Below are 115,343 nucleotides of genomic sequence, written 5' to 3'. Positions count from 1 at the left end.
TACTAAATATAGCTTACCACAATCGAAAAAAGTAACCCTACCGGTTGAACAACAAGTGCAATCGCAAGATATTGAGATATTAGCCACTGGAATTCAAACTTTATTACAAGATAATGGCCGCATAGGACAAGCTGAATTAGGTATTTCAGAATCAGGTGCAATGGATAAAGCAGCTTTGCATAGTGCCAATCGTATACTAGGTAATCCGACGAATGAGGCTGTTTTAGAAATAACTCAAGGTGGTTTTAAAGCTCGTATTAATAGCGCTATGTTAATTGCTGTGACAGGGGCGTCATGTGAGATTAAAGTTACTACAATTAGCGGTGAAAGCTATTTTGCTCATATGTATCAACCGATCCAATTAGAAGAAGGGGATATTGTTCATTTAGGTAACGTACAGTATGGTGTACGTAGTTATGTTGCTGTGCGTGGTGGTTTGCAAATTCAACCAATTTTAGCGAGTTGTTCTTTTGATACATTGGCGCAAGTCGGCCCTAATCCGCTAAAAGTTGGTCAAACATTGGCGATTAAGAATAGTCAGACTTTTAATGCGCTTTCATTAAATGAAACTCCCGTTATCTCTTATCCGTGTAAAGATGATGTTGTCGAATTGGATATAATGTTTGGCCCTCGTACCGATTGGTTTACACAACAAGCTATACAACAATTAACTTCACAATTGTGGCAAGTGACCCCTGCATCAAATCGTATTGGTTTACGTCTTTTGGGGGAAATTCCTTTAGAGCGCGAAAAACAGCAAGAATTACCAAGTGAAGGCACTTGTATGGGGGCAATACAAATTCCTGCTAATGGTCAACCCGTACTATTTTTAAATGATCATCCTCTAACAGGCGGTTATCCGGTTATTGCAGCAGTATGTAATTATCATTTGGATTTGGCTGGTCAAATTCCAGTTAATGCCAAAATAAAATTTAATCCGATTGGAGTTTTTAAAGAATTTGAAGGGAGCCATGTTAATCATGTCTGAAATTAATAAACAAGTTGCACACAAAGTATTGATTGCTAATCGTGGTGAAATTGCCGTTCGGATTATTCGTGCTTGTCGAGATATGAATTTTGCATCGATAGCGATTTATGCCGATGTTGATATGGATGCACTGCATGTGCAAATGGCTGATGAGGCTTATGGATTATCAGGTAATACACCGAGTGATACCTATCTAAATATTGATAAGATTATTGCGATTGCGCAAAAATCTGGAGCCACAATGGTTCATCCCGGTTATGGCTTTTTGTCTGAGCGAGTTGAATTCGCCAAAGCGGTACAAGATGCTGGTTTAATTTGGATTGGTCCTAACCCTGAAACAATAGCTGTTTTGGGCGATAAAGTAAAAGCGCGACAACTTGCTATCGAAGTAGGGGCACCACTAGTTACCGGTACGGATAAACCTGTACAAAATGCCAAAGAAGTTGTTGAATTTGCACATAAACATGGATTACCAATTGCAATTAAAGCAGCATTTGGCGGTGGAGGCCGAGGACTTAAAGTTGCTTGGCAAATGGATGAAGTAGAAGAACTCTATGATTCAGCTGTGCGTGAAGCAACGGTAGCATTTGGACGTGGTGAATGTTTCTTAGAACAATTTTTACATCATCCTCGACATATTGAAGCACAGGTTATCGCTGATACTCATGGTAATGTTGTTGTCGTTGGTACTCGTGATTGTTCTTTACAGCGTCGTAATCAAAAGTTGATAGAAGAATCACCAGCACCTTTTTTAGATGAAAAAATAGAAAAACAAATAGTTAAAGCATCAATCGATATCTGTGCTAAAGCAAATTATATTGGCGTTGGTACCGTTGAATTTTTACTGAGTCAGGATGGTAAACTGTCTTTTTTAGAAGTAAATACTCGATTACAAGTTGAACATCCTGTGACGGAAGAAACAACAGGAATTGACCTCGTGATAGAACAGTTACGAATAGCGCAAGGATTACCCGTTAGTATTAAACAAATGCCTCAACCACAAGGGCATGCTATTGAATTTCGCATAAATGCAGAAGATGCTGCTAATGGTTTTTTACCGGTGGCCGGAACGATAACTCATTTTGATATACCGACAGGCCCAGGTGTTCGCTTAGATAGTGGCGTTCATGCAGGATCAGTAATTCCTGCTACATTTGATTCACTCATGGCTAAACTTATTATTGTTGGTAATAATCGCCAACAGGCTTTGGCAAGAGCTCGTCGTGCATTAGCCGAGTTTACCATTAAGGGAGTTGCTAGTGTGCTACCATTTGATCAAAAAGTGATAGACCATCCTGATTTTTGCCAGCAGTTTAATGTGCATACTCGTTGGATTGAAACGGACTTTAATGCAGAACTTGAACCAGCCAAAAGACAACTTCCGCAGCAAGAAGATATATTGACCCATACCTTTATTGAAATTGATGGTAAACGTTGTAAGCTTGGTTTACCTGCGAAACTATTTTCTGGATTATCTATTAGCCAGACCAATAGCGAAGCCCAATCAGTTGTAACCACTAACACAAATCTTGATTTAATTGTTCCAGCTCCAGTGTCTGGTAATTTGTTTAAATGGTTGGTTGAGGATAATCAAAAGGTTGAACAAGGTGATATGATTGCAATTATCGAGGCAATGAAAATGGAAATTCAAGTAATAGCTCATCGTGAAGGTATTTTGAAACATTCTCATACCGAAGGTACGTATGTTAATGCTGATGATCCTATTGCTGAAATTATTTAGTATTAAAAATAATTTATAAATTAATAATAACAATATGTTTTATTAGATTCTTGCAGTTGGTAAAACATATTGTTTTTTATATTAAGATTATTAGTATTGTCTTTTCGAATCAGTTATATCGGCGATTAATATGTAATTTAAATTTCCTGCTGGTTTTAATATAAATCTCTCTAATCTTATTGTTTGGGATCTTAACTGATAAATTAAACGATATAATATCTAGTATTCATCTCTAATTTGAATTAGTTACCTATTGCTATTCTCGTTTTATCATTCTAAAAAACCCCTTTCCTCAAAATTTTTTATTGAATAATAATAGTTATTGGTGACTCTCTCTAATCCTTATATAGATTCAGGATAATAATTAAACTTAATAATTGAACAAAGTAATATAAAAAATAGTTATCATGATAATTTTTTTATAGTTTTAGTTTTAATTTATGATAAGGTTGCCGTTTTGTATTTTATACATAGGGAAGCACTATGACACATTCAACCAATAAATTGGTTCGTTTTTATTTCAAAGTAGGATTAATACCACAAATTATTTTGGGGTTAATCTTAGGTATTGCATTAGCGGCAATTTCAAAAGATGTCGCATTAGATATGTCCTTTATTGGATCACTTTTTATTAATGCTTTGAAATCAGTAGCCCCAATCTTGGTACTTATTTTAGTTATTGCTTCAATATCTAATCACCAACATGGTAAACGGGCCAATATGGGAGAACTATTGGCTCTTTATTTTGCAGGGATGATGTTAGCGGCTTTATTAGCAACTGTTGCTAGTTTTATCTTTCCTTCTGATATCTCTTTAGGTGATACCGCTAATCAAACTAAATTGACACCGCCTGGTAGCGTTATTGAAGTACTAAAAACTTTATTTAACAAGATGATCGACAATCCAATTAATGCTCTGGTTAACGCTAACTATATCGGTCTTATTATTTGGGGTGTTGGTATTGGGATTGCATTAAGACATTCAAGTGAAACCACGAAAACAATGATGAATGATCTTTCTGTAGCTATTTCATTTATCGTTAGAATTATTATTCGTTTTGCGCCATTAGGTGTATTTGGTTTAGTCGCTTCAACTCTTGCTGAAACAGGCTTTGGTGAATTACTTAAATATGCCCATTTAATTCTTGTATTGGTGTCTAGTATGTTAATTGTAGCATTGATCATTAATCCATTACTGGCGTATATGGTCATGCGTAAGAATCCGTATCCATTAGTATTAACTTCATTAAAAGAGAGTGCTATTCCAGCCTTTTTTACTCGAAGTTCGGCAGCAAATATACCGGTTAATATGGAAATTTGTCGAAAACTAAAAATGGATGAAGATACCTATTCCGTCGCGGTACCGTTAGGGGCAGCCATTAATATGTCAGGTGCAGCTATCACTATTACTATTTTAACCTTAGCAACTGTTAATTCATTACATATAGAAGTTGATGTTCTTTCTGCCGTATTGCTTTGTATTGTAACGAGTGTTTGTGCTTGTGGAGCATCGGGAATTGCTGGTGGTTCATTACTGTTGATTCCTGTTGCTTGTAGTATGTTTGGCATACCTAATGAAATTTCAGCAAAAGTCATTGGTATTGGTATTGCAATTGGCGTAATTCAAGATTCAGTTGAAACAGCACTTAATTCATCAAGTGATGTGGTATTTATTGGTGCTGTTTCAGAGAAAGTACAGCGTAATAAAGCAAAATAGAATCAATTTATCCGTTAGCCAATTTATAATGACTATTAAGCCTGATAGATATCAGGCTTTTTTATGAATTGAAAACAGAATCAGTAGCTCAATGATTGCATTTACTCTGATGAATATTTATCATGATTTACATATTAAATGTATTAAGGAATTATCATGTCATTCAATGCAATTATGTTAGGAAAAGATGAGGTTACTGGATTTTCGAATTCCTTAAAGACTATTACTAAACAGCAGTTATTGCAGCAGCAGGGAGATACTTTAGTCCAAATTCATTATTCAAGCATCAATTATAAAGATGCTTTAGCCTTGACGAATAAAAGTCCTATAGTTCGGCAATGGCCAATGGTACCGGGTATTGATGGTGTGGGTACCGTCATTGAGTGCCATAGTGGCCGTTATCAAGCAGGTGACTTAGTTATTTTAAATGGCTGGGGATGTGGAGAAACTCATTGGGGATGTTTAGCACAATATGCCTATCTAAAATCAGATTGGTTAATCCCTCTACCTAATAACCTTACTACTTATCAGTCAATGGCTATGGGCACAGCCGGTTATACCGCTGCACTTTGTGTAAAACGCATTATTGATTATGGCGTTAAACCAGAAGATGGCAAAGTTTTAGTTACTGGTGCAACAGGTGGTGTTGGTTCTGTGGCCATTGCATTATTGTCTAAATTGGGTTTTAACGTTACAGGATCAACAAGTAAAACTTCTGATAAAGAGTATTTATCAAAACTAGGTGCGGTTGATATTATTGATAGTCAATCATTGAAAAAGCCGAATAAACCGTTACAAAAAGAGTTATGGTCAGCTGTAATAGATGTCGTTGGTTCAAACACATTAGCTAATATTTGTGCTCAAACTCAATATGGTGGCATAGTCGCATGTTGTGGTTTGGCGCAAGGTATGGACTTACCTGCAACCGTGGCACCATTTATTTTACGCGGCGTAACACTATCGGGAGTGGATAGTGTGATGGCAAGTTATGATAAACGGGTTGCAGCTTGGCAATTAATAGCAGAAAACATGGACGAGAAACTGTATACTCACATAGCTAAAATTATTACATTAGATCAATGTTCTGAGATAGCACATAAGATGATCTCTGGTGAAATTAAAGGACGCTTTGTGGTTGATGTGAATTAGTGAACTTTATACTTAAATAAGCAGAATAAATATGCAGCATAGATTAATGCTGCATATTTATTAACTAGTTGGTTGAATTATTGTATAGTTGAATTAAAGAGTTTTCAGTTGTATTTAATGATTTAATTTCTTGGTTAACATCTTTATCATCTAACTTATTTAAAACAAGCTTGATTTGCGTAATCATTTTCGGTAAATAATCAACAAATCCATCATAGTAAATGCGATTTAAGCCTTGTGTTTTTATTACAGAGTCATTACCTTTATATTTTTTTAAATTATCAGAAATATCTACAATTTGTTGAATTTTCAGTTCAATAGCTTGTGTATCTAAATTTTTGAAATTGTTTTTTTCATCAAACGTATTATTAATTAATCCGACAATTTCTTTTGTTATATCCATTATTTCCATACAATCATATTGAAGAGTTAATCCTCTTTTTTTGAAATCCAATTTTTGAATATCATGTATTTCATTGTATAATTTATTATAAATAAGTTTAGCTGAGTTTTGTGTTTGCATAAACTCATTATATGAATTAGCTAGTTGATTAAAAAGTTTCGGTGCTTTTTGGTAATTATCTGATTGATATTCACCATTAAGAGCGTATTTTTGTAGTTCATGCAAAGCTAATGCTAATTTGACATAATTTTCAGCAAATTTTTTACCTTCTATATCTAATTCGAGTAATCGTGGTTCACTTTTTTCTAATTCATCAATTAATAGTTTGTAGTTATGTAGTAATTTTTCAGAAGGTAGAGATAAATTCAAAACAAGAGAAAAATTTTTTAAAGGATCCTTTTTGATTGCTTTCAATGTACAGGCATTATTTTTTTCGCCACAATTTTGAAGAACTTTTTTTGCCTTTTGATCTAAATTAATTAAAGTAGAAGTATTTTTTACGTTTTTATTTAACTTTCGTCCAAAATAACCATAATCATAATTAAATACGGATAGCCAAAGGTTCATTTTCTCGGATTGAGCATATGCTTGACGCGTATTTTCATCCATTGTTTGTTCTATTGATTGAGAAGGTTCTGATTCTGATTCTGAAGTAGGAGTAGGAGCTTGTTCTATCGCTGATATATTGGTAGATTCTACTGGTTGTTGGTCAGCTGGTTGTTGTTTTGTTTTATCATCGCAACTAATTATTAATAAACTAGCTAAAATTAAAGTGAATATTTTTGTTGTCATTTAGTTCTTCCATTTAATATAAATAATAACATCAACTAGTTAAGATTTTTGTATGTAATAGTTTATTAAATAATCGATATTAACTCAATTAGTTATTTTTTAATCAATAAGTAAACCTATTTAGGCTCTTTTGTATCAAATTAAGGTTTATATTAATAACAATATATTTCGAAAAATTTTTTTTCAGTAAAATCAGATTAGATTCAATCTAACTTAACTATTTTGCAGTGATGTTCGCAGTTACCAATCAAAGTTATCAATAATCTGTGATTAATTCGAGGGGGGAATGTGATATGCCATATCAAACAAGAGATGATTTACCTGAATCAGTCCGACATGTTTTACCTACCCATGCTCAAGATATTTTTAAAGAAGCTTTTAATAGTGCCATTAAAGAGTATCAAGATCCGAAAAAACGACGCGATAAAAGTGATGCTGAACAAGTTGCTTTTCGTGTTGCTTGGTCAGCGGTTGAAAAGGTCTATCATAAGGATGAGCATGGCAAATGGGTAGCTAAATAAAACTTAAAACATTATAGATAGCTTGTTTTATTATTTAATAATGCTATAAATAATAAATAATAAATAATAAATAATAAATAATAAATAAGAATAAATGCTAAGCTGACATGGATAGTTGGCTTATTCATATTTAAATTAAGGAGTTATGATGTTCATTTTTTCTCTTTCTTATCTCAAACCTATTAGTCAAGTTGAAAAATATTTACAAGCACATATCGATTATCTAGAGTGTTATTATCAATCTGGGCATTTTATCGCTTCAGGTCGCAAAATTCCTCGCACTGGTGGTGTTATTATTTGTCGTGCTGAGAGTCATGAACAAGCCATGTCTATCATACAACAAGATCCATTTTATATTCACCAAATTGCTCAATATGAATTAATTGAATTTGTTCCTAGCAAATATGCCAAAGGGTTTGATGATTTTATCAAATGATTATCTAAAACATTAACAATGCTGTTAGTGAAATTGATAAACCTATTGTTAATTATCGCAAAGCAGCTAAATTCGTATTAGCTTATTTAATTATTCCTATTCTTAAATCCTCATTTCAACAAAATTAATAAAAAAATTTGAACCTTTTTTATATTTTTTAACCTCTATATAAGTATGGTCATTTTATCAATGAAATTATATTAAACTCATTTAAACTTAATATTTCATTACGATTTTATTAGCTAGAGATTAAAAACTAATGAGTAAAAATAAACAACAACTCATCGAATTAGCTTGTAAGGGCGATAAGCAAGCACTGGAAAATTTGCTAGTCATTTGTCAACCAGATATAAAAAGATTTGCAAGACGAACCTGTTCAAGCTCGGAAGATATTGATGATGCGGTGCAAATTGCACTATGGCAGTTATATCGAAAAATAGGCATGTTGAAAACGGTGGCTACCTTCAGTAGTTGGTTATTTCGAATTGTCGAACGTGAATGTTATCGATTATTCAGAATTAGGAATTCGGAGAATATTGATTCAGGTTTTGATTTCGATAGCCTCAAAACAGCATATACAGATATCGATCTCAAAATTGATTTGATCAATGCAATTCTTGTTTTGCCAATAATCTATCGAGAAGTTCTAATTTTAAGAGATATTAGGGAATATTCATTCCCAGAAGTCGCTGACCAACTAGGTATTAATGTTGAGGCGGTAAAAAGTCGATTGCACCGAGCTAGAATGCTAATAAAAGAAAAAATTAATTCACGAAAACTTTCAAGTTTTTAAATAACATGTAGGAGAACTCTATGTATTGTCGTAACTCAATCATTTTACATTTAATAAGAGGTATAGCTGCAATTTCGTTGATATTTGCTGTATTTTTATTTCAACTTCCGCTTTTGCTTAAATTGTTTTTGGTTGTGGGTGCCATTTTGCTGTTACGAGGTTGTCCTGCCTGTTGGTTGTTAAGTTTAATAAATAAATTACAAACTCAAAAAAGAAAACAATATGAGTGATTATCAATCGAGAGAAGATTTTAAATATTTAGCATGTTTATTGAAATCAGCTCCAAATGAAACACAAGCATTTATTGATTTTGATCAGCAAACGATTAAGCGAAATGATGGAAATATTCCAATAAAAACTCGAGAGTTAATAGCTTTAGCTATCGCACTAACAACGCAATGTGCTTATTGCATTGATGTTCATGTCAAAGGTGCAAAACGAGCAGGAGCTAGTTTAGAAGAGTTGGCTGAATTAATTTCCATTTCCGCATCGGTAAGAGCAGGTGCAACTATGGCGCATGGTTTGTTATCAATGCGATTATTTGAACAAAAAAATGGTTAACTCCTTAGTATTATTGTTTAAATGGCAGCTATTTAGTCAAAAATTAGCTGCCAAATTTTTATTCTCTTAAATTTACAACTCCCTGTTTTCTTCCAGATTCTCTTCGTTATCCAAATTTAAGATAAATTTTCCTTATTCTATTTACAATTTTCCTTATCAATACGGAAAAAGTTGGTTAGTAATTATTTATTTTTCCTCTTATACTAAATTTGAATCATCAATAAACATAGGTAATTGATTATGAATAATAAAGGTTTACCAAAAGATTTTCTATGGGGCGGTGCTGTTGCTGCTCACCAATTGGAAGGTGCTTGGCAAGTTGGCGGCAAAGGTATGAGTGTTGCTGATGTGATGACAGTTGGATCGCCGAAAAGCTATCGCAAAATCACTGAAGGTATTATTCCTGGTGAGTATTATCCTAATCACGAAGCTATCGATTTTTATCATCATTATAAAGATGATATCAAGTTATTTGCTGAAATGGGGTTTAAGTGTTTTCGAACTTCAATTGCTTGGACGCGAATTTTTCCAAAAGGCGATGAACTTGAACCAAATGAAGAAGGTTTAAAGTTTTACGATGATTTGTTCGATGAATGTTTAAAATATAACATTGAACCTGTGGTCACTCTTTCGCATTTCGAATTACCTTATTATTTAGTAACCGAATATGGTGGTTTTCGTAATCGTAAATTAATCGATTTCTTTGTTCGCTTTGCCGAAGTCTGTTTTGATCGTTATAAAAATAAAGTCAAATATTGGATGACCTTTAATGAAATTAATAACCAAGCTAATTTTGACGAAGATTTTGCTCCTTTCACTAATTCTGGTATCTATTATAAAGAAGGTGATAATCGTGAAGAGATCATGTATCAAGCCGCTCATTATGAATTAGTTGCCAGTGCAAAAGCAGTTCAAATTGGTCATGCGATTAACCCTGATTTTCAAATTGGATGCATGATTGCACTAGTGCCAATCTATCCTGAAACTTGCAAACCAAGCGACATCCTAATGGCACAAAAAGTTATGGAACGTAAATACTTCTTTACTGATGTTCATGTGCATGGCAAATACCCAAATTACATTAAAAAATATTGGCAACGTAAAAATATCAAGTTAGATATTACTTCGCAAGATTTAGAAGAGTTAACGAAAGGAACCGTAGACTATATTGGCTTTAGTTATTACATGTCCAATGTTGTTAGGCACAATCAAGGCAATGATCATTATGATTATAATGAAAAAACTGATTTAGTTGGTAATCAATATGTTAAAAAATCAGATTGGGGTTGGCAAATTGATCCAGAAGGCTTACGTTATACCTTAAATTGGCTAACTGACACCTATCAATTACCGCTATTCATTGTGGAAAATGGTTTTGGTGCTTATGACAAAGTTGAGTCTGATGGTAGCGTTCATGATAATTATCGAATTGAATATCTACGTGAACATATAAAACAAATGAAGTTAGCCATTATTGAAGATGGCGTTGACTTGATGGGGTATACACCATGGGGTTGTATTGATCTCGTTTCTGCTGGTACTGGTGAAATGGAAAAACGTTACGGTTTTATCTATGTAGATAAAGATAATAAAGGCAATGGTACCTTAAAACGTAGTCGTAAAGATTCTTTTGCTTGGTATAAAAAAGTCATTGAGTCGAATGGTGAAATTTTATAACAATTTAGATTCATTAGGAGAAATTATGAAAAAAGCGTTAATTATTTGTGCAGCAGGTATGTCATCATCACTAATGGCTAAAAAAGTTACTGAATTTTTTGCTAACCAAAATAAAGCTATTGAACTTGATGCGGTATCGGCAACTGAAGGTAGTAATAAGATTAAAAATAGTGATTTTTCACTGTTCTTAATTAGCCCTCAAACCATGATGATGTTTGATAAATTAAAAGCATTAGGTGATGAAGTAGGAAAACCAGTGGTGAGTATTCCTTTTCAGGCATATATCCCAATACCATCTGGTATTGAACAATTAGCTAAATTAGTTGAGGATAATATTAACTAATATTCAAGAAAATCTTTGTTCTACCGATCTTAATATGATGCGATTTTTTTATGAATGATCGCATCATAAATGGCTTAAGTTTCACATTGCCATTTTAGTAACTTAACCCTTTGGATAAATTTCATTAATAGTTAAGGTGTAGTAGATAATGATAAGACAAAAACAACGAGAACTAATTAGTTTACTTGTTCGTTCTAAAAATGAATATAAAAGTAGTCAAGAACTAGCTACGCAATTATCGTTATCTGATCGTACCGTACGTACCTACCTTAAAGATTTAAAAACTATAGTTGAAAGTAATGGCGGTAATATAATAAGTAAACAAGGTTACGGTTTTCAATTACAAATTGAAGATCGAAATGCATTTAATTTATTTTTAATTGAACACCATTTATTAGATAAAAATGTTGAACAATTTCAATGTCGAGAAGCGAGTGAACGAAAACATTATATTTTGAATTTATTGTTATTAGAGAGTCAAAAAATTGATGTTGAAGCATTATCAGAACAACTATTTATCAGCTCATCTCAATTAAATAAAGATATTACCGAAATTAAATCTCAATTACTTCCTTATGAACTAACGATTAAAAAAAATCATTCACTAGTTTTTGTTGATGGTGAAGAAAAAGCTAAACGTCATTTTATAATGAGCTATTTTTTTCATGAGGATTCAATTAATTTTCTACACCATTTGTCCTATTTTAATCAAGCTTGTGAAACCATTAGTTTTGATTCATTAACTATTATTATTTTAGATGAATGTCGTGAGGCAAATATTAAATTATCAGATGTGATGATACAAAATATTGTCTTGCATTTATCATTAAGTATTAAGCGTTTACAATCGGGACTTTCGATTCAAAATCTTGATTTGCCTGTTTCAACAAATTTATCACTTGAATATAAAGTTGCCGAGCGAATTATCGCTCGCATTGAATCGATTATTGGTTTTCATTTTCCTAAAGAAGAACAGATGTACCTTACTTTACATTTGATGAGTAAATCTAATTTAATTCAAGATGATCTGGATGATGATTTAGGTTCGTCACTAACAAATTTGCTATTAAAGATCCAACAAGAAACAGGCTATCCTTTTTTGCATGATGAACAATTAAAAAATGGATTAATCCAACATTTAAAACCAATGTTAGTACGTTTACAACAGAATATTAAATTAGATAATCCATTAATAGATGAAATTAAACACCAATACTGTGAGGTTTTTGGGTTAGTTAAGCGTTATTTCAATCAATTACCCAATTTACAACAATATGAAGTGAATGATGATGAATGGGGATATTTAGCACTGCACTTTTTAGCATCACTTGAAAAACTAAAAAATGAACAGAAAGCCAAAGTGTTAATTATCTGTGCAACCGGTCTCGGTAGTGCTCAATTACTTAAAAATCGAGTGGAAAATGAATTTGATGAAAGAGTGAAAATTGTGGCAACGCGAGGTTATTATGAAATTGATCCCGAAATGTTAAATGACATCGATTTTATTATTTCTTCGGTCGATTTATCGTCAAAAATATTTAAAGTACCGGTATTTCATGTTTCAGTATTTTTTTGTGAAGAAGACGTTCAAGCGATTCGTCGTTATCTTTCCCATAGACAAAAACCTAATTCATTGCCAAAAAATTCATTTGTGACAACATTTGATGATAAACAGCAAAATCATTCACATTATATTAGCCAAATCTTTGATGATATTGCCGCAGATTATTTTTATTTGTGCTCAAACAAACCATCTAAACAAGCTGTATTGGATCATTTGCTTGATCTCTTATCTATTAATGAGGCAAAAAGCTTTAAACGAGAAATGCAAAAGCAAATGGAAAAACGGATGGTTATTGGTGAGATACTTTTTAGTCCAACCATTGTGGTTCCTCATCCAGCCATTCCAGTAGGTAAAATAGCTAAAATAGCGACTGCCATTATTCCAGAAGGACTTTGTTGGGATGAAAACTACCCAGATGTAAAGTTTGTTTTTATGATTTCACCGTCAATTTATCAAAATTCTCATTTAGCAATGATGACTAAAGCAATTGTCAATTTAATCGATGATTCGGTCATGCAACAAGCCATGTTAAAAATTGCAAATTTTAACCAGTTTAAATCACTTTTTATCCAACTTATTGAAAAAGGAGCGTAAGAATGAATGACCAAATGAGCTCAGAGGATATTCAAATTACCGCATTTAATATTATTTTACATAGTGGTAATGCCAAAACCAAAATTCATGCTGCTTTCAAAGCAATGAGAAACGCAGAATTTGATACAGCAAATCAGCTCTTAGAAGAGGCCAATGAGGAAATATTAGAAGCACATAAATCGCAAACCGATCTTCTACAATCTTATGCTAATGGTTGTAAAATTGAGATGGAAATTATCATGGTGCATGCTCAAGATCATCTAATGACAACAATGACGTTACGCGAAGTTGCCATTGAGATGTGTTATCTCTATCAAAAAAACTATCAGTTATCAAATCAATAAAGAGGTTAGCGATGAATACTCCACTAGAAAGCCAACTTAAAATGCATAAAAAAGTCAGTTTGACTAATCTTTATTTTAATCGCTTTTTAGCGGTTCGTTATGCGACAGCCTTCTTTCTATTTATTAACCTGTATTGGGCTGTCTTTCTGTTGGGTAGCTTATCAATTGCTATAGCACTACCACTGTTGCTTATCGTGATGGCTACATTAACCAGTTTTGAGCAAATTAAGCTTTATCGTAATCATAAAAATCATTTACCTTATGCCAGTTTATTGTATCGAACATTATTAATATCCACCATTGTGTTAATGGTTTTGATTTATACCCCATTGTTTCACTTTTTCTTTCCATTTCTAAAAAATTCATCGGAGGCAGTAAACATTATATTAGGCATTTTGGCTGCAAGTTTAGTTTTTACTATTTTTATACTGATAAAACTAAAAAAAATTGAGCGTAATGAGGATAAACATTTTAAAAGAATCCAAGCTTATCAAGAAATCATCAATTGAATGAGGAAAACAAAATGAATACCGGATTTGTGTTGTTACAAAAGTATCTAATGACTCCGATGGCAAAAATATCGCAGTTTAAGATTGTTCGAGCAGTAATGGCAGCTGGAATGGCGTCAGTACCTTTTTGTATAGTTGGATCGATGTTTTTGGTGTTTAATACTTTGCCGATGACATTTACTGGCTTAGAAACAGTATTTGAAAATACTATTTTCAAAGTAAGTGATCTTTATATGATAGCAAATACAGCAACAATGGGGATAATAGCACTCTATTTTAATATTGTCGTTGGTTATGAATTAACTAAAATTGAAGAAGAAGAAACTGGTTTAAAAGTAAATGCACTTAATGGTGCTATGTTATCGGTATTTGCTTTTGTTATGACTCTACCAGAATTAGTGATGCAAAGTGGTGCAATGGTTTTACTTAATGATCAAAGTGAATTAGTTTTTAATGGGTTACGTTTAAAACCGTTTGTTTATCGCTTAGGTACATCTGGTATCTTTATTGCCATTGTTATGGCGATTATTGCAACACAGTTGTATTTCCTTTGTGTACGTCGTAATTGGGTGGTTAAAATGCCGGAAACCGTTCCATTAGGCGTATCCCGATCATTCACTGCATTAATTCCAACTTTTGTTATTGCATTCACAATTCTTATTCTAAACGGAATTTTGGTGTATTTTGGTACGGATATATTTGATATTATCGGTGTTCCATTTACCTTTGTAACCAATTTAACTAAAAGTTGGCTTGGTATAATGGTGATTCTATTTTTAATCCATGCTCTTTGGGTTGTTGGTATTCACGGTGCTAGTATAATTGGGGCATTTATTACGCCTATAATGTTTAGTAATATGAATGAAAACGTTGGCGGCGCACATATTCCATTTGCTGGTGAGTTCAATAATTCATTGGTAATTTTAGGTGGTTCAGGTTCAACGTTACTTATGACTTTCTTTATTGCTTTTTGTGCTAAATCGAGTCAATTAAAAATTTTGGGGCGAGCTTCAGCTGTCCCGGCAATTTTTAATATCAATGAGCCAATTATTTTCGGTATGCCGATAGTATATAACCCATATCTTGCCTTACCGTTTTTATTAGCACCAATGGCATGTGGTACTTTAGGTTATTTTGCGATTAGTAGTGGGTTTATGAATCCAATTATTGCATTAATACCATGGCCATCACCAATGGGATTAGGGGCGTTTATTGGTACTGGTGGGGACTATCGAGCTATGTTTGTTGCGATACTTTCAGCAATTTTAGCGTTAGTAATTTACCTACCTTTTGTCAAAATGTACGACAACAAGCTTTATAAAGAAGAACAAGCTAAATCAGACAATCAATAGCTTAATTTATTACTTCATAGATTAAAGCATGAAATTAATTCAATTTCGTGCTTTTTGCTTTGTAATATACTCAATTATAATCATCGCTAAACTAATATTAGTTTTTTTCATGGTTAATCTCTGATCGATACAGCCATTTTCTATGCTATATTTAAAATTCCTTTTGATCAAATAATGAATAAAAATCTGAATTTTTTTATCAATATTAGAATAGAAGGGAATAATTATTTTTTTAATAAGGAGATGTGAAATGTACTGTATCAAACACAAGTTAAGAAAGTATTGTTGCATTATCTTTCTTCTATCAATAAGTCAATATGTAGCGGCCATAGAAAATGTAAAACATAAGTTTGAAGCTGGTGCTGTGGCTTCTCCCGATTATTATGGCGCCATCGCCGCAGAAGAAATCTTAAAAAAGGGTGGTAATGCAGTTGATGCCGGTGTCGCTACTGCATTTGCTTTAGCTGTAACCTACCCAGAAGCGGGCAATATCGGTGGTGGCGGATTTATGACCATTTGGATGGAAGGAAAACCTTATTTTATCGATTATCGAGAGACAGCACCTAATCAAGCCTCTAAAGATATGTTTCTTGATAAACAGAAAAATGTAGTAGCTGATTTAAGCTTATATTCGCATAAAGCATCAGGTGTTCCAGGAACTGTAGCAGGAATGTGGGCGGTTCATCAGCGATTTGGCAAACTTAGTTGGCAAGAAGTGATAGCACCAGCTATTCGGTTTGCAAACCAAGGTTTTATGGTTGATAAACAGCTGATTACACGTTATCAGGAAGTACAGGATCTGGCACCGACCAATGGACATTTTAAACAGTACTTTGGTGCTATGCAGGAAGGAAAAATTTTCAAGCAACCTGAATTAGGTGCTGTTTTAACGCGTATCGCAAAGGACGGTGCTGATGAATTTTACCGAGGTAAAACAGCCCAATTAATTGTGCAAGAAATGGCAAAAAATGGTGGTTTAATCACACAAAATGATTTAGCTAACTATCAAGCTAAATGGCGAGATCCGATCCTAGCCAATTGGCATGATATGCAAGTAGTAACGGCACCACCGCCAAGTTCAGGTGGCGTTGGGTTGATTCAATTATTATTAATGAAACAAAAATTAGCTGATGATTTCAAAGATGTTAAAGTAAACTCTGCTCAGTATGTCCACTTATTAGCAGAGATCGAAAAACGTGTTTTTGCTGACCGCGCTGAATACATGGGTGATCCTGATTTTGTTAATGTACCAGTTGCTAAATTAATTGATGATAGTTATTTAGCTAATCGGGCTAAATCTATTAATGCTAATGCCGTTTCAATTACTGAGCAAGTAAAACCTGGTCTAGATAATAATCATGAAAAATTACAAACTACTCATTTTTCAGTTGTAGACAAATGGGGAAATGCTGTTTCTAATACATATACTTTAAATGGTTGGTTTGGATCTGCTGTTGTTGTAGAAGGAACCGGTATTGTTTTAAACAACGAAATGGATGATTTTAGTAGTAAGCCTGGTATTGCCAATCAATTTGGTGTTATAGGTAAAGATGCTAATGCGATAGAGCCAAATAAACGTCCACTATCATCTATGTCACCTAGTATTTTAGTTAAAGATAATGAAGTGGTTATGGTTATTGGTACCCCTGGCGGTTCGAGAATATTCTCTTCTATTTTTCAAGTTGTGACAAATGTTTTTGATAATAACATGACATTAAAATCGGCTATGGATGCGCCACGTTACCACCATCAATTATTACCAAGTAATGTGATTTTTATCGAGCCTTTTCAGACTGAAGTACCAATTGATTTCAAAAATCAACTTGAGAAAATGGGATACCAATTTGAAAAACAAGATTTTAATGGTGATATTCAAGCGATTAGGATTATTAATAATAAACCTCAACCTGTTTCTGATTTACGCGGTAGAGGAACGTCGATTATCGTTAAATAATCGAGTGAATATTACTTAATAACGAAATATAGAATATTCAATTTTGACTCTATTTATCTAATAGATAAATAGTATAAAAAAAACCCGTTTAATTAAACGGGTTTTTTGTCACTGTTATTTGATGATTATTCAGGAATAATATCAACAATAACTTTTGCAAAAGCTTCGCTGTGTACTTGGAATAACACTTCGTGTTCACCAGTAGTACGCAATACACCATTTGGTAAACGAACTTCGCTTTTTGATACTTGAATACCACGAGCTTTAACTGCATCAGCGATATCACGAGTACCAATTGAACCAAATAAACGACCTTCATCACCTGCTTTAGAAGTAATAGTTACTTTACCTAAAGCATTGATTTCAGCAACGCGTTGTTCAGCTGCTTTTAATGTTTCAGCTAATTTTGCTTCTAATTCAGCACGACGAGCTTCGAAGAATTCAATATTCTTTTTAGTTGCTGGTACTGCTTTACCTTGTGGAATCAAAAAGTTACGAGCGTAACCCGCTTTAACATTAACTTGATCACCTAAGCTGCCTAAATTAGCAACTTTATCGAGTAGAATAATTTGCATTATATGTTCCCTCTGTTGCTAATTACTGATGATTGTCAGTATATGGTAATAATGCCAAGTAACGAGCGCGTTTGATAGCGCGAGCTAGTTGACGTTGATATTTTGCGCTAGTACCAGTAATACGGCTTGGTACGATTTTACCACTTTCTGTGATATAGCTTTTTAATAAAGAAACATCTTTATAATCAATTTCTTTAACGCCTTCTGCTGTAAAACGGCAGAATTTGCGACGACGGAAGTAACGTGCCATTTGGCTATTCTCCTAATAGTTTAATTTGGTCAGCATGTAAAACTATTTGACTGGTTTTATCTCGTTTAGTATGTGTACTAATAAAGCCACTTACCAAAACTTTGCTGCCTTTTTTAATACTGTAACTTAACTCTTGTTGTCCACTGACAATAACGGGCATTATGCACCATGCTTGTCTTGAGAGTCCTGCTTCGATTTGTTCAGAAACATGTTCTAAATAAAACTGACAGTGTGATATCCCACTTGGACTCATTTTTTTAATCGGGGTTTTAGTAATCAATCCCGATAAAACTAAACGATTATTCTTCCGAATCATCGTCCATGTTTGCATCGCTAAAATCTTCTTCAGAACTACGACGTTCATCTTTAGCTTTTAGCATTGGTGATGTTTCAGTTACAGAATGTTTGGTACGCATAATTAAACTGCGAATTACTGCATCATTGAAACGGAAGTTATCTTCAAGTTCATTTACTGCTTCTTGAGTAGCTTCAACATTCATTAACACATAATGTGCTTTATGCAATTTTTCGATAGGATATGCTAATTGACGACGACCCCAATCTTCTAAACGATGGATTTTGCCACCATCAGTGGTTAACGTACCAGTATAACGTTCGATCATACCAGGTACTTGTTCACTTTGATCTGGGTGAACCATAAATACAATTTCGTAATGACGCATTATCGCTCCCTACGGATTAATCAGCTTTCTGTCGGGGCAACCGCAACCCATTGAAAGCAAGGAACATGAAAATTAAGCGGTTGAAATCGACGGGGCATTATATATCAAAATAATTACTTTAACAAATGAATAAATAATAAAAATAATCCGTTAATCATAACTAAAAATCGATTATAAATAGAATAAAAAAAACTTTTCGACAAAGTTTTTACTTGAACAAGTGAATTAGGTGTAAAAATGTAACGATATCTATACATCTTTGTTATCAAAATATGTTATTCTTTATAAAATAAAAGTTTAATGTTAATAGCTATTTTTAAAGGAGTGCTTATATGGCTGAAGAAACCATTTTTAGTAAAATAATTCGCCGTGAAATTCCTGCTGATATTGTTTTTCAAGATGATCAGGTCACTGCTTTTCGGGATATTTCTCCTCAAGCCCCTACACATATTTTAATTATTCCCAATAAATTGATTCCAACCGTAAATCATATTGCGGAGTCTGATGAAGCTCTGCTTGGTCATATGATGGTTGTTGCGGCTAAAATTGCCAAGCAAGAAGGTATTGATGAAAGTGGTTATCGTTTAATAATGAATTGTAATAAAGATGCAGGACAAGAAGTTTTTCATATTCACATGCATTTATTAGGTGGTAAAAATTTAGGGCGATTAATAGGTTAGCTTATATGAAACAGTTTAAACGTATCATTGGAATGGGCATGCTTGCTTTTAGTTTAGCTGGATGTCAACTTCTCGGTTATAATCAAAAAACTGAAGTCAATCCGCCAGTAGAAATCCCCGATAACACCGGAGTGGTAGATACTCCTCCACAGATAGTTAAAACAACTGATTGGAATGATATATTATCTCCAGTTGTTAATAAAATATTGCAATCTTCATCAGCAATTGAAGGTAATAAAGTGTTGTTAATTAGTGATATCCAAAATCGTAGTGGTGATTATTTAGCAACAAATCAGATTGATACAACGTTACATAATATACTGAATAAGCAAAGTATTTTCTCTGTGGCTGATAGACAATCGATCAGTCAAGCTAAACAAGCGTTAGGTATTTCTGTTGATGATAAACTTGTTTCTCGCAGTAAAATGATCGGTTTGGCAAAGTCAATAAATGCTGGGTATGTGCTTTTTACCACACTTTATAAATTACCAGCCGAAAATGAAGATGCCAACCTTTCTATGGAATTACTTTCAACCCAAACGGGTGAAATTTTACAACGTGTGACAACAAAGGATATCCAATCCCAAAATTCTGTTAATCATGCTCAAGGAGCTGCTGAATAATGGGGCCTTTATTGATCGATGTGCCGAGTACATCATTATCCAATGATGATATATCGCTTTTAAAAAATCCAATGGTAGCAGGGATTATTTTATTTAGTCGTAATTATCAGTCTCCTGAGCAATTGACTGATTTGATAAAGCAAATTCGTTCAGCAACATCAGAACGTTTATTAATTTCTGTTGATCATGAAGGTGGTCGAGTTCAACGTTTCAAGCAAGGCTTTACTCTAATTCCTCCTGCGCAATCTTTTGCTTTGCTTAATGATTTAGAAAAAGCGAAATCATTAGCATTTGACGCGGGTTGGTTACTAGCGATGGAATTGATTGCCTACGACATTGATCTAAGTTATGCACCTGTACTTGATTTAGGTCATGATTGTTTAGCCATTGGAAGTCGATCATTTCATCATGATAGTTATATTGCTTATCAAATTGCATCGTCAATGATTGATGGTATGCATTCGGCAGGCATGAAAACAACTGGTAAACATTTTCCTGGCCATGGCCATGTTATTGCTGATTCTCATAAAGAAACACCAATCGATTATCGTTCGAAAGAACTCATTGAAAATGATATGCAGATTTTTGCCAAATTAATCGCTGAAAAGAAACTCGATGCAATTATGCCTGCTCATGTTATTTATCCTGAATTTAATGATAAACCAGCTAGCGGGTCAGTGTTTTGGCTAAAAACAGTGTTACGTGAAAAGTTACATTTTGATGGTGTTATATTTTCTGATGATTTATCGATGGAAGGAGCTTCTGTTTTGGGGGATCACGCTGAACGAGCTAAAGCAGCGCTTAATGCTGGTTGTGATTTATTATTGGCTTGTAATAATCGAAATGGCACATTAGCTATTTTAGATACATTAACTCGTTTAAATGAAAAACAGCCATTATTAACCGATAAAGCAAAACTACTATTAACTAATACCAAAGTAAATTATGCCGATTTGATAAAGAGTCATGATTGGCAGAATCGTCATCAAAATTTAATGAAGTTGAATGAAAAGTGGGAGCATTATAATGCAAGCAGCCATCATTAAAATCGACAATAATACACATTTAGTTGCTTATAATGATGCAGCAAAAGCGTTATTTTCTAGTAATTTATTAAGTTTAGATCAGCCATTTGATTATCGAAATGCATTTAGTTTGGATGCAACATTTGATTTATCCGAACATGACGATACGATTATTGTATTAAACTCGCTGTATTTTTTATTGCAGAAAATTAATGAATCATCCCTTATTACCTTTGTTTTGCAACCAGTTGAATATCTAAAAAAACGGTTAGCAAAAATTAATGTTGTTGGACGTCATGCTTTTGATATTTTTGCTGATAAAAGCCAACCGATGCAAAAATTAATTGCTCAAGCTAAAGCCTTTTCAATGCAAAGGGAGCCTCTATTGATTACCGGTGAAACTGGCACAGGTAAAGATTTGTTGGCTAGTGCATGTCATCAATATAGCCCTAGGGGAGATCAAACCTTTTTAGGTCTTAATTGTGCTGCTATGCCTGATGATGTTGTTGAAAGTGAGCTTTATGGCCATGCCGCAGGGGCTTATCCGGGAGCACTTGAAAGTAAAAAAGGTTTTTTTGAACAGGCTAATGGTGGTTCTGTATTACTTGATGGCATCGATGAAATGTCATTCCAAATGCAAACCAAATTATTGCGTTTTATTAACGATGGCTTTTTTAGACGAGTCGGCGATGATAACGAAGTTTATGTAGATGTTAGAATCATCTGTGCCACTAAAGTTGATTTAGCTGAATTGGTGGAACAAGGAAAGTTTAGGAAAGATCTTTATTATCGCTTGAATGTGTTGTCCTTAGATTTACCTTCACTACAAGAACGTCAGGAAGATATTGCACCGCTCACACAAATTTTTATTGATGAATTTGCTAATAAGCAGGGAATTACACCGCCAACAGTTAATCAAGATGTTATTCCTTATTTAGCTCAATACTCATGGCCAGGTAATGTAAGACAGCTTAAAAATGTACTTTATTCAGCATTGGCTCAGTTAACATCTTCACAATTGACGGTAAAAGACATTGTTTTACCAGCAATAACTTCAACTCAGATCTCATTGATTAGGGATATTGACAATAAAACGCTAGATGAAATGACGAAAAACTATGAAAAAGAAGTCCTAAAAAGTCTCTATGTCAAATATCCAAGCTCAAGAAAACTTGCCAAAAGATTAGGGGTATCCCACACCGCAATTGCAAATAAACTTCGGGATTATGGGATAGGTGATAGATTTTTGTTAAAATAAAAAATTTGGGACAAATTTCATTTTTCAATTATTTCTTGTTTATGGTAAAATAATGTTGTGTAATTTATATATATCATATTGTAATAAAATTACTATCTATAAAACATTTTCTTTTATATCTTATCCTTCTGATTTAAATTTTTTTGTGGTGTTTAATTAGTTTGTAATTTAATCTAACTAGGAATAGGTATGACATTACTTTCAGTGGTTTTGCCCATGTATAATTCTGAGAAGTATGCTGATATGTGTATCAGAAACATACTTTCTCAATCATTTAAAGAATTTGAGCTGATAATTATTGATGATGGAAGTTCGGACTCTACTTGTTCAATTTGTGAACAATTTAAAACTGATTTAAGATTAAAATATTTTTATCAACCCAATGGCGGATCTAATAAAGCCAGAAATCTGGGTATTAAAAAAGCATCTGGTAAATTAATTACATTTGTTGATTCTGATGATATTATACCTACTGATTATTTTGAAGTTTTAGTAAGTTTATATAATGACGATATAGACTGTGTATTTTGCGATATTTATTATCAAAAGCATGAAGGTGTAGTTAAAAGTTTCTTTTTTGAAAAAGATCTTGTATCACTAATAAATAGGAAAAAAATAATTTATATGTTAAGTGATGATGCTTTTCCAGCTCCTTATGCTAAATTGTATAATTTAAGTAAAATAAAAAATCTTAGTCATCAATTTCTTGAATATGACAATTATTTTGGATTTGCAGAAGATTTTTATTTTAATTCAATATATTTGATTAATTCTAGAAAAATACTTTATACGAAAAGTACTTATTATATTTATAATAAAATTAACGAAAATTCTCAATGTAACAATCCATCATCAGATATACAACGGCGAAATAATGTAGATAGAGCTATAGTAATTTATTCAATATTACAATATATGTTCCAGAATAAGTTAAATATAAATAACTATAATGCTATATTTTACATGATAAGAAGACATTTGGATTGGGGGGGAGCTGTTACAAAAGAAGCATTATTAAATTTGCTTCAAAGTTCAGACCTACCGAAATCTTACATGAGAAAAATATTTTCTTTTTCATTGGGAATTTGTTTTATTAATTTTTCTAAAAAAATAACAAAGAGTTTAAATTAATTATGATCCCTAAAATAATTCATTATTGTTGGTTTGGTAACAATCCCAAGCCTAAAAAAGTATTAAAAAACATAGAAGATTGGAAAGAAAAACTTCCAGATTATAAGTTTGTAGAATGGAATGATAATCATATTAAATTAATTAATAATCAATATGTTAGTGAGGCATATGAAGCTAGAAAATTTGCATTTGTTTCCGATTTTTTTAGAATTTATGCTTTATTAACAGAAGGTGGCATTTATATAGATACAGATGTAACTATATCTAAATCATTTGATTCTTTCCTTGATTTGGATTTTTTTTCTTGCTATGAAAACTGGAGAGAAATAATACATCCTATTTCGACAGCTACTTTAGGAGCGGTTAAAAATAATCCATTTATTAAAGAAATCCTCGATACTTATGAAAATGACAAATTTATTAAAAATGGAGTGCCAGACCTTACAACAAATGTCGAAAGAATAACAACCCTTCTAAAAAATAAAAATTTGGTATCTGAACCTTACAATAAATTTGATACATTGAAATTATCCTCCAAAGAAATAATTTTCCCATCTCATTTTTTTTGTGAAAATATTGAAGGTTATGATAACTATTGTGTACATGAATTTTATGCTTCTTGGAAAGATGACGTAGAAGATATAGCTATTCAAACAGAAGTCAAAAAAGCATTTAAAGTTAAATTTAAGTTAAATAAGAAAGTTGTATTTGTTAAATTAAAACAAGAAACAATTCCAAATAAAATATTATTTTCGTTTTCATTTAATCAAAAAAAATATGCTTTTATTATTATTTAAATAGGAATATTTAATTGTGAAACCTAAATTAACTATTGTGGTGCCTGTTTATAATACAGAGAAATATTTAAGAAAATGTCTAGATAGTTTAGTTAATCAAACTTTTAAGGATATTGAAATTCTCTGTATAAATGATGGTTCTGGCGATAATTCACATATAATTTTAAATGAATACGCTAAAAAAGACTCTAGAATAAAAATATTCAATAAAGCTAACGGTGGGTTGTCATCAGCAAGAAATGTAGGCATTGAACATGCTAGCGGTTATTATATTACTTTTCTTGACTCAGATGATTATGTTGAAAGTAATGCTTACGAATTGGCTTTATCAAGATTTATTAATGATACAGTTGATCTCGTACATTTTTCAACAAATCTAGTCATGGAAGAAAATGATTGTGAACGTTACAATCATGATTATTTTCAACACAAATTTAGTGGACTAGTTAAATTAACTAGTTATGTTATTAATTTTATGGATGTTTGTGCTTGGAATAAAATCTATAAACTTTCGATTATTAAGGACTATAGTATAAGATTTCCAGAAGGAAAACTTTATGAGGATAATCCTTTTTTCTGGTCATATGCGCTAGTTAGTGATTATGTTTATTTTGTGCCAGAAAGGTTACACAACTATTTAAGTCGAAAAAATTCAATTATGAATTTAACTCTACAAGTTCAGAAAAATAAAGAGAATAAATTATCCCATGAATTAGATAGGTTATTTTGTTTCGAAGAGTTATTAACTTTTATTTTTAAATGGAATTTATTATTTAAGGTAGTTTTAACTTTGGAAAAAAATTTTGAAAAGGTTTTTAGAGATGAGCTTGATCATACATCGAAAAAAAATATAAAAAAAGTATTAGAAAAAGCAACAGATATTGTGAATAAGTTCTCATTAACGACTCTATTTCCTTCAAATCGTTTTTTTCGTGCATTAGAGAAACGAAAATATTATAAAATAGATGAAATCAATTTTATAACTAGAAAACAGAGCCTTTTCGGTTTTTATCGTTCATCAGGACGTATTACTTTCTGTTTATTAGGAATAAAATTCAAAAAAAGAACATTCAAGAGTAAATTTAAAAAACTTGCTGTAGATACGACTAATAAATTTAATTATCTATATGATGAACTAACAAAGTTACAAAAAATTATTGCTTCAAATATTTCAAAACAGAAAAAAGAAAAATTTTCATCAAATAGAAAAAATTTAACTTTATATAATCAAATTAATCTAAATGATTTTAAATATTATTTTGAAAATTTATCTATTATAGCTAATTTGACACCTCATTTAGATGAGTCTAATTCATTGTTTTCTTTTGAACATCAAAATGTTTTTGAAATAATGAAATTAGCAGAGGAAGAACAAAAGCCATTTTATTATATATTTACAGGTTTTATTAGTAATGTAATGCCTCCATATGGAGGTGCAATGCCAAAATTTTGTTCTTGTATTTCGTTTATAATAGATTCACAAGGTTATTTTAATGATGGTAATGTAACTACGGATCTCGAAACTTTATTAAATACAGAGCAAGTAAATAATAAAGAATTATTAAGAACTAAAAATGTTATAAATAAAATTATTAGTAATAAAATATCCAAATATAATAATTATAATAGAGATTATCTCCTTTATAAGGAAAAGGACAAGAAAAATGTACTTGTTGTTCAATCTGATTGGGAAATTTATAAAAAACACTATGACATAAATTATAATTTTGACGATATGTTAAATGAAGCTATTTGTAATAATCCAAATAGCAATATAGTTATTAAATTTTCCCATAATTGTAATGAGAGTCAGCGTAAACGTTATAAAACTATTTTGAGGTCTTTATCTGATAATTTATCAGTTAAATTTGTAGAAGATAACATTAACCCATTTGATTTAATTAATCAAATAGATGAAGTGTATGTACATAATGATCTTATAGGATTTGAAGCATTAATGTGTGGTAAACCTGTTAATGTTTATGGTGTACCTTTTTATGCTGGATGGGGGTTAACATTTGATAAAATTCCTCTCCCTCGCAGAAAAAGGCAATTATCTTTAGAAGAGTTATTTTACATTGCTTATATTAACTATTGTATTTATGTTAATCCTGAAACTAAAATGATCTGTGATATTGAAGAAGCTTTAGAGCATTTACTTAAAATAAAAAATATCTATAAATAGCTTAATAAATTTATTTTTTATATTTATTAATATAGTTTAAATCATTAACTGTTTATTTTTGGTATTTATGTAATTTATATTTCATGAAGTAAAAAATATTTTATATAAAAGATTTTAATATAATTCCTATGAATATTTTACCAATTTTATCAATAATAGTTCCTGTATATAATACAGAAAAATATTTAATAAAATGTTTAGATAGTATAATTAATCAAACTATTAAGAATATTGAAATTATTTGCGTTAATGATGGTTCAACAGATGACTCTCTAAAAATATTAGAAATGTATCAAAAAATTGATAATCGAATCAGAATAATTAGCAAAATAAATGGTGGTTTATCTTCTGCACGAAACATAGGAATTGAACAAGCTACGGGGGAATATATTACTTTTGTTGATTCAGATGATTTTATTGAATTAAATACATATGAGAAAGCGATTAAGCAGTTTAATAAACCTGAAGTCGATCTAGTCTATTTTTCGACTAATCTTATAGTTGAAAGTAATCTTAGTAGAACCCAAGACAAACGCTATTTTGAACATAAATATAAAGGTTTTATTAAATTATCTAATGATGTAATGACCAAGATGGATGTATGTGCATGGAATAAAGTTTATAAACTTTCAATCATCAGGCAATACAACATTCTTTTTCCTGCAGGTCTTTGGTATGAAGATAACCCTTTTTTCTGGTCTTATGGATTGTTATGTGATGAAGTCTGTTTTATCAATGACAAATTTTATAACTATCTTATAAGAGATGGTTCTATTATGAGTTATGAGAAAGGAAATCGGAAAAATGGTATGATTTCTCATGAATTAGATTCCTTATTGTGTTTTGATTATTTACTGCAATTTGTTTTTAGATGGCAGTTAATTGATAAGTTTAAACCAGTTTTAGTTGATTTATTACAGGATAAATTGTTAGAGTCGATGCGCCGTTTACCTAAAAAGGATAGAATATTAGCTTTAAATAAAGCTACTCAGATTGTTAAATTATTTGATTTAACGTCTTATTTTCCTAATAATAAATTCTTATATTCAATAGCTGATAAAAACTATTACAAAATAGGAAAGATAAATCAATTATTTTTGAACAAAAGACAACGCTTGATTGGACTTTGGGATGCTGATAAATTTTATATTTTATGTTTTTTAGGTATTAAAATTAAAATAAAAAAATAAATATACCAGTTAATATATATTAAGATTTTATGATGAATTATTACTTAATCTTAACACAAAATATAATTAAATTAACGAGAAAGTCTTATATAGTGTATAATTATATCTAAGTTACTATTTTAATATTCTATTATGCCTCAAAAATTAAACTCAATTACTTCGTTGAAAAAACTTTGGCCATTTATAAAACCATATAAAAGAGCATTAATTGTTGCTGTGTTTGGGCTGTTATTGAATGCAGCTACTGATGCAACATTAATATCACTTACTAAACCTCTACTTGACCATGGTTTAATGGATAAAAATTATTCCCTTTTGATAATAATTGCAATTGCTATCATTGGATTAATTTTACTTAGAGGATTATCGAATTATATTTCAACATATTGTCTTTCTTGGTTATCAGGAAAAGTTGTAACGAAGTTTAGACAAATGATTTTTAATCATTTGGTGAAAAGTCCTATTAGTTTTCATGATAAGCAATCTATAGGAGATTTGGTTTCAGTTATTACTTTTAATACTCAGATGCTATCCAAGGCCTCATCTGACGCTTTAATCATACTTATTCGCGAAATAACTTATGCTGTGGGCTTATGTCTTGTTATGTTATATGGTAGTTGGAAATTAGCTTCAGTATTGATTATTTTGGTTCCATTAATTATTTTTGCTGCCCAGTTTATTGCCAGAAAATTTAGAGAGACAATAGCATCAATGCAAGCAGGAATGGGACAAATTACTATAGCAAGTGACGAAATGTTAAAAGGGCATAAAGAAGTTTTAATTTTTAATGCAAAGGAATATGAAAAACGTAATTTTGATCGTATAACAGATAATTTTCGGCGAAGTATGTTGAAAATAGAAATAGTTTCTAGATTATCAACTCCTATAATTCAGCTAATTGCAACGGCTGGCTTAGGTTTTATACTTTATTTAGTTGCAAGTCAAAATTTAGATATTACGCCAGGTTCATTTACTGTTGTTTTTTCTGCAATGGTTGCCGTAATGCGTCCATTGCGTGAGTTAACAAGCTTACATGTTGAGCTTCAAAAAGGTACTATTGCTTGTGAATCACTGTTTGCACTTTTAGATTCTCCACTAGAAGATGATAATGGAACTATACTTGCTGATAGAGTAAAAGGAAACATTGAATTTAAGAATGTCACGTATACTTATCCGACAAGAAATGCTCCAGTGCTTAATGATTTTTGTTTAAAAATAGAAGCTGGTCAAATGATAGCTCTTGTTGGACGATCAGGTGCTGGTAAATCAACAATTGCTAGCTTATTACCACGTTTTTATGATGTATCAGAAGGCGAAATTTTATTAGATTCTATAAATATTAAAGAATACACATTGAAATCTTTGCGTAAGCAAATTGGTTACGTGTCGCAAAATGTTCATTTATTTAATGGTTCAATTGCAGAAAATATTGCATATGGTGAACAAGGATACCATAGTGAAGAGGACATTATAAGAGCCGCTAAGCAAGCAAATGCTATTGAATTTATTAATAAGTTGGAACATGGTATCAATACTCAAATAGGTGATAATGGGATTTTATTATCTGGTGGACAAAGACAAAGAATTGCAATAGCGCGTGTTTTATTACGTGATAATCCTATATTAATTTTTGATGAAGCAACTTCTGCATTAGATAACGAATCAGAAAGATTAGTACAAGAGGCAATAGAAATATTACAGAAGGATAGAACTTCTATTATTATTGCTCATCGTTTGTCTACCATTGAAAAAGCGGATCGTATTCTAGTTATTGATGATGGAAAAGTAATCGAAGATGGCGATCATCAGTCATTGATCAATTTAAATGGAATTTATGCACAAATGTATGAAATGCAATTTAATACTCAAAATAAACAAAGTAAATAATGAATAATATGAATCAACAAAATAGCCAATACAATATCAATGATATAGATAAAGATTTTTCTACATGGAAGACTTTTTTAAAGTTGTTTCCATTCATTATGGAAAATAAATTCTTTTTATTTTTATCTGTTATTTTGCTTATAGCAAGTGCATTTGCTGATACTTCATTGATAGCATTATTACGGCCTTTATTGGATCGTGGTTTTTCTATGAATGATCAAGATTTTTTACTAATGGCTCCTTTTTACATTTTTGGATTAGTATTATTGCGTGGAATTGCAAACTATGGTTATTCTGTATTTTTGTCATTAATCTCTGGAAAGATTGTGATGAAAATTCGTCAGAGATTATTTAGTCATTTTGTTGATGCTCCAGTTAGTTATTATGATCAAAATTCAACAGGACGGTTGTTGTCACGTATTACTTATGATACAGACCAAGTCGCAGCATCTTCATCAGATGCTTTAATAACTATAATACGTGAAACAGCATTTATTTGCGGTCTATTTTATACAATGTTTTATAATAGCTGGCAATTATCTCTCTCTTTAATCATTATTACACCTATAGTGATAAGTCTTATTACTTTTATCTCAATTAGATTTAGGAGATTGGCAAAAAATATGCAAAATTCAATGGGCAATGTGACAATGTCTGTTGAGCAAATGTTAAAAGGTCATAGGGAAATTATTATATTCGGAGCACAAGAGGAAGAAAATAGAAACTTTGAAAAGGTAAGTAATAAGTTTCGTCGTGATAACATGCGATTGGTTTCTATTTCAGCATTATCAACACCTATTGTTCAAGTTGTTATTTCCTTTGCTATAGCTTTTGTATTACTTACAGCAAGTAATCCTGATTTAAATATCACTCCAGGCGAGTTTACTGTCGTTTTTTCATCATTAGTTGCATTAATGCAGCCGATTAAAAGCCTAACAAGTGTAAATGCAGGATTCCAAAAGGGGATGGCTGCCTGCCAAACATTGTTTTCTATATTAGAACAACCAGTTGAACAAGATAATGGTAATGTCAATATTGATAAAGTTAAAGGAAATATTATTTTTAAAAATGTTTCATTCAAATATGCAACTAGACAGGATTTAGCGTTAAACAATATTAGTTTTTCTGTGTCTGCCGGTAAAACAGTGGCTTTAGTTGGGAAGTCAGGATCAGGGAAAACTACAATTGCGAATCTATTAACTCGTTTCTATGATATCTCTAATGGAGAAATAACTATTGATGGAATTAATCTGAGTAATTACACATTGTACTGTTTAAGGAATCAAATAGGATTAGTATCACAACATGTGCATTTATTTAATGACACTATCGCAAATAATATAGCATATGGAAAAATTGGTGAGTTTTCTCTGGAGCAAATAGAAGAAGCAGCTAAAAAAGCAAATGCTTATGATTTTATAAAACAATTTGATAAAGGTTTTGATACAATTGTGGGTGAAAATGGCGTTTTATTATCAGGTGGTCAACGCCAACGTATAGCTATTGCAAGAGCTTTATTGAGAGATAACCCTATTCTGATTTTAGATGAAGCCACATCTGCATTAGATACTGAGTCAGAAAAAGCAATACAGAAAGCATTAGATATATTACAAAAGGGAAGAACATCTATTGTTATCGCTCACAGATTATCTACTATTGAAAATGCTGATCAGATATTAGTAATGAATGAAGGAAGTATTATTGAACAAGGTACGCATATCGAGTTATTGAAAAAAGATGGCGCATATACAAAATTATATAAAAGTAATTTTAATGAATAATAATAATTTATTGATTGTGTAATAAATATGCCTAATATATTTTTAAAATTTATTTAAAGATGAATAGGATTTGTAATCTTTTTTGATATTTAAATCAGGATATTTTTTAGTTATAGCACATTTTATCAGCGCTTTTTTGGCTGAAAATGAACAAGGATTCTTTTTTGTAAATTTTAGTATATAAAAAATATTTCTTATAGCATTCGATTTCTTATTATTAATGATACGTATCATTAATTTGAGGAAGCCGAGTTCCTTTATAATATTATCCTTTATTTTTGTTGTAAATATTTTATCTGATCTTAATAGTGATTCTAAATAGGTTATATTCATGGCAAAAATGTAATTGCATTTTGCTTTATCGGATAATGGTAGTTTATTAATTTTTGTTATGCACTGATTTAAAACTTTTATTAAAGTTTTTAAATTTAAATCATCAATACATTGTTCTGATAATGAGGAAGAACGGACTCGATGAAAGTAACAATTTTTATCAATGAAATAATAAGTTAATTTCGCTTTTGAGATAATAGAAAGCGAAATATTGTGGTCTTCGTGATTTTTCTCAATGAACTTTTCTGATAACAATTTTCGGTTGAAAATTAATCGCCATACAACGCCAGAATAATTTCTTTTTTCTAGTAAATAATTTAATAACTCTATTCCTGTAGTGAAACTTTTTGTTTTTATTGGCTCCAAATTAGTTGCACAAGAGATTATTTCTGTCTCTTTAAAAGATGTATAATCAAAATAAAAACAATCTAATTGAGGCATAATACTTAAACTGTCTAAGAATTTTTTGAGTAAGTCGGAATTTATAATATCATCTGAATCGATGAATAAAATGTAATTACCATTGGAATACTCAATACCTTTATTTCTAGCTTGACTAACTCCTTGATTTTGTTGGTTGATTATTTTAATGTTTTTGAATTTAGAATAATATTGTTCAAGTATGTGTAGTGTATTATCTGTTGAACCATCATCAATACATATGATCTCAATTAAATTAGAGTTATATTTTGTTACAGAATCTAGACAATCTATAATGTAGTTTTCAACATTATAACAAGGTATAATTATAGAAAGACAAACTGTGTTATTTATCATAAAATTTTAATTAGATAATTACTTTTTGAGAAATAATTTATATTTTAAATAAATAATATAGTAATAAATAGATTTATAATAGTACTTCTGTTTAAATAAATATTTAGCATAATTTCTTACAGATGAACTATTACCACTTAAAGGCAATTGTTCATCTTTCCAAGGAGATAAAGCTAAATAATACTCAAAAATTTTAGAAAGATAGACTTTAAACCAAGGCTTGTTTTGTGAAATATAGTGTAAAATAACAGTATAAGGTCTGATTTCTTTTTCTTGATGTGCGTCGATTGAAATTTTTATTTTAGTATTAAATTTTATAGGCAATAATAGCGTTTTATTTTCCAATAGAATATTTAAAACATCCTGATCTGCAAATTTATAAATATTGCCATCATTAATTAATGTTAATGCTTTTTCAGAAATCTTTTCTTCACACCATTTCTTGGTGTTTATCAATAAAACTCCAGCATTAAAGTATTTTGTCGAATCAATATTATACATTTTACTAATAGCTTGTTGCATATCTTTAGTATCACTAACAACACCTGCTATATAATCGTCAATATTGAATTCAGCTAATCTAGCTAATGATTTTAAGCAAATTACATCACTATCAAGGTAAATTAATTTGTCAGTCACTGAGACTAGAAGTTTGGGCATAATAAAACGAATACAAGTTGATACAGTTGAAATATGCAAAACCAATGTTTTAGGATTTATTATAAAATGATCATTTAAGTAATATAATGTAATTGACACATTAAAAGAGTTAAATATTTTAAACTTATCAATGTTTATAGGTGAAACATTATCAACAAATAAGTGAAAATGAAGATTGTAATTCGGAGTGTTTTTGATAACTGATGATATTGTTACGCCTGCAGGCATTGCATAATTATTATCAAATCCTAAAGCAATGTGAAGAGTAGGAAGCTGCTGACTATAATTATTACTTATCGGTTCAATCTGATCAATAAAATTATTAACGTTATACATTTAATTAATTCTAATTCTTATTTTTCTAACAAAAGATGTGGCTAATTATATATTCGATTGTTAACAAAATATAGGTAAAAATTTTAATATAAATAAAAATCTGGTAAATTCAAAGTTTTTAATTAATCAAATGAATTTACACATTTAATGTATTTATTTAGAATAGAAAAAAATTTATAAAGTGAAATAATCAATGTTTAATTCAGAACAATATATAAGTAAAATTGAAAGATTTGCACTAACAGATATTGAAGATAATGAGATAGTTCATATTGCACTTGCATTTGATGATAAATATGCAATGCCTGCAGGGGTAACTATAACTTCAGTAATTGAAAATAATGATAGTTTACATTTTTGTTTTCATCTTCTTGTTGATAACGTCTCTATTGCTAATATAGCTAAGCTAAAAGAACTTGTTCAATATAATGTCAGTATAAAAATATACTATTTAAATGCTAATTTTGATATTAATCCTGATACCTTAGTATTAGGTTATTTATCCGCTGTTTCTTGTGTTCGTTTTATTCTACCTGCTTTATTACATTCTCAAGTAAAAAAATTTTTATATCTTGATAGTGATATTCTTTGTTTGAAATCAATTTCAGAATTATATAATACGGATATATCAAATTATGTTGCAGGCGTTATTCCAGATGATAAACCAATGCAAAATGAAATAAAAACTTTATATTCTATTGACGCAGAGAAATATTTTAATTCTGGTGTGTTATTAATTAATACTCAAAAGTGGATGGAAAATGATATAACAAATAAATGTATTAAAAAAGTAAATGATGGGAATATTTATCGTTTTGCTGATCAAGATGTTCTTAATATTTTATTAGAAAACAAAACTATTCTTTTACCTATTAAATATAATACAAAAATTCATATCACCATACCTTGTAGTGAAGAGAAAAAAATTGCGAAATATACCGTTTTGTTACATTATGTGACAGGGTATAAACCATGGTATCAAACGTTTGATTCTCTATTATTTAAGAAATATTATCAATTATCTCCTTGGAAAGATTTAGAACGTCCATTAGCATTAAAAAAATCTTGGTTACGTAATTATGCAAAGTATTGTTTTAAAGAAAAACATTATATGTCGGCTATAAAATTTTATTATTTATATTTACTAAGAAAAGTAAATTAATTACTTTTTGAATAGTTTTAATTTAATATAATGTAAGAAATATTTTGCGCTTTCTTTAAATTTTTTCTGTTTGAAAAAAGAGATAGAATAAATTCGATAATCATTTACTCTCATTTTAGATTTATAACTTTTTAAATTATAGTTAGCCCATGGGGTAAAATGTTTATAAAAACAATAAATATTTTGGGCAAGACCTGTATGTTCTTGATACCATATCTTTCTTGCGCCAGTGAAATGCACAAAACATGGTAATGATTTTTTATTATGGAAAAAAGATTCTTTTTCTTGATCATTCATCCAAGTAAATAAATAATTCCACTTTACATTAATAAAACTAATTTGTTTTTGCAAAACAATGTTTAATGCATCTTGATCTGGGTATATAAGATTATAATTTTGCGGAGATAATAATATTTGGTTAGCTTTATCTTCGGTATCAAATTTTTTCCAATTTTGAGTATTTATATATAAAAAACCAGAGTTAAAATATTTTTCAGATGCTAAACCTAAACGGTTTCTATTTTGCAACATATTATTTACGTCTAAAGAGTCGGCCGTCACAGCGCAAACTACCGAATCAATATCGATATTCAAAATAGAAGATATATCACTAAAGCATAGTATATCTGCATCTAAATAAATAAACTTATCAACATAATCAGGTAATAATCTTGGTACAGATAAGCGAATATACATTGAGCGATTTATATGCTTTATCTTATCATTCTGAATTTCAGAATATTTATCTAACTCATCTGTCGGGATAGAATAAAGATTAATGAAAGGACTAATTTCCTTGAGCTTGTTTTTATCTTCTTCCGAAACATCATATAAAAAAATATGAAAATGAATATTATGATTTTTATTATTAAGTATGATTGAAGTAATAGATACACCAACATGTTCTAAATAATTCGCATCTGTACAATATACAACATTAATAATACTATTATTCATTTCAAATACTCATTGATACGTTGCTTTTAAATATAACATAGCTATTTTGTTATTACAAAATAGCTATGTTATATTCATATTTAATTTTTTCATAAAAATTGATTATGTTACAATAAATAAATTTCTAATTTTGGACATTAAGCCTTGATGTTAGCAGAAAATCTTTTTATTAGTAAGGTCACTACTTTATTTAGTCATACAATTGAATCACAAGAAACAGTTCATATTGCTTTTTGTTTTGATGATAATTATGCAATGCCAGCAGGTATTGCTATGTCATCAGTTATGATTAATAATTCCGATAAAAATTTGGTTTTTCATTTATTTGCCAACAACGTATCTGATGAGAAAATACAAAAATTTCATCAATTAAGTGAAAAAAACACCACAATAATCTGTTACGAAGTTAGCGATGAGTTTTCTATAAATCCAGATACTTTAGTGTTACATGTTTCTGCGTCAACGTGTTTACGTTTTGTCGTACCTCAAATACTAAATAAAATAACATCCAGAGTGTTATATTTAGATTGTGATATTCTTTGTACTAACAATCTGAATCATTTGATCAATACCGACTTATCCGATAAATATGCCGCTGTAGTGCCTGATGTAAAGAAAACTCAAGAAAAACAATGTTCAGCCTGTGATATTCCATATGGCGAATATTTTAATGCGGGTATGATTTATATCAATACTGATATGTGGGTAGATAATAATCTTACCGAAAAAGCTTTTGCAATGATTAATAGTGGTAAAGTTTACAAATTTGCCGATCAGGATGTTCTGAATATATTAATGCAAGGTAAAACTCAGTTTCTACCGAAAATATTTAATCAACTCACATCACTGACTGTTGGTGGAAAAGAAGATAGCGTTTTAAGTGATGATACGGTTATTATTCATTATGTGACAGGTAATAAACCATGGTATCAATTATATTTAACGTCTATTTATCAACGTTATATTGCTACTTCGCCATGGGCTAATCAAAAATTATTATTAGCTAATGAGAATGCGCCATCAACTACAAGGCGTTATGCAAAACTGTTAGCTAGCCAAAAAAAATATTTTTCGGCTTGTAAATATTATTTGCTTTATCTCAAGCATAAAGCGTCTAAAAAACGATAAGGATGAACTTGTGATTCAAGTCGATAAATTCATTAATAAAAGAAATGAGTTTTTGTCATGTGATTTTGATAATAACCAATCTATATTAGATATTTTATTATGTTTTGATGATAATTATGCTTTGCCTGCTGGAGTAAATATTTTTTCTATTGTTGAGAGTAATCCTTTACAGCAGATCCATTTTCATTTATTTACGCACAATCTTTCCGATGAAAATAGACGTAAATTTAGCGGAATTAAATTTGATAACATAGCAATAACTGAATATGTGATTAATGATGAATTTAAAATAGATAAACAAAATACCGAACAATTTCCACTTTCAGCCTGTGTTCGCTTAATAGCGCCAATAATACTAAAAAATACTACTGATAAATTACTCTATGTTGATAGTGATACATTATGTATTAACAGTTTGGCAGATATTGATCACATTGATTTAAAAGAAATTATCGTCGCGGCTATTGCAGATGTTCCATATATGCAACAAACTCAATGTGCTAAATATAACGTGGTTCCGGGCACTTATTTTAACTCTGGGGTTATGTTAATTAACATTTCACTTTGGTGTGAAGAAGAAATTACAGATAAAACATTAAGATTATTAAATAGCGGCGAAAAATATCAATATCCCGATCAAGATGTTTTAAATATTTGTGTTGGTCAAAAAAGGCTAATATTACCAAGAAAATTTAATAATTTATTGGCATTATCAATTAATGGAAATGACGATGCAAATGTTCCTAACGGAACAATATTTATCCATTACATTACTAAAAATAAGCCTTGGCACCAACCGTATCGTTCGAAATTATTTGATTCTTATTTAGAAAAATCACCATGGCGAAATGATAATTTACCATTGTATTGTCCTAAAAAGACTTCTTCAATCCGTGCTTATGCAAAATTAATGTTTAGGCAAAAGAAATATCTAGCAGGAATAAAACATTATATTATTTATTTGAAAACTAAATTTAAAAAATAATATTAGGTTAATAATTTTGTTTCTTTCAAGCTTATTTAGTTAATAGATTAGAAAAATTTCAATCTATTTCTAATTAAGCTTTTTATTTATAGTTAAAGTTCATGTATATATTTTTGCCTTGGTTATTGGTATAGTATACCTCGTTGTCTTGATGGTTAATTATCCAATTTCATGACTATTGTTTCATGTCTATTTTAAGAGGACGTTATATTTTACTAACGTTAATTATTTCTTTAACAAATTTTCTAGAATATATAAATAGGGCTTATCTTTTGATTAGGTGTATTTTAAGTGATTGATGATTTTGCAGAAAATGGTTTACTTGCGACAGCTATTGATGGTTTTGTTGCAAGATCGCCACAAAGACAGATGGCAAATAAAGTCACTAAAGCAATACAAGCGCAACAATCACTGGTAGTTGAAGCGGGAACCGGTACAGGTAAGACCTTTGCTTATTTAGTTCCTGCATTACGAAGTGAAAAGAAAGTCATTATTTCAACTGGCTCAAAAAATTTGCAAGAACAGTTGTATAGTAAAGATTTGCCGATTATCAAAAAAGCTTTGGACTATACCGGTAAAATTTCACTTCTTAAAGGTCGAGCCAACTATCTCTGTTTAGAACGTATGTATCATCAATATGCAGCTGCCGGTGATTTAGATAAGAATTTACGTACAGACCTTGTCCGTATCAAAAATTGGTCAATTAAAACCAAAGACGGTGATATTAGTAAATGTACAACGGTAACCGAAGATAATCCAATTTGGCCAATTTTAACTAGTACTAATGATAATTGTTTAGGAAGTGAATGCGAGCACTATAATGATTGTTATGTGGTTAAAGCTCGTAAGCGAGCGTTAAATGCTGATATTGTTGTGGTCAATCATCATCTGTTTTTAGCGGATGTAGTGGTAAAAGATACAGGGTTTGGTGAATTGATTCCTAAAGCTGATGTGATGATATTCGATGAAGCTCATCAACTTCCAGACTTAGCATGCCATTATTTTGGGGAACAGTTAACCAGCCGACAACTTTTTGATTTAGCCAAAGAGATAAATTTAGCTTATCGAACCGAAGTCAAAGATATGTCTCAGTTACAGCAATGTGCTGATAAACTACAAAAATGTACCCAAGATTTACGATTATTAATAAATCAGCAAAATAATAAAGGCAATCTACGTTATTTATTTAATCAAGCTAAAATTAAACAAGAATTATCTTATTTATTTGATGCTCTTGATTTTTGCAAAGAAGTTCTTTTATTAGCAATAGGGCGCTCTACTACCTTAGATAATTGTTTTGATCGCGTTAACCAGTATCAACTATTGCTAAAGCGTCTAACAGAAACACATGTATCTGGTTTTAGTTATTGGTATGAAAGCTCATATAGTTCTTTTTTATTCGCATTAACACCATTGTCGGTAGCTGAAAAATTTGCAGAGTTATTAATCGAGCGCAAAGGGAGCTGGATCTTTACATCAGCAACCTTATCCGTTGATAATCAATTAGATTATTTCACCAAACGTTTGGGGTTAACCAATTCTGACTCATTGATTTTAGAAAGTCCTTTCGACTATAACAACCAGACAATAATGTGTGTGCCGCGTTATATTCCATCACCAAATGAACAAGGTAATGCTGAAAAACTGGTTGATATTTTATTACCCGTTATTGAAGCTAACAAAGGTCGCTGTTTTTTCCTCTGTACTTCATATGCTATGATGAATGCCTTAGCGACACAATTTCGAGAATTAACCAAACTACCTGTTTTAGTTCAAGGTGATACCAGTAAAGTAAAATTATTGGAACAGTTTATTCATAGTGGTAACGCTCTATTAATTGCAACTAGCAGTTTTTGGGAAGGAATAGATGTTAGAGGTGACATTCTTTCTTGTGTTATTATTGATAAATTACCTTTTACTTCACCTGATGAACCTTTAATTAAAGCTCGAATGGAAGATTGCCAAATGCAAGGTGGTGATGCATTTAATGAGGTCCAATTACCTGAAGCTGTTATTACCTTAAAACAAGGAGTAGGGCGATTAATTCGCCATCACAATGATCGTGGAGCAATTATTATTTGCGATAATCGATTAGTCATGCGACCATATGGCGCAACATTTATTAATAGCTTACCACCTTCGCCAAGAACGCGAGATATAAATAAGGTCATCAATTTTTTATTATCTAACAGTGAATCGATAATCGATAATTTGGAAAACAAATGAGTACTATTTTAGCCATTGATACTTCAACAGAAGCTTGTTCAGTCGCATTATTTTATCAAAATGAAATCACTCATGATTTCATTATTTCAGAGCGAGATCACACCAAGAAAATCTTGCCTATGGTTGATAATATTTTGCATCAAGCTGGGTGTAGTCTTTCACAACTAGATGCAATTGCTTTTGCTCAAGGTCCGGGTAGCTTTACTGGAGTGCGAATAGGGATTGGAGTAGCTCAAGGCTTAGCCCTCGGCATTGATGTACCAATGATAGCTGTATCGACATTGCAAACTTTAGCACAAGGTGCTTATAGAACTAAATGTGCAACTAAAGTTATTCCAGCAATAGATGCTAGAATGGGGGAAGTCTATTTAGGACAATACCATTATCAAGATCAACAATGGCAAACGATCATTCCTGAATGTGTAATTAAACCTGAAGATGTTGTAACTAAAATCCAAAATATTGATAATAATGATTATTCGGCTGGTACAGGTTGGCAAACTTATCCTAATATGTTAGCAATGATTAAACCAAGTGAAGTGTTGTTACCTGAAGCACAAGATTTGGTGGTTATCGCCCAGCAAAAATGGTTAAGAAAGGATGTAGTTAAAGTTGAAGAGGTTGAACCAACTTATTTGCGTAATGAAGTAACATGGCAAAAATTACCAGGTCGATAAGAGCAGATAAGCCATCGAAATGCGTTATCTGCTGTAAAATTAAACCTAATACTTATTCTTGAAATAATCCCAGATTCGCTTTGGCATATGCTTCAAAGTCAGTACAACCACCAATTGGTTTTTCATCAATAAAAATTTGGGGTACGGTTTCAACTGGTTTACCAACACTTTTTGAAAGATCTTCTTTGGTAATACCTTCAGCATTGATATCAACATAACGATATGAAAAGTCATCTCGTTCTTGTGATAGTTTTTCTGCTAACTCTTTAGCTCGTACACAATATGGACATCCTTGACGTCCGAAAATTACAGCATACATAGTTCACCTCTAATAGTTAAATTTAATTGTTGTATTAACTATACTTCAGTTTTAAATAAAAAAAAGTAGTTAAATCTAGTTTATATAATAGATTATACCTATTGATATTAAACTTGCAAAGTTAGCAAGGTATACGTTTTAATCATTTAGATACTTTATCGAATATTTTACCTGTTATTACAAAAAAATGTGAGGAAAGGGGTTTTTTAAGCCTCAAAAATAGTGCTAATTTGATATTACTCGTTATAATTTTAATTTCAACCATTAAATGGATGTCAGTATGCTAAAAAAAATGATATTTATTTTGTCATTAACTTTATCGATAACCTCGTTTGCAGCACAAAAAGAGTGCCCTGTAAAACCAAGTTACGACATTGTAATAAATAAAGACAATATCCATATATATAATAAATCTAATGATTTATCTATTATGAATGATGGTCAGATAATATTGAATAAAAAAATAATATCACCAAATCCATCATTGCGAAAAAAACTTGATCAGTTTCAAAAAGGTTTACGCTCACAATTACCTCAATTAGAGCAGCAATCATTAAGCTTATTGTCTGAAGTAAAAGTTGCTTTTGATCAGGCAATCACCAAAAAGTTGAGTGATGATCGTGAACTGCATAGCGAGTTAAATAAATTATATAAAAGATTAGTGAAACTATTACATGGTTCCCTTATTAGCGAGAATGGCAGCACAAAATTTTATTATCAAAATTTTAATAAATTAAAAAAAGATGGGCACGATATTGGTGAACGTATTTTTTATAATGTTATCGGCGGCAGTATTTTAGAGTTTAATTTATTTAAAAACATCTCCGCTATTAAAGATATTTCGAAAAATGAATGGAAGGCTCAAAAACCAAAACTTAAAGCCTTTGATGCTCATATTTGCTCAGTTATTACGGATGTTGACCAACAATATCAACAGATTTTAACAGAACTTAGTCAATCGGCCGACAAGTGAATAGACAATAATCAAAACTTTTGCGAGAATATCTTATCTACAATCATCAGGTAAAAGAAGTAATCGGCTTATGACTGCAAATATAATTGATGGCAAAGCGTTAGCATTGCAAATACGCAATGAAATTGCTCAAAAAGTAAAAAAACGTACTGAACAAGGTTTATCTGTTCCCGGCTTGGCTGTTATACAAGTTGGTTCGGATCCTGCCTCGAAAATTTATGTTAAAAATAAACAAAAAGCTTGTGATGATGTTGGTTTTGCTTCTTTTGCTTATGATTTTCCATCGTCAACCACTGATGAATTATTAGCATTAATTGATGAATTGAACCAACGATCCGATGTTCATGGTATCTTAGTTCAATTGCCTTTACCGGATAATATTGATAAAACTAAAGTGCTAGAGCGTATCGATCCTCGTAAAGATGTCGATGGTTTTCATCCTTATAATATTGGCCATTTATTACAACGTGATCCAATACTACGACCATGTACACCATATGGTGTTGTTAAGATGTTAGAATCAACCGGTATTAATTTATCGGGTTTAAATGCGACAGTTGTTGGTGCATCGAGTATTGTTGGTCGTCCTATGGCATTAGAATTATTACTTTTAGGATGCACAACCACAATTACCCATAGTCGAACAGTGGATGTAGCAAAGCATGTTGGTAATGCTGATATTGTTGTGGCTGGTGTCGGTATACCTAATTATGTCAAAGGCGAATGGATAAAACCGGGTGCTATTGTGATTGATGTTGGTATTAATCGTTTACCTGATGGGAAATTAGTTGGTGATGTGGAATTTGATGTTGCTAGCCAGCGAGCCGGCTGGATCACTCCAGTACCTGGCGGTGTTGGGCCGATGACGGTAGCAATGTTAATGAGTAATACATTAGAAGCATGTGAAAGATTTAGTGAGTAAGCATATTAAAAAGATATTGCTCACCTTTTTAACAATTTTTACGTAATAAAATGAAATTAAGGAACATTTTATGATTATATTTCATACTTCATTAGGCGATATTAAGATTAATACTTTTGAAGACAAAGCTCCAGAAACGGTAAAAAATTTTGTTGAATATTGCCAAGAAGGTTTTTATAACAACACCATTTTCCATCGTGTCATTAATAATTTTATGATTCAAGGTGGTGGTTTTGAACCAGGTATGAAACAGAAAAAAACTAAAGCTCCAATTAAGAATGAAGCTGATAATGGTTTAAAAAATAATCGTGGTACATTAGCCATGGCTCGTACTAGTGATCCTCATTCTGCTACAGCACAATTTTTTATCAATGTCGTTGATAATGATTATTTAAATTATCGCTCATCGGATATCAATGGCTATGGTTATTGTGTTTTTGCTGAAGTTGTCGATGGTATGGATGTGGTTGATAAGATTAAAGCGGTTAAAACTGGCCGTAGTGGCATGCATTCTGATGTTCCTGTAGAAGATGTCATAATTAAGAGTGTAACGGTTGAATAATCCGGTTCGTTTTTTTATTGCAGATATTCATCTTGCAGACAATCAGCCTGCTGTAGATCATTTTGATATAACAGCAGGTTTTTTGTCTTTTCTTAAGCAATTACCTAATCAATGTGAGCTTTATATACTTGGTGATTTATTCGATTATTGGGTAGGTGATGATGTACAGTCAATATTACATAATCAAATTGCTGATGCTTTAAAAGAACTCACCTTACGCCATATTAAAAAATTCTTTGTACATGGGAACCGTGATTTTTTGATTGGTAAGCATTACGCTAAACGCTGTGATATGAATTTATTAAGCGATATTAATTGTTTAGTTAATCAGAATAAAAATATTGTATTTCTGCATGGTGATTTGCTTTGCATTGATGATCCTCAATATCAAAAATTCCGCAAAATCATGCATAAAAAATGGCTACAAAAATTATTTCTATTACTACCATTAAAGATACGTTTAAAAATTGCCACCAAATTACGCAAAGAGAGCAGCCAGCATAATCAAATCAAATCTGAAATTATTATGGATGTAAATCCAAAAGCTGTCATTGATATGATGATTGCCAATAACGCTAGTATTATGGTCCATGGACATACTCATAAACCTGCTACACATCATCTTTATATTAATGACGAGCCAGCAACTAGAATTGTGTTAGGAGCTTGGCATGATGGCATTTCGTATATAAAACAAGAAAAAAATAGCGCTACTTTAGAACTTTATAACCACTCTTTCAAATAATCACTTTGTAGAATTTGTTCAGTATCACCATAGGTTTGTAATTTCCCTTGCTCTAAAACCGCTACGTGTTGTGCAATGCGTTTAACTTCATTGATATTGTGCGTTACATAAACAATAGGGATATTTAGATCATTTACTAGTTTATCAATATAACTTAATAGCTCTTTTTTACGAGGCATATCTAAAGCTGAGAGTGGTTCATCCATTAGTAATAATTTTGGTTCAGCTAATAGCGCTCGACCAATGGCAACACGTTGTTTCTCACCACCCGATAACATTGCTGGATAACGATTAAGAAGTGAACCAATGTTGAGTACCGAAACTATTTCGTCAAATCTTTCTGTATTCAATGATTTTGCACCATAAGTTAAGTTTTTTAAAACTTTATAATGGGGAAAAAGCAATGCATCTTGAAAAACAGTACCAATTTGTCTTTTTTCTGGGGTTGTAAAAATTCCTTTTTCAGTATCAACCAAAGTAGTTTGATTTAGTTTAATATAACCGATATCTGGTTTAATCAAACCATTAATAAGGTTAATCAGTGTTGATTTCCCTGAACCGGAGACACCTAAAATTGCCGTCACGCCATGACAGTGAATTTCATGTTTAAACTGGAAAGCATACGAGGCGAGTTTTTTGCTCACATTTATATTTAACATGACGAACTATCCTGTTAACTTCTTTTTATGCCAACGATTAAGCATTTCTGATAAAAATAAGGCAATTAATGATAATACTATCGAAACAATGCAAAGCCGTAATGCACCGGACTCGCCATCAGGGATCTGTAATAAGGTATACATAGCCAAAGGAATTGTACGAGTTTCACCTTGAATATTTGAAACGAAGGTAATTGTTGCGCCAAATTCACCTAGACAACGCGCGAAACCAAGTACGGTTCCCATTAAAATGCCCGGAAATGCTAATGGTAAAGTAATGGTCATAAAAACACGAAATGGTTTAGCGCCAAGGGTTCTTGCGACTTTTTCTAATCTTGAATCAATTGATTCAATCGCTAATCGAATCGATCTGACCATAAGAGGGAATGCCACCACAGCAGAGGCTAAGGCAGCACCTTGCCAATTAAAACTGAAACTGAGATGGAAATAGTTATTTAGCCATTCACCAATAATACCATGACGTCCCATCGTCAAAAGTAGTAGATAGCCTAAAACAACAGGCGGTAAAACTAATGGAAGATGAACAATACTATCAAACAATGATTTACCTATGAATTGACATCTTGCTAAAATCCAAGCAGTTAAGATCCCTAATGGTAGGCTAAAGATTATTGCTGCTCCAGCTATTTTTAAGCTTAGCAGCAATGTTTGCCATTCAAATTCAGTTAATATCATCTTTTCAAAATACTATTTAGTTAAAAAACCATATTTTTGGAAAATATTTTGTGCTGTTTGTGAATTTAAATATTGATAAAACTCTTTTGCTTCAGGTTTCAATAATGTTATTGGATATTCAATAGCTTTAAATGTATCGGCAGGAAAATTACCAACGATCTTCACTTTATCACTTACTTTTGCATCAGTGCTATACACAATCCCTAATGTAGCTTCATTGCGTTCAACTAACATTAACGTATCACGAACATTACTTGCTGGAGCCATTTGTGGTAACAATTTATCAAATACGCCTAAATTAGTTAAAGACTCTTTAGCATAAAGTCCCGCAGGGACATGGTCAGGATCACCGATAGCTAATCTTTCGCCTTTGGGTAAAATTGTTTGCCAGTTAGTCTCTGCATTGATATCTACTTTGTCTAATTTAGATTGTTTTGGCGCTATTAAAACTAAGCCGTTTTTTAACAAATTTTGTTTTTCTGTTGTAATTTTATGTTCAATAAGATAATTCATCCATTTTTGATCTGCTGACATAAAAATATCTGCAGGAGCACCTTGTTCAATTTGTTTAGCTAATACTGAAGAAGAAGCAAATGAAAATACGATTTCGGTATCTTTATGCTCTTTTTTATAACTAGTTGCGATATCTTGCATTGTATTAGTCAATGATGCTGCGGCAAATACTGTAATTTTTTGACTGGCTGTTGCTGATAAGCTAACAAGCAAAGTTGTTAATGATAGTAGTAATGCAATGATTCTTTCCATGTTATTTTTTATACTCGTTATATAATATAATACATAACGATACTATCAAACTTTACCTATAATGTACAATTAATCTTTACTCGTTAGCGAAATTTTATTGATCATAAAACGATATGAGGACAATTTTTGGTGAAAAATAAAAAAACGTCTACAATAGAACAACATTATCATGAATAATGGTTCATTTAATCTAATAAGGCACGAAGTAATGTTGTCACCAGAAATTTTATTAACTTTAAATTTAAATCAGCAACTATTTACTGACCCACGGCGAATAGCCTTACTAAAAGCGATAGAGCAAACTGGTTCATTAAGTCAAGCCGCCAAACAAATCGGTATAAGTTATAAAACAGCATGGGATGCGGTTAATGAAATCAATAGTTTGGCGCCAAAACCCTTTTTGATTACTGTTACGGGAGGAAAAAATGGTGGAGGTACCAAGCTTAGTGCTTACGCAGTTAGATTTATACAGCTTTATGATCTATTAACTCAGCTACAGTATAATGCATTTAATATTTTAAATAATGACAATATTCCGTTGGATGATATTTTAAAAATTACTGCTAAATTATCATTGCAAACCAGTGCTCGTAATCAAATTTATGGCAGTGTTATAAGTATTGAAACCAATAATATTGCTGGATTTGTAAAGGTTAAATTAAATGATAATCAAACAGAACTAAAAGCTTATATTACTCAGCAAAGTGTTGAACGCCTAAAAATAGATATTAATAAAACTGTGCTATTACTTATCAAAGCACCTTTGATTGAATTGAATGATTTAAATGAAAATCAATTAACGGTTCAAGTAGAAAAAATAGTCACTGATGGTCCGTTATCTGAAATTTCATTTTCATTACCATCAGGAATGATACTTTACGCAAGCAAATTAACCAGCGAGGTTAATCGTGTAAAGTTAATTGAAGGTCAGCAAACAACCATATCTATCGATCCTCAGCATATTATCATTGCCACATTAGTTTAGTCATTTGAGGTATTTATGTTACAAATTGAAAATACAATATATAAAATTAGTGATTTCCGCGTTTTTACTATCGAATCTTTGATGATTAATGCTGGCGATATTGTTGCTTTTGTCGGCCGAAATGGATCGGGTAAATCAATATTAGCCAAAGCTTTAGCTGGTGATCAAACAATATTATCTGGGAAAGTAATTAATCGTTTTAAATCAATCGCGCACATCTCCTTTGAGCACTTACAAAAAATAATCGATGATGAATGGAAACGAAATAATACTGACATGCTAAGTGATAAAGAAGATGATACTGGATTAACTACGTCTGAGATTATTCAAGAATATAATCAAGATCAAACGCTTTGTGAAAATTTAGCATTACAATTTGGTATAGCACATCTTTTAAATCGTCGTTTTAAATATCTTTCCACTGGAGAAACACGTAAAACCTTAATTTGTCGCACATTAATGAGTAAACCTGAACTATTAATTTTAGATGAGCCATTTGATGGTTTAGATGTTGCTTCTCGAGCTAATTTAGCTGAAATACTTAGCCAACTATCAAAACAAAATATTACTATTGTAATGGTATTAAATCGTTTTAATGAAATTCCGCTATTTGTTAAATATATTGGATTACTGGCTAATTGTCAGCTATTGAAATATGGCACAAAAGACACCATATTAGATGATGTAGCTGTCAAACAACTTGCTAATTTAGAACATTTATCTAATTTTACTTTACCAGATCCAGATGAAATTTCTGTGCCATTACCTAACGATTTAGATCGGATTATTTTAAATAATGGTTTTGTTCAATATGATGGTAAAGCAATTATTAATGGATTAAGTTGGCAAGTTAGAGCTAATGAAAATTGGCAAATTATTGGCCCAAATGGAGCAGGTAAATCCACATTACTCAGTTTAATAACTGGCGATCATCCACAGGGCTATAGTAATGATTTAACACTATTTGGACGTAGGCGAGGCTCAGGTGAAACTATATGGGATATCAAGCGTCATATTGGCTATGTAAGTAGTAGTTTTCATCTTGATTACCGAATTAGTTTAAGTGTAGAAAATGTATTGGCATCGGGTTATTTTGATTCAATTGGCTTATATCAAGCCCCCAGTGATAAACAATTAAAATTAGTTAAACAGTGGTTGCAATTATTGGATTTAACGGAGTTAGCAGAGAAACCATTTCAATCACTTTCATGGGGTTTGCAACGTTTAGTCCTAATTGCTAGGGCTTTAGTTAAACACCCAACGCTACTTATTTTAGATGAACCATTACAGGGACTTGATTATTTGAATCGTGAACTGGTCAAAAGTTGGATTGATAATTTAATTGATAGAGGTAATACACAATTATTGTTTGTTTCCCATCATACAGAAGATGCGCCAAAATGCATCACTCATCGATTAACTTTTGTGCCTAATGAGCCTGTTGGCTATCAATATAAAATAGAAAGTATGAAATAATTTCTTAGGCAAAAACTATTAAACTAAGTTTTAAAAATAGAAACAACCAATAAAAAAAATTTTTAAAACTGTGCGAAATTTAGTCAAAATCCGGAAAAAAGTTTATATTGACTATACTTAGCAAGTTATCCCCTATGCCTGTGGATAAGTCTGTGAGTAGTTTATTGAAAAGTGTGTTAACCTCAATGTTCATCAGGTTTTTATTTGATTTGATTACAACTTAAGCATGATTTTAAATATTTATATATATCAATTGGTTATAATAAATCAAGGGTTGTTTGTTAAGACGTCTTTACATTCTTTTAGCTTAACTGAGCAAAAAATATAACATTTCTAAAGGTCAAGTGTTTTTGGGGATAATTTTTATTAATAGGTAAAATTTTAGGTTGCGAGTAATGAGAAAATTTAAATTATGTTCTGATTTTAAACCTGCTGGTGATCAGCCTGCGGCAATTGATCGGATAAATCAAAATCTTGATGATGGGATTGCACATCAAACATTATTAGGTGTTACAGGCTCAGGTAAAACATTTACTATGGCCAATGTCATTGCCAAGCATAATCGCCCAACTATTATTTTAGCACCTAATAAAACTTTGGCGGCACAGTTATATGGTGAAATGAAAGCATTCTTTCCAGATAATGCAGTGGAATATTTTGTGTCTTACTATGATTATTATCAACCAGAATCATATGTGCCTTCTACAGACACATTTATTGAGAAAGATGCCTCAATTAACGAGCATATTGAGCAAATGCGTTTATCGGCTACTAAATCGTTATTAGAACGCCGTGATGTAGTGATTGTGGCTTCAGTGTCTGCTATATATGGATTAGGTGCGCCTGAAACTTATATGTCCATGATTTTACATTTGGCAAGAGGTACCATCACTGATCAGCGTTCAATCTTAACGCGTTTAGCGGAATTACAATATACCCGTAATGAAATTGGTTTTAGTCGTGGTACGTTTCGGGTACGAGGTGATGTTATTGATATATTTCCTGCTGATTCTGATGAACTAGCTGTACGTGTTGAGCTTTTTGATGATGAAGTTGAACGGATAGTTATGTTTGATCCATTAACTGGTAATGCGATTAATGAGGTACCTCGTATTACAATTTATCCCAAAACGCACTATGTCACCCCAAGAAATATTATGGACAATGCGATTGCTGAAATTAAGCAAGAGCTTCAAGAACGCCAAAAAGTTTTGTTGGATAATAATCGACTTTTAGAAGAACAACGATTAACTCAGCGGACTCTATTTGATATAGAGATGATGACTGAACTTGGTTACTGTTCAGGAATCGAAAATTATTCCCGATATTTAGCTCAACGTAAAGCAGGAGATCCGCCAGCAACATTATTTGATTATTTGCCGGCTGACGGATTATTATTTATTGATGAATCTCATGTGGCAATTCCGCAATTAGGGGCGATGTATAATGGTGATAGATCACGGAAACTTAATTTAGTTGAATACGGTTTTCGTTTACCATCAGCATTAGATAATCGACCACTAAAATTTTCTGAATTTGAAAACATAATGCCACAAACAATTTATGTTTCAGCAACACCAGCTAAATATGAAATTGAAAAATCGGGTGGTGAAATTATCGAGCAGGTTGTTAGACCTACAGGCTTATTAGATCCAATTATTGAGGTTAGGCCGGTAGCTACTCAAGTTGATGATCTATTATCTGAAATTAAAGTGAGAATAAATCAAGATGAGCGAGTATTAGTCACCACTTTGACTAAACGTATGGCTGAAAACTTAACTGATTATTTATCTGAACATAATGTTAATGTTAAATATTTGCATTCGGATATTAATACCGTTGAACGAATGGAAATTATACGCGATCTTCGTCTTGGTAAGGTTGATGTGTTAGTAGGTATCAACTTATTACGTGAAGGATTGGATATTCCCGAAGTATCATTAATTGCAATTTTAGATGCTGACCGAGAAGGCTTTTTGCGTTCAGAAAGTTCATTAATCCAAACGGTTGGTCGTGCAGCTCGAAATGTGAATGGTAAAGCGATTTTATACGCCGATAAAATTACTCCGGCTATGCAGAAAACGATCGACGAAACAGCGCGCCGTCGTAAAAAACAAGAAGATTTTAATGAAGCTCATGGTATTACACCAAAATCAGTACGTAAAGAAATTAAAGATGTTTTAGATGCTGGTTTGAGCACGAAAAAAGCTACGGCTAAAGTACAAGCTTTTGAACCAGGTGGACAGTATAATTATGTTTCGGTCAAAGAAGTTCAAGCAAGAGTTAAAGAGCTTGAAGCTATGATGTATGAAGCCGCCCAAAATCTAGAATTTGAAAAAGCAGGTGTTTTACGTGATGAGATCAAAAAATTACGAGCTGATTTCATCAAAGTATCTTAATAAAAAGTTTTTAAGGAAAATATAATGACAATTACTCGTATAGACCCCGAAGATAGATGGTCGGAAGCGGTGATCCATAATAATGTGATCTATTATACAAGCGTACCAACAGATTTGCGTGATGATGCTTATACGCAAACCCAAAGTGCCTTAGCTGAAATAGATAAAATTTTAGCAAGAGCGAATAGTGATAAAAGTCGCATTTTAGATGCAACCCTTTTTTTGGTAAATAAAAGTGATTTTCCAGCCATGAACAAAGCTTGGGATGAATGGGTAGTGAAAGGGAAAGCTCCAGTTCGTTGTACTGTTCAGGCAGGATTAATGAAAAAAGAGTATTTGATTGAAATTAAAATCGTTGCTGCCGTTAATTCATAAATTTATATGATTATCCGCCATATATTGGCGGATTTAATAACGTTGTATTATGAGATTAACTGTTTTATTTATGCATTAGCTTAAATTGTCCGAATATTGAGTTTAACTTATTGATAAGAAGTCATAGTTCTTGCTATCCCATTTAGCAAATTTTAGTGTATACTTTCGACACTTAATATTTACATCTCCTTATAATCATCTATGCATACTCAACCAAAAATTGCCATTGTAATGGGGTCGAAAAGTGATTGGGCTACTATGCAGCATGCTGCTGATATTTTAGATACTTTAGCCATTACTTATCATGTTGAAATTATTTCTGCCCATCGTACTCCAGATAAATTATTCGAATTTGCTGAAAATGCTAAAACAAAAGGCTTTGATGTTATCATCGCTGGTGCAGGCGGTGCAGCTCATCTACCGGGGATGTTAGCAGCAAAAACCTTAGTTCCTGTTTTAGGCGTGCCGGTTCAAAGTGCAGCATTAAGTGGTGTGGATAGTCTTTATTCAATCGTGCAAATGCCAAAAGGCATTCCTGTTGGAACTTTAGCTATTGGTAAAGCTGGAGCTGCAAATGCAGCCTTATTAGCTGCGCAAATTCTGGCATTACATAACCAAGAAATTTATCAACGTTTATCTAATTGGCGATTGAGTCAAACTGATGAAGTTTTAAATAATCCTGATCCGAGAGTAGCGATATAATATGACAATTCGATCTGTTTGTGTATTAGGAAATGGCCAGTTAGGGCGTATGCTTCGACAGGCAGGTGAACCATTAGGTATTCATGTTTATCCTGTAGGACTAGATGTTGAACCGGCATCAATTCCTTATCAAAATTCTGTTATTACTGCTGAAATTGAACGTTGGCCTGAAACGCAATTTACGCAAATTTTAGCTAGTCATCCTCAGTTTGTTAATCGAGATGTATTTCCTATTATTGCGGACCGTTTAACTCAAAAACAGCTACTTGATGAACTGAAATTACCAACAGCTAAATGGTTTGCTGTTAAAAATCAGTATGATTGGCCGAGTTTTTTTGAAAAATTAGGTGATTTACTAATTGTTAAGCGTCGAACCGGTGGTTATGATGGTCGTGGGCAATGGCGACTTTCAGTAGGTGATGACATCACTGTGCCAAATGACGTTTATGAAAATGCTATTGTTGAACAAGCGATTCCTTTTGAAAAAGAGGTGTCGTTGGTTGGGGCTAGAAATGCCAAAGGGGAAACAGTTTTTTATCCTTTGACTAATAATTTGCATCAAGATGGCATATTAAAAATGAGTGTTGCTATTCCATGTGAAAATGAGACATTACAGACAAGCGCTGAGCAGATGCTAGCAAAGATTATGCATAAACTTAATTATGTTGGTGTTATGGCAATGGAATGTTTTGTCATTGGTGATAGCTTATTAATTAACGAATTGGCCCCAAGGGTACATAATAGTGGCCATTGGACGCAAAACGGTGCTTCTATTAGCCAGTTTGAATTACATTTACGGGCTATCTTAGATTTACCGTTACCTAAACCAGATGTTTTTTGTCCATCAGTGATGGTGAATTTAATTGGTACCGAATTCAACATTAATTGGTTAACCGTAGATTTAGTTCATTTGCATTGGTATGAAAAAGAAGTAAGAGTTGGGCGTAAAGTTGGGCATATCAATTTAAGCCATCAACATCGCCAAAAATTGATTGAAGCCTTAAATCAACTTGATTCTATGTTACCAGCAGAATATGGTTCACCAATCGAGTGGGCAAAACAGAAATTATAGCTGATTGAACCTCAGGTTGCGATATGATCGATTTTAATAAAAAAATTAATTATCAACGATATGCCAGTAAACAACGACAAGCATCTGATGAATATTCTGTCTTGCGTTTTTTTGAAAGTGATCGTGGTCGCATTCTTAATTCAGCAGCGATACGGCGTTTACAGCAGAAAACGCAAGTATTTCCTTTAGAGCGTAATTCTGTTGTGCGAACCCGGCTTACTCATTCAATGGAAGTACAACAAGTTGGTCGTTATATCGTCAAGGAGATTGTCAATCGCCTTAGTCTCTCTGGAAAATTAAAGACGTTTGGCCTAGATAAATCCGTCATGTCTATAGAAAGCTTAGTTGAAATGGCTTGTTTAATGCATGATATTGGTAATCCACCATTCGGCCATTTTGGTGAAGCAGCGATCAATCAGTGGTTTACTACGCGTTTGGGAATTAATAATGATTCAAGCTATCCAATACTTAATATTAATGAGACCGATGCACAATCACTCAAATCATTAAAATTAAAAATTCGCCAAGATCTTGCAAACTTTGAAGGTAATGCTCAAGCAATTCGATTGGTGCATACAATTCTTCGACTTAACTTGACCTATTCACAAATTGCTTCAATTCTAAAATATTCCAAACCTGCTTATTGGTCTAATGATATTCCAGATGAATTCAGTTATTTGATGAAAAAACCTGGATACTATTTGTCTGAAGAATCTTTTGTTAATGAATTATCACAGCAACTGGATATCCAACCATTTCATCGCTATCCACTTACTTATATTATGGAAGCGGCGGATGATATTTCTTATTGTATTGCCGATCTGGAAGATGCAGTAGAAAAGAAAATTTTAACTGTGCAACAGCTTTATCGCTATTTAAAAGATGCATGGGGCCCAGTTAAAAAAGGTGATTTATTTGATGAAGTTGTTAATAAACCTTATGACAATTTGAAAAAAAATGAATTTGAAGCGATAGGCATTGACCAATTCTTTATGTATTTACGGGTAAATACTATTGCTAAATTGGTACCTCATGCGGCAGAACGATTCATTGAAAATATTGAAACAATCTATCATGGTTCATTTAATCACGCTTTACTTGAAGATCATGAAGCTGAGTATAAATTACTGAATATATTCAAAACAGTTGGATTTGAACATATATTTAATCATGAAATGGTTGAAAATATTGAATTACAAGGTTATAGAATAATAACGGGTTTGTTGGATATTTATAGTCCACTGCTAAATATGTCAACAGATGATTTTATTAACTTAGCCAAAACAAGTAATCATAAAAACTATCCTATCGAAACAAGGTTGTATCATAAATTATCGGCAAAACATTGTGTTGCTTATCAACAAGCTATTGCATCATTGGACAAAGGGCATTGTAACTTTAAATGTTGGGAATTTTATTATCGTTGCCGGTTAATTCAAGACTATATTAGTGGTATGACTGATCATTTTGCTTATGACGAATATCGCAAACTAATGGTAACATTCTGATTATTAATATCTATCGGCACCAAAAATAGGCATAAGCACCAAATTGGTGCGATAGAAAGCTTATTTTTATCTTTAAAAACCCCTTTCCTCAAAATTTTTTACTTAACAATAATTACCGACCAATTTTAAAAATAGCAAATATTTCAATGGTTAATCATTCTATACTAATTTTGGCATGCTCCTTGCATTAACTTAAATAACATTAATAGTAATAAGGAGTAATGGATGAAATTTGTCACCGTAGTTATAAAACCTTTCAAATTAGAAGAGGTCAGAGAATCACTATCCAATATTGGAATTACTGGTTTAACCGTAACGGAGGTTAAGGGATTTGGGCGACAAAAAGGTCATGCCGAGCTGTACCGTGGGGCAGAATATAATGTCAACTTTCTACCTAAAGTTAAAATTGAGCTCGCAATTAGTGATGATTTGCTTGATGAGGTAATTAGTACCATTACTAAAGCGGCTTATACTGGAAAAATAGGGGATGGGAAAATTTTTGTTACTCCACTAGAACATGTTGTTCGTATTCGTACCGGTGAAACTGATGAATCAGCACTGTAATTATCAATAAGGATATCATTATGTTGAAAAAATTTATTCTCTGTTGCGGATTTGCTTTAGCAAGTCCAGTGTTTGCCGATGAAGTCGCAATTGCAGATAAGGCTGACAATGGTTTTATGATGATATGTACTGCATTAGTTTTATTTATGTCAGTGCCGGGTATTGCACTTTTTTACGGTGGCTTATTAAGATCTAAAAACGTTTTATCCATGCTGTCACAAGTATTAGTAACATTTTCGTTGATTGCGGTGTTATGGATAGCTTATGGCTACTCTTTAGCCTTTGGTGAAGGTAACTGGTTTTTTGGTAACTTTGACCATTTTTTATTGGTTAATGTTGGTATTACTGATATTTCTGGTTCGATCTATGAAATGATCTGGATTGCATTTCAAGGTTCTTTTGCTTGCATCACTTGCTGTTTAATCTTGGGTGCCTTTGCAGAAAGAATTCGTTTTTCGGCAGTTCTTATCTTTATGGTGTTATGGTTCACTTTCTCATATATTCCGATGGCTCATATGGTCTGGGGTGGTGGAATTCTTGGTGATGAAGGCGCATTAGATTTTGCTGGTGGTACTGTGGTACATATCAATGCAGCTGTTGCTGGTTTACTCGGTGCTTATATGCTTAAAAATCGTATTGGTTACAATCGAGAACCATTAAAACCGTTTAACTTACCTTATGTTTATTTAGGTGCAGCTATCTTATATATCGGTTGGTTTGGTTTCAATGCCGGATCGTCAACACATGCTGATGAAATTGCTGGTTTAGCTTTTATTAATACCGTTGCCGCAACTGCTGCTGCTGTTTTAGCGTGGTCATTCGCCGAATGGATATTACGTGGTAAACCATCATGTTTGGGGGCAGCATCAGGCGTGATTGCTGGATTAGTGGGTATCACTCCAGCAGCAGGATTTGTTGGTGTTGGTGGTGCAATGTTAATTGGTCTTATTTGTGGGGTTGCCGGTGTTTGGGGTGTTTCATCTTTAAAAAGGATTTTAAAAGTTGATGATACCTGTGATGTATTTGGTGTACATGGCGTATGTGGTATTGTTGGTTGTCTACTAACTGGGGTTTTTGCTTCTGAGTCATTAGGTGGAACAGGTTATGCCGATGGTATCACTATGACAAGTCAAGTAGGTATACAATTAATGAGTGTCATCACTTGTGTCATTTGGACGGCAATAATAGCTTATATTGCGTATAAAATTGCTGATCTTAGTGTTGGTTTGCGAGTTTCTGAAGAGCATGAACGTGAAGGACTTGATATTAACAGTCATGGTGAAAGTGCATTTAACAGTTAAGATTATTTAGAAGGTTAAAATAAAAAATCTACAGTATGTCAATACTGTAGATTTTGCCTTATTAATTATTGTTAAGTTTTTTTAGTCATCCCAAAGCATAATAGTATTATCCTCAGTTAAGACTAAAGGTGGAGCGAAAAGGTAATCTTTAAATCTAGTTGGTAGCGATTGAACATTGTTCAAGTTAAATTGTATTTCAGGGTAAAACTTCGCAAATTCCTTTAAACGTTCATTTAGCAATTTCTTTACTCTATTTGATTCTTTGGCAATTAATATCTCGTCTTTTAACATGCCAATTTGCTTTTTATGATGTTCTGATTCAAATATTTCTTGAAAAATAAAAGAAAAACCTGACTTGTTATTATTTTGTTTATCATCATGATATTCCCTATATTCAGAATGGTGAAGTTTCAATTCCTTAATACGTAAACCAATAACTTCATCAATATGATCTGTATAATCATTTAATGTTGGGTCAAGATACGCTAAGGTTTTATGCTCAGGTATAGCATCATTGCTATGCACCAAGGTAAATAATGGTTTTTTATATGTCTTCATTCTGTAACTTCCTTTTAATTCAGGGTAAAAATAGAACAATAAATTTGACAACTAAACAGCGTTAATACTCATTATTGTCAAGGCATATCTGTTTAACTTTATGCTTACACATATAAAACAACTAATACTTTTACTATACTGCTATTTACAACTGACTATTAAAACTAATGATTTAATAAAAAATCATCTTGTTACGATATAAATAAGACTAACATGCTATTTGATAGCTTGTTTTAAACCTACTATTTTGCTGTGCCTCCTGTAATGTTATATAAATATTTATTAATAAAAATCTTTAGTTAATATTTACTATATCTAACGGAGATATAGTAATAATTATATAGCTATACTTGATTGGTTTAAGATAAATTAAATAAATCTTAATATGCTTGTTTATTTAGTTATTAATCTATAATAATAAACTGCATGTCTTAGGATGGTGATTTAGATTTGAGATATATTGATACCTCGAATTCCAATCACTGGTTGATATAAGTCCATTTTAGAAGTATCAAATCTTCTGGAAAATGTTTACTAAAAAAGGATAGACTTTATTAAGTTATCATATCGGACTTAATTTTTATGTTATTACGCTATTAAAAATATCTTTTGAAAAACAACTTATTCTTATTCTTGTCAAAGCAACGCTAATCATTCTTAATTGAGAATATCAATAATAATATTGAGACGATCAATAAACTTTTCAATACCTACAGATAACATTACTTCATTTGTGTCATTTTACTAAATGTACTAAATAACAAAATATATCAACCACGGTAAAGACTTTATTTTATAGATGCTAAAACTTATAAAAAATATAGATTACTTTTCTTTGCTATTTTTGATAACACTATACTTTTTTATGCTAATAGATACTAGTATTTTTTATGTTTTTTGTCCAGTATTTGACAAATGATCTATTATTAACTTTGCATGAGCTAAATTGTTGCAACATTATCTTTACGTAAAACTGATAAAAAACAGTGGCTTTCTGAATGGTAATAGATTAGATTAGTAAGATGATCTTGTATGGTGTTCTTTGGGATCACTGTAAATGAATAGTGAAGATAAAGTGTCAAATAGTAGCCGTTTTATTAACCGTTATCAGTTATCAAAGTTACATACATTTGAGTCTGCTGCTCGCCATTTATCTTTTGCTTCCGCCGCAGAAGAGCTCTGTATTAGTCCAAGTGCTGTAAGTCATCAAATCAACAAACTGGAAGAAGAACTGAATTTTAAATTATTTAACCGATTTCATCGAAGGATAACTTTGACCAATGATGGTAAAAATTTATTTGCAGTGGTTAAGAAGTCATTAAGTATTTTAAATCAAGAAATTGTTGATATTAAAAATAAAGATGTTACCGGTGCTATTACTATCTATTCTTGTCCATCTTTTATTCAAGAATGTTTGATTCCAAAGTTATCGCAATTTACGGAATCTTACCCCTATATCATTTTGAATATGATATCAGGCAATACCCCAATTAATTTTAACCAATATCCAGTTGATTTAGCAATCTATTATGATTCTTTGCATTATGATGAATTAGATTGTGAACATTTAATTAGTGAAACACTTATTCCAGTATGTACCCCTGATTATGCTAAGCAATTTAATCTATATAATAATATCGAAAATTTAAAAAAATGTACTTTATTACATTATAACACAGGCGATATGTTAGATTTTAGTTTTGATGAATGGCAAACATGGGCAAATTACTTTTCGTTATCTTTTGATTTTATTAAGATGCAAAATTTGCTATTCGATCGTTCAGACCATGTTGTTGCTGCAGCAATCAATAATGCTGGTATTGCTATAGGTAGAAAACAGACTCTCAAGAAATATCTAGAATCTGGGAAGCTGATTGCCCCTTTTTTAGATATGGAAGCACCATGTGCACAGCGTTATTATATTTGCCGATCACATGAAAGATATAATCCTAAAATAGATGTTTTTGTGCAATGGCTTAAAAGCCATATACAAGAATAATTATGATTCAGACAATTAAGTGCAGTAATTCTATTACTACACTTAATACATTGTAGGATTATTATTTTTTTAGGTGTTTTAAATTAGGTAAGGCAATGGCCAACAAAATAATGATCACTCCAATCCATTGGTTGAAATATACCGATTCTCTCAAATAGAAATAAGAGCATGTTACTGCAACGGGAAGTTCTGCTGCTGATAGAATAGCACTTAATGAAATGCCAATTTTTGGAATACCTACCGAGAATAAAAAAGGTGGTAAGACAGTTCCTAATAATGCCAGTAAAAAACCTAATTGGTAAATTTTATCATCAATACTGAATTCAAAGAAAAATAGTGGTGGAAAAATAATAAAGGTGACAATACAAGCTCCGGTTATCATGAGTGCACTTTTTTCTAATTTTGGTAATTCGTTACCAATATTGCTACTAGTGGTAATAAAGAGCGAATACATTAATGCTGCTAAAAAACCAAATAAACATCCAGTTAAATTCAACTTAATGGTTTGATTGAATATACCTGCGGCTAAACAACTACCAATGATAATTGTAATGATTGTTACTAACTGAATAGGCGTTGGTTTATTTTTAAAAATAACAAAATCAATAATGACACTTATCCATAAATATTGCATAAGCAAAATAATAGCAATAGATGCAGGAACCAATTGCACGCATTGATAATAACAAATCCCAACTAAGCCTGGAAATATACCAACGGCACACATATGCCATTTTTTAGTTGAGCTTTTTTTGTGTTTATTCGTTACTTTATTTTTATTGGTGGCTTTTACTATAAAATGGATCCCCCATAGTATCAGCATACCAAAGAAACATTGAACTCCAGTCACTTGGCCTAGTGTATAACCTGATTTATAAGCGGTCTTTACAATAGAAGAGAGAACGCCGAAGCTACAAGCGCCTAAAAAAACTAATAAACCACCTAAAAATTTTTCTTTCATAGCTAAATCTCATTACTTTTAAAACTATATGTGTCGTCAATTATTGGCACATAAAAATTATAACCAACAAGAAATATCCTGTGGCTTTATGTCACTATTTTTACGGTATGGGAATACTCAAAAAAACAGAGGATAAATAAGGGATGAGTTATCCCTTATTTATATTGATAAGTTATTACTTCGCAGATTCGGTTTTATGTTGATTATAATTAAAGGTAAAATAAAATACTATACCTAAAACTAATGCGTAAGCAGCAAAACTTAACCATATTGAGTGCCAATCTTTTAATCCATCATGTGTATTGATATCAACCACAATACCACTAATAAATGAACCTATAATCGCACCGATACCATTAACCATGGTCATAAATAATCCTTGGGCACTAGCGCGTATATTAGCATTAACTTCTTTTTCAATAAAGATGGAGCCTGAGATATTAAAGAAGTCAAATGCACAACCATATACAATCATTGATAGCATCAATAATACAAAACCAAATGGTGTTGGATCACCATAGGCAAAGAAGCCAAATCTAAGTGTCCAGGCAATTAAGCTGATCATGATGACTTTCTTTATGCCAAATTTGTTAAGAAAATATGGGATAGTCAAAATAAAAGCAACTTCTGCCATTTGCGAAACAGATAATAATATCGCTGGATGTTGAACAATTATGCTGTCTTGAAATTCGGCAATTTTACCAAAATCTTTTAAAAATGCACCACCAAAGGTATTAGTGATTTGTAATATAGCACCTAATAACATCGAAAACAGAAAAAATATCAACATTACTGGTTTTTTAAATAACACAAATGCATCTAAACCTAAACGTGAAATCCATGATTGTTGTTGGTTTTTGGTGATTTCAATATTGGGTAATGTCGCACTATAGATAACTAAAATAATGGAAGCCGCACAAGCAATATAGAGTTGAGCATTGCTTATATCGAATTTTAGTAAACTGATGGTCCACATTGCGATAATAAAACCTACCGTTCCAAAAACACGGATTTTTGGGAAAACCGTAACAGTGTCTAAATTACTTTTATCTAAACAGTGATAACTTAATGAATTAGATAATGCTATAGTTGGCATAAAAGCCATTGCATTAACCAGCATCACCCAATTCAGTTGATTTGGTGTTGTTACTGAGGCTGCATAAAATAACGCAATAGCACAAATAGTATGACAAAGCATAAATAAGTATTTAGGTGGAATAAATTTATCCGCAATAATACCAATAATAAAAGGCATAATTAATGCAGCAAAGCCTTTAGTACTGTAAACCAAACCAACGTCATAACCAGAAAAATTTAACGTGTTGATCAAATAAATACCAAAGGTCGTTAACCAGCTTCCCCAAATAAAATATTGGAAAAACATCATGACTTGTAATCTATGTTTTATGTTCATTATTTATATCCAAAATAAAGTGAACTGCTAGTATAAAATTATAAAAAATTACTTTTTAGAATTACCTATTAAAAACTAAAAACGAGCAATTGTTTTAGTAATCAATTGTAAGAAAGTTGATTTAACTCGTTCAGCGGTTTCAATAACTTCTTCATGACCTAAAGGTTGATCTAAAATGCCACAAGCCATATTGGTTAAACATGAGATTCCGATGGTTTTAATACCTGAATGATGAGCAATGATTGCTTCTGGCACGGTTGACATACCAACAGCATCAGCACCTAATACTCTGATCATTCTAATTTCTGCTGGAGTTTCATAAGTCGGGCCAGTCCACCATGCATAAACACCTTGTTGTAATGTGATATTAAGTTCTTTAGCTACTTCGCTAACAGTTGTGCGTAATTGTTTATTGTATACTTCGCTTACATCAAGAAAACGTACACCTAATTCAGGATTATTCGGCCCCATTAATGGGTTATTAGCGGTTAAGTTAATGTGATCTGTAATTATCATTAAATCACCCGGTTTAAAGCTGGTATTAACCGCACCACAGGCATTAGTAATGATAAGTTTTTCTACGCCAAGCATTTTCATTACCCGAACAGGGAAGGTAACTTGATCCAATGAAAAACCTTCGTAGTAATGAAAACGCCCTTTCATGGCAACAACGGTTTTATCGCCACAGTTACCAATAACTAATTCATTAGCATGACCGACAGCAGCAGATTTGGCAAAATGAGGGATATTGTCATAAGGAATATGTACTGCATCTTCAAGAGTATCGGCAAAAGGGCCTAAACCAGATCCAAGTATAATTCCAATTGTAGGTTTTTTATCTGTTTGTTGTTGAATATAGTTTACTGCTTGTTGTATATCTGCTGTTTGATGCATGACTTTATCCTTTCAAATTTTAGTATACGCTTAATTGATAACACGATTAAAAATCATTATTTAAGAAACTTTTTTACTAATGATTTAATTTTGAATTCAAAAAAATCATTATGATTATTAATCAGTTATGTGAAATTATTTATAATATCAATAACTGACAATTGATTAAAATTAGAACAATCATTTAAAAAATAATATATAATAAAAACAAAGTTGTTCTTATTTTCGGCGTATATTATGATGATCTTCGATAAATAAAGAAAGATATGAAATAATATATATTGAATTAAATTTATTTTTATATTAAAAATCAATAAATTGAATGGTTAATTATTTTATTGGTTATGTAAAATAATTGTTTAGTCTGAATTTATTATTGATAGCCTATTTCTCAGTGATTCGTTCACTATCGGTATAAATTACTCCTTGGGTGTTTCTAAAAAAACCAACTAAAGTTAAATTACTTTGTTTGGCTAGTTCAATTGCCATTGTCGTTGCTGCTGATACGGCAAATAGAATTTCTACACCACTACGAGCTGTTTTTTGTACCATTTCATAACTAGCTCGGCTTGAAACAAGAATTATTCCTTGTATGTTTTGCTTAGTTTCTTGTTGTATTTTTGCTCGATAACCTAACAATTTATCTAATGCAACATGTCTGCCGATATCTTCAAATCCAGCAATAAAATTACCAGTTAAATCCAACCATACAGCCGCATGCGTACAACCGGTTTGTCCCCCAACAGTTTGAACTTGCGTTAGATAATCAAGGGCATGATGAAAATCAGATAAACGGATTTTATCGTTTGATAATAGAGGCTGAGTAAATTGACAGACTTGCTCTATTTGTTCTGTGCCACAAATACCACAACCAGTACGACCGGCTAAATTGCGACGCTTTTCTTTTAATTGCATAAAACGTCTTGACGATAGTTCAATATGGACTTCAATACCTTGTACTGTTTCAATAATATCAATGCTATAAATTTCACTAACTGATTCTATAATTTTTTCAGTTAATGAAAAACCAATAGCAAAATAATTGAGATCTTTTGGGGTTGCCATCATGACGACATGAGAAATACCATTATAAATTAGTGCCACTGGCTTTTCTGTGGCTACCGTATCATCTTCTGATGGTTGCAATTGACCATGTTTAAATTTATTTACATTAAAGTTTTTAATGCCCACTGTCATGGTTTATCTCGTAATAATTGTATGACTGAATCTAGCTATTATTTTAAATATAATAACTTAGCTTAGTATCAATAAAAAGCCCAATATTTAGATTAGTTGATTTTGTAAGATTCTACCAATGGTTAATCCCATTAGAATTATCATATATTTGTTGTGTTAGAATAAAGCCTATCCAAAATGATTATGCGAGGCAACTTTATGTCATTAAATGAAATTACGCATACGATTATGCAGTTTATTGAAACTCATCAAGTGTGGTCTCTGCCAATTATTTTTTTATTAGCATTTGGTGAATCATTGGCTATCATTTCTTTACTAGTTCCTGCTACAGCAATTTTATTAGGAGCCGGAGCTTTGATTGGAACTGGAGTGATTTCGTTTGTTCCAGTTTTGGTTGCGGCATCGTTAGGAGCTATTATTGGCGATTTAATTTCTTACTGGTTAGGCAAACATTATCATCAACAGGTAATTGCTTCATGGCCATTGAATAAATACCCGAAAATGGTGTTTCGTGCTGAACAGTTTTTTCAGCGTTATGGGACATTTGGGGTGTTTATTGGACGATTTTTTGGTCCTTTGCGAGCAGTAGTTCCTTTGATTGCTGGCACCATGCATATGCCAGCAACAAAATTCAATATTGCCAATGTGGCTTCTGCTCCTATTTGGGCATTTGTCCTATTGGCACCGGGAGCTTTTGGGGTGCCATGGTTAGAAACAATTTTTGGCTAAACTGTGCCAATAGTGTAACTTCGGCGACCACTTTTACGACCAAGCGCTTCTAAGTTCGTTTGCAATGGCGGGAATGGTAAGGTCAAGTTATGACGTCGATAAGCATCTAAAATGAGTTTATGTATGGCACTTCGTAATTTCATTCGATGTCCCATTTCTGCCGCAAATACGCGTAATTCAAACAGTTGGATTCCTTCTTGAATATCAACTAAAAAGACTTGTGGTTCTGGATCGTTAAGTACAAATTCACACTCTTCACAAGCTTGTTGTAAAAGTTTCATAACCAGTTCACTATCTGCATCAATGGTTGCTGGTATGGTTAATACTATACGAGTGATTGAATCGGATAAGGACCAATTGACTAATTGTTCAGTAATAAACGCCTTATTTGGCATGACAATTTCTTTACGATCCCAATCGACTATAGTAATAGCTCGTGTACTAATTTTAGTGATATTACCGGTTAAATCTCGAATCGTAACGGTATCACCAATCCGCACCGGTTTTTCAAACAAAATAATTAAACCGGAAATAAAATTAGCAAAGATCTCTTGTAGACCAAAACCTAAACCAACACCAAGTGCAGCAATTAGCCACTGTATTTTAGCCCAATCTATACCAATGAATGAAAAAGCAATCATACAACCTATCATTAAAATGATGTACTTCGATACCGTTGTAATTGCATATCCAGTACCCGGCGCTAAATCTAAATGTTGTAAAATGCCTAACTCAAGTAATGCAGGTAAATTTTTAACCAATTGAACAGTAATGGTCATGACTAAAATAGCGATACATACCGCACCAAGAGTGATATGTTGTTCAATCTCAGTGCCATTGATAATAGTACTTGTACCCCAAAGCTTTATATTATTCATAAAGGCAAAAGCCGAATGAAGTTCCGACCAAAGTAAGATCATACTGATTAATGCTATAAGCATAATAATTGATCTGACTAATTGTAATGATTGAGCACTAATTGCATCTAAATCAATAATAGGTTCATCGACATTATCATTGATTGAGTTTATATCTTCTTCGATGCCTTTGGCGCGTTGCATACGCTCTAATCGGCGTTGTTTAGTCCGTTCGAATTCAATACGACGTTTTTGTATCCACATCCAACGGCGAATCATAAAATAGATAACTAACAAGCCAAACCAGATTATGACTGAGGCTTCTAATCTGCCTAATAAAACTTCTGCCGTCGATAAATAACCTAAACAAGCAGCAATAATAGCTAGCCATGGTGCACTTAATAGCATAAACCACAAAATATGACTTAATACGTTATCACCCGAACCTTTCTTATCAATATAAAGAGGAACGCCAGCTCGATGAATTGAGTTAGTCATAAACACTAAAGCAAAACAGAGGATAATAAATGCTATACGACCGATAGTTGCAGCAAATTGGCGATTACTAAACTGATCAAAACTCATCACAACGACAACTAATGGAATCACGACCCAAACAGATAGTTGATAGTATTTCATTGCGTGACGAACATTTTGTTTTGCCCAACCAAAGTGAGTAATAAATAATCCATTTGGAGATGCAAAGTGTGCCGTAATGATGAATACCCACAAAATAGGCGCTGCGGCATTGACACCATAACCTAAAGCAACTGCGACAGGGTAATCCCAATTAATTTGTAGCGCATAACCCAATGCTGCCCACAAGATAGGTACAGGTAATGCCATTATCAATGAAAAAATAATGACTTTTAAAGTTAAAGAATAATTATCTTGAGTGACTTTGCCGACTCGAGTAGCTGATTTATTTAAGAATGTGTTGTATTTGCCTCGCATTTTAAAATGCACATATACAAACATTATCGATAATACTAAAAAGAATAGTGGTTTTGGTGCACTAAGCACTTCTAAACAAGCATTGTAGAGTTGTGATAACGTATCGATTGAAACGGTGATATACACCACATCTTTGGCTAAGTCTAAAGGAAAACTAAGTGAAATAGGGTTAACATCAGCAACCCAAAAGAAGTAACGATGAGCAGCATCATTAACTTCATCGATAGCATTGGTTAATTGATTATTGGAAATTTTTAATTTAGTTAATTCAAGAATCGTGGTATCGGTTCCTGAGATTAATGTTTTAAGTAGTTCACTTTGCTCGCGTAACAATCGTCGATATTGACTGGCTGATTTAAGATTATTTAAAGGAATGCTTAATGTCGGATAATTATCTAATCCGTTTAAGGTATTTGAATAATTAAGCTGTTGTACTTTCGCTTCAGCGATTTCTGCATCAAGTGGTTGTGACTTAGGTTTTTCTGGTAATCGCAATAGTTGTTGGCGCAAAGTTTCACCTAGGGCAGTTGAAAAACTTAACCATTCGCCTTGTTCAGCAAGCGTGGCAAGGGTATTTTGAACATGTGAAATTTGGGTATTAATATTATTTTGTTCATTAATGATGCTAGTTAAATGTGATTTTTGGTACTCCATATTCTGACGAAGATCTTCATTTTTTTCATCAAGTTTAGTGATCACTTCTGCAAGTTGATCTTCATTATCAATAACAGGTATTGATTCTTCAGCTACAGCAAAGCATGAAATAGCAAGTAATATCCAACACAAAAAACCACGCATCAACATAGATTAGATCCTTTCTGCTAGTTTTTGACCTACTCGGGTAATATCACCATGTTTTAGATGGCTATCAAATTCAACAGCGTTGGAGGCAAATAAGGTGATAACGGTTGAGCCTAATTTAAAGCATCCCATATCTTGGCCTTTTGCTAATTTAACTTCACCAGCATAAGTCCAACGTTTCATCACTCCATCACGAGGTGGTGTAATTATACCAGCCCAATTTAATTCAATACTACCAACGATAGTCGCGCCTACCATAATTTGAGCCATTGGTCCAAATTCGGTTTCAAATAAACAAATTACTCGTTCATTTCGGGCAAAAATATTTGGAATGGTTTCAGTTGTTGCTTTGTTAACTGAAAACAGAGAGCCTGGTACATAAATCATTTCACGTAATATACCATCACAAGGCATATGAAAACGATGATAGTTTTTAGGTGATAAATAAGTGGTAGCAAAAGAGCCATTTTTAAAAAACTTTATCATATCCGGATGACAAGCAAGTAAAGATTCTAATGAGTAAAAATGGCCTTTAGCTTGTAATAATAAATTATCTTGAATATTACCGAATTGACTAATTACACCATCTGCTGGCATGACAATTGAACTTGCCGCAGGATCAATAGGTCTCGCATCTTCATTGAGTTCACGAGCAAAAAAATCGTTAAATGTTGGATAATCTTTAGCATCAGTTAACTTCGCTTCACTTAGATCAATTTTGTATAGCTTACAAAAACCAATAATCATCCATGTTGTGACTTTTCCTAAACGTTTGTTGGCTAACCAACCAAATATAACTGTTAATAACTGTTTAGGTAAAAGATACTGAATTATTGCTTTTAATTGATTTAACATAAATAGCTCTCAATTTATTTACTAAATGAACCATTATATCAATATTTATTATGAAAGTATAAAAACACCACCTTTGTTCTTATTTTGTGGTACAGATCACAAGCATTTTAAAAATTTTGCCAAACTTATTCAACAATGGCCATCGATTAAAAGTGTAAATCAAAATAGTTCACTAGACTGTCTTCATTAGTAAAAGTGAGGGTAGTTATAATGGCAAATAGATATATTGCTGCAATCGATCTAGGCGCATCAAGTGGCAGAGTCATGTTGTCGAGTTATCGATCTCAAACAGGAAAATTAACGCTAACTGAGATACATCGATTTAGTAATGGATATAAAAGTGATGGTAAAAATTTTTGTTGGGATTTGACGTACTTAGAACAAGAAATCATAACCGGATTAAACAAAATTATCCAACAAGATATCAAACTCGATAGTATCGGTATTGATACATGGGGGGTTGATTATGTGTTGCTTGATAAACAAGGTCAAATTGTCGGCCCTACTTACTCTTATCGAGATCATCGTACTGACAACATTATGTCAAAAGTACAAGATGACATTGGTCTAGAAAATATTTATCAAAAAACGGGAATTCAGTTTTTAACCTTTAACACACTTTATCAACTTAGGGCAATGATGCTTGAATCACCAGAATGGTTATCACGAGTAACTGATTTTGTCATGATTCCTGATTATCTGATTTACCGATTAACCGGTGTATTAAATCGAGAATATACCAATGCAACCACCACACAACTTGTCAATGTGACGACTCAAGATTGGGATAAAGATTTACTTGATTATCTTGGTATACCACGTAAATGGTTTGGTGATATCAGTAAGCCTGGAAATCAAGTTGGATATTGGAAAAGTGCCAAGGGTGATCATATCCCTGTAATTGCAGTCGCAAGTCATGATACTGCTAGTGCGGTTATTGCTGCACCAATCATCAATTTACATAGTGCTTATTTATGTTCGGGTACTTGGTCATTAATGGGATTAGAATCAAAACAACCACTGATAAGCAAACAAGCATTAAAAGCCAATATAACCAATGAAGGTGGTGTAGATGGTAATTATCGAGTATTAAAAAACATCATGGGATTATGGTTATTTCAACGGGTTTGTGCTGAAAATAACGTTAAAGATATTATTGAATTAATCGCATCGGCAAAACAAGAACAACCTTTTACGTTTCTTATAAATCCCAATGATCCACGGTTTTTAAATCCGGACTCCATGACAGAAACCATTAAACAGGTTTGTTTAGAAAACAGTGGTCAAACGCCTAAAAACCTCGCTCAATTAGTCAGATGTATTTTTGACAGCCTAGCTTATTTATATCGAGATGTATTACACGAATTATCGACACTGAGTGGTAATCCCATTAAGACATTACACATTGTCGGTGGAGGTTGTCAAAATGCTTTTTTAAACCAGTTATGTGCTGACTTATGCAATGTTAATGTCACCGCTGGACCTATTGAATCTTCGGCATTAGGAAATGTTGGCTATCAGTTAATTTCATTAGGTGAAATTGCGGATATTGATGCATTAAGACAGTTAATTTCACAGAATTTTGACACCAAATTTTATCAACCAAATTGTATTGAAAATTTTTATATTAATTAAGGAGTATTACATGAGCACAATTGAAAATGCTTATCAGATCGCTAAAGCAAGATTTGCTGAAATTGGGGTAGATACAGATGCTGCATTAGTAGCAATGGCAAAATTACCGATTTCAGTTCATTGCTGGCAAGGAGATGATGTTGGTGGTTTTGAAAAGCAAGAAGGTGAATTAACTGGTGGTATTCAAGCAACTGGTAATTATCCAGGTAAGGCTCGTACAGCTGATGAATTAAGAGCAGATTTAGATAAAGCCTTTAGCCTTATACCAGGCCCTAAACGACTAAATCTACATGCTTCTTATTTAGAATCAGATCAAAAAGTCGATCGTAATGAAGTTAAACCGGAACACTTTGCCAATTGGGTCAAATGGGCTAAAAAACATCAAATTGGTTTAGATTTTAATCCAACTTATTTTTCACATCCTTTAAGTAATGAAGGCACACTAACCCATGTTAATCCAGAAATTCGTCAATTTTGGATAGAACACGGCAAAGCATGTCGTAAAGTATCAGAATATTTTGGTAAAGAATTAGGCACACCTTCTGTTATGAATATCTGGCTACCTGATGGTATGAAAGATATTACTGTCGACAAATTTAGTCCTAGACAACATTTAGTTGAATCATTGGATGAAATTATTCGTGAAAGAATTGACCCAAAATATCATATTGATGCGGTTGAAAGTAAATTGTTTGGTATTGGTCTCGAATCTTATACCGCTGGTTCAAATGAATTTTATTTAGCTTATGCGACATCACGTAAAACTGCATTATGTTTAGACGCTGGGCATTTCCATCCAACGGAAGTGATTTCCGACAAAATTTCTGCCATTATGCCATTTGTTGAACATCTATTACTTCATGTTAGCCGCCCTGTACGTTGGGATAGTGATCACGTGGTACTTTTCGATGATGAAACGCAAAATATTGCAAGTGAAATCATCCGAAACAAACTATTTGACCGTGTGCATATTGGTCTAGATTTCTTTGACGCTTCTATTAACCGTATTGCAGCATGGGTAATTGGTACTCGTAATATGAAAAAATGCTTATTGAAAGCATTATTAGAACCAACAGAAAGATTAAAAAAATATGAACATGATCGTGATTTTACCTCACGACTCGCATTACTAGAAGAACAAAAATCATTACCTTGGCAAGCAGTTTGGGATCAGTACTGTTTATTAAATGAAGTTCCAGTTGGTGGTCAATGGCTAGATGAGGTTCGTCAATATGAAACAACTGTCTTAACTAAACGATCTTAAGGAACATAAAATGCAACAGATTCTTTCTTCTTGGTTTGTAAAAGGAATGATCAAAGCCACTTACGATATGTGGCTTAAAGGTTGGGATGAGCGTAATGGTGGTAATGTCAGTTTAAGATTACTTGAAAGTGATGTCATCTCTTTTCAAAATGATTTTTATGAAAAACCACGTCATGTATCTTTGACGCAAGATGTCACTAAACTTGCTAACCAGTACTTTATTGTCACTGGTTCCGGTAAGTATTTCCGCAATGTCATATTAGATCCTGCTGATACGTTAGCTATTGTTAAAATCGATGAACAGGGCAAAGGTTATTACATTATGTGGGGATTGATAAATGGTGGTTTACCGACTTCTGAGCTAGCTGCTCATCTTCAATCTCATATTGTAAGAATTGAGCAAAGCCAAGGAAAAGATAGAGTCATCATGCACTGTCATGCAACTAATTTAATTGCTTTAACATATGTCCTAGAGCTTGATACTGCGGTAATAACCAGATGGCTGTGGGAAATGAGCACTGAATGTTTAGTTGTATTTCCGGATGGTGTAGGTGTGGTGCCTTGGATGGTTCCGGGTAAAGACGAGATTGGTTATGCCACTGCAAAACAGATGGCAAAACATAGTTTAGTTTTATGGGCTTTTCACGGTGTATTTGGAACAGGTCCAACCTTAGATGAAGCTTTTGGCTTAATTGATACAGCTGAAAAATCGGCAGAAGTTTTAGTCAAAGTGTTATCAATGGGAGGAAAACGTCAAACTATCACCTCGGAAGAGTTCAGATTGTTAGCTGAGCGTTTTGGTGTCACTCCAATGGAAGATGCTATAAACAGTAAAAATTGCTAATAAAAATATAAGGATAAGGATATGGGTAGTTCAATTATTTTAGGCATATTCTGGCACTTTGTTGGTGCTGCTTCTGCTGCTTGTTTTTACGCACCACTTAAAAAAGTAAAAAACTGGTCATGGGAAACCATGTGGTCAATCGCAGGGGTATTTTCTTGGATTATATTACCATGGTCAATAAGTTATTTTTTATTACCAGACTTTTGGGCTTATTATGGTTCGTTTGGTTCAGACATATTAATTCCGGTCTTCTTATTCGGCGCAATGTGGGGAGTCGGTAACATTGGTTATGGCTTAACAATGCGTTATTTAGGTATGTCGATGGGAATAGGTATTGCTATTGGGATAACCTTAATCGTCGGCACTCTCATGACTCCAATATTACAAGGTAAATTTGGTGAATTATTGGCCTCGACAGGCGGTAAAATGACATTATTAGGCGTAGTCGTTGCTGTTATTGGGGTTGCTATAGTAACTTACGCTGGCTTATTGAAAGAAAAAACGTTAGGTGTACAAGTTGAAGATTTTAACTTAAAGAAAGGTCTTCTTCTTGCCATCATGTGTGGTATTTTCTCGGCTGGTATGTCATTTGCTATGAGCGCAGCAGTACCTATGCATGAAAAAGCGGCTGAGCTTGGTGTGGATCATTTATACGTGGCACTTCCAAGTTATGTCATTATCATGGGTGGGGGGGCAATTATTAATCTCGGTTTCTGTATAAGTCGACTCTGCGTTAAAAAAGACTTATCCTTCAAAAAGGATATCTCTGTTGCCAAAGCCTTATTAATTAGCAATATTCTTTTTGCTATCTTAGGTGGTGCAATGTGGTATCTCCAATTCTTCTTCTATGCTTGGGGGCATGCAAATATTCCAACAGAATATGGCTTTATGAGTTGGATGTTACATATGAGTTTCTATGTACTTTGTGGTGGGATTGTTGGTTTAGCACTAAAAGAGTGGTTTGGTACCGGTAAAAAACCAGTACGTATTCTTTGTATTGGTTGTTTAGTAATCATTGTTGCTGCCAATATTGTTGGTTTAGGAATGACTAGTTAATTAAAAGGAAAACATTATGGCTTATAGAATGATTTTAAATGAAACATCTTATTTTGGTGCAGGCTCAATCAGTCAAATCGTAGATGAAGTTAAAAAACGTGGTTTTAAAAAAGCGTTAGTAGTTACGGATAAAGATCTAATCAAATTCAAAGTAGCAACTAAAGTAACACAATTACTAGATAACAATGGTTTTTCTTATCAAGTATTTGATGAAGTTATGCCAAATCCAACCATTAGTATTGTTCAAAAAGGAGTTGAAGTTTTCAAACAATCTGGTGCAGATTATTTGATTGCGATTGGTGGGGGGTCCCCCCCAAGATACCGCAAAAGCTATCGGTATTATCATCAATAATCCAGAATTTGCGGATGTTCGTAGTCTTGAAGGCGTTGCGCCAACTAAAAAACCAGCAGTACCTACGATCGCAATTCCTACGACAGCAGGTACAGCTGCTGAAGTGACCATTAATTACGTAATCACAGATGAAGAAAATAAACGCAAATTTGTCTGTGTTGATCCACACGATATTCCGGCTGTTGCAATTATTGATTCAGATATGATGACAAGTATGCCTGCTAGTTTAAAAGCAGCAACTGGTGTTGATGCCTTAACTCACGCGATTGAAGGTTATATAACTAAAGGGGCGTGGGAATTATCAGACATGTTCCACTTGAAAGCGATTGAAGTTATTTCTCGCTCATTACGTGACTCGGTAAGCGGGATCGCTAAAGGTAGTGAAGACATGGCATTAGGACAATATATTGCTGGAATGGGTTTTTCAAATGTGGGCTTAGGATTAGTTCATGGAATGGCACATCCATTAGGAGCTTTTTATGGTACGCCTCATGGTGTGGCTAATGCCGTCCTTTTACCTCATATAATGGCTTACAATGCTGAATTTACTGGTGAGAAATATCGCGATATCGCCAAAGCAATGGGAGTCGCTTTGACGGAAAACATGACAATCGAACAAGTGAGAAAAGCTGCTGTTAATGCAGTTAAACAACTTAACATTGATGTCGGTATTCCTGCAACATTAAAAGAGATCGGTGTAAAATTAAATGATATTCCTGCGCTAGCCCAAGCTGCTTTTGATGATGTTTGTACCGGAGGTAATCCTCGCGATACTAACGTTAGAGAAATTGAGCAATTATATCATTCTATTTACCAATAAAAATGACACAATGAAAGTGAAATAGGTTAAACATAAAGTTAACCTATTTCAAGTAAAAAGGAATTATTATGATAAGAAAAGCGAGTATTATGCAGGTTCATCCTGATAAACATGCAGAGTATAAGAAGCGGCATGATGAAATATTTCCTGACTTAGTGAAAGAACTTAAATCACATGGAGCTCACAATTACTCAATCTTTTTAGACAGCAAAAGAAATCTACTTTTTGCCTATATCGAAATTGAATCTGAGGAACGTTGGGACGCTGTAGCTAAAACAGCTGCTTGTCAAAAATGGTGGGCATTTATGAAAGATATCATGCCAAGCAATTCTGATAATAGCCCGATTAGTGAATCATTAACTGAAGTTTTTTATTTATTATAAAATATTCCTCTCTTTAATACACATCAAAGAGAGGAAACTAAATATATAATCATTTCTACACACTCAATTATCACTTCTTATCGTTAAATAGGGCTCGATATTCGGAAGGAGTCTGATTGGTCAGCTTTTTAAACACAGATGAAAAATAGTTACTATCATCATAACCACATTCTGCCGCAATCATACTAATCGAATAATCAGTAGTTCTAAGTAAAGACATTGCATCACATAGACGTCTTTTTTGTAAGTAGCCAGTAATAGTCATCCCTGTTTGACTTTTAAATAAGCGACTAAGTGAACGGCTTGCGATATGATTGTCTTTGCAAAAAACATCAATATTAAATGGGGTTGCAATACTGTTATGAAGAGCAGTGAACAATAAATCCAATTGATGAGTAGCAGTAGGTAGAGCTACCGTAGGAACTTGTTTAATCCGGTCTAACAAAATAACCAACTGCAAAAAAAGAGCCTCAGATAAATGAACGGAGGCTAAATTGTTTTTCTTAGACTCAACATCTAACTGTTCAATAAGTGGTGATAAAAGTTTAAGGGATGAAGGTTGAATACGCCAAGACCGTTCATTATGTCTAGCAGTCACTTTAGGTAAATAAGACTCAATAGTGGATGATAAAAATAGTGATTCTCTCAAATATAAAATATTATCCAATCTAAGGTCATTAACAGATTCATAGCCATGCACATCTTTCGGATTAATATATAAAATATCACCACTGGTAATCGGATAAACATATTCATTCCAATGATGTAGCCCATTACCAGAACAGACAATCACAATTTCATTAAAATCGTGGTTATGCAAAGGAAAGGGTTGTTGATGATCACGTCTTTCGACAGTAACAGTATTTATCTCCGAAATAAAATAGTCTTGTTTATATAAACGTAAACATTTTTCCATAGACTGTTCCTGATTGATTAATGATAACGTTTATCTGGATTATTACGTAATGTTTGTGGCGAAAACGTAAATTCTTGTTTAAAACAGGTTGAAAAATAAGCACTATCATTAAAACCACATTCTTGTGCAATAGTTGTGATGGATTTATTGCTGTAAATTAACTGTGTGTAAGCATTAGCCAACCGTAGTTTTATTAGATATTTTTGTGGTGTGATACCAATTTCATTCTTTATATGTCGATGAAAAGAGCGTAATGATAATGAAAATTGCTCAGTTAATTGTGCCCAATTAATTTGCTCCTTAAAATTGATTTGTAACCAACGTAGAAGTTGTTTAACGCGATTATCATAGGAACCAGAACCCTGATTAACATAAAGATTATTATTAAAAATCAAAAGTAATTGTAAAAATAAACTCTCCTGAATAGCATTTGATTGATTTGGCGTTAATTGCTTAATAATCGATTGAATATTTTCATAAGATTTTTTATCAAAAAAGTAATGCGATTGAATTGGATCAGGATTTGGAATTAATTGATTTATTCCATTGATAAAATGAAAATTTTTAGGATCTCTAAACAAAATATTGGTCAAATGCAAATCATGAACGCTCTCGTACAAATGACAGTCGGAAGCCTTAATATAAAACATCATGCCTGGATACAAATCAAAAAGTCGCCCATTCAATATGTGTTTACCGTATCCACTAGTTACAATAACGATCTCATTGAAATTATGGGTATGTTCAGGATAGACGGGTTGAGGTGTTCGAGGCTCAATGGTGATATTTTGATCGCTAGACGAGAAAAAATCTTTATCAAGTAACATTTCAATCATTCTGAACCTCACTTCTTTTTAAAACTTACAACCACATTCTAAAAAGTAAATCGAAATCTCACCTTTAATATTTGGACAGCTAACATAATATTTTGGCTATAAATTATAGCTATGCATGACTTTTTATTAAAAATGTGCGAAGCTTCACATTTTTAAAATTTTTCCGTTTAAAAGTTCATCAGAACGCGATTGAATACCAAGCAGTTGAAGTTTTTTTATAGAATAAAAATTCTAAAATTTTTATTTGTTTCGATAACGTTAGTTATGATATTTATTGTTTGCTATAAATTGATTTATAGTAAAAATAAAAAATATATATGGTGATATTAATTATTTTTCTGACTTGGTGAGGGTGTTTTTTATACAAAATAGCAGAGCATTTTTAATTATCATCAAAAATTTCAGGTATATCTGTTTCTTTCAAAATTCAAAAAAATAATTAACCGTGAACTAAAAAACTACTCCAGTTAGTTTGACTTATTATGGAGGTGCTCATTTTTTTAGTTATAGTTTATAGAGCGATGATAGCAAAGATAATAAAAGAGAAAAATATCACTTGTGCAACACTTAAGGGAAGCCAACAGAAAGAGCGGTTGAATGTTAGCCTATCATAGTTACCTACACAAATTCATTGATGTTGCAATTGAAATTTATCTTAATTATTCATAACGAACAATGGAACATTTTACCACTGGGAGAAAATGCGGCCAAAGTTATAGGATACGCCAAATAGTTAACCATAATGATTCAACCGTTGGTTGGCTATCAGGAATTTTCATTTAGTACATCACTTCACTTCTGAAAAAGTTTACCGATACAGTATTGCTTAATTACAGCCTCAATTAAAGAATTTTATATTCATCTTATTTTAGCTAACACAATACAAAAAATACCAAATTATCAATAATAAATATTGGAATTAAAATCCCTATTGACCATTTCATATAGCCAAAAAAGCTTGGCATATTAATTTTATGTTGTGTGGCAATACTTTTAACCATAAAGTTAGGTGCATTACCAATGTAACTTAATGCGCCCATAAATACAGAACCCATTGAAATTGCCAATAGTGTGTCTGCATAAGTGGTCATTAATGTAGTTGCATTACCCGAAGCTAAATTAAAAAACACCAGATAAGTTGGTGCATTATCTAAAAATCCTGACAATGATCCCGATAACCAAAAATACATACTGTTTATTGGTGTGGCTTGTTCACTGGTGACCAATGATACTACAGAACTCAAAGCACCGTCATTGCCGGCACGCAAAATTGCCAGAACGGGCACTATAGTAATAAAGATACCAATAAACAATTTGGCAACTTCTTTGATTGGATCCCAATTAAATTCATTGCCAGCTCGTACTTGCTTTGGCGTGATCAGTATTGAAAGAATCGTTATAGCAATAAAAAGGCCATCACGAACTAGATTTTCTAATTCAATTTGCGATCCTAATAGCGTGAAGTTTATCGCTGGATGCCAAATGCCAGATAAAAGCACACTAGCAATTATCGCCATTAGCAAGCCGATATTTTTTAGACCGTATAATTTAACTGCTTCTGAACTATGGGAAAGAGTAATATTGCCATATTGCTTACAATAATAATATCTATCGATAACATAATAAATGATGAGTAATAAACCTGATGTCAAAATAACTGGCAATAACATTTGTTTAACAGTCCAGAAAAAATCCACTCCTTTTAAAAAACCAATAAATAATGGTGGATCACCTAACGGCGTCAAACCACCACCAATATTGGCGACTAAAAAGATAAAGAAAATTACTGTGTGGACTGAATGGTGTCGTTGCCGATTAGCTCGCAGTATTGGCCGAATCATTAACATAGCTGCGCCAGTTGTTCCCATAATTGAAGCTAATACCACTCCAATGGCTAATAAAAGAACATTTGATTTTGGCGTGCTTATTTTATCACTTTTGATAAGAATACCACCAGAAACAGTGAACAATGCCAAAAGTAATAATATAAAGGGGATATACTCTTCAATAATGGCATGAGCTGTTAATTGAATTGTGGTAAATAAACCAAAAGAAAATAACGCAGAGCCTAGAAATAGTAACGACCAAACCAGAACAATTTTGCCATAATGATGATGCCACAGCCGTGCTAGAAATAATGGGCATAATGCGATAGAAAGCAAAATTCCAACAAATGGGATAGCCCAAAATAACGATAACTCCTGCCCATTAAACTCGCTTGCATGCAGTTGAAAAGAGATTAGCATTAAACTAATAAATGGTATTATTGATAATTTGGATAGACGTTTCATTGCGTTATTATGTGAATTAAAAGTGGCAGATTATAACAAATCCACAGTTAATTTTCGAATTAGTTACACTTAAATAAATTTTAGTTTAACAGTAATAAAAAATTTGAGGAAAGGGGTTTTTACTATCTAAAAGCTTTGGCTATTTTCGCATATTTGTGTAAAAAGACTATAATAATCGGCAATTTTTTCATATTGGATTATTCATGCAGACAACATCGCCAACAATTAACAAAGATGTTTTACATCATCGTAATAAGCATATTAATGGCTACCCATTTGATTTACTTATTAAAACTTTACCAGCATTATCTAACTTTGTTAAACCTAACCAATATGGTCGGGTAACGATTGATTTTTCTAATCCTGTTGCCGTGAAGATGCTAAATAAAGCACTTTTATTACACTATTATCAACTCTCTTATTGGGATATTCCAGACGATTACCTATGCCCTCCAATTCCAGGGCGAGCAGATTATATCCACTATTTGGCTGATTTATTAGCGCAAGATAATCAGAATAAGATCCCTATGGGTAAGAGAATTAGCATTTTAGATATTGGGGTTGGTGCAAATGCCATTTATCCGATTATTGGCTGTGCTGAGTATGGTTGGTCATTTGTTGGTAGTGATATCAATCCAACATCAATCAAGGTTGCGTCGTTAATAAAAAAATCTAATGAACTATTAAAAAATAGCCTACAATGTCGTTTACAACCCAACAGAGAGGCTATTTTGGCAAATATCATTAAACCGAAAGAATTTTACCTAGCAACTTTATGCAATCCTCCTTTTCATAATTCAAAGCAACAGGCTCAAGCGAGTGCTCATACAAAACTACAAAAATTGGGTAAATTAAGTTCAGAAAAAGATCAAGTTGTGCTTAATTTTGGTGGACAACATGCTGAACTTTGGTGCAAAGGAGGAGAAAGTGCATTTATAACCAAAATAATTGCCGAAAGTGTTAACTATAAAACACAATGCCTATGGTTTACTTCGTTGGTTTCGAAAAAAGAATCACTGACAAACATAAAAAAACAGTTAAAAAAATCATCTGTAACTGAATACAAAATTATCCCTATGGCTCAAGGTCAAAAAATAAGCCGTTTTGTTGCGTGGACGTTTTTTGATCGAGAACAACGACAAAAGCAGATCAAAAAATTTTGAGGAAAGGGGTTTTTATGTAATAGCTTAATAACGATATCGTTAATTAACTATAAATTAACTTACACTTCCATAGTCAAAATTAATAGTATTAGATATTTTTTGAGAATATTAAGTTCTATATGATATTTATCTCACTGAAGGCCGATATAATAATTTTGAGTTTTAGCAGTATTATTCTTATTTAGTGATTCTGGTTTTTGAATTCTGTTTAGATTAACGAAAATTAGTTTAATGATCTGTATTATCTAATCTATTAATCATATTTAATCTTTAACTTTACTTCCTTAATTCTGACAATAAACGATATTAATTATTTTGATTATTTTCTTATTTAAAAAATATCCTAATCTAATCTATTTTTTGTTGTATGATGTTTCTGTTATATCAGCAATATAAGGATCATCACATGCAAGAGAAACCAAGAAAAGCAATTATTAATGCGCTATTAACAGTTATCAAAGTTGAACAGTTATCCCGTAGTTTTTTACGTTTGCATTTTAGCTGTGATAAACCATTGATGGTCAATCCGCGTTGGATTTGTCCTCATTTAAAATTACTCTTTGCAGATCCTTTGACTGGTGAAATTACTTTTCCGCAATTAGATGAAAATAATAAAATCATGGTCAGTGATCGAATTCGCCAGTTAGCACGTAGTTACAGTATTCGTGGTTATGATGAATCCACTAATCAACTAATAATTGATTTTGCTATTCATTCTCAAGGATTAGCGACGGTTTGGGCTCAAAAGGCCAAAATAGGTGATCAAGTTGGTATTGTAGGTACTGCTGGTAAATTAGAATTTGATAATCAATTTTTAGTTTTGATGGGCGATATTTCTGCAGTGCCGAGTATCTGTTATACGCTTGAAAATTTGCCTAGTTCTCAAACAGCATTAGCTTTTATTGAAGTTAATCACAAAACGGATATTGTTGACCTACCAATCAACAAAAATGTAAAAGTTCAATGGTTTGTTAAGGATTTAAATGCTCCTAATCAATTAGTTGACGCGGTGATGAACATCAATTTTAGTGATCAAGATAATATATTGTTTTGGGGGGGAATGGAAAGATCATTGGCACAACAATTACGTCATTCAATCAAAGATAAATATCCCAATTTAGAACCTAATGCTATTCAAATCACCAGTTATTGGCGAGAGGGATTTGCGGAAGGAGAATTTAAACATCGTGATTGATTGTTGGTAGAACGTTGTGAATATTCTCGCGCATTTACATTTAGCAACAATTGCCAATAGCTCGCTAATTGGCAATACTGTTGCTGATTTTGTAAAAGGTGATCCTTATCAGCAATTTCCAACTGAGATAGCTGATGGTATTATGTTGCACCGAAAAATTGATAGCTTTACTGATAGTTTTCCTACTGTTAAACAAGCAAAATTGTTATTTCGAAATAGTCATCAACGTGTTGCTCCAATAACGCTTGATATTGTTTGGGATCATTTTTTATCAAAGTATTGGCGTGATTTTGGTTCAAGTCAAACTTTATCATCATTTAATATTATGACTAAAAGGTATATCCAACCTTATATCACTAATTATCCTACAGATTATCAACATTTTATGAATGCGATGTGGCAAGAATCATGGTTAGAAAATTACGCATCAATAGATTTTATTGCGAAAGTATTAAAAGGTATGGCTCAGCGAAGACCAAAACTTTATTTATTGCAAGAAACCATTATTGATATTAAACAAAACTATAGCGCATTAGAATCACATTTTTTTGATTTATATCCGAAAATATGTTCAGGTATAAAATCGGTATAAGCTTATAAGATAATAGTTATCGAATAATTTAACTACATAAATTCATTCGATAACCATTAAAGAATTGAATAGTTTTATTTAGGTAAACTGATTTTTCTATCTTCAATCATAATCAAGTTACTGCTATCCGGTTTTTGGGCTATTGGTACCAAGTTTTCAAGTGTTGCTTGCGGAGCTTGGCTAATGCTGCCACCTCTTGGCTTAGTACGAATTACCTGACTTTCAGGTAATGTAGTATTGTTAGTTAGATTGGCCCATAACCATTCGATGGCATCTTCACCGTAATAGTCAATAGCTAATAGTGTGTTATCAAATGGTGATTTTCCGTCGAGATAACTAGCATTTTCAACTTCGATATAACGTAGTTGCGATTCTTTTCCTTCTACTCCGCTATTTAAAGCAACATACGGGCGAGATGTATGATTTATTAACTGTTTGACATTATTTTGGCCATGTACAATAAATGTTTTAATTTTATTTAAATTTCCGGTTGCTTGTACTTGTTTTAGTCCATCATTAACTCGTTTCTCGGTTATTTTCTCTCGTAAACAAATAGCCCCTTTAGTACCATAATCTATCTGATTTTTAATTTCAGAGCTTGAGAACCACTCTCTTCTTGGTGAATCGATATCCTTATTTGCGACAAGATCGATTGCGGTAACATCTTTATTGGCCCAAACAGGTAAATGACCATTAGATAGTGACCAGATTTCAGAGAATTTTACTTCTTTTAATGGCATTACTTCACCAAAATTATAAAGAGGATCTTGTTGCGTACTGGCAACAGAATAATCACACATGTTTTCTGTAACATCAAAGCGACCATATGAACTAATATATTGATACGGAAAAGCAATTGATTCTTTATTATAAAAATAGGGTAACTGAATTTCCATCTCTGGACGCCAACCATAACTATATAACTTTTCTAGAGCTTCTTTAGGCGTACCTTTAGTTAATAAGTTAGCCTTTTTTAGTGCATCACAGCGATTTTGCGAATAAAAATATTTTGACGCATAAGGAACATAATTGTCTGCCTTATTAGGCTCAATTGCTGGGATGGCACAAGGAATGTAAAGCGCAGCTGTAGTAGCATAATCAGGGATTGAATTATATTTGAAACTTCTTACACTAGTTCCTTCTTGTATAGTAAGTGAGGCAATCTCTGGATTGGGTTGTATTTGTGGATTAACCGCAACAATACCATTAATGGTTCCGATCTTATCTAATTCACCCGCATTCAAGGCTGCACTAGCACCATCTTCGGCACCATAGATCAATATCAATGTATTATAGCTGGTAAAGTTTCGAGTATTTGTGGCTGAAAATCTATCATTAATTTCATAAAGTGCAAATTCAATTGACTGTAAAACATATTTGCCCCAATTATGTTCAGGGTTCTGTTTTGAGTGTAACTGTTTAACAGCATATCTATTGGGGTAATTTTTTATAAAATTTTCTCTATTTTTGATCTTAGGATTAAATAATAGATTATCTTTTGCAATTTTTCCTTCTATAGTAAAGCCTTGTTGACTACTAATATCATAAATACCATTGCCCAATCCTTTATCATTATAAACTACTGCACAATTGTGTTTTAATCCCCAAAGCCCGCGAATTTGTATATCTTTGGCGTTATATAAACCGTCATAATTGCTAGCTGGAATGGCAACAATACATGGTTTTTTCTTATCAAAATCAACGGGAATTTGTAATAGAACACCGACATTTCCTTCTTTAATTGTCGCTAAAATTTCGGTGCCGGCTATTTTTCCATCGAACAATGGTGACAAGTTTTGCTGTCTAAATCCAAATAATTGACCTTCACCGGTTTTTGTATCAATAAAGCGATTTAATTTAGCTTGACGGAGCTCACGAGTTGTTGGATTATCAGGATCAGCAAATTTGAATTTTTGTATCATTGATGATAAAGGTGTAAAACCAATGCCGGCTGTAACTAAATCGTCGCTATCTCCATCATAGTAGTTTGAACTGTGAATAGTAATCCATTGTGGTTTTGGATTGTAGGGATTATTTTGATCAGTATAGCCAATATTTGGAATTGCAAGTATTGGTAAAAATAGTAATGATGTTAAAGTTTTTATATTTTTGATTATCAAAGTCATTACACTAACTTCCCATTTTTTAATTAACTTAGTTTTCCATATCATGGATGATAATTATATAATTTATCCGTTAGATGGTAAATTTTTGCTACCAAGAGCCCAAAAGGCTGAAATAATTTTTTCAGATAATCGCCTTTTTTGGACGCATATACCCACATCAAATGGTTCCATTAAATTGGTTGACCATTCAGTAATTCGTTCGCGAACTCTTTCTGGACTGTTTTCCATTACCACTTTTGGCAATAATGCTACACCGCATCCTAAAGCAACCATAGATACAATTGCTTCATGTCCTGCAACTGTTGCATAAATTCTAGGACTGGTAATTTTTTGTTGTTTGAACCATAAATCAATTCTTTGTCGGCTGGGGCCATGTTCTGGCAAAATGAAAGGAATATTATGCCAATCTGGCGTTTTTTGATGTAATTTATCACTAAATGAGCTATTAAGTTTAGGAATTAATAAGACCATTTCGATCTCGCCTAATTTTATAAATTCAACACCAGCCGGTAATTGTTTAGGTTTGCCTGCAATAGCGAGATCAGCCTGATTAGATTGAATTTTTTCAACTGCATCAGCAGCATCACCAGTAGATAGCTTAATTTCAACTAGTGGATAATGAATGCGGAAGCGATCTAATATATCAGGTAAATGACTATAGGCCGCCGTTACTGAGCAAAATAGGGTTAATTCGCCAACCAATTGTTGATCTGATTGATCTAACTCTTGCTTTAATTGTTGATGTAGATTTACAACTTGTAGAGCAAAACGTTTTACTTTTTCGCCTTCATGAGTAATTTGAACTTGTCGGTTGTCGCGTACAAATAATTGATGCCCAAATTGTTCCTCAAGGCGTTGGATTTGCCTTGAAAGCGTGGAAGGACTTACATGCATTGCATCAGCGCTCATGCCAAAATGGCATGTCTCACACAAATGTAAAAACAATTTTAGGTCACGAATATTCATATTAATGGTTATTTTCAGATATTTCTAATATTAAACACTATTATCAAATAGTGATTATATCACCATCAGTATTAAATGCCGCTATTATTCACAGATATATAAATAAGGCAAATAGCAAAATAGTCTTCTTCAATGGCAATATAGATGTAGACCTGTTAGAATACGCCATTATTTTTGCTTAGCTAAATTGATTAATTTTATGACAGAACAAGCTTATTTAGACGAAGTTAATGCTCGTCGTACTTTTGCTATTATCTCTCACCCGGATGCGGGTAAAACGACTATCACCGAAAAAGTATTGTTGTTTGGACAAGCGATTCAAACTGCGGGTACAGTTAAGGGGCGTGGTGCTAATGCTCAACACGCTAAATCAGATTGGATGGAAATGGAAAAACAACGTGGTATTTCCATCACCACATCGGTCATGCAATTTCCTTATAATGATTGTTTAGTTAACTTACTTGATACTCCTGGGCATGAGGACTTCTCTGAAGATACTTATCGAACGTTAACTGCTGTTGATAGTTGTTTAATGGTTATTGATGCTGCAAAAGGTGTCGAAGATAGAACACGTAAATTGATGGAAGTAACGCGTTTACGTAATACGCCAATTTTGACTTTTATGAATAAACTTGATCGTGATATACGTGACCCGATGGAGTTACTTGATGAAGTTGAAAATGAACTTAATATCATGTGTGCACCTATTACCTGGCCAATTGGTTGTGGTAAATTATTCAAAGGTGTCTATCATTTAGCGAAAGATGAGACCTATCTTTATCAAACAGGTAAAGGCCATACTATTCAAGAAGTTCGTATTATCAAAGGATTAGATAATCCAGAACTCGATACCACAATTGGCGATGATTTAGCACAGCAACTTCGTGATGAGCTTGAATTAGTACAAGGTGCATCAAATGAGTTTGATCTGGAAGCTTTTCTATCTGGTGATTTAACTCCAGTATTTTTTGGTACTGCATTAGGAAATTTTGGTGTTGATCATATGCTTGATGGGTTGACTGCTTGGGCTCCGACGCCTCAACCTCGCCAGACCGATAAACGAGAGGTTGCAGCTACTGAAGAAAAATTTACTGGTTTTGTATTTAAGATCCAAGCCAATATGGATCCTAAACATCGTGACCGAGTTGCTTTTATGCGTATTGTATCGGGTAAATACGAGAAAGGTATGAAGTTGCGTCATGTTCGTATCGCAAAAGATGTGAATATATCTGATGCATTAACCTTTATGGCTGGTGATCGAGATCATGTTGAACAAGCTTATGCTGGTGATATTATTGGTTTACATAATCATGGCACTATACAGATTGGTGATACTTTCACTCAAGGTGAAGATCTTAAATTTACCGGTATTCCTAACTTTGCCCCTGAGCTATTTCGTCGTATTCGTTTAAAAGATCCTCTTAAACAGAAACAATTATTAAAAGGTTTAGTTCAGCTTTCGGAAGAAGGTGCAGTACAAGTATTCCGTCCAATTGCTAACAATGATTTAATTGTTGGAGCGGTAGGAGTGTTGCAATTTGACGTAGTTGTTGCGCGTTTAAAATCTGAATATAACGTAGAAGCGATTTATGAGCCAGTAAATGTAACAACGGCTCGTTGGGTTGAATGTAGTGATGCTAAGAAACTTGAAGATTTTAAACGAAAATGTGAGCAAAATTTGGCACTAGATGGTGGTGATAATCTATCTTATATTGCGCCGAGTATGGTTAATCTAAATCTGACACAAGAACGTTATCCAGATGTTGAATTTAGAAAAACACGTGAGCATTAATTAGTTACTCGGTAATTAAGATTAACAATGAGAACACTATTAATGATCTGATAATGAGGAAGGGCTATTTTTAGCCCTTTTTTATTTATTAATTTGTTGTATTTTTAATACGATAATGTTAGTTTAACCATATCTTTTAGATAATTGCTATTTTTATGCAAAACGATTATCACTATATTGCTCTCTTCTATTAATAAAGCTGTAATTAATCATACCTTCTATATACCTTTATATTCTTGAATTTTGACTGTAATTTTGAATTCCAAATAATAAATTTTTCTTTTTCATTTATATTTATATTTCGATTATACTGTCTTTTAAATTAGGCGAGAATTCTATGAATAACATGAAAACTAAAACACTATTTATTACTGCATTAACCGTTTTTACATTTAATAGTTCATTTGCTATTGAGAATAAGCATGAACATTCTGTATTATCAAATAAAGTTCACCAAAGCGAACGAGATGATCGTCAATATGAAGTGATTGAACTTAATAATAAAATGCGAGTTTTATTAGTTTCAGATCCGAAAGCAACCAAATCACTCGGATCAATAGCATTGCCTGTTGGTTCACTATATGATCCAGTACTTCAACAAGGATTAGCTCATTACACAGAACATATGGTGCTAATGGGTTCGAAAAAGTATCCTCAACCGTCAAGCTTTACTGAGTTTTTGTCACGACATGCCGGTAACTATAATGCTACTACCAGTGGTAATCGGACTGCATTTTTCTTTGAAGTTGAAAACGGTGTGATTAATACTGCATTAGATTATTTAGCTGATGCGATTGCTGAGCCAATTTTTGATCCTAAATTTGCTGATAAAGAACGTAATGCCGTTAGTTCTGAAATGACGATGTACCGATCGAGTGATGGTTTCCGCATTCAGCAAGTTGATTCTGAAACGATTAATCCTAATCATCCAGCAGCACAATTTTCTGGAGGCAATTTAGAAACATTAAGTGATAAAGATAATAGTAAATTGCAAGATGAATTGGTTAATTTTCATGATAAATATTATTCAGCTAATATTATGGTTGGGGTTATTTATAGTAATCAATCCATTGAAAAATTAGAAACTTTGGCTGAATCTACTTACGGTCAAATTCCTAATAAAAATATTGTTGTTCCACCAATTACTAAACCAGCGATAACTCAGGAGTTTACTGGTAAAGAAATTACCATGATACCAGCTCAACCTAGAAAAATGTTGTCTCTAAAATTTCCAATCGAAAATGACATCGATAAATTTGCAGATAAAACCAATGAATATCTTATCTATTTAATTAGTAATAATAGTAAAAATACCTTAGCTGATCAGTTACAAAAACAAGGCTTGATTGAAGCTATTCAAACAACTTGTGATAGTAAATATTATGGTAATAGTGGGACATTTAATATTAATGTTATTTTAACTGATGAAGGTTTGGCACAAAAAGACAAGGTGATTGCAGCTATATTCAATTATTTACAATTAATTGAAAAACAGGGCGTTTCAGAAGCTTATTACGATGAGATAAAAAAAGTTTTTGCTTTGTCGTTTAAGTATAAAGATGTTAACCGCGATATGTCTTATGTTGAATGGTTATCTGATCAAATGCTGCTTTATCCAGTTAAAAATGTATTAGATGCGGATTATGTTGCTGAACATTTGAATAAAGAAGCTATCATCACTCGAATCAAAAGTTTTACTCCCGATAATGCTAGAGTTTGGTTGATTGCTCCAAATCAAACCACCGATAAAACTGCATATTTTCTTAATGCGCCTTATAAGGTCGATAATATTACAGATGAATTAAAAGCAACGTGGACTAATTTAGCTAAAGATTTTTCGTTTAGTCTGCCTGAATTAAATCCTTATATTCCTGATAATTTTAGTATAATTGCACAAAATGAAGATCAGATTCAACCAGCTACATTTAGTAAACGTGGTAATCATATTCATTTTGTTAGTCGTCATTTTAGTAATGATCCTAAGGCTGTGATTGCTGTTTCTTTACGTAATAATCAGGCTTTTAAAGATGCAAAAACGTCAATTGCTTTTGAGTTACTTGATTACATAGTTAGTCGTGATTTAACTCAATTACAATTTCAAGCTGGTAATGCCGGAATGTCATTATCTACTGGTACTGATAATGGTTTAATGATAACAGCTGCTGGTTTTAATCAACATTTACCAGAAATGGTATTGGCTATTCTTAATAGTTATCGTCAAGTGACTATTGATGAACAAAGTTTAGCATTAGCTAAATCATGGTATCTGCAACGACTTGATGGGGCAGATCATTTCGAAAGTATTCGATTAGCGTCCGAGCCAGTTCTTGCATTATCTAAATTGCCGCACTATTTTGAACGAGACGAAAGACGACAAATTACAAATACTATCACTATTAGTGATGTTGAAGCTTATCGTGATAACTTGATGTCTCAATCGATACCTTACATGATTAGTTTAGGTAATATTTCAAATGAAGATTCTCTGGATCTTTATCATGCAGTGCAAAAGACATTAAAACGCAATGTTGAATTTACGCCTTTGGATGATATAGCAATTAAAACTTCGTTTACAGCGAGAATCACCCAACAAGCGAAAAGTACCGATAGCGCATTGTTAATGACTTATTTCCCAACTAATTATGATCCAACTAAAAGCCAAGTAGTTGGCTATACATTAGCTAATATTATGTCACCATGGTTTTTTGATCAATTACGGAGCAATGAACAATTGGGATATCTTGTAGGTATTTTTCCATTTTTCATCGGTGAATCAGTAGGGCTGGGTTTTGCTGTGCAAACTAATCAGTGGGATCCTGCTTATCTATTACAACGTTATCAAGCCTTTTACCCAGCAATGTTAAATAAATTAGATGCGTTAACTGATGAGGATATTGAAGAGTATAAAAGAAGTATCATTGATGAACAGACAATGCCTCCGCAATCCTTAGATGAAGAGTTTGAACGTTTAATTTCAGATTATCGTTTATCTCGTTTTCAATTCGATTCTCGTGATAAAAAAATAGAACTACTTAAGAAAATCACTAAACAAGATTTAATTGATTTTTATAAAAATACCGTTATTGAACAAAAAGGTTTAGTAATAGCATCACAAGTGATAGGAAAAACGGAAAAAGAAGAAAAGCAACCGGAAGCTATCACTGACTATACTGAATTTAAAAATGCATCATCATTACAAAATGAATTATTAAAATAAAAGACTCAAGCATGTATTTAGTCTGAAATATCATTACATTAAATTGGCATTGTACCTACCATATGGTACACTGCCAAAATCCCAATAGTTTGAGTATATTATGATTACTGGATCGATTGATTATTGTGCTATCGGACAGCGATTGCGGGCTTACCGTATCGCTGCGTCTCTCAGAGCTGAAGATGTTGCAGAAAGTCTTAAAATCTCTAGAGCTGCAGTTTACCGTTTAGAAAAAGGCGAAATTGTCAAAATAGAAACACTTGAACGTTTAGCCTCATTATTAGATACTTCATTTGCTAGTTTGCTTGGCATTGACACTGAATATTATTCCAGTGGTGATGGTTTTTTTGAACGCATGCGTCAATTAGAAGAACAATCTACGCACATTTATTCCCATTTTGATCCTTTTTCTTTTCTATTAACTTCTTCCGATTATCTTGCTCATTTAGGTATGATGTTAAATGAGTCGAGTGAATCCATTGCAGCGCAAAGATATGCAACATCATTATCGATTTTAAATGAGCGTAAGACACAGTTTTATCAATCTGTACCAAAAGTGATTAATCTAATCAGTTTGCGTAATGTTGAGCGATTTTTGCACATCGGTTTGGTTGGCAATTTAACTATTTCTCCAGGCAAGAAATCTGAAAGAATGTTGTTAGCTCGTAAAGAAATTTATCATTTGATCAAATTGATAGAAAATCAAGCTTATGCACCAACAATTGCGATTACGGAACAAGCTATCCCATCCATCGCTTTTCAAATATTTTATCAAAATGAAGATGCGTTAGCATTGGCAATGAGTCCTTTTCGATTAGGTGAACTACCTAATATAACCACAGGGATTGCCTCAATAACATCTTCAGAAGATGCAATTAAACGTTATCGCCACTTATTTGATAAGTTATGGCAAAATAGTGCGAAAGATCATAAAGCAATCGATCTATTAAAAACCACCTTAGAAAATTTTTAAAGAATATTAAAATTACTAAAGAGAGTCATTATGTTATCTTTAACATTACAACCGATAAAAAAATTTAGTGGTACCATTAATTTACCTGGTTCTAAAAGTGTATCAAATCGTGCCCTATTATTATCTGCACTTAGTCAAGGTAAAACAAGATTAACTAATTTACTTGATAGTGATGATGTTCGCTATATGCTTGAGGCTTTAAAAGCGTTGAACATCAAATATCATCTGTCAGATGACCGAACAATTTGTGATATAGAAGGGGTAGGTGGTAAATTACATTCTGCTCACCCATTAGAACTATTTTTAGGAAATGCCGGGACAGCTATGCGTCCTTTAGCTGCAGCACTTTGTTTAGCCGATAATAATATTGTATTAACGGGTGAACCTCGTATGAAAGAGCGTCCAATTGGTCATTTGGTGGATGCATTACGTCAAGGTGGCGCTAAAATTGATTATCTTGAAAATGAAGGTTATCCGCCACTTCATATCCATGGTGGTTTTACTGGAGGTAAGATTGCTGTAAATGGCTCAGTATCAAGTCAATTTTTGACTGCACTATTGATGGCCGCCCCTTTAGCTAGCAATGATACTGAAATTACTATTATTGGCGATCTAGTTTCTAAACCATATATTGATATTACAATAGAAATGATGGCAATGTTTGGTGTATCGGTTATCAATAATCAATATCAGACATTTGTCATTAAAGCTAATCAAACTTATCAATCGCCTGGTAGTTATTTGGTAGAAGGTGATGCCTCTTCAGCATCCTATTTCTTAGCGGCAGCAGCAATTAAAGGTGGCACTGTTCGTGTTACTGGAGTTGGTAAAAAAAGTTTACAAGGAGATACTCAATTTGCCCATGTGCTTGAAAAAATGGGTGCCAAAATAACTTGGGCTGATGATTATATTGAGTGTACTCACGGTGAATTAAATGGTGTCGATATGGATATGAATCATATTCCTGATGCTGCGATGACAATTGCAACCACTGCACTCTTTGCTGATGGAACAACGACAATTCGAAATATTTACAATTGGCGAGTAAAAGAGACCGATCGCTTATCGGCTATGGCCAACGAATTACGTAAAGTTGGTGCTATTGTTGAAGAAGGAGAGGATTATATTACTATAACTCCTCCTGCAAAACTCAATCATGCAGAAATCAAAACTTATAATGACCATCGTATGGCTATGTGCTTCTCATTAGTTGCACTCTCTGATACGCCAGTAACTATTTTAGATCCGAAGTGTACAATGAAAACATTTCCTGATTATTTTGAACAATTTAAACGATTAAGCGAAATATAACATGACAAAAAATATTCCTGTTATTGCTGTTGATGGTCCTAGTGGTGTAGGTAAGGGTACATTATGTCAAGCGTTAGCAAATCACTTCAACTGGCATCTTTTGGATTCAGGTGCTATTTATCGTGTGTTAGCGCTAGCGGCGTTAAAACAAAATATTGCTTTAGATGATATTAATCAGCTAACTAAGCTTGCATTGAATTTACCGTTAACATTTGATAGCAGTCATGGTGATGTCAAAGTATTGTTGGCTGGGGTTGATGTTTCAAAAGAGATTCGTACCGAACAAACTGGTGGAGCAGCTTCAAAAGTAGCTGCAATAAATGAAGTAAGAACAGCCTTATTACAGCGTCAACGTGATTTTCGACAATTGCCTGGATTAATTGCCGATGGTCGTGATATGGGCACAGTCGTGTTCAGCGATGCCCCTGTAAAAATATTTCTTGATGCTAGCGCTCAATCAAGAGCAGAAAGAAGAATGAAACAGTTGCAAGATAAGCAAATTCATGCTAAATTCCCCGAAATTTTGCAGGAGATAACCGCGCGTGATGAGCGAGATCGAAATCGAGCGGTTGCGCCCTTAAAGCCTGCAGTTGATGCATTAATAATTGATACCACATCTCTCTCTATCGAAGATGTTTTTAATCAAGCTATTATGTATATAAAAGAAAAACTTGCGCTATAAGTTTATATTGTATGTAAACTTATTGTGTAAACGAAGCTCCATTATAAGGATGTAAGTGGAGTAACATAAACAACCCCACAAGACAGGATGTAATGTGGACGTTAATATTAATTTAAGTATATAAAATATGACTGAATCTTTTGCTCAACTCTTTGAAGAGTCTTTAAATCAACTAGACACTCGTTCTGGTAATATGATCCGTGGTACTGTCGTTGCAATCGACAAAGATGTTGTTTTAGTTGATGCTGGTTTAAAATCTGAATCAGCAATTCCAGTAGAGCAGTTTAAAAATGCCCAAGGTGAATTAGAAGTTCAAGTTGGCGACGTTGTAGACGTTGTTCTTGATTCTATTGAAGATGGCTTTGGTGAAACAATCTTATCTCGTGAAAAAGCTAAACGTCATGAAGCGTGGCTAACATTAGAAAAAGCAGTTGAAGATGCTGCAACAGTTTTAGGTGTTATCAATGGTAAAGTTAAAGGTGGCTTTACGGTTGATCTTAATGGCGTTCGTGCGTTCCTACCAGGTTCGCTTGTTGATGTTCGTCCATTACGCGATACTTCTCATATTGAAAATAGAGAGATCGAATTAAAAGTTATTAAATTAGATCAAAAACGCAACAACGTAGTTGTTTCACGTCGTGCAGTAATTGAATCTGAAAATAGCGCAGAAAGAGAACAACTTCTTGAAAATCTACAAGAAGGTTCTGAAGTTAAAGGTATTATCAAAAATCTTACTGATTACGGTGCATTCGTTGATCTTGGTGGGGTTGATGGTTTACTACATATCACTGATATGGCTTGGAAACGTGTTAAACACCCAAGTGAAGTGGTTGAAGTTGGTCAAGAATTACTTGTTAAAGTTCTTAAATTCGATAAAGACCGTTCACGTGTTTCTCTTGGCTTAAAACAATTAGGCGAAGATCCTTGGGTTTCAATTGCTAAACGTTACCCAGAAGGCACTAAAGTAACTGGTAAAGTAACTAACTTAACTGATTACGGTTGTTTCGTTGAAATCGAAACAGGTGTTGAAGGTTTAGTACACGTTTCTGAAATGGATTGGACTAACAAAAATATTCATCCATCTAAAGTAGTTAGCTTAGGTGATGAAGTTGAAGTTGTAGTTCTTGAAATTGATGAAGAACGTCGTCGTATTTCTCTTGGTCTTAAACAATGTAAACCAAATCCATGGTTACAATTTGCTGAATCACACAATAAAGGTGATAAAGTTAGCGGTAAGATCAAATCAATCACTGATTTCGGTATCTTCATCGGCTTAGATGGTGGTATTGATGGTCTAGTACATCTTTCTGATATTTCTTGGAATATGCCAGGTGAAGAAGCTGTTAAAGCTTATAAGAAAGGTGACGATATTGAAGCTGTTGTTCTACAAGTTGATGCTGACCGTGAACGTATCTCATTAGGTATCAAACAACTTGAAGACGACCCATTCAGCAGCTTTGCATCTAACTTCAAAAAAGGCGCAATTGTTAAAGGTAAAGTTACTGCAGTTGATGCTAAGGGTGCAACAGTTGAAATCGCTGACGGTATCGAAGGTTACTTAAAAGCACAAGATATTGCTCGTGAACGTATTGAAGATGCAACTACTGCATTAAATGTTGGTGATGAAGTAGAAGCGAAAATCGTAAATATCGATCGTAAAACTCGTGCAATTTCACTATCTGTACGTGCTAAAGATGAAGCTGATGAAAAAGAAGCATTAGCAGCTGTAAATAATACTGCAACTCAAGAAGATGCATCATTTACTAACGCAATGGCTGAAGCATTTAAAGCAGCATCAAAAACTGAGTAAAAAATATTTATTCAAAGAGTAAAGAGGGCTTGCCCTCTTTTTCTTTTGTGGTATAAAATGAATAAAATATATACCACACAAAATAAATTAGGAGTGACCATGAACAGATCCGATTTAGCAGAAAGAATAGTCAACTGGCGGGCACACCTTCCTGTGCAACTTGTTGATGATGCAGTTAGAGACATTATTGAACAAATTGCTTTAGCGATGGAAAGTAATGATCGTGTTGAAATACGCGGTTTTGGTAGTTTTAGTCTTAACTACCGTGCACCACGTAAAGCTAGAAATCCTAGAACAGGAGGAAATGTTGAGGTTAAACACAAATATATCCCTCACTTTAAACCTGGGAAAGAGTTACGTGAACGAGTAAATAATGCAGCTAAAGCATAATTTCAATCCATTTAATAAAAAAGCCTTTGAGTAAAATCAAAGGCTTTTTTATTAATTAATTAGATGAATGATTCTCAATAGAAACAGAAATAGTAATTTTTAAATTGGAATGTAGCTCTAAAATTAAAGGTAAAATAATCCAAAGAAAGTTCTAACATATTAGATTAAATATTTGAACAATATTAATATGTAGAAATTGATGCGGCATTACGGTTCAATAGATTTAATGGCAATTGTATTCACCTTTGGGTGTGTGCCATTAATGTTTTTGCCATCATTGCCTTTAGAAACAAGTTGGCTTGTTTTGGCTGGGGTATTCATTGTTATTATTTTAGTATGGTCAATACGACGCCATTACTATCTTTGTGTGATTGCTGTTTTTATATTAAGTTTTCTCTGGTCTACAGCAAATGCAAAACAATATTTAAGCCTAATTGAACCATATATTGACCAGACATTAGTCGTCACAGCAAAAGTTGAAACTATTAATACTCAAATTTATTCCCCCAAAAAAAACAATCCGTATTATGCAAAATTTTCCATTTTAAAAATTTCAGATCAGATTTTATCATCACCAATACCTATTATTATTTATTGGCAACAATCAGATTTAATTAAAGCTGGTCAAATTTGGCAATTAACAATAAAAACTAAAGTGACGCAAAGTTATTTAAATGAAGGCTCATTTGATAAACAACGTTTTGCCATTGCAAATCATACTTTGTTAAAAGCTAAAGTTATTAAATCAGTTTTGCTCGAAAAAAAGTTTAATATTCGACAAAGTATTGCTGATAAATGTTTAGCTTATATTAATCTGTTTAGTTATCGAGGCATTTTATTAGCATTAGGATTTGGTGACCGTTCACAGATTTCTGATCATAATCGTTTAACTATGATGCAAACCGGTGTAGCTCATTTAATGGCAATTTCAGGAATGCATATTCTGTTAGTATTCTATATTAGTTGTTTTTTGCTAAAAGGATTACTGTTTTTTTTCCCACAACGCTATAGCCATTTATTATTACCCATATTAATTGGTTGGTTAACAACGTTATGTTATACATGGTTAACTGGTTTTAATCCTCCAGCATTACGAGCTATTTTAGCATTATCAATTTGGATATATTTGCGTTATAAAAATAATCACATCAGCGCGTGGCAGAAAATTAACCGTATTATAGCGTTATTATTAATTTTGGATCCGCTAATGATACTATCTGAAAGTTTTTGGATGTCCTGTTATGCTGTGGTTAGCTTGATTTTTTTATTTGAATGGTTGCCATTAGCTAGCACGTTAAAAAATAAAAAACGATGGTATTTTATTAGATTATTACATTTACAATTTGGTTTAACATTATTATTGCTTCCTATCCAATTATTTATTTTTCATGGTATAAGTGTTGTTGCGTTGTTAACTAACTTAATTGCAATTCCTATTGTTTCGTTAATCACCTTTCCCGCGATTTTATTGGCATTATTATTTAGTCTGATGGACTGTTTTTATCTTGCTTTATGGTTATGGTTTGTTGCGCAAACTTCGCTAGAATGGCTTTTTTATTGCTTAGAATATTTAAATATTTTATGGCTAAATATACCAGCGGATTTTTATTTGTTTAGTAGTATTGGATGGTTAAGTATTATCATTATTAGGATAGAATTTTGGCGAAGTTTCAGCTTTTCTATTATTATTGTTATAACAATATTATTTTCGCCAATTTATAAACAACCCGATTATCTATGGCGAATGGATATGTTGGATGTTGGACATGGATTGGCCATTGTGATTCACAATGGTAAATCAGCCATTTTGTATGATACTGGTGCAAAATGGGAAAATAGTTCAGCGGCTGAGCAAGTAATCATCCCTTTTTTACAATGGCATAATCTGAATGTTGAAGGAATTATTATTAGCCATAGCCATAATGATCATATTGGTGGTTTAAGCTATTTACGACAACGTTATCCTGATGCGTGGTTAATGAGTTCATCTTCAAGTTTGAGTAATGATTATAACTGTTTAGCTGATCATAAATTTCATTGGCAACATTTACGCTTTAATGTGTTATGGCCGACCAAATTAGTGAGTGATCCTAATAACGGCGATTCATGTGTAATACAAATTACTGATGGTCAATTTTCAGTGTTGTTGACGGGTGATCTAGAACGTAAACAAGAATATGATTTAGTGGTTAAATATAAACGCAATTTACACTCAACCATTCTACAAACTCCTCATCACGGTAGTACTACTTCATCAAGTTATTCATTCTTAAATTATGTTAATCCTTTTAATTCACTAACTTCAACATCACGTTATAACCCATGGAGATTACCTTCCAATAAGATAACTAATCGTTATAAAGCGCTAAATATTAATTATTATGTTACAGGTAAGGAGGGGCAAATAAGTCTATTTTTTTATACATCATCATGGCAACAAAAAACTATGCGACAAGATATCAATCCAAGATGGTATCATGATTGGTTTGGTAGTTTATCATTTTATGAGTAAAATAGAATTATTGTTAGTATGGTTTATAAATTATGTATTTATCCACTATATAAAAATAAAATTATTGGAATTAGAGAGCATAATAAAGTTATGATTGAGAAACTATGGTATGGTAAAAATAAATCATTTTGGTTGTTGTTGCCATTTTCATTATTGTATGGATGTATTAGCTTTATTCGTCGTCAATTATACAAGTTTGGTATATTCAAAGCATGGCAATCTCCAATTCCCATTATTGTCATTGGTAATTTATCAGCAGGAGGTAATGGTAAAACGCCTCTGGCAATCAGTTTAATTGAAGCCTTAAAGGCTAAAGGCCTGAAAGTTGGATTAGTCTCTCGTGGTTATGGTGGAAAATCCGACCATTATCCATTAATTTTAGATGAACATACTACCACTGCTCAAGCTGGTGACGAACCAATTTTAATTTATCAAAGAACTCAAATACCAATTGCGGTCGCACCTAAGCGAGTCGAGGCAGTTAAAGAATTATTAAAATCATATCAATTGGATGTTGTTTTAACTGATGATGGTTTACAGCATTATGCATTAGCTCGTGATATTGAGATCGTAGTCGTTGATGGTAAACGACTATTCGGAAACGGTTGGTGGATCCCTGCAGGCCCTATGAGAGAGCGAACAAATCGGTTGAAATCAGTAGATTTAATTATGATAAATGGTGACAGCTCGGGCGATATATCAAATCAGTATCCAGATAAAACTTATACTATGCAATTAACCCCTAGTTACGCGGTAAATCTACTAACCAATGAAAAAAGCCAATTATCGGCATTACATCATATTTGTGCCATTGCTGGTATTAGTAATCCAAAGCGATTCTTTGATATGTTAATAAAAATGAATGCAGATTTGTTACATACAGAATCTTTTGCTGATCATCAAAATTTTAGCCTGCCATTGTTAGAGAAAATAGCTGGAAATAATCAAACACTTTTAATGACCGAAAAAGATGCAGTGAAATGTCGACAATTTGCATTACCTAATTGGTGGTATTTACCAATTGATGCTACGATACCCAATCAGGCTATTGAAAAGATTTATTCACTATTTGTAGAAAGAAAATTACAAAGAGAAAAAAAATGAAACAACTGTTATTAAGTGCTATTGCTTGTCCTAAATGTCATGGACAATTAGAATACGATAAGCAACATCAACAATTAGTTTGCCAAAATGATAGGTTAGTTTACTCAATAAAAGAAGGGATACCGGTATTATTAGCAAGCGAAGCAAATTCACTAAATCAATCTAATTGTAATAAAGAATAATTAAAGTTTTGAGGTAATTTTATGAGTTTTACAGTAATTATTCCTGCTAGATATGCTTCAAGCCGTTTACCGGGAAAACCCCTTGCTGATATCCATGGCAAACCGATGATAATTCGAGTAATGGAACAAGCGCAAAAGTCATCGGCTAGTCGAGTTATCATTGCCACTGATAACCAACAAGTTTTTGATGTAGTGCAAAGCTATGGTGGTGAGGTCGTTTTAACGAGTGATAAGCATAACTCAGGAACTGAACGTTTAGCTGAAGTCATTAATACTTTTCAACTGGCTGACGATGAAGTTATTGTAAATGTTCAAGGTGATGAACCATTAATTCCACCGATTATTATTGATCAAGTTGCTGATAATTTAGTGAAATACAAGACAGGAATGGCAACTTTAGCTGTGCCGATTGCTTCCGTTGAAGAAGCATTTAACCCAGGTGCTGTAAAAGTGGTTATGGATAAAGATGGTTATGCACTCTATTTTTCTCGGGCGACTATTCCGTGGGAGCGTGATCGTTTTGCTCAATTGAGTGAACAAAATAAACTTGATTCGATTGGTGACTTTTACCTACGTCACATTGGTATTTATGCATATCGTGCGGGTTTTATTCGTCAATATATTCAATGGGCACCTTCTGCTTTAGAACAGATAGAAATGTTAGAACAATTAAGAGTTCTTTGGTATGGTGAGAAAATACATGTAGCGGTGGCCAAACAAGCTCCGGCTATTGGGGTTGATACCCAAGAGGACTTAGATAAAGTTAGAGCATTATATCAGGAATAAAATATGGCAAATTTTACTGGCTTTACTCAAGAAGGGTTAAATTTTTTACAAGATGCTTGGATTAACAATAGTAGAGTTTGGTTTGAAGAGCATAGATCAATTTATGACAATGATTTGATCAAACCTTTTCGATTATTGGTTGAGCAACTAACACCAACCATGCTTAAAATTGATGAATGGTTTGAAACGCGTCCAGCTATAGGTAAAACAATTTCACGAATTCATCGTGATACGCGATTCTCTAAAGATAAGTCATTATACCGTAGTCGTTTATGGTTGACGTTTAAACGCCCTAATCGTGATTGGAAAGAAGCTCCAGCCTATTTTTTTGAAATTGGTCCAGATAGCTATAGATATGGTTTAGGTTATTATTGTGCTTCAAAACCTACTATGGATATCTTTAGAGAAGAAATACTAAATGACCCCTCTAAATTTTTGGCGGTAATTAATTGTGTTAAAAAACCATTTGAATTAGTAGGGGAAATGTATAAAAGACCATTAATCAAAGATCAAGATGAAAAATTATCGACATGGTACAATCGAAAGAACATTGCTGTAATGGTAACCAATAATCATATTGAAGATGTTCTAAATGGTGATTTACCGAATAAACTTGCTAAAGGTTTTAAACAACTTTTACCTCTATATGATTATTTGATGCGAGTAGAAATGATAAAAAATATCCCAAATCTATAGTTAATCAATAAGATAAAAAAATTGTAATAAAAAAATAGCCTTTTTCAAATATTTGGGAAGTTTAATATTAATTCTTTAACGCCATTTATAATAAATTGTGTACCAACACAGACCAGTAAAAAGCCCATTATTCTTGATGTGGCTTCTATACCACTTTTACCCATAAAGCGCATTATGCTACCAGCACTACGCATACAGAACCATAAAATAATACATAATAATAAAGGGACAAGTATTGATGAAGTATAAACAACCCAAGTCGATACATTATATCCACCACTTTTTACAGTGGAAGCCATACTGATTATCATAGCAATTGTTCCCGGTCCAGCAGTACTTGGCATTGCAAGTGGAACAAAAGCGATATTATTGGAAACTTCTTTCTTTTTTGCATCTGCTTCTAATGTTTTATGCGAGGGTTGTTGAGGAAAAAGCATTCTAAAACCGATAATGCCAACAATCATACCACCAGCGATTCGTAAACCAGGGATAGATATACCGAATGTGCTCATGACCAATTGTCCACAATAAAATGAAACAATCATGATGATGAAAACATAAATACAAGTCATTTTCGACTGGTAATTACGTTCCTCATTGGTCATATCTCCAGATAGACCTAATAGCAGTACAACGGTAGTTAACGGGTTTGTTAATGGAATAAACAGAATTAAACCAAAACCGACTGTTTGTATAAGTTCCAACATAACATCAATCTAAATCGTAATAAAAGTTTTAATTAAGTATAGATGAAATTTATAAAAAAGATACATTAACTTAGGTGAAAACTAAATAAATATTAGTGCAGTACTGTTTAGTTATGAATCTTTATTTGAAGTCTTGATTTTAAACAATGGTGCTTTTAAGTTTTGTGCTAATATAACGCCGATAAATGACATACCGCCACCAATTAAATGGTAACTACACAGTGTTTCATGCAAAAATAGTATTGAAATTATTGCAGTGATAACCGGTGTTAAATTTAAGAAAAGGGCGGTTTTATTTGCACCTAATTTTTTTATAGCTATAATCCAAACAAATGGTGCAATAATTGAAGCCGGTATACCTGCATAAATAACAAGCCAAACATTGTCAGAATTTACAGTTAAATTGTTACTCATTAAAAAGCCTGGCAATAACATTAATGTACCAAACAAAATTTGAACATAGACTGAGTGCCAATTTGTGATTTTCATTGTCCATTTTTTGGTTAATACTCCATAAAGCGCATAAGACAGGGCAGCCATTAACATTAAAATTTCACCTTGACCAATCCCAAGTTCGAGAAGCCTAGTTGGCTCACCACCACTAATCAGCCAGATTAATCCAATAAAAGATAAAATACTGCCAATTAGCACCCCTTGAGTTGGTGGTGTTTTTAAAATGAATATGCTTAATAGGATAGTTAACAAAGGAATAATAGACATAATGATCCCCATCGTTAACACACTAATTGTTGCCGCTGCATAATAAGCAAGGCATTGATATAAAGCCATACCTAATAAACTAAGCACCATTAATTTAAGAGCTTGAGGAAAGATTTGCGGTAAGTTCTTAATAATTCCTCTTAGAAAAAATGGGGTTAATAGAATAAGTGCTAAAAACCAACGGTAGAAAGAGATAACCTCAGGTTCAATTGCGCCGACAGATAATTTATTGACAACTTGATTGCCAGCCCAAATAAATACTGCCATCAATGGGTATAAATAAGCCATATATTTCTTATGTAAACAATAGTAAAAGTTATTCGATGTAGTTTAACTTGTCTTAATTTATAAATATCACTAGAATCAGACAAAAAGAGCTATTATAAGACAATATTTATATTATTTAATTACCATGAATTTAATTTTTTAAACTAATTTGAATGATAAGGAATCTAAAAGATTTATGTTTCTTCATGATGAAGCATTTAATGCAGAGACTGAATATTCTTCTCATCAGCATAATTGGGGGCAAATTATATGTGTTAAGTCAGGTATTTTTGTCTTGAAAGTTCAAGGGCAAAGATATTTGGCTCCTTCAGGATTTGCATTATGGATTCCGCCATATACCGAACACGCATGTTACAACAAAGAATTAACATGGTTTCGTACAATTAATATAACTAATTGCCAAATTATGCCTGATTACACTTGTTTGTTTGGTTTAAATAAAATCAGCCATGCTATTATTGATTCATTCTTTGAGCGAAATATTCTGGAGCCAGAAAGTGAACAGGATCTTCGTTTAGGACAAGCGTTAATCGATCAGCTCTTAATAGAATCTAACCTCACATTCTATTTGCCAAGTTCGAACGATAAATATTTAGCTCCTATTTTAAAAGAGTTGGAATTAGACCCAGCTAATAATAAGACTCTAGAACAGTGGGCTCAAACAGTATTTACAACCGAACGAACCCTTGCAAGACGTTGCCAACAAAAATTAGGTATGTCATTTAGAATGTGGCGTCAACGGTTACGATTTTTGTATAGTATCTCGCTTTTAGAACAAGATAAATCGATTCAAGATATCGCATTTTCTGTTGGTTATAGTTCAGTATCCGCTTTTATTACTATGTTTAAAAATATCGCAGGAGTTACACCTGATCTTTACCGTTCTAATACAGGTTTTAAGAAAAGTTAAATACAATAAATTGTTATTATTTGATAAAAGCATGTATGAATATGCATTGAACAAAGGCGTAATTTATACGCCTAGGTAATATAGAATTGAATAAATAACCATTAAAATGGAATATCGTCATCGAAGTCCATTGGTGGTTCAGGCATAGTTGGTTGACTAGCTGCTGGTTCATTTGCTGTTGAAGAACGTGGTGTACTAGGAGCAGACGAAGTATTATTAGCACTTTGTCCCCAGTTTTGTGAGCCATCATTAAAACTATCACCAGATCGAGAGCCTAAAATCTGTAATGTGCCACCTACAGCATTTATCACTACTTCAGTAGTATAACGATCATTACCCGCTTGGTCTTGCCATTTACGTGTTTGTAATTGTCCTTCTAAGTAAACTTGAGTACCTTTTTTGACATATTCGCCAGCAATTTCAGCTAATTTACCAAATACAACAACGCGATGCCATTCGGTACGATCTCTGTTTTCACCAGTTTGTTTATCTTTCCAAGATTCTGATGTGGCAACACTAAAATTTGCGACAGCGTTACCGTTTGGCATGTAACGAATTTCTGGATCCTGACCTAAATTACCTACTAAAATGACTTTATTAATACCTCGGTTTGCCATTATACACTCCTAACAATTACATAAATATCTGATATGTATTATTGTATCATGAGACTTAATTAACATCACCGAATTTAATTTAAATTTGGAATTAAGTATCCAAAATTTTAAAATACAGAAAGATTCGCTTTATCATAGGAATTTTTTACTATAACGAGTATAATGCCTGCCATTTGTAGATGTTATATCTTAAATATTTTTTCTCTTGGAGGCCTTATGATTAATGCGTTTGGATTAAAAAACAAACAATTAGTAAAAATTAATGAAGGCGATATTAAAAATGCGATCTGGATTGACTTAATTGAACCAGAAGAAGCTGATCGTGAAGTGATTTTGACTAATTTAGGCCAAAATCTAGCGACAAGTATTGAACTTGATGATATTGAGGCATCAGCCCGTTTTTTCGAAGATAATGAAGGACTACATGTTCACTCGTTCTTCTTTTATGAAGATGCGGAAGACCGAGCCGGTAACTCAACAGTTGCATTTACGGTACACAATGGTCGCTTGTTTACATTACGTGAACGTGATTTACCAGCTTTCCGTCTGTACCGAATGCGTTCACGTTATCAAGGCATGAATGATGGTAATCCATACGAAGTGTTATTGGATTTATTTGAAGTTAAAGTTGAGCAATTAGCTGATCAGATTGAAAATATTTATAGTGAGCTTGAAGAGTTAAGCTTAATTATTATGGATCGCTCAGCTCAAGAACATTATGATGAGGCTATTACATCTTTAGCAGAACTAGAAGATACTGCGTGGAAAGTACGGCTTTGTTTGATGGATAGTCAACGTGCGGTTAACTATTTAGTGCGCCGAGCAAAGATGCCTACAGATCAGTTAGAGCAAGCACGAGAGGTAATACGAGATATTGAATCATTGGTACCTCATAATGAATCTTTGTTCCAAAAAGTAAACTTTTTGATGCAAGCGGCTACCAGTTTTATCAATATTGAGCAAAGCCGAATAATTAAAATTTTCTCAGTTGTTTCGGTTGTATTCCTACCCCCAACTGTGGTTGCATCGGCTTATGGAATGAACTTTGAAAACATGCCTGAATTGAAGTGGGAATATGGCTATCCTTTATCCTTATTATTGATGTTGCTAGCAGGTGTTGCCCCTTACATTTACTTTAAAGTTAAAAAGTGGTTATAGTTGGTTATTTCCTCCAAATTTCAAATATTAGCCGCTAATATTTTATTAGCGGCAATAATTCCATTAGTGAATTCAGTTAAAGCAATCTAGTTAAATCAATCTAAATAGTCCATAATATTACTCATTATGTTATAGCATTAATTGAATTGATTAAATTAATGGTTATCTAGAAAGATTTTATTTTTAAAAGGGAATCACATGAGTAAATATGCACTAGTTACTGATATTGGTGGAACCAATGCCCGATTTGCACTTTATAATTTAGATAGTAATGAATTATCAGCGATAACTAAAATCCTCATTTCAAAAGATGATGTATTGCTCAATCTTATTAAGACTTATTTAGCATCACAATCTGTAACTATTGAGATGGCTTGTATTGCTATAGCATGTCCAATTAATGAAGGTGATTTAATTGAAATGACGAATAATAATTTGTCATTTTCTCGCTCTGAACTGATTAGAGAATTGAGTTTAACTAAGCTTGAAGTTATCAATGATTTTACTGCAGTGTCGTATTCCATCCCTCGATTATCATCAAATGATGTAGTAAAAGTTGGTGGTGGTGAAGCTAATCTTAATTATCCAATAGCAATCTATGGTGCAGGAACGGGCTTAGGCGTTTCACATTTAATCAAATTAAACGAACATTGGCTTAGTTTATCCGGTGAAGGTGGGCACACTGAATTACCAATGATTAATGAAGAAGAAGATCGAATTTTACAACAGTTACGTAACAAATTTGGTCGGGTGTCTTCAGAAAGATTTCTATCTGGTAATGGTATTGTTAATATTTATCAAGCTTTGTTACAAATCAATAATCAACCGATTGAAAATATCACTCCAGATATAATCGTTAATAAAGCATTGTCTAATAGTTGTCCGCTCTGCTTAGCAACTTTAAATTATTTCTGTACTTTTATGGGACGATTTGGTGGCAATTTGGCTTTAACTCTTAATACCCAAGGCGGTGTGTATATTGCGGGTGGCATTGTTCCCCGATTCATCGAATTTTTTAAATCATCGCCATTTAGAGAAGCATTTGAACACAAAGGTCGTATGTCTTTTTTAGTTAAAAAAATTCCTGTTTATGTCATAACGCATAAAGATCCGGGATTATTTGGTGCTGGTGCTTATTTACAAAATAGCCTGAAATAATTGAGAGGTAAGATGTAATTTTATGATGTGGTGTTATATCTATAGAAGTAGCAAAAAAGAAAACTGTTATTTATATATGGAACGTGAAAATGATTTTTCACATATACCAGAAAAGATAATGTCAATTTTTGGTGCGCCTGTCTTTGTTATGAAAGTATTGCTTGATGGTAAAAGGCGTTTTGTTGTTGGAACAGCAAATGAAATTGAAGAAAAGATCAAAGAGGATGGATTTTTTTTACAAATGTTAAATGAAGATGATTTTAAAGTATGATTGAACCTTTTTGGGAACATAAAACCTTAGATCAGATGAGTGATGATGAATGGGAACAACTTTGTGATGGATGTGGCCAGTGCTGTCTAAATAAATTAATGGACGAAGATACTGACGAAATCCTATATACTAATGTTGCCTGTAATTTGCTTGATTCAAATACTTGTCAATGTAAGCATTATCATACCCGTTTTGATTATGAGCCTGATTGTATAAAATTAACACGGGAAAATTTACTGACTATTGAATGGTTACCAGAAACTTGTACTTACCGTTATTTTTCCGAAACAGGAGTATTACCAGAATGGCATCCGCTGATTGTCGGTAATAAAAAATTAATGCATAAGTTAAAAATATCAGTTAAAAATAGAATTGTTTATGAAAAGGATGTTATTTTTTGGGAAGATCATATTATTTAAAAGAGAGCATAGGCTCTCTTTTATTTTTTAGAATGCTAGCCACAAATTACCGAGAAAATCGATTGCTAATAAATTCAAAAACATCAATATAAACACAACAACCATAAATGAAAGATCAATCATGCCAATTGGTGGAATAATCCGGCGAATTGGCGCAACTAATGGTTCTGTCAATTGAGCAAGTAATTCATCTGCGACTGATTGACCACGACTAACCCAACTTAAGATAGCTCTAAAGAATAATAACCAAAATAATAAATGACCAAAAGCATGCACCATGGCAGCTAAAGCAAATAAAAGATAATAAGGGCTCCAAATCGGTGCATCTATGCCCTCGAAACGATAAATAAATATAACTTTAAGTAATGCAAACAGATAAAAAATGAGCCAAGTTGCTGTATCAATACGTCTGATAGATGGCATTAATCTACGTAATGGACCAATTACCGGTTGGGTAATACGCACAATAAATTGGGTAAATGGGTTATAAAAGTTGACTCTTGCCTGTTGCATCCACAACCGTAGAATAACGACGTATAAGCAAATAGTTAAAACAGCTCTTCCTAAGAAGATTAACGATATCATTGATTACTCCTAAAATATAACTTGCTCAGCAATATATCATACATATTGTCTAGCACCAAAAATTGCACTGCCAATACGAACCATTGTACTTCCAGCCTCAATAGCAGCGTGCATATCACCAGACATCCCCATAGATAATGTATCTAAAAATGGATAATCAGTTTTTAAAGAGTCCAAAAGCTGACTCATTTGTTTAAACACAGCAAATTGTTTCGCAAAATCATTTTCAATTTCAGGGATAGCCATTAAACCACGTAGTCTTAAATTAGGTAGTGTAATAATCTGTTTTATCAAATCAGCTACTTCATCTATTGCAACGCCAGATTTGGTCTGTTCATTGCTGATATTTACCTGAATCAGGACATTTAATTTATCCATATTTGTTGGGCGCTGTGAATCAAGACGTTGAGCAATTTTGAAACGATCAATGGTATGCATCCAATCAAAATTTTCAGCCACTAATTTAGTCTTGTTCGATTGTAATGGGCCGATAAAATGCCAGACAATAGGGATATCAGGCATACATTGTTTAAAGTGTGCAATCTTCTCAACACCTTCTTGAACATAATTTTCCCCAAATGATAATTGACCAGCATTTATCGCTTGTGAGATTAATTCTACAGGTTTGGTTTTACTAACTGCAATAAGTTCGATTGACTTGGGATCTCTATCGCAATCTAAAGCAATTTTGTTAATTTTGTTTTTAATTGTTATTAAATTGTCATGTACTGTGTTCATGTGAATTCCCAATAAAAGAATGGTTAATTAAAAATAATGTTAAATTCAATGTTGACCTTTAGTGTAACGCAAAAAGCCTCTGATTTGCATCTTTCTAGTGGTGAAGCTCCGTGCATTCGCATTAATGGAAAATTGAAATTTATCTCAAGTGATAAATTATCACCAATTAAGCTAAAAATTGAGTTATTAAATCTACTTGATGATGAGCAAAAAGTAACTTTACAACAACATCAGCAGATTGATTTTGCTTATTATCTTGAGAATGTGGGAAGATTTAGGGTAAACATTTTCTATCAACAACGAGGAATTTCAGCTGCATTTAGAATTATTAACCAACAAATCCCAACTTTATGTGAAATTGAGGCACCAGAAATATTGAAAAAACTGGTAAATGTAGAATCAGGAATTATTTTAGTTACTGGTGCAACTGGTAGTGGGAAATCAACAACATTAGCGTCTTTAATTCAATATATTAATCAAGTTGCAGCTAAACATATTATTACATTAGAAGATCCTATTGAGTTTATTTATCAAAATGAAAAGTCTCTAATCCAGCAAAGAGAAATTTCACATTTTGGTGAAGCTATTGATAGCTTATTAAGACAAGATCCGGATATTATTATGTTAGGTGAATTACGTAATAAAACCACGATTCAAGCCGCATTAACTGCTGCCGAAACTGGGCATTTAGTTTTTGCTACTCTACATACTAATTCAGCAATTCAAACGATTAATCGAATAATTGATGTATTTGAATACGGATCACGTGAGTTAATTCGAACACAATTGTCTAGTAGTTTACAAGCAATTATCTGTCAAAAACTAATCTCATATAATGATACTCGTAAAGCGATATTTGAAGTACTTATCAATACACCAGCAGTGAGTAATTTAATTAGTGAAGGAAAAATAAAGCAAATATTGTCGTTAATGCAGACTGGTCAAAAAAGTGGAATGAAAGTGATGAGTGAAGAAAAATAATAACTTTAAGAATCTTAAAAAAAAATTAACAAATTGAGTTTGCCAGATTTTGCAAATTTAATTATAATTTAAGACTTGATTATATTATGAAAATTTGATCAAGTCGTAAAATTAACATTATGACAAAGGACTGAAAATATGTTAAAATACAGTTGTTTAGAGGCCAGCCAGCCAGCCAGCCAGCCAGCCAGCCAGCCAGCCAGCCAGCCAGCCAGCCAGCCAGCCAGCCAGCCAGCCAGCCATTAATGATCCATCATCGAATTTAGTTTCTTGTTCTTTTTATAGAATTCTAATCGAATTCCTGCAATTTTTACAAAAAAAGATAGTTCCAAAATTTAATAATTGTTTATTTTCTATATTTAATTCTAGCATCTGTTTTTTATTATCTAGCTTATTAAGCAACAAAATTTATACATTTTGTTTTACATTTCAAAAAAGAACTATTAATAAGCGAAAATTTTTAATTGTGTTATTTATTGTATTATCTTTTAGTTCATTAACTATAGATGCTGTATTTGCTTTGACTTCTCACACTGTTAATGTGGTACATGGTAGTAGCCCTTATATTAGTTTTGATGGAGGGGATACCGCTACGGATTCTGTCTTGCCATTAATATCAATAACATTACCAGAGAATAAGGTAATAAATTCTGCAGAAGATAGATCAACACCATCAAATCCTATATTTATAGATAAAGTTTCTCCAATATTCAGCGATATTAATACTTATTTGCCCCATGATAAATACCCATCAGTGGGGTTGTCTAATGTAATATTCACCAATAATTTTTGGGCGGATAATGATGGAGATGAATTGAATATTATTACTGGCAATTTAAATGTGAAATGGCAGAACTCATTAGGTGAGGATATAACTGAGTTTGTCAAATCAAACCCAAATAGTGATTTAGATGCTTGTAAATCTCCTTATAAATTAACAATTACCGTAGATGATGGAATTTTGGTTACTAGTTTTGGTATTCCTAAACAAGGTACTTTTATTGGAGGTAGCCATAGTTATTATATTTCTACAAATTCACCAAAAGCATGTTATGCAAAACCAAGTATTTTAAATGGTACAGGAGTTTTTTTAGGTCCTCCTGAACAATGGGATGCAAATAAAGGTTTCAAACGACAAAATATTGGAATTCCTGATAGCAATTTTCCGACTACAGGTTCACATGGTTTGGATTTTGAACTATTACTTGAGGGAGTAACTTCTCAACAAGTGATATTAGTTAATGGTACAACCATTTCGCCGATATCAGGAAATGGCGTTTCTTTATTATTAACACCTAAAAGTAATAATGTACTAAATATTAAATTACTTGGCCCTAATCATAAATCAGCATCTAAAATATTTTCACCATCATTATTTAAAATTTATGCCGATAATGCAAAAAAGCAGCTATTGTATAGTTTTAATCTATCTCGTTGGTATATCGCTAATTCTGAAGGACCAAGAGAAAAAGGGGATGTCAATACAACCTTTGAGACTGCTAAAATTTATTGTCAGCGGTTAGGTGCCTATCGATTGCCTAGTGTTCGAGATTATAGCAATGGTAATAGTGCAGACTGGCATGAAGGGATACCTAACTTTAATCATTTTGAATATCAACGACGCATTAGTTATAAAAATACTCAATCACAATGGGTTGGTGGCATTTTTAACGAATGGGGAATGACTTATACTGATGAAGGTGAATATATAGATAGTGATTGGCTTTATTGGCATGGCTATTGGAGTAGTGATGTATATGTTGATGGAAATCCATATTATGTCGATCCAAGTGATTTAGGTGGCGGTAGTGGTATTGTTCATACCTATCCTGCTACTTATACAAATGTCAGAGTTGCATGTGTGAATGCATATTAGTATAGCAATTAGTAAGCTTGTAGTGCGTAGCACACCAAGCGTTGAATTTAGCAACAAATACATAACGAACCTTATTGTGCATAGCACGGTAAGGTTCGTCATGTCATCTACTTAAAAAATATACAGTGAAAATAATGAGTAATGAATATTGAAGATAAAATTAAATTAACAGAACAATCTTTAGCAATATACTTTATCAAGGATAGTGGTCTATTTTGTCGGATGTATAATCAGTCAGCGTATATAGTGACCCATTTACTAAAACATAAACTAAAATTACAAGTCAAACAAATTAAAAAAATGAATAACCAATTTATTATTAGTTGTGGGCTTCCAATAGATAGCGTTTTAAACCGTTTTCCTGATGTAAAAAAGACTGACTGGGGATATATTTTATCGAAAAAGTTTGATATGAGTTGTTATCAAGACTGGCGTTTATATCATATTCATCAGGCAAAAGCTAAAATGGTAAAAGATAGCCAATATTCTCAATATGAGAACGTATATAATAATCAAAAAATCAATACGATAGAGTTATTAAGTGAAAACTTTAGATTAACATCGGAACAAATAGTATATTTATTAAAGCGAAAAGAGGGTAAGTATCCAACCAATTTTGATCATAACTTTTTATCGGAGCTAGCATTAAATATTAGATCATTTTCTCAAAAACATTTATCGGGTAAAACTAAATAGCAAACTTTGAGTATTTATTGAAAAATGTACTATAATTATCCAACTGACTTTTTTGATAGAGGTGTAAATAAATGGAACAGCGTATAGGTTTTATCGGTATAGGTAATATGGGGAATGCTATTTTACAGGGTATTTTGGTAAGTAATATTGTACCTGGCACGCAAATTTATGTTTATGATCCTCACCTTGAAAAAGGCCAAGCATTAAATCAGTCTTATTCAATTAATAACTTGACTTCGGCAAGGGATGTGGCACGAGAATCGGATATTGTGTTTGTAGCCGTCAAACCCAACATTATTGCTGATGTATTAAGTGATATTCAAAAAGAATTAAAAAAGAATACTATTGTTATCTCCATTGCCGCTGGTGTAACAATTAAAACTATAGCGAAATGTGTTGGTTATGAGCAAAAAATAGTGAGAGTAATGCCAAATACTCCAGCATTAGTCAATGCCGCAATGTGTTCAATAACACCTAATACCGAAGTTACAGATGAAGAATTAGCTGTTGTGCAGAAATTATTAAATTGTATCGGTGAAACAGAAGTCGTACCTGAGTATTTAATTGATGCCGTAGTGGGAGCGAGTGGTTCCTCACCAGCTTTCGTATTTATGTTTATTGAAGCGCTTGCCGATGGAGCGGTAAAAGGTGGTTTATCTAGAAAACAAGCGTATAAATTTGCCGCGCAGGCGGTATTGGGCTCGGCAAAATTGCTACTTGAAACAGGTAAGCATCCTGGTGAGTTAAAGGATATGGTTTGTTCACCCGCCGGTACGACAATTGAAGGTGTACAAATGCTAGAGGCAAAAGGGTTTAGATCTGCCATAATTGAGGCTGTAGATGCTGCTATTAAAAAATCTAAAGAATTAGCAGAAAAATAAAAAAATTAACATGATTAATAACAATTGGTTACTAATCATGTTAAGAATATTTGCAAATTAATAAAAACATTGCTTGTATTGATCATCTTTTTATGAGTTAATAGTCACCAGCATATTACATGCAGATTTATTTTGTAACATTTAGATTTATGCAGTTTGTAGTTTACTTTAATCACGTTTGTATTAGTTTTCTTCAGTCTTGTCTTCTCTTTGTTAATAAGTAGTCTAGGTTTTATGTTTTTAAGTATTGCCTTTTATGGTAGAGATTAATTTATTTATAGGAAGATTATTATGTCTAAAAAAACTGGTCAAGTTAAATGGTTCAATGAAAGTAAAGGTTTCGGTTTTATTTCTCCTTCAGACGGAAGTAAAGATGTGTTTGTTCACTTCTCTGCAATTTCTGGTGATGGTTTTAAAACTCTAGGCGAAGGTCAACAAGTAGAATTTTCTATCCAAGATAGTGCTCGTGGTCCAGCTGCTGCAGATGTTACAATCATCTAACTGATTGTTTAATCTTACCAGTAATATTTTTACTGGTAAGATTCTCTTCTACTATAGAACTTGCCTTATTCCATTCTTTATTCTCATATTATCCCTAGAACATAAATAAAATTTTATTTTTATAAAATTATTAATTTAGAAATAAAAATTCTAAAAAAATAAGTCCTATTTTTGACTTTGTTTCGTTTCTCTTCGCTCTGTATGGATGAATTAATTGAAAATTGTAAAACTTATTTTGATAAAGTGTATAGTATCTGATGATAAAGTTAATTACCGACAAATGGCTTTGAATAAGCTAAATTTAGAATCAGTTAAACAATGTATTTCGACGAAGTTAGTTGAGAGTCAAGAAGAAGGTTATTAGCAATTAGAAGAAACATTGCAACTATTGGAAGCTATTAGCAAAAAAATTTAAAATTATTTATTACGATAACGAAATTCCCATGGCGCTATCGGACGTTTATCTTTCCATAACCCTTTTTTATTTTGTTTGGCTTTTGACTCAAGTTTCAGCATATTGTTATTATTGACGATGCCTTTATAGCGATAAGCCCACGCAAAACCATTTGCTACCATTTTGGCGTTAATATTGATTTGTTCTAGGTATATGGTTCCTAATGTACGTTGATAGATATCTTTATTACTTTCTTGAACAAAAACATTTTTTCCGGCAATTAATGAGGCTAAGTATTTTCTTGAAGCCTTACCATATGCTTGTTGGCTTTCTGGTGCATCAATATCAAGCAAACGAACGCGAATTTTTTGTTTTTTCGGGGTGAGTATATCTACAGTATCACCATCAATAACTTTAATCACTTTACCATTGAAATCAGCGTGAACTTGGCTAATTACAGTTAAGAATAATGCAATTGAGAGTAAAAATTTGCGAAGAAAATACATTATAGGCCAGCTTTAGAATAGCAAATAAAAAAATACTCCCTGCTAATATTCAGTCAATCACTGACACTAAACAAGGAGTTCTATTTTCAGAAATTAAAATTCAGAAGTATCTTTGAATAATCCAACTTTAAGATCAGTTGCTTCGTAAATTAATTTACCATCAACATAAACTTCGCCATCACCGATACCCATAATTAATTTACGGTTAATAACGCGTTTAAAATTAATTTTATAAGTAACTTTTTTATTATGAGGTAATATTTGGCCTTTTAATTTTAATTCACCAACACCAAGTGCTCGCCCTTTACCTTTACCACCGATCCAGCCTAGATAAAATCCAACTAATTGCCATAATGCATCAAGGCCAAGACAACCAGGCATTACGGGATCATTTTTGAAATGACATTTAAAAAACCATAAATCAGGGTTAATATCTAATTCAGCTTCAACATAGCCTTTACCAAAACTACCACCGTCTTCGTTCATTTCGATGACACGATCCATCATTAGCATTAAATCAGAAGGTAATGGCGGTCCATCATGACCAAATAATTCACTATTGCCTGATTTAATCAAATCTGCTTTATCATACGAAGATTTACGTTCAAATGTCATAAAAAAACCTTTTATTTTGTTGTCATTACCTGATTGCTTATAAAAGCATTATTTAATATAAAACAAATAACTATTATAAGCTGTAAAGTTTTACTTTATTATCTTTTTGATTCCATCAATGGAATTTTGGTCTCAGTTTATTGTGTATTGTTACTTTTTGCAATTTTTTTCCAGCGACCAAGCCAACCATCGTGTTTTCTCTCTTGAACTAACATTGATTGCATACGCGCATGAATCAATTTATAAAGACTAATTTTGTTTTCATCTTTAAAAGGAATACCGGTTAATAAATAGAGTGCATCTGCGACATGTTCGACAGCCCAAATTGAAAATTTATTATTATTAATGGCATCAATAACTTCATCACTTAGACTCAAATGACGTTGATTGCTAGCAGGAATGATTACACCCTGTTGACCAGTTAAACCTTGATGCTGACAAACAGCAAAAAAGCCTTCGATTTTTTCATTTACGCCACCAATTGATTGAACATGACCAAATTGATCAACTGAACCTGTGACAGCTAATTGTTGATCGATAGGTTGATTAGACAGTGCACTAATAAGGGCGCAAAGACCTGCAAGCGAGGCGCTATCGCCATCAATCTCACTATATGATTGTTCAAACACCAAAGATGTAGAAAATGGCAGTTGATGATTAATTGCAAACTCCGACATAACAAATGCTTGCATAATCATCATTCCTTTAGAATGAATATTACCTGCAAGATCGGTTTTACGTTCAATATCAATCAATTCACCGTCACCAAAATGAACTAAACAGCTTAAACGTGTTGGTTCGCCAATGGCTTTAGGATAGCCCGGGTACTCGATAACCGATAATCCATTAATCTGGCCAACCACTTGCGACTTAGTATCAATCATGATTTGATTGGTAAAGAACTCATCATGGAATCGCTCGGTTAAATAATTTTCTCGCCATGCTTTCTGTTCTAAAGCTTTGCTGACTGCTAATTCATCAATATTCTCATTTTGTACAAAATAAGATGAATTTAGTAATAGTGATTGAATCCACTCAATGCTGAGCGGTAGGTAATATTGATCACCGGTATATCTTGTTGCATGCTTGTAAATTTTAGCAAAAGCTGTTTTTTCAATTGTTGATAATGCTAGTTTGCGACTAATAAATTGTAAATAATTCATCCAATCATTGATTTGGGCAGATTCAGTTATTTTTAATTCACTTTCAAATTCAGCATAAATAGATGATGAATAAAATTCAGGTTCAAATTCCTGTAATTCTGCTAAAGATAATCTATCACCAACTAAGATGATACGTAGATCTAACGGCATGGCAGGAATCGATAATGGTAATGGGTGCGAATCATCTGCTGAAAACCATTCAAAGGTTTGCGACATAACCATTTGTTTTAATTTAGTCCAAACAATTGGTTGAGCAAGCAGAGAACGTAAGCCTAAAATT

General features: G+C 32.7%; 106 protein-coding genes and 2 pseudogenes (2 of these 108 only partly in view). 76 read left to right on the top strand and 32 right to left on the bottom strand.

Annotated elements, in window-relative coordinates; translation table 11 throughout:
• The 4 genes from H3T80_RS05225 to H3T80_RS05210 all read left to right on the top strand — a co-directional run.
• A protein-coding gene (locus tag H3T80_RS05225) for a 5-oxoprolinase/urea amidolyase family protein (protein ID WP_198200480.1) crosses the window boundary here: on the top strand, positions 1 to 988 show its 3' portion. Its footprint begins 620 nt before the window's first position; only the last 988 of its 1,608 coding nucleotides appear in the window; its start codon lies off the left edge, out of view; its stop codon occupies positions 986 to 988.
• Positions 981 to 2,729, top strand: coding sequence for a biotin carboxylase N-terminal domain-containing protein (locus H3T80_RS05220; RefSeq protein WP_198200478.1), 1,749 nt, complete (start codon positions 981 to 983; stop codon positions 2,727 to 2,729). Before H3T80_RS05225 ends, H3T80_RS05220 begins: the two co-directional genes overlap by 8 nt.
• Positions 2,730 to 3,212: 483 nt before the next feature.
• Positions 3,213 to 4,445, top strand: a complete 1,233-nt coding sequence (sstT, locus tag H3T80_RS05215) for a serine/threonine transporter SstT (protein ID WP_110447462.1) — start codon at positions 3,213 to 3,215, stop codon at positions 4,443 to 4,445.
• 156 nt (positions 4,446 to 4,601) lie between these two features.
• A complete protein-coding gene (locus H3T80_RS05210; protein ID WP_198200476.1) occupies positions 4,602 to 5,594 on the top strand; it encodes an MDR family oxidoreductase in 993 nt (330 codons plus the stop codon).
• 64 nt (positions 5,595 to 5,658) lie between these two features.
• Here the strand turns inward: H3T80_RS05210 and H3T80_RS05205 are convergent, their stop codons facing one another.
• Positions 5,659 to 6,789: a DUF3829 domain-containing protein gene (locus H3T80_RS05205; RefSeq protein ID WP_198200474.1), complete on the bottom strand. Its 1,131-nt coding sequence runs from the start codon at positions 6,787 to 6,789 to the stop codon at positions 5,659 to 5,661.
• A 293-nt stretch (positions 6,790 to 7,082) separates the two neighbouring features.
• Here H3T80_RS05205 and H3T80_RS05200 point away from each other — a divergent pair, with 293 nt between their 5' ends.
• The 11 genes from H3T80_RS05200 to ggt all read left to right on the top strand — a co-directional run bounded on the left by H3T80_RS05200 (position 7,083) and on the right by ggt (position 17,437).
• Entirely contained in the window at positions 7,083 to 7,310 is a 228-nt protein-coding gene (locus tag H3T80_RS05200) for a ChaB family protein (RefSeq protein ID WP_110447465.1), read from the top strand.
• 148 nt (positions 7,311 to 7,458) lie between these two features.
• On the top strand, positions 7,459 to 7,746 hold the full coding sequence (locus H3T80_RS05195; protein WP_198200472.1) for a YciI family protein: 288 nt from the start codon (positions 7,459 to 7,461) through the stop codon (positions 7,744 to 7,746).
• 259 nt (positions 7,747 to 8,005) lie between these two features.
• Positions 8,006 to 8,539 (top strand): RNA polymerase sigma factor, encoded by a 534-nt coding sequence (locus H3T80_RS05190; protein WP_198200470.1) that lies wholly within the window; start codon positions 8,006 to 8,008, stop codon positions 8,537 to 8,539.
• A 222-nt stretch (positions 8,540 to 8,761) separates the two neighbouring features.
• On the top strand, positions 8,762 to 9,100 hold the full coding sequence (locus H3T80_RS05185) for a carboxymuconolactone decarboxylase family protein (RefSeq protein WP_198200468.1): 339 nt from the start codon (positions 8,762 to 8,764) through the stop codon (positions 9,098 to 9,100).
• A 240-nt stretch (positions 9,101 to 9,340) separates the two neighbouring features.
• Entirely contained in the window at positions 9,341 to 10,777 is a 1,437-nt protein-coding gene (locus tag H3T80_RS05180) for a 6-phospho-beta-glucosidase (protein ID WP_198200466.1), read from the top strand.
• Positions 10,778 to 10,802: 25 nt separating this feature from the next.
• Positions 10,803 to 11,120: a PTS cellobiose transporter subunit IIB gene (locus tag H3T80_RS05175; protein ID WP_110448036.1), complete on the top strand. Its 318-nt coding sequence runs from the start codon at positions 10,803 to 10,805 to the stop codon at positions 11,118 to 11,120.
• A gap of 148 nt (positions 11,121 to 11,268) precedes the next feature.
• Complete coding sequence (locus H3T80_RS05170; protein WP_198200464.1) at positions 11,269 to 13,278, top strand: transcription antiterminator; 2,010 nt, start codon at positions 11,269 to 11,271, stop codon at positions 13,276 to 13,278.
• A gap of 2 nt (positions 13,279 to 13,280) precedes the next feature.
• Positions 13,281 to 13,622, top strand: coding sequence for a PTS cellobiose transporter subunit IIA (locus tag H3T80_RS05165; RefSeq protein WP_110447471.1), 342 nt, complete (start codon positions 13,281 to 13,283; stop codon positions 13,620 to 13,622).
• A gap of 11 nt (positions 13,623 to 13,633) precedes the next feature.
• Positions 13,634 to 14,131: a hypothetical protein gene (locus H3T80_RS05160; RefSeq protein ID WP_198200462.1), complete on the top strand. Its 498-nt coding sequence runs from the start codon at positions 13,634 to 13,636 to the stop codon at positions 14,129 to 14,131.
• Positions 14,132 to 14,145: 14 nt separating this feature from the next.
• The gene (gene celB / locus H3T80_RS05155) at positions 14,146 to 15,483 is read left to right on the top strand and encodes a PTS cellobiose transporter subunit IIC (protein WP_198200460.1); all 1,338 of its coding nucleotides are present in this window, start codon (positions 14,146 to 14,148) and stop codon (positions 15,481 to 15,483) included.
• A gap of 250 nt (positions 15,484 to 15,733) precedes the next feature.
• Entirely contained in the window at positions 15,734 to 17,437 is a 1,704-nt protein-coding gene (gene ggt / locus H3T80_RS05150) for a gamma-glutamyltransferase (RefSeq protein WP_198200458.1), read from the top strand.
• Between the two features lie 125 nt (positions 17,438 to 17,562).
• Here the strand turns inward: ggt and rplI are convergent, their stop codons facing one another.
• Genes rplI through rpsF form a run of 4 tightly spaced genes read right to left on the bottom strand, consistent with a single transcriptional unit; the run spans position 17,563 to position 18,945 of the window.
• Positions 17,563 to 18,012, bottom strand: coding sequence for a 50S ribosomal protein L9 (rplI, locus tag H3T80_RS05145; RefSeq protein ID WP_065579335.1), 450 nt, complete (start codon positions 18,010 to 18,012; stop codon positions 17,563 to 17,565).
• Between the two features lie 22 nt (positions 18,013 to 18,034).
• Positions 18,035 to 18,262 (bottom strand): 30S ribosomal protein S18, encoded by a 228-nt coding sequence (gene rpsR, locus H3T80_RS05140; RefSeq protein ID WP_025314965.1) that lies wholly within the window; start codon positions 18,260 to 18,262, stop codon positions 18,035 to 18,037.
• Between the two features lie 4 nt (positions 18,263 to 18,266).
• The gene (gene priB, locus H3T80_RS05135; RefSeq protein WP_366940012.1) at positions 18,267 to 18,593 is read right to left on the bottom strand and encodes a primosomal replication protein N; all 327 of its coding nucleotides are present in this window, start codon (positions 18,591 to 18,593) and stop codon (positions 18,267 to 18,269) included.
• Positions 18,562 to 18,945 (bottom strand): 30S ribosomal protein S6, encoded by a 384-nt coding sequence (rpsF, locus tag H3T80_RS05130; protein ID WP_065579333.1) that lies wholly within the window; start codon positions 18,943 to 18,945, stop codon positions 18,562 to 18,564. Before rpsF ends, priB begins: the two co-directional genes overlap by 32 nt.
• A gap of 332 nt (positions 18,946 to 19,277) precedes the next feature.
• Here rpsF and H3T80_RS05125 point away from each other — a divergent pair, with 332 nt between their 5' ends.
• The 10 genes and pseudogenes from H3T80_RS05125 to msbA (H3T80_RS05080) all read left to right on the top strand — a co-directional run bounded on the left by H3T80_RS05125 (position 19,278) and on the right by msbA (H3T80_RS05080) (position 31,502).
• Entirely contained in the window at positions 19,278 to 19,625 is a 348-nt protein-coding gene (locus H3T80_RS05125; RefSeq protein WP_065579332.1) for an HIT domain-containing protein, read from the top strand.
• Positions 19,626 to 19,630: 5 nt separating this feature from the next.
• Positions 19,631 to 20,248, top strand: a complete 618-nt coding sequence (locus H3T80_RS05120; protein ID WP_198200456.1) for a penicillin-binding protein activator LpoB — start codon at positions 19,631 to 19,633, stop codon at positions 20,246 to 20,248.
• Positions 20,248 to 21,294, top strand: coding sequence for a beta-N-acetylhexosaminidase (gene nagZ / locus H3T80_RS05115; RefSeq protein WP_198200454.1), 1,047 nt, complete (start codon positions 20,248 to 20,250; stop codon positions 21,292 to 21,294). The genes H3T80_RS05120 and nagZ overlap by 1 nt, the downstream gene beginning before the upstream one ends.
• 352 nt (positions 21,295 to 21,646) lie before the next feature.
• Positions 21,647 to 22,531: pseudogene (locus tag H3T80_RS05110) on the top strand (sigma 54-interacting transcriptional regulator); the annotation flags it as partial.
• A gap of 189 nt (positions 22,532 to 22,720) precedes the next feature.
• Positions 22,721 to 23,662 carry a glycosyltransferase family 2 protein gene (locus H3T80_RS05105; protein ID WP_198200444.1) on the top strand — a complete coding sequence of 314 codons (942 nt, stop codon included), beginning with the start codon at positions 22,721 to 22,723 and terminating at the stop codon, positions 23,660 to 23,662.
• 2 nt (positions 23,663 to 23,664) lie between these two features.
• Complete coding sequence (locus H3T80_RS05100; RefSeq protein WP_198200442.1) at positions 23,665 to 24,459, top strand: glycosyltransferase family 32 protein; 795 nt, start codon at positions 23,665 to 23,667, stop codon at positions 24,457 to 24,459.
• A gap of 16 nt (positions 24,460 to 24,475) precedes the next feature.
• Complete coding sequence (locus H3T80_RS12390; RefSeq protein ID WP_198200439.1) at positions 24,476 to 26,644, top strand: glycosyltransferase; 2,169 nt, start codon at positions 24,476 to 24,478, stop codon at positions 26,642 to 26,644.
• Positions 26,645 to 26,772: 128 nt separating this feature from the next.
• A complete protein-coding gene (locus tag H3T80_RS05090; RefSeq protein WP_198200437.1) occupies positions 26,773 to 27,834 on the top strand; it encodes a glycosyltransferase family 2 protein in 1,062 nt (353 codons plus the stop codon).
• 132 nt (positions 27,835 to 27,966) lie between these two features.
• Positions 27,967 to 29,721 (top strand): lipid A export permease/ATP-binding protein MsbA, encoded by a 1,755-nt coding sequence (gene msbA, locus H3T80_RS05085; RefSeq protein ID WP_198200435.1) that lies wholly within the window; start codon positions 27,967 to 27,969, stop codon positions 29,719 to 29,721.
• An 8-nt stretch (positions 29,722 to 29,729) separates the two neighbouring features.
• Positions 29,730 to 31,502, top strand: a complete 1,773-nt coding sequence (msbA, locus tag H3T80_RS05080; RefSeq protein ID WP_198200434.1) for a lipid A ABC transporter ATP-binding protein/permease MsbA — start codon at positions 29,730 to 29,732, stop codon at positions 31,500 to 31,502.
• Positions 31,503 to 31,544: 42 nt separating this feature from the next.
• Here msbA (H3T80_RS05080) and H3T80_RS05075 read toward each other — a convergent pair whose 3' ends face one another.
• Both H3T80_RS05075 and H3T80_RS05070 read right to left on the bottom strand, forming a co-directional pair.
• On the bottom strand, positions 31,545 to 32,612 hold the full coding sequence (locus tag H3T80_RS05075; RefSeq protein WP_198200432.1) for a glycosyltransferase: 1,068 nt from the start codon (positions 32,610 to 32,612) through the stop codon (positions 31,545 to 31,547).
• 18 nt (positions 32,613 to 32,630) lie between these two features.
• On the bottom strand, positions 32,631 to 33,608 hold the full coding sequence (locus H3T80_RS05070) for a glycosyltransferase family 8 protein (RefSeq protein ID WP_198200429.1): 978 nt from the start codon (positions 33,606 to 33,608) through the stop codon (positions 32,631 to 32,633).
• 193 nt (positions 33,609 to 33,801) lie between these two features.
• Here H3T80_RS05070 and H3T80_RS05065 point away from each other — a divergent pair, with 193 nt between their 5' ends.
• A complete protein-coding gene (locus H3T80_RS05065; protein WP_198200427.1) occupies positions 33,802 to 34,770 on the top strand; it encodes a glycosyltransferase family 8 protein in 969 nt (322 codons plus the stop codon).
• Here the strand turns inward: H3T80_RS05065 and H3T80_RS05060 are convergent, their stop codons facing one another.
• Entirely contained in the window at positions 34,771 to 35,727 is a 957-nt protein-coding gene (locus H3T80_RS05060; protein WP_198200425.1) for a glycosyltransferase family 8 protein, read from the bottom strand.
• 147 nt (positions 35,728 to 35,874) lie between these two features.
• Here H3T80_RS05060 and H3T80_RS05055 point away from each other — a divergent pair, with 147 nt between their 5' ends.
• The 4 genes from H3T80_RS05055 to tsaB all read left to right on the top strand — a co-directional run bounded on the left by H3T80_RS05055 (position 35,875) and on the right by tsaB (position 40,743).
• Positions 35,875 to 36,855: a glycosyltransferase family 8 protein gene (locus tag H3T80_RS05055; RefSeq protein WP_198200423.1), complete on the top strand. Its 981-nt coding sequence runs from the start codon at positions 35,875 to 35,877 to the stop codon at positions 36,853 to 36,855.
• Between the two features lie 10 nt (positions 36,856 to 36,865).
• Positions 36,866 to 37,840, top strand: coding sequence for a glycosyltransferase family 8 protein (locus H3T80_RS05050; protein WP_198200421.1), 975 nt, complete (start codon positions 36,866 to 36,868; stop codon positions 37,838 to 37,840).
• A 291-nt stretch (positions 37,841 to 38,131) separates the two neighbouring features.
• The gene (locus H3T80_RS12385) at positions 38,132 to 40,066 is read left to right on the top strand and encodes an ATP-dependent DNA helicase (RefSeq protein ID WP_198200419.1); all 1,935 of its coding nucleotides are present in this window, start codon (positions 38,132 to 38,134) and stop codon (positions 40,064 to 40,066) included.
• Positions 40,063 to 40,743: a tRNA (adenosine(37)-N6)-threonylcarbamoyltransferase complex dimerization subunit type 1 TsaB gene (gene tsaB, locus H3T80_RS05040; protein WP_198200416.1), complete on the top strand. Its 681-nt coding sequence runs from the start codon at positions 40,063 to 40,065 to the stop codon at positions 40,741 to 40,743. Before H3T80_RS12385 ends, tsaB begins: the two co-directional genes overlap by 4 nt.
• Before the next feature lie 52 nt (positions 40,744 to 40,795).
• On the opposite strand, the gene H3T80_RS05035 is transcribed toward tsaB, so the two are convergent.
• Positions 40,796 to 41,062, bottom strand: coding sequence for a GrxA family glutaredoxin (locus H3T80_RS05035; protein WP_065579308.1), 267 nt, complete (start codon positions 41,060 to 41,062; stop codon positions 40,796 to 40,798).
• A gap of 280 nt (positions 41,063 to 41,342) precedes the next feature.
• On the opposite strand from H3T80_RS05035, the gene H3T80_RS05030 reads away from it, so the two are divergent.
• The 4 genes from H3T80_RS05030 to H3T80_RS05015 all read left to right on the top strand — a co-directional run bounded on the left by H3T80_RS05030 (position 41,343) and on the right by H3T80_RS05015 (position 44,264).
• Entirely contained in the window at positions 41,343 to 42,035 is a 693-nt protein-coding gene (locus H3T80_RS05030) for a DUF2884 family protein (RefSeq protein ID WP_198200409.1), read from the top strand.
• A gap of 70 nt (positions 42,036 to 42,105) precedes the next feature.
• On the top strand, positions 42,106 to 42,957 hold the full coding sequence (gene folD, locus H3T80_RS05025) for a bifunctional methylenetetrahydrofolate dehydrogenase/methenyltetrahydrofolate cyclohydrolase FolD (RefSeq protein ID WP_110447506.1): 852 nt from the start codon (positions 42,106 to 42,108) through the stop codon (positions 42,955 to 42,957).
• Positions 42,958 to 43,027: 70 nt separating this feature from the next.
• Positions 43,028 to 43,519, top strand: coding sequence for a peptidylprolyl isomerase B (gene ppiB, locus H3T80_RS05020; RefSeq protein ID WP_110447507.1), 492 nt, complete (start codon positions 43,028 to 43,030; stop codon positions 43,517 to 43,519).
• Complete coding sequence (locus H3T80_RS05015; RefSeq protein ID WP_198200407.1) at positions 43,512 to 44,264, top strand: UDP-2,3-diacylglucosamine diphosphatase; 753 nt, start codon at positions 43,512 to 43,514, stop codon at positions 44,262 to 44,264. The genes ppiB and H3T80_RS05015 overlap by 8 nt, the downstream gene beginning before the upstream one ends.
• Here the strand turns inward: H3T80_RS05015 and modC are convergent.
• Genes modC through modA form a run of 3 tightly spaced genes read right to left on the bottom strand, consistent with a single transcriptional unit; the run spans position 44,243 to position 46,384 of the window.
• Positions 44,243 to 44,923 (bottom strand): molybdenum ABC transporter ATP-binding protein, encoded by a 681-nt coding sequence (modC, locus tag H3T80_RS05010; RefSeq protein ID WP_086364029.1) that lies wholly within the window; start codon positions 44,921 to 44,923, stop codon positions 44,243 to 44,245. The genes H3T80_RS05015 and modC overlap by 22 nt on opposite strands.
• Positions 44,924 to 44,929: 6 nt before the next feature.
• Entirely contained in the window at positions 44,930 to 45,619 is a 690-nt protein-coding gene (gene modB, locus H3T80_RS05005; RefSeq protein ID WP_065651810.1) for a molybdate ABC transporter permease subunit, read from the bottom strand.
• Between the two features lie 12 nt (positions 45,620 to 45,631).
• Entirely contained in the window at positions 45,632 to 46,384 is a 753-nt protein-coding gene (gene modA, locus H3T80_RS05000) for a molybdate ABC transporter substrate-binding protein (protein ID WP_198200405.1), read from the bottom strand.
• Positions 46,385 to 46,553: 169 nt separating this feature from the next.
• On the opposite strand from modA, the gene H3T80_RS04995 reads away from it, so the two are divergent.
• The 9 genes from H3T80_RS04995 to amtB all read left to right on the top strand — a co-directional run bounded on the left by H3T80_RS04995 (position 46,554) and on the right by amtB (position 56,766).
• The gene (locus tag H3T80_RS04995) at positions 46,554 to 47,369 is read left to right on the top strand and encodes a TOBE domain-containing protein (RefSeq protein ID WP_198200403.1); all 816 of its coding nucleotides are present in this window, start codon (positions 46,554 to 46,556) and stop codon (positions 47,367 to 47,369) included.
• Positions 47,370 to 47,384: 15 nt separating this feature from the next.
• Positions 47,385 to 48,845 (top strand): molybdate ABC transporter ATP-binding protein ModF, encoded by a 1,461-nt coding sequence (gene modF / locus H3T80_RS04990; protein WP_198200401.1) that lies wholly within the window; start codon positions 47,385 to 47,387, stop codon positions 48,843 to 48,845.
• A 395-nt stretch (positions 48,846 to 49,240) separates the two neighbouring features.
• A complete protein-coding gene (gene uvrB / locus H3T80_RS04985) occupies positions 49,241 to 51,244 on the top strand; it encodes an excinuclease ABC subunit UvrB (protein ID WP_086364025.1) in 2,004 nt (667 codons plus the stop codon).
• A gap of 24 nt (positions 51,245 to 51,268) precedes the next feature.
• Complete coding sequence (locus H3T80_RS04980) at positions 51,269 to 51,619, top strand: RidA family protein (RefSeq protein ID WP_086359936.1); 351 nt, start codon at positions 51,269 to 51,271, stop codon at positions 51,617 to 51,619.
• Positions 51,620 to 51,820: 201 nt separating this feature from the next.
• Complete coding sequence (gene purE / locus H3T80_RS04975; RefSeq protein WP_198200399.1) at positions 51,821 to 52,321, top strand: 5-(carboxyamino)imidazole ribonucleotide mutase; 501 nt, start codon at positions 51,821 to 51,823, stop codon at positions 52,319 to 52,321.
• Between the two features lie 7 nt (positions 52,322 to 52,328).
• Positions 52,329 to 53,393, top strand: coding sequence for a 5-(carboxyamino)imidazole ribonucleotide synthase (gene purK / locus H3T80_RS04970; RefSeq protein WP_198201154.1), 1,065 nt, complete (start codon positions 52,329 to 52,331; stop codon positions 53,391 to 53,393).
• 23 nt (positions 53,394 to 53,416) lie between these two features.
• Complete coding sequence (gene dgt / locus H3T80_RS04965) at positions 53,417 to 54,901, top strand: dGTPase (RefSeq protein ID WP_198200397.1); 1,485 nt, start codon at positions 53,417 to 53,419, stop codon at positions 54,899 to 54,901.
• Positions 54,902 to 55,126: 225 nt separating this feature from the next.
• On the top strand, positions 55,127 to 55,465 hold the full coding sequence (gene glnK / locus H3T80_RS04960; protein ID WP_110453216.1) for a P-II family nitrogen regulator: 339 nt from the start codon (positions 55,127 to 55,129) through the stop codon (positions 55,463 to 55,465).
• 20 nt (positions 55,466 to 55,485) lie between these two features.
• Positions 55,486 to 56,766: an ammonium transporter AmtB gene (gene amtB / locus H3T80_RS04955; protein WP_198200395.1), complete on the top strand. Its 1,281-nt coding sequence runs from the start codon at positions 55,486 to 55,488 to the stop codon at positions 56,764 to 56,766.
• Positions 56,767 to 56,847: 81 nt separating this feature from the next.
• Here amtB and H3T80_RS04950 read toward each other — a convergent pair whose 3' ends face one another.
• A complete protein-coding gene (locus H3T80_RS04950; RefSeq protein WP_110447516.1) occupies positions 56,848 to 57,324 on the bottom strand; it encodes a hypothetical protein in 477 nt (158 codons plus the stop codon).
• Between the two features lie 1,057 nt (positions 57,325 to 58,381).
• Here H3T80_RS04950 and dsdC point away from each other — a divergent pair.
• Positions 58,382 to 59,323, top strand: a complete 942-nt coding sequence (gene dsdC, locus H3T80_RS04945) for a DNA-binding transcriptional regulator DsdC (protein ID WP_198200393.1) — start codon at positions 58,382 to 58,384, stop codon at positions 59,321 to 59,323.
• Positions 59,324 to 59,384: 61 nt separating this feature from the next.
• Here the strand turns inward: dsdC and H3T80_RS04940 are convergent, their stop codons facing one another.
• The 4 genes from H3T80_RS04940 to fdhD form a co-directional block, all read right to left on the bottom strand.
• Positions 59,385 to 60,284: a DMT family transporter gene (locus tag H3T80_RS04940; RefSeq protein WP_198200391.1), complete on the bottom strand. Its 900-nt coding sequence runs from the start codon at positions 60,282 to 60,284 to the stop codon at positions 59,385 to 59,387.
• A 175-nt stretch (positions 60,285 to 60,459) separates the two neighbouring features.
• A complete protein-coding gene (locus tag H3T80_RS04935; RefSeq protein WP_198200389.1) occupies positions 60,460 to 61,698 on the bottom strand; it encodes a nucleoside permease in 1,239 nt (412 codons plus the stop codon).
• A gap of 75 nt (positions 61,699 to 61,773) precedes the next feature.
• Positions 61,774 to 62,592: a purine-nucleoside phosphorylase gene (locus H3T80_RS04930; RefSeq protein WP_198200387.1), complete on the bottom strand. Its 819-nt coding sequence runs from the start codon at positions 62,590 to 62,592 to the stop codon at positions 61,774 to 61,776.
• A gap of 384 nt (positions 62,593 to 62,976) precedes the next feature.
• On the bottom strand, positions 62,977 to 63,789 hold the full coding sequence (gene fdhD, locus H3T80_RS04925; RefSeq protein ID WP_198200385.1) for a formate dehydrogenase accessory sulfurtransferase FdhD: 813 nt from the start codon (positions 63,787 to 63,789) through the stop codon (positions 62,977 to 62,979).
• A gap of 198 nt (positions 63,790 to 63,987) precedes the next feature.
• Here fdhD and H3T80_RS04920 point away from each other — a divergent pair, with 198 nt between their 5' ends.
• Positions 63,988 to 64,518 (top strand): DedA family protein, encoded by a 531-nt coding sequence (locus H3T80_RS04920; protein WP_065651821.1) that lies wholly within the window; start codon positions 63,988 to 63,990, stop codon positions 64,516 to 64,518.
• Here H3T80_RS04920 and mscM read toward each other — a convergent pair.
• Together mscM and asd are read right to left on the bottom strand one after the other, a co-directional pair.
• Entirely contained in the window at positions 64,515 to 67,133 is a 2,619-nt protein-coding gene (gene mscM / locus H3T80_RS04915; RefSeq protein WP_198200383.1) for a miniconductance mechanosensitive channel MscM, read from the bottom strand. The two genes, H3T80_RS04920 and mscM, sit on opposite strands and share 4 nt — an antisense overlap.
• Before the next feature lie 3 nt (positions 67,134 to 67,136).
• Entirely contained in the window at positions 67,137 to 67,985 is an 849-nt protein-coding gene (gene asd, locus H3T80_RS04910) for an archaetidylserine decarboxylase (protein ID WP_110447522.1), read from the bottom strand.
• Positions 67,986 to 68,195: 210 nt separating this feature from the next.
• On the opposite strand from asd, the gene rhaB reads away from it, so the two are divergent.
• The 6 genes and pseudogenes from rhaB (at position 68,196) to rhaM (ending at position 74,339) form a co-directional block, all read left to right on the top strand.
• Positions 68,196 to 69,620: a rhamnulokinase gene (gene rhaB / locus H3T80_RS04905; RefSeq protein WP_198200381.1), complete on the top strand. Its 1,425-nt coding sequence runs from the start codon at positions 68,196 to 68,198 to the stop codon at positions 69,618 to 69,620.
• Between the two features lie 10 nt (positions 69,621 to 69,630).
• Positions 69,631 to 70,884: an L-rhamnose isomerase gene (locus H3T80_RS04900; RefSeq protein WP_198200379.1), complete on the top strand. Its 1,254-nt coding sequence runs from the start codon at positions 69,631 to 69,633 to the stop codon at positions 70,882 to 70,884.
• A gap of 10 nt (positions 70,885 to 70,894) precedes the next feature.
• On the top strand, positions 70,895 to 71,728 hold the full coding sequence (gene rhaD / locus H3T80_RS04895; protein ID WP_065651826.1) for a rhamnulose-1-phosphate aldolase: 834 nt from the start codon (positions 70,895 to 70,897) through the stop codon (positions 71,726 to 71,728).
• A gap of 21 nt (positions 71,729 to 71,749) precedes the next feature.
• Positions 71,750 to 72,784, top strand: coding sequence for an L-rhamnose/proton symporter RhaT (gene rhaT / locus H3T80_RS04890; RefSeq protein WP_198200377.1), 1,035 nt, complete (start codon positions 71,750 to 71,752; stop codon positions 72,782 to 72,784).
• A gap of 16 nt (positions 72,785 to 72,800) precedes the next feature.
• A pseudogene (fucO, locus tag H3T80_RS04885) lies at positions 72,801 to 73,956 on the top strand (lactaldehyde reductase).
• Positions 73,957 to 74,024: 68 nt separating this feature from the next.
• Entirely contained in the window at positions 74,025 to 74,339 is a 315-nt protein-coding gene (rhaM, locus tag H3T80_RS04880) for an L-rhamnose mutarotase (protein WP_198200374.1), read from the top strand.
• Between the two features lie 70 nt (positions 74,340 to 74,409).
• On the opposite strand, the gene H3T80_RS04875 is transcribed toward rhaM, so the two are convergent.
• From H3T80_RS04875 to H3T80_RS04865, 3 genes are all read right to left on the bottom strand, one after another.
• Entirely contained in the window at positions 74,410 to 75,255 is an 846-nt protein-coding gene (locus H3T80_RS04875) for a helix-turn-helix domain-containing protein (RefSeq protein WP_110447529.1), read from the bottom strand.
• A gap of 17 nt (positions 75,256 to 75,272) precedes the next feature.
• Positions 75,273 to 76,091 carry an HTH-type transcriptional activator RhaS gene (rhaS, locus tag H3T80_RS04870; protein WP_198200369.1) on the bottom strand — a complete coding sequence of 273 codons (819 nt, stop codon included), beginning with the start codon at positions 76,089 to 76,091 and terminating at the stop codon, positions 75,273 to 75,275.
• An 872-nt stretch (positions 76,092 to 76,963) separates the two neighbouring features.
• The gene (locus H3T80_RS04865; RefSeq protein WP_198200367.1) at positions 76,964 to 78,382 is read right to left on the bottom strand and encodes a sodium:proton antiporter; all 1,419 of its coding nucleotides are present in this window, start codon (positions 78,380 to 78,382) and stop codon (positions 76,964 to 76,966) included.
• A 203-nt stretch (positions 78,383 to 78,585) separates the two neighbouring features.
• On the opposite strand from H3T80_RS04865, the gene rlmF reads away from it, so the two are divergent.
• The 3 genes from rlmF to H3T80_RS04850 all read left to right on the top strand — a co-directional run bounded on the left by rlmF (position 78,586) and on the right by H3T80_RS04850 (position 81,332).
• Complete coding sequence (rlmF, locus tag H3T80_RS04860) at positions 78,586 to 79,545, top strand: 23S rRNA (adenine(1618)-N(6))-methyltransferase RlmF (protein WP_198200365.1); 960 nt, start codon at positions 78,586 to 78,588, stop codon at positions 79,543 to 79,545.
• A 406-nt stretch (positions 79,546 to 79,951) separates the two neighbouring features.
• Positions 79,952 to 80,740 (top strand): siderophore-interacting protein, encoded by a 789-nt coding sequence (locus H3T80_RS04855; RefSeq protein WP_181414642.1) that lies wholly within the window; start codon positions 79,952 to 79,954, stop codon positions 80,738 to 80,740.
• Between the two features lie 16 nt (positions 80,741 to 80,756).
• Positions 80,757 to 81,332, top strand: coding sequence for an ACP phosphodiesterase (locus H3T80_RS04850; protein ID WP_198200356.1), 576 nt, complete (start codon positions 80,757 to 80,759; stop codon positions 81,330 to 81,332).
• A 74-nt stretch (positions 81,333 to 81,406) separates the two neighbouring features.
• On the opposite strand, the gene H3T80_RS04845 is transcribed toward H3T80_RS04850, so the two are convergent.
• A complete protein-coding gene (locus H3T80_RS04845; RefSeq protein ID WP_198200355.1) occupies positions 81,407 to 83,458 on the bottom strand; it encodes a 3-hydroxybutyrate oligomer hydrolase family protein in 2,052 nt (683 codons plus the stop codon).
• A gap of 63 nt (positions 83,459 to 83,521) precedes the next feature.
• A complete protein-coding gene (ilvY, locus tag H3T80_RS04840) occupies positions 83,522 to 84,424 on the bottom strand; it encodes an HTH-type transcriptional activator IlvY (RefSeq protein WP_110447536.1) in 903 nt (300 codons plus the stop codon).
• A gap of 199 nt (positions 84,425 to 84,623) precedes the next feature.
• Here ilvY and prfC point away from each other — a divergent pair, with 199 nt between their 5' ends.
• From prfC to H3T80_RS04780, 12 genes are all read left to right on the top strand, one after another.
• Positions 84,624 to 86,216, top strand: a complete 1,593-nt coding sequence (gene prfC, locus H3T80_RS04835; RefSeq protein WP_198200353.1) for a peptide chain release factor 3 — start codon at positions 84,624 to 84,626, stop codon at positions 86,214 to 86,216.
• Between the two features lie 337 nt (positions 86,217 to 86,553).
• Positions 86,554 to 89,433: a pitrilysin gene (gene ptrA, locus H3T80_RS04830; RefSeq protein ID WP_110447538.1), complete on the top strand. Its 2,880-nt coding sequence runs from the start codon at positions 86,554 to 86,556 to the stop codon at positions 89,431 to 89,433.
• 100 nt (positions 89,434 to 89,533) lie between these two features.
• A complete protein-coding gene (locus H3T80_RS04825) occupies positions 89,534 to 90,406 on the top strand; it encodes a helix-turn-helix domain-containing protein (RefSeq protein WP_198200352.1) in 873 nt (290 codons plus the stop codon).
• A 27-nt stretch (positions 90,407 to 90,433) separates the two neighbouring features.
• Positions 90,434 to 91,717, top strand: a complete 1,284-nt coding sequence (gene aroA / locus H3T80_RS04820; RefSeq protein WP_367274770.1) for a 3-phosphoshikimate 1-carboxyvinyltransferase — start codon at positions 90,434 to 90,436, stop codon at positions 91,715 to 91,717.
• A gap of 1 nt (position 91,718) precedes the next feature.
• Positions 91,719 to 92,399 (top strand): (d)CMP kinase, encoded by a 681-nt coding sequence (gene cmk / locus H3T80_RS04815; protein ID WP_198200350.1) that lies wholly within the window; start codon positions 91,719 to 91,721, stop codon positions 92,397 to 92,399.
• Positions 92,400 to 92,526: 127 nt separating this feature from the next.
• Positions 92,527 to 94,209 (top strand): 30S ribosomal protein S1, encoded by a 1,683-nt coding sequence (rpsA, locus tag H3T80_RS04810; protein WP_110447542.1) that lies wholly within the window; start codon positions 92,527 to 92,529, stop codon positions 94,207 to 94,209.
• Between the two features lie 99 nt (positions 94,210 to 94,308).
• Positions 94,309 to 94,599 carry an integration host factor subunit beta gene (gene ihfB / locus H3T80_RS04805; RefSeq protein ID WP_034901983.1) on the top strand — a complete coding sequence of 97 codons (291 nt, stop codon included), beginning with the start codon at positions 94,309 to 94,311 and terminating at the stop codon, positions 94,597 to 94,599.
• 226 nt (positions 94,600 to 94,825) lie between these two features.
• On the top strand, positions 94,826 to 97,111 hold the full coding sequence (locus H3T80_RS04800) for a DNA internalization-related competence protein ComEC/Rec2 (RefSeq protein WP_198200348.1): 2,286 nt from the start codon (positions 94,826 to 94,828) through the stop codon (positions 97,109 to 97,111).
• 90 nt (positions 97,112 to 97,201) lie between these two features.
• Positions 97,202 to 98,215 (top strand): tetraacyldisaccharide 4'-kinase, encoded by a 1,014-nt coding sequence (gene lpxK, locus H3T80_RS04795; RefSeq protein ID WP_198200347.1) that lies wholly within the window; start codon positions 97,202 to 97,204, stop codon positions 98,213 to 98,215.
• A complete protein-coding gene (locus tag H3T80_RS04790) occupies positions 98,212 to 98,397 on the top strand; it encodes a Trm112 family protein (protein WP_086359461.1) in 186 nt (61 codons plus the stop codon). The genes lpxK and H3T80_RS04790 overlap by 4 nt, the downstream gene beginning before the upstream one ends.
• A gap of 21 nt (positions 98,398 to 98,418) precedes the next feature.
• Positions 98,419 to 99,183: a 3-deoxy-manno-octulosonate cytidylyltransferase gene (gene kdsB / locus H3T80_RS04785; protein ID WP_110447544.1), complete on the top strand. Its 765-nt coding sequence runs from the start codon at positions 98,419 to 98,421 to the stop codon at positions 99,181 to 99,183.
• A gap of 3 nt (positions 99,184 to 99,186) precedes the next feature.
• Positions 99,187 to 99,879: a DUF2461 domain-containing protein gene (locus H3T80_RS04780; protein ID WP_198200345.1), complete on the top strand. Its 693-nt coding sequence runs from the start codon at positions 99,187 to 99,189 to the stop codon at positions 99,877 to 99,879.
• 44 nt (positions 99,880 to 99,923) lie between these two features.
• Here H3T80_RS04780 and H3T80_RS04775 read toward each other — a convergent pair whose 3' ends face one another.
• On the bottom strand, positions 99,924 to 100,586 hold the full coding sequence (locus tag H3T80_RS04775; protein WP_133052222.1) for a MarC family NAAT transporter: 663 nt from the start codon (positions 100,584 to 100,586) through the stop codon (positions 99,924 to 99,926).
• A 111-nt stretch (positions 100,587 to 100,697) separates the two neighbouring features.
• A complete protein-coding gene (locus tag H3T80_RS04770; protein ID WP_198200343.1) occupies positions 100,698 to 101,594 on the bottom strand; it encodes a DMT family transporter in 897 nt (298 codons plus the stop codon).
• A gap of 175 nt (positions 101,595 to 101,769) precedes the next feature.
• Here H3T80_RS04770 and H3T80_RS04760 point away from each other — a divergent pair, with 175 nt between their 5' ends.
• Positions 101,770 to 102,504 carry an AraC family transcriptional regulator gene (locus H3T80_RS04760; RefSeq protein WP_198200342.1) on the top strand — a complete coding sequence of 245 codons (735 nt, stop codon included), beginning with the start codon at positions 101,770 to 101,772 and terminating at the stop codon, positions 102,502 to 102,504.
• 101 nt (positions 102,505 to 102,605) lie between these two features.
• Here H3T80_RS04760 and H3T80_RS04755 read toward each other — a convergent pair whose 3' ends face one another.
• Positions 102,606 to 103,121, bottom strand: a complete 516-nt coding sequence (locus tag H3T80_RS04755; protein ID WP_110447548.1) for a single-stranded DNA-binding protein — start codon at positions 103,119 to 103,121, stop codon at positions 102,606 to 102,608.
• Positions 103,122 to 103,337: 216 nt separating this feature from the next.
• Here H3T80_RS04755 and corA point away from each other — a divergent pair, with 216 nt between their 5' ends.
• From corA to H3T80_RS04735, 4 genes are all read left to right on the top strand, one after another.
• The gene (corA, locus tag H3T80_RS04750; protein ID WP_110447549.1) at positions 103,338 to 104,279 is read left to right on the top strand and encodes a magnesium/cobalt transporter CorA; all 942 of its coding nucleotides are present in this window, start codon (positions 103,338 to 103,340) and stop codon (positions 104,277 to 104,279) included.
• Positions 104,280 to 104,477: 198 nt separating this feature from the next.
• Entirely contained in the window at positions 104,478 to 105,437 is a 960-nt protein-coding gene (locus H3T80_RS04745) for a glucokinase (RefSeq protein WP_110447550.1), read from the top strand.
• Positions 105,438 to 105,459: 22 nt separating this feature from the next.
• Positions 105,460 to 105,708, top strand: coding sequence for a YcgL domain-containing protein (locus H3T80_RS04740; protein WP_086363790.1), 249 nt, complete (start codon positions 105,460 to 105,462; stop codon positions 105,706 to 105,708).
• Positions 105,705 to 106,127, top strand: coding sequence for a YcgN family cysteine cluster protein (locus H3T80_RS04735; RefSeq protein ID WP_086363791.1), 423 nt, complete (start codon positions 105,705 to 105,707; stop codon positions 106,125 to 106,127). Before H3T80_RS04740 ends, H3T80_RS04735 begins: the two co-directional genes overlap by 4 nt.
• 27 nt (positions 106,128 to 106,154) lie before the next feature.
• On the opposite strand, the gene H3T80_RS04730 is transcribed toward H3T80_RS04735, so the two are convergent.
• Complete coding sequence (locus H3T80_RS04730; RefSeq protein WP_110447551.1) at positions 106,155 to 106,712, bottom strand: YggT family protein; 558 nt, start codon at positions 106,710 to 106,712, stop codon at positions 106,155 to 106,157.
• Between the two features lie 36 nt (positions 106,713 to 106,748).
• Positions 106,749 to 107,450: a YggS family pyridoxal phosphate-dependent enzyme gene (locus tag H3T80_RS04725; RefSeq protein WP_198200340.1), complete on the bottom strand. Its 702-nt coding sequence runs from the start codon at positions 107,448 to 107,450 to the stop codon at positions 106,749 to 106,751.
• A gap of 36 nt (positions 107,451 to 107,486) precedes the next feature.
• Here H3T80_RS04725 and H3T80_RS04720 point away from each other — a divergent pair, with 36 nt between their 5' ends.
• The 5 genes from H3T80_RS04720 (at position 107,487) to H3T80_RS04700 (ending at position 112,385) form a co-directional block, all read left to right on the top strand.
• A complete protein-coding gene (locus H3T80_RS04720) occupies positions 107,487 to 108,431 on the top strand; it encodes a type IV pilus twitching motility protein PilT (protein WP_198200339.1) in 945 nt (314 codons plus the stop codon).
• A 466-nt stretch (positions 108,432 to 108,897) separates the two neighbouring features.
• Complete coding sequence (locus H3T80_RS04715) at positions 108,898 to 110,307, top strand: hypothetical protein (protein ID WP_198200338.1); 1,410 nt, start codon at positions 108,898 to 108,900, stop codon at positions 110,305 to 110,307.
• Positions 110,308 to 110,448: 141 nt separating this feature from the next.
• Positions 110,449 to 111,003, top strand: a complete 555-nt coding sequence (locus H3T80_RS04710; RefSeq protein ID WP_198200337.1) for a hypothetical protein — start codon at positions 110,449 to 110,451, stop codon at positions 111,001 to 111,003.
• A gap of 71 nt (positions 111,004 to 111,074) precedes the next feature.
• Positions 111,075 to 111,884 carry a pyrroline-5-carboxylate reductase gene (gene proC, locus H3T80_RS04705; RefSeq protein WP_110447556.1) on the top strand — a complete coding sequence of 270 codons (810 nt, stop codon included), beginning with the start codon at positions 111,075 to 111,077 and terminating at the stop codon, positions 111,882 to 111,884.
• 291 nt (positions 111,885 to 112,175) lie between these two features.
• Positions 112,176 to 112,385 (top strand): cold shock domain-containing protein, encoded by a 210-nt coding sequence (locus H3T80_RS04700; protein WP_065579252.1) that lies wholly within the window; start codon positions 112,176 to 112,178, stop codon positions 112,383 to 112,385.
• Between the two features lie 417 nt (positions 112,386 to 112,802).
• Here the strand turns inward: H3T80_RS04700 and H3T80_RS04695 are convergent, their stop codons facing one another.
• The 3 genes from H3T80_RS04695 to H3T80_RS04685 form a co-directional block, all read right to left on the bottom strand.
• Positions 112,803 to 113,285: a thermonuclease family protein gene (locus tag H3T80_RS04695; RefSeq protein ID WP_198200336.1), complete on the bottom strand. Its 483-nt coding sequence runs from the start codon at positions 113,283 to 113,285 to the stop codon at positions 112,803 to 112,805.
• A gap of 93 nt (positions 113,286 to 113,378) precedes the next feature.
• Positions 113,379 to 113,900, bottom strand: a complete 522-nt coding sequence (gene fabA / locus H3T80_RS04690; RefSeq protein WP_065579250.1) for a bifunctional 3-hydroxydecanoyl-ACP dehydratase/trans-2-decenoyl-ACP isomerase — start codon at positions 113,898 to 113,900, stop codon at positions 113,379 to 113,381.
• 137 nt (positions 113,901 to 114,037) lie between these two features.
• Positions 114,038 to 115,343 carry the 3' portion of a Lon protease family protein gene (locus H3T80_RS04685; RefSeq protein ID WP_198200335.1) on the bottom strand. It continues 470 nt past the right edge of the window, so only the last 1,306 of its 1,776 coding nucleotides appear in the window; its start codon lies off the right edge, out of view — the gene reads right to left on this strand; it ends in the stop codon at positions 114,038 to 114,040.

The sequence above is a fragment of the Gilliamella sp. W8145 genome (genome assembly GCF_016101145.1).
GTDB lineage: Bacteria > Pseudomonadota > Gammaproteobacteria > Enterobacterales > Orbaceae > Gilliamella > Gilliamella apis_A.
Note: the sequence above shows the minus strand (reverse complement) of the source record. Positions and strands in the feature narration are given on the sequence as shown.

Excerpts from the sequence above, each read along its gene's own strand:
- H3T80_RS05220 (WP_198200478.1), top strand. The coding sequence starts at position 981 with ATGTCTGAAATTAATAAACAAGTTGCACACAAAGTATTGATTGCTAAT.
- sstT (WP_110447462.1), top strand. The coding sequence starts at position 3,213 with ATGACACATTCAACCAATAAATTGGTTCGTTTTTATTTCAAAGTAGGA.
- H3T80_RS05210 (WP_198200476.1), top strand. The coding sequence starts at position 4,602 with ATGTCATTCAATGCAATTATGTTAGGAAAAGATGAGGTTACTGGATTT.
- H3T80_RS05205 (WP_198200474.1), bottom strand. The coding sequence starts at position 6,789 with ATGACAACAAAAATATTCACTTTAATTTTAGCTAGTTTATTAATAATT.
- H3T80_RS05200 (WP_110447465.1), top strand. The coding sequence starts at position 7,083 with ATGCCATATCAAACAAGAGATGATTTACCTGAATCAGTCCGACATGTT.
- H3T80_RS05195 (WP_198200472.1), top strand. The coding sequence starts at position 7,459 with ATGTTCATTTTTTCTCTTTCTTATCTCAAACCTATTAGTCAAGTTGAA.
- H3T80_RS05190 (WP_198200470.1), top strand. The coding sequence starts at position 8,006 with ATGAGTAAAAATAAACAACAACTCATCGAATTAGCTTGTAAGGGCGAT.
- H3T80_RS05185 (WP_198200468.1), top strand. The coding sequence starts at position 8,762 with ATGAGTGATTATCAATCGAGAGAAGATTTTAAATATTTAGCATGTTTA.
- H3T80_RS05180 (WP_198200466.1), top strand. The coding sequence starts at position 9,341 with ATGAATAATAAAGGTTTACCAAAAGATTTTCTATGGGGCGGTGCTGTT.
- H3T80_RS05175 (WP_110448036.1), top strand. The coding sequence starts at position 10,803 with ATGAAAAAAGCGTTAATTATTTGTGCAGCAGGTATGTCATCATCACTA.
- H3T80_RS05170 (WP_198200464.1), top strand. The coding sequence starts at position 11,269 with ATGATAAGACAAAAACAACGAGAACTAATTAGTTTACTTGTTCGTTCT.
- H3T80_RS05165 (WP_110447471.1), top strand. The coding sequence starts at position 13,281 with ATGAATGACCAAATGAGCTCAGAGGATATTCAAATTACCGCATTTAAT.
- H3T80_RS05160 (WP_198200462.1), top strand. The coding sequence starts at position 13,634 with ATGAATACTCCACTAGAAAGCCAACTTAAAATGCATAAAAAAGTCAGT.
- celB (WP_198200460.1), top strand. The coding sequence starts at position 14,146 with ATGAATACCGGATTTGTGTTGTTACAAAAGTATCTAATGACTCCGATG.
- ggt (WP_198200458.1), top strand. The coding sequence starts at position 15,734 with ATGTACTGTATCAAACACAAGTTAAGAAAGTATTGTTGCATTATCTTT.
- rplI (WP_065579335.1), bottom strand. The coding sequence starts at position 18,012 with ATGCAAATTATTCTACTCGATAAAGTTGCTAATTTAGGCAGCTTAGGT.
- rpsR (WP_025314965.1), bottom strand. The coding sequence starts at position 18,262 with ATGGCACGTTACTTCCGTCGTCGCAAATTCTGCCGTTTTACAGCAGAA.
- priB (WP_366940012.1), bottom strand. The coding sequence starts at position 18,593 with ATGCAAACATGGACGATGATTCGGAAGAATAATCGTTTAGTTTTATCG.
- rpsF (WP_065579333.1), bottom strand. The coding sequence starts at position 18,945 with ATGCGTCATTACGAAATTGTATTTATGGTTCACCCAGATCAAAGTGAA.
- H3T80_RS05125 (WP_065579332.1), top strand. The coding sequence starts at position 19,278 with ATGGCTGAAGAAACCATTTTTAGTAAAATAATTCGCCGTGAAATTCCT.
- H3T80_RS05120 (WP_198200456.1), top strand. The coding sequence starts at position 19,631 with ATGAAACAGTTTAAACGTATCATTGGAATGGGCATGCTTGCTTTTAGT.
- nagZ (WP_198200454.1), top strand. The coding sequence starts at position 20,248 with ATGGGGCCTTTATTGATCGATGTGCCGAGTACATCATTATCCAATGAT.
- H3T80_RS05105 (WP_198200444.1), top strand. The coding sequence starts at position 22,721 with ATGACATTACTTTCAGTGGTTTTGCCCATGTATAATTCTGAGAAGTAT.
- H3T80_RS05100 (WP_198200442.1), top strand. The coding sequence starts at position 23,665 with ATGATCCCTAAAATAATTCATTATTGTTGGTTTGGTAACAATCCCAAG.
- H3T80_RS05090 (WP_198200437.1), top strand. The coding sequence starts at position 26,773 with ATGAATATTTTACCAATTTTATCAATAATAGTTCCTGTATATAATACA.
- msbA (WP_198200435.1), top strand. The coding sequence starts at position 27,967 with ATGCCTCAAAAATTAAACTCAATTACTTCGTTGAAAAAACTTTGGCCA.
- msbA (WP_198200434.1), top strand. The coding sequence starts at position 29,730 with ATGAATCAACAAAATAGCCAATACAATATCAATGATATAGATAAAGAT.
- H3T80_RS05075 (WP_198200432.1), bottom strand. The coding sequence starts at position 32,612 with ATGATAAATAACACAGTTTGTCTTTCTATAATTATACCTTGTTATAAT.
- H3T80_RS05070 (WP_198200429.1), bottom strand. The coding sequence starts at position 33,608 with ATGTATAACGTTAATAATTTTATTGATCAGATTGAACCGATAAGTAAT.
- H3T80_RS05065 (WP_198200427.1), top strand. The coding sequence starts at position 33,802 with ATGTTTAATTCAGAACAATATATAAGTAAAATTGAAAGATTTGCACTA.
- H3T80_RS05060 (WP_198200425.1), bottom strand. The coding sequence starts at position 35,727 with ATGAATAATAGTATTATTAATGTTGTATATTGTACAGATGCGAATTAT.
- H3T80_RS05055 (WP_198200423.1), top strand. The coding sequence starts at position 35,875 with ATGTTAGCAGAAAATCTTTTTATTAGTAAGGTCACTACTTTATTTAGT.
- tsaB (WP_198200416.1), top strand. The coding sequence starts at position 40,063 with ATGAGTACTATTTTAGCCATTGATACTTCAACAGAAGCTTGTTCAGTC.
- H3T80_RS05035 (WP_065579308.1), bottom strand. The coding sequence starts at position 41,062 with ATGTATGCTGTAATTTTCGGACGTCAAGGATGTCCATATTGTGTACGA.
- H3T80_RS05030 (WP_198200409.1), top strand. The coding sequence starts at position 41,343 with ATGCTAAAAAAAATGATATTTATTTTGTCATTAACTTTATCGATAACC.
- folD (WP_110447506.1), top strand. The coding sequence starts at position 42,106 with ATGACTGCAAATATAATTGATGGCAAAGCGTTAGCATTGCAAATACGC.
- ppiB (WP_110447507.1), top strand. The coding sequence starts at position 43,028 with ATGATTATATTTCATACTTCATTAGGCGATATTAAGATTAATACTTTT.
- modC (WP_086364029.1), bottom strand. The coding sequence starts at position 44,923 with ATGTTAAATATAAATGTGAGCAAAAAACTCGCCTCGTATGCTTTCCAG.
- modB (WP_065651810.1), bottom strand. The coding sequence starts at position 45,619 with ATGATATTAACTGAATTTGAATGGCAAACATTGCTGCTAAGCTTAAAA.
- modA (WP_198200405.1), bottom strand. The coding sequence starts at position 46,384 with ATGGAAAGAATCATTGCATTACTACTATCATTAACAACTTTGCTTGTT.
- H3T80_RS04995 (WP_198200403.1), top strand. The coding sequence starts at position 46,554 with ATGAATAATGGTTCATTTAATCTAATAAGGCACGAAGTAATGTTGTCA.
- modF (WP_198200401.1), top strand. The coding sequence starts at position 47,385 with ATGTTACAAATTGAAAATACAATATATAAAATTAGTGATTTCCGCGTT.
- uvrB (WP_086364025.1), top strand. The coding sequence starts at position 49,241 with ATGAGAAAATTTAAATTATGTTCTGATTTTAAACCTGCTGGTGATCAG.
- H3T80_RS04980 (WP_086359936.1), top strand. The coding sequence starts at position 51,269 with ATGACAATTACTCGTATAGACCCCGAAGATAGATGGTCGGAAGCGGTG.
- purE (WP_198200399.1), top strand. The coding sequence starts at position 51,821 with ATGCATACTCAACCAAAAATTGCCATTGTAATGGGGTCGAAAAGTGAT.
- dgt (WP_198200397.1), top strand. The coding sequence starts at position 53,417 with ATGATCGATTTTAATAAAAAAATTAATTATCAACGATATGCCAGTAAA.
- glnK (WP_110453216.1), top strand. The coding sequence starts at position 55,127 with ATGAAATTTGTCACCGTAGTTATAAAACCTTTCAAATTAGAAGAGGTC.
- amtB (WP_198200395.1), top strand. The coding sequence starts at position 55,486 with ATGTTGAAAAAATTTATTCTCTGTTGCGGATTTGCTTTAGCAAGTCCA.
- H3T80_RS04950 (WP_110447516.1), bottom strand. The coding sequence starts at position 57,324 with ATGAAGACATATAAAAAACCATTATTTACCTTGGTGCATAGCAATGAT.
- dsdC (WP_198200393.1), top strand. The coding sequence starts at position 58,382 with ATGAATAGTGAAGATAAAGTGTCAAATAGTAGCCGTTTTATTAACCGT.
- H3T80_RS04940 (WP_198200391.1), bottom strand. The coding sequence starts at position 60,284 with ATGAAAGAAAAATTTTTAGGTGGTTTATTAGTTTTTTTAGGCGCTTGT.
- H3T80_RS04935 (WP_198200389.1), bottom strand. The coding sequence starts at position 61,698 with ATGAACATAAAACATAGATTACAAGTCATGATGTTTTTCCAATATTTT.
- H3T80_RS04930 (WP_198200387.1), bottom strand. The coding sequence starts at position 62,592 with ATGCATCAAACAGCAGATATACAACAAGCAGTAAACTATATTCAACAA.
- fdhD (WP_198200385.1), bottom strand. The coding sequence starts at position 63,789 with ATGACAGTGGGCATTAAAAACTTTAATGTAAATAAATTTAAACATGGT.
- H3T80_RS04920 (WP_065651821.1), top strand. The coding sequence starts at position 63,988 with ATGTCATTAAATGAAATTACGCATACGATTATGCAGTTTATTGAAACT.
- mscM (WP_198200383.1), bottom strand. The coding sequence starts at position 67,133 with ATGTTGATGCGTGGTTTTTTGTGTTGGATATTACTTGCTATTTCATGC.
- asd (WP_110447522.1), bottom strand. The coding sequence starts at position 67,985 with ATGTTAAATCAATTAAAAGCAATAATTCAGTATCTTTTACCTAAACAG.
- rhaB (WP_198200381.1), top strand. The coding sequence starts at position 68,196 with ATGGCAAATAGATATATTGCTGCAATCGATCTAGGCGCATCAAGTGGC.
- H3T80_RS04900 (WP_198200379.1), top strand. The coding sequence starts at position 69,631 with ATGAGCACAATTGAAAATGCTTATCAGATCGCTAAAGCAAGATTTGCT.
- rhaD (WP_065651826.1), top strand. The coding sequence starts at position 70,895 with ATGCAACAGATTCTTTCTTCTTGGTTTGTAAAAGGAATGATCAAAGCC.
- rhaT (WP_198200377.1), top strand. The coding sequence starts at position 71,750 with ATGGGTAGTTCAATTATTTTAGGCATATTCTGGCACTTTGTTGGTGCT.
- rhaM (WP_198200374.1), top strand. The coding sequence starts at position 74,025 with ATGATAAGAAAAGCGAGTATTATGCAGGTTCATCCTGATAAACATGCA.
- H3T80_RS04875 (WP_110447529.1), bottom strand. The coding sequence starts at position 75,255 with ATGGAAAAATGTTTACGTTTATATAAACAAGACTATTTTATTTCGGAG.
- rhaS (WP_198200369.1), bottom strand. The coding sequence starts at position 76,091 with ATGATTGAAATGTTACTTGATAAAGATTTTTTCTCGTCTAGCGATCAA.
- H3T80_RS04865 (WP_198200367.1), bottom strand. The coding sequence starts at position 78,382 with ATGAAACGTCTATCCAAATTATCAATAATACCATTTATTAGTTTAATG.
- rlmF (WP_198200365.1), top strand. The coding sequence starts at position 78,586 with ATGCAGACAACATCGCCAACAATTAACAAAGATGTTTTACATCATCGT.
- H3T80_RS04855 (WP_181414642.1), top strand. The coding sequence starts at position 79,952 with ATGCAAGAGAAACCAAGAAAAGCAATTATTAATGCGCTATTAACAGTT.
- H3T80_RS04845 (WP_198200355.1), bottom strand. The coding sequence starts at position 83,458 with ATGACTTTGATAATCAAAAATATAAAAACTTTAACATCATTACTATTT.
- ilvY (WP_110447536.1), bottom strand. The coding sequence starts at position 84,424 with ATGAATATTCGTGACCTAAAATTGTTTTTACATTTGTGTGAGACATGC.
- prfC (WP_198200353.1), top strand. The coding sequence starts at position 84,624 with ATGACAGAACAAGCTTATTTAGACGAAGTTAATGCTCGTCGTACTTTT.
- ptrA (WP_110447538.1), top strand. The coding sequence starts at position 86,554 with ATGAATAACATGAAAACTAAAACACTATTTATTACTGCATTAACCGTT.
- H3T80_RS04825 (WP_198200352.1), top strand. The coding sequence starts at position 89,534 with ATGATTACTGGATCGATTGATTATTGTGCTATCGGACAGCGATTGCGG.
- cmk (WP_198200350.1), top strand. The coding sequence starts at position 91,719 with ATGACAAAAAATATTCCTGTTATTGCTGTTGATGGTCCTAGTGGTGTA.
- rpsA (WP_110447542.1), top strand. The coding sequence starts at position 92,527 with ATGACTGAATCTTTTGCTCAACTCTTTGAAGAGTCTTTAAATCAACTA.
- ihfB (WP_034901983.1), top strand. The coding sequence starts at position 94,309 with ATGAACAGATCCGATTTAGCAGAAAGAATAGTCAACTGGCGGGCACAC.
- H3T80_RS04800 (WP_198200348.1), top strand. The coding sequence starts at position 94,826 with ATGGCAATTGTATTCACCTTTGGGTGTGTGCCATTAATGTTTTTGCCA.
- lpxK (WP_198200347.1), top strand. The coding sequence starts at position 97,202 with ATGATTGAGAAACTATGGTATGGTAAAAATAAATCATTTTGGTTGTTG.
- H3T80_RS04790 (WP_086359461.1), top strand. The coding sequence starts at position 98,212 with ATGAAACAACTGTTATTAAGTGCTATTGCTTGTCCTAAATGTCATGGA.
- kdsB (WP_110447544.1), top strand. The coding sequence starts at position 98,419 with ATGAGTTTTACAGTAATTATTCCTGCTAGATATGCTTCAAGCCGTTTA.
- H3T80_RS04780 (WP_198200345.1), top strand. The coding sequence starts at position 99,187 with ATGGCAAATTTTACTGGCTTTACTCAAGAAGGGTTAAATTTTTTACAA.
- H3T80_RS04775 (WP_133052222.1), bottom strand. The coding sequence starts at position 100,586 with ATGTTGGAACTTATACAAACAGTCGGTTTTGGTTTAATTCTGTTTATT.
- H3T80_RS04770 (WP_198200343.1), bottom strand. The coding sequence starts at position 101,594 with ATGGCTTATTTATACCCATTGATGGCAGTATTTATTTGGGCTGGCAAT.
- H3T80_RS04760 (WP_198200342.1), top strand. The coding sequence starts at position 101,770 with ATGTTTCTTCATGATGAAGCATTTAATGCAGAGACTGAATATTCTTCT.
- H3T80_RS04755 (WP_110447548.1), bottom strand. The coding sequence starts at position 103,121 with ATGGCAAACCGAGGTATTAATAAAGTCATTTTAGTAGGTAATTTAGGT.
- corA (WP_110447549.1), top strand. The coding sequence starts at position 103,338 with ATGATTAATGCGTTTGGATTAAAAAACAAACAATTAGTAAAAATTAAT.
- H3T80_RS04745 (WP_110447550.1), top strand. The coding sequence starts at position 104,478 with ATGAGTAAATATGCACTAGTTACTGATATTGGTGGAACCAATGCCCGA.
- H3T80_RS04740 (WP_086363790.1), top strand. The coding sequence starts at position 105,460 with ATGATGTGGTGTTATATCTATAGAAGTAGCAAAAAAGAAAACTGTTAT.
- H3T80_RS04735 (WP_086363791.1), top strand. The coding sequence starts at position 105,705 with ATGATTGAACCTTTTTGGGAACATAAAACCTTAGATCAGATGAGTGAT.
- H3T80_RS04730 (WP_110447551.1), bottom strand. The coding sequence starts at position 106,712 with ATGATATCGTTAATCTTCTTAGGAAGAGCTGTTTTAACTATTTGCTTA.
- H3T80_RS04725 (WP_198200340.1), bottom strand. The coding sequence starts at position 107,450 with ATGAACACAGTACATGACAATTTAATAACAATTAAAAACAAAATTAAC.
- H3T80_RS04720 (WP_198200339.1), top strand. The coding sequence starts at position 107,487 with ATGTTAAATTCAATGTTGACCTTTAGTGTAACGCAAAAAGCCTCTGAT.
- H3T80_RS04710 (WP_198200337.1), top strand. The coding sequence starts at position 110,449 with ATGAATATTGAAGATAAAATTAAATTAACAGAACAATCTTTAGCAATA.
- proC (WP_110447556.1), top strand. The coding sequence starts at position 111,075 with ATGGAACAGCGTATAGGTTTTATCGGTATAGGTAATATGGGGAATGCT.
- H3T80_RS04700 (WP_065579252.1), top strand. The coding sequence starts at position 112,176 with ATGTCTAAAAAAACTGGTCAAGTTAAATGGTTCAATGAAAGTAAAGGT.
- H3T80_RS04695 (WP_198200336.1), bottom strand. The coding sequence starts at position 113,285 with ATGTATTTTCTTCGCAAATTTTTACTCTCAATTGCATTATTCTTAACT.
- fabA (WP_065579250.1), bottom strand. The coding sequence starts at position 113,900 with ATGACATTTGAACGTAAATCTTCGTATGATAAAGCAGATTTGATTAAA.